Origin of the sequence: Paenactinomyces guangxiensis, from assembly GCF_016055185.1 — a bacterium.
In the GTDB taxonomy this organism is placed as follows: Bacteria; Bacillota; Bacilli; order Thermoactinomycetales; family Thermoactinomycetaceae; genus Paenactinomyces; species Paenactinomyces guangxiensis.
In genome coordinates, this window is the sequence record NZ_JAECVR010000011.1 from 1 (window position 1) to 115,343 (window position 115,343).

113 protein-coding genes and 1 pseudogene (1 of these 114 running past the window's edge) are annotated in these 115,343 nt (G+C 45.6%); 86 read left to right on the plus strand and 28 right to left on the minus strand.

The window, feature by feature from the left end; translation table 11 throughout:
* From I8U27_RS11255 to ptsG, 4 genes are all read left to right on the plus strand, one after another.
* Window positions 1–1,695: condensation domain-containing protein (locus I8U27_RS11255; RefSeq protein ID WP_232345408.1), on the plus strand; the 1,695-nt coding region annotated here is incomplete at its 5' end.
* 140 nt (window positions 1,696–1,835) lie between these two features.
* On the plus strand, window positions 1,836–2,588 hold the full coding sequence (locus I8U27_RS11260) for a thioesterase II family protein (RefSeq protein ID WP_232345410.1): 753 nt from the start codon (window positions 1,836–1,838) through the stop codon (window positions 2,586–2,588).
* A 153-nt stretch (window positions 2,589–2,741) separates the two neighbouring features.
* Window positions 2,742–3,578 carry a glucose PTS transporter transcription antiterminator GlcT gene (glcT, locus tag I8U27_RS11265; protein WP_181752171.1) on the plus strand — a complete coding sequence of 279 codons (837 nt, stop codon included), beginning with the start codon at window positions 2,742–2,744 and terminating at the stop codon, window positions 3,576–3,578.
* 438 nt (window positions 3,579–4,016) lie between these two features.
* Window positions 4,017–5,990, plus strand: coding sequence for a glucose-specific PTS transporter subunit IIBC (gene ptsG / locus I8U27_RS11270; protein ID WP_181752172.1), 1,974 nt, complete (start codon window positions 4,017–4,019; stop codon window positions 5,988–5,990).
* Window positions 5,991–6,108: 118 nt separating this feature from the next.
* Here the strand turns inward: ptsG and I8U27_RS11275 are convergent, their stop codons facing one another.
* The 3 genes from I8U27_RS11275 to I8U27_RS11285 form a co-directional block, all read right to left on the minus strand.
* Window positions 6,109–6,639: an HAD-IIIA family hydrolase gene (locus I8U27_RS11275; RefSeq protein ID WP_181752173.1), complete on the minus strand. Its 531-nt coding sequence runs from the start codon at window positions 6,637–6,639 to the stop codon at window positions 6,109–6,111.
* 204 nt (window positions 6,640–6,843) lie between these two features.
* Window positions 6,844–7,512, minus strand: a complete 669-nt coding sequence (gene rpiA / locus I8U27_RS11280; protein WP_181752174.1) for a ribose-5-phosphate isomerase RpiA — start codon at window positions 7,510–7,512, stop codon at window positions 6,844–6,846.
* Between the two features lie 13 nt (window positions 7,513–7,525).
* Window positions 7,526–7,801, minus strand: coding sequence for a site-specific integrase (locus I8U27_RS11285; protein WP_309506137.1), 276 nt, complete (start codon window positions 7,799–7,801; stop codon window positions 7,526–7,528).
* 363 nt (window positions 7,802–8,164) lie between these two features.
* Between I8U27_RS11285 and nagZ the strand changes: the two genes are divergently transcribed.
* The gene (gene nagZ / locus I8U27_RS11290; protein ID WP_198065872.1) at window positions 8,165–9,865 is read left to right on the plus strand and encodes a beta-N-acetylhexosaminidase; all 1,701 of its coding nucleotides are present in this window, start codon (window positions 8,165–8,167) and stop codon (window positions 9,863–9,865) included.
* A 304-nt stretch (window positions 9,866–10,169) separates the two neighbouring features.
* Here the strand turns inward: nagZ and I8U27_RS11295 are convergent, their stop codons facing one another.
* From I8U27_RS11295 to I8U27_RS11305, 3 genes are read right to left on the minus strand one after another with little or no spacing between them, the layout of a single operon-like run.
* Window positions 10,170–10,442 carry an HPr family phosphocarrier protein gene (locus tag I8U27_RS11295; protein ID WP_181752176.1) on the minus strand — a complete coding sequence of 91 codons (273 nt, stop codon included), beginning with the start codon at window positions 10,440–10,442 and terminating at the stop codon, window positions 10,170–10,172.
* 17 nt (window positions 10,443–10,459) lie between these two features.
* Complete coding sequence (locus I8U27_RS11300; RefSeq protein WP_181752177.1) at window positions 10,460–11,152, minus strand: LrgB family protein; 693 nt, start codon at window positions 11,150–11,152, stop codon at window positions 10,460–10,462.
* Window positions 11,133–11,513 (minus strand): CidA/LrgA family protein, encoded by a 381-nt coding sequence (locus I8U27_RS11305; RefSeq protein ID WP_181752178.1) that lies wholly within the window; start codon window positions 11,511–11,513, stop codon window positions 11,133–11,135. Before I8U27_RS11305 ends, I8U27_RS11300 begins: the two co-directional genes overlap by 20 nt.
* A gap of 193 nt (window positions 11,514–11,706) precedes the next feature.
* Here I8U27_RS11305 and I8U27_RS11310 point away from each other — a divergent pair, with 193 nt between their 5' ends.
* The 3 genes from I8U27_RS11310 (at window position 11,707) to I8U27_RS11320 (ending at window position 13,898) form a co-directional block, all read left to right on the plus strand.
* Window positions 11,707–12,006 carry a MerR family transcriptional regulator gene (locus I8U27_RS11310; protein ID WP_181752179.1) on the plus strand — a complete coding sequence of 100 codons (300 nt, stop codon included), beginning with the start codon at window positions 11,707–11,709 and terminating at the stop codon, window positions 12,004–12,006.
* Window positions 12,007–12,285: 279 nt separating this feature from the next.
* Complete coding sequence (locus I8U27_RS11315; RefSeq protein ID WP_309506138.1) at window positions 12,286–12,759, plus strand: GNAT family N-acetyltransferase; 474 nt, start codon at window positions 12,286–12,288, stop codon at window positions 12,757–12,759.
* Between the two features lie 344 nt (window positions 12,760–13,103).
* Complete coding sequence (locus I8U27_RS11320; RefSeq protein WP_181752180.1) at window positions 13,104–13,898, plus strand: GDSL-type esterase/lipase family protein; 795 nt, start codon at window positions 13,104–13,106, stop codon at window positions 13,896–13,898.
* Between the two features lie 339 nt (window positions 13,899–14,237).
* Here I8U27_RS11320 and I8U27_RS11325 read toward each other — a convergent pair whose 3' ends face one another.
* The 3 genes from I8U27_RS11325 to I8U27_RS11335 are packed head-to-tail and all read right to left on the minus strand — an operon-like array spanning window position 14,238 to window position 15,834.
* A complete protein-coding gene (locus I8U27_RS11325; RefSeq protein ID WP_181752181.1) occupies window positions 14,238–15,035 on the minus strand; it encodes a TcaA 3rd/4th domain-containing protein in 798 nt (265 codons plus the stop codon).
* A 17-nt stretch (window positions 15,036–15,052) separates the two neighbouring features.
* Window positions 15,053–15,466: a hypothetical protein gene (locus tag I8U27_RS11330; RefSeq protein ID WP_181752182.1), complete on the minus strand. Its 414-nt coding sequence runs from the start codon at window positions 15,464–15,466 to the stop codon at window positions 15,053–15,055.
* Between the two features lie 8 nt (window positions 15,467–15,474).
* Entirely contained in the window at window positions 15,475–15,834 is a 360-nt protein-coding gene (locus I8U27_RS11335; protein WP_181752183.1) for a hypothetical protein, read from the minus strand.
* 362 nt (window positions 15,835–16,196) lie between these two features.
* Here I8U27_RS11335 and I8U27_RS21145 point away from each other — a divergent pair, with 362 nt between their 5' ends.
* On the plus strand, window positions 16,197–16,568 hold the full coding sequence (locus I8U27_RS21145) for a hypothetical protein (RefSeq protein WP_309506139.1): 372 nt from the start codon (window positions 16,197–16,199) through the stop codon (window positions 16,566–16,568).
* Window positions 16,505–18,325 carry a HelD family protein gene (locus tag I8U27_RS11340; RefSeq protein WP_309506140.1) on the plus strand — a complete coding sequence of 607 codons (1,821 nt, stop codon included), beginning with the start codon at window positions 16,505–16,507 and terminating at the stop codon, window positions 18,323–18,325. Before I8U27_RS21145 ends, I8U27_RS11340 begins: the two co-directional genes overlap by 64 nt.
* 94 nt (window positions 18,326–18,419) lie before the next feature.
* On the opposite strand, the gene I8U27_RS11345 is transcribed toward I8U27_RS11340, so the two are convergent.
* On the minus strand, window positions 18,420–22,823 hold the full coding sequence (locus I8U27_RS11345; protein WP_181752184.1) for a S8 family serine peptidase: 4,404 nt from the start codon (window positions 22,821–22,823) through the stop codon (window positions 18,420–18,422).
* A gap of 292 nt (window positions 22,824–23,115) precedes the next feature.
* Between I8U27_RS11345 and I8U27_RS11350 the strand changes: the two genes are divergently transcribed.
* From I8U27_RS11350 to I8U27_RS11370, 5 genes are all read left to right on the plus strand, one after another.
* Window positions 23,116–23,931 (plus strand): lipoate--protein ligase family protein, encoded by an 816-nt coding sequence (locus I8U27_RS11350; RefSeq protein ID WP_181752282.1) that lies wholly within the window; start codon window positions 23,116–23,118, stop codon window positions 23,929–23,931.
* Window positions 23,932–23,973: 42 nt separating this feature from the next.
* Window positions 23,974–26,205, plus strand: coding sequence for a DEAD/DEAH box helicase (locus tag I8U27_RS11355; RefSeq protein ID WP_181752283.1), 2,232 nt, complete (start codon window positions 23,974–23,976; stop codon window positions 26,203–26,205).
* A gap of 206 nt (window positions 26,206–26,411) precedes the next feature.
* Entirely contained in the window at window positions 26,412–28,181 is a 1,770-nt protein-coding gene (locus tag I8U27_RS11360) for a protein kinase family protein (RefSeq protein WP_181752185.1), read from the plus strand.
* Window positions 28,182–28,374: 193 nt separating this feature from the next.
* Window positions 28,375–30,159, plus strand: a complete 1,785-nt coding sequence (locus I8U27_RS11365) for a hypothetical protein (RefSeq protein ID WP_181752186.1) — start codon at window positions 28,375–28,377, stop codon at window positions 30,157–30,159.
* A 149-nt stretch (window positions 30,160–30,308) separates the two neighbouring features.
* A complete protein-coding gene (locus I8U27_RS11370) occupies window positions 30,309–31,565 on the plus strand; it encodes a ribonuclease H-like domain-containing protein (RefSeq protein WP_181752187.1) in 1,257 nt (418 codons plus the stop codon).
* 75 nt (window positions 31,566–31,640) lie between these two features.
* Here the strand turns inward: I8U27_RS11370 and dat are convergent, their stop codons facing one another.
* On the minus strand, window positions 31,641–32,468 hold the full coding sequence (gene dat / locus I8U27_RS11375; protein ID WP_181752188.1) for a D-amino-acid transaminase: 828 nt from the start codon (window positions 32,466–32,468) through the stop codon (window positions 31,641–31,643).
* Between the two features lie 180 nt (window positions 32,469–32,648).
* Between dat and I8U27_RS11380 the strand changes: the two genes are divergently transcribed.
* The 4 genes from I8U27_RS11380 to I8U27_RS11395 all read left to right on the plus strand — a co-directional run bounded on the left by I8U27_RS11380 (window position 32,649) and on the right by I8U27_RS11395 (window position 38,515).
* Window positions 32,649–35,954, plus strand: a complete 3,306-nt coding sequence (locus tag I8U27_RS11380) for a vitamin B12-dependent ribonucleotide reductase (protein ID WP_181752189.1) — start codon at window positions 32,649–32,651, stop codon at window positions 35,952–35,954.
* Window positions 35,955–36,138: 184 nt separating this feature from the next.
* Window positions 36,139–36,867: a metallophosphoesterase gene (locus I8U27_RS11385; protein ID WP_181752190.1), complete on the plus strand. Its 729-nt coding sequence runs from the start codon at window positions 36,139–36,141 to the stop codon at window positions 36,865–36,867.
* Between the two features lie 376 nt (window positions 36,868–37,243).
* Window positions 37,244–37,624, plus strand: a complete 381-nt coding sequence (locus I8U27_RS11390; protein WP_181752191.1) for a hypothetical protein — start codon at window positions 37,244–37,246, stop codon at window positions 37,622–37,624.
* 465 nt (window positions 37,625–38,089) lie between these two features.
* Complete coding sequence (locus I8U27_RS11395) at window positions 38,090–38,515, plus strand: GNAT family N-acetyltransferase (RefSeq protein ID WP_181752192.1); 426 nt, start codon at window positions 38,090–38,092, stop codon at window positions 38,513–38,515.
* Window positions 38,516–39,257: 742 nt separating this feature from the next.
* On the opposite strand, the pseudogene I8U27_RS21360 reads toward I8U27_RS11395, so the two are convergent.
* Together I8U27_RS21360 and hutH are read right to left on the minus strand one after the other, a co-directional pair.
* A pseudogene (locus tag I8U27_RS21360) lies at window positions 39,258–39,368 on the minus strand (DivIVA domain-containing protein); the annotation flags it as partial.
* A gap of 77 nt (window positions 39,369–39,445) precedes the next feature.
* Complete coding sequence (gene hutH / locus I8U27_RS11405; protein ID WP_181752194.1) at window positions 39,446–40,978, minus strand: histidine ammonia-lyase; 1,533 nt, start codon at window positions 40,976–40,978, stop codon at window positions 39,446–39,448.
* A gap of 245 nt (window positions 40,979–41,223) precedes the next feature.
* On the opposite strand from hutH, the gene I8U27_RS11410 reads away from it, so the two are divergent.
* From I8U27_RS11410 to I8U27_RS21150, 5 genes are all read left to right on the plus strand, one after another.
* A complete protein-coding gene (locus tag I8U27_RS11410; protein WP_181752195.1) occupies window positions 41,224–41,694 on the plus strand; it encodes a hypothetical protein in 471 nt (156 codons plus the stop codon).
* Between the two features lie 285 nt (window positions 41,695–41,979).
* Window positions 41,980–42,537, plus strand: coding sequence for an NADPH-dependent FMN reductase (locus I8U27_RS11415; RefSeq protein ID WP_181752196.1), 558 nt, complete (start codon window positions 41,980–41,982; stop codon window positions 42,535–42,537).
* 85 nt (window positions 42,538–42,622) lie between these two features.
* A complete protein-coding gene (gene mntR, locus I8U27_RS11420; RefSeq protein WP_181752197.1) occupies window positions 42,623–43,063 on the plus strand; it encodes a transcriptional regulator MntR in 441 nt (146 codons plus the stop codon).
* An 87-nt stretch (window positions 43,064–43,150) separates the two neighbouring features.
* The gene (locus I8U27_RS11425; protein ID WP_181752198.1) at window positions 43,151–44,110 is read left to right on the plus strand and encodes a patatin-like phospholipase family protein; all 960 of its coding nucleotides are present in this window, start codon (window positions 43,151–43,153) and stop codon (window positions 44,108–44,110) included.
* Between the two features lie 3 nt (window positions 44,111–44,113).
* On the plus strand, window positions 44,114–44,491 hold the full coding sequence (locus tag I8U27_RS21150; RefSeq protein ID WP_181752199.1) for a protease complex subunit PrcB family protein: 378 nt from the start codon (window positions 44,114–44,116) through the stop codon (window positions 44,489–44,491).
* A gap of 157 nt (window positions 44,492–44,648) precedes the next feature.
* Here I8U27_RS21150 and I8U27_RS11435 read toward each other — a convergent pair whose 3' ends face one another.
* Together I8U27_RS11435 and I8U27_RS11440 are read right to left on the minus strand one after the other, a co-directional pair.
* Window positions 44,649–44,936 carry a hypothetical protein gene (locus tag I8U27_RS11435; RefSeq protein ID WP_181752200.1) on the minus strand — a complete coding sequence of 96 codons (288 nt, stop codon included), beginning with the start codon at window positions 44,934–44,936 and terminating at the stop codon, window positions 44,649–44,651.
* 34 nt (window positions 44,937–44,970) lie between these two features.
* Window positions 44,971–45,927 (minus strand): DUF1385 domain-containing protein, encoded by a 957-nt coding sequence (locus I8U27_RS11440; protein ID WP_181752284.1) that lies wholly within the window; start codon window positions 45,925–45,927, stop codon window positions 44,971–44,973.
* 266 nt (window positions 45,928–46,193) lie between these two features.
* Between I8U27_RS11440 and aroQ the strand changes: the two genes are divergently transcribed.
* The 4 genes from aroQ (at window position 46,194) to I8U27_RS11460 (ending at window position 49,543) form a co-directional block, all read left to right on the plus strand.
* Complete coding sequence (gene aroQ, locus I8U27_RS11445) at window positions 46,194–46,652, plus strand: type II 3-dehydroquinate dehydratase (protein ID WP_181752201.1); 459 nt, start codon at window positions 46,194–46,196, stop codon at window positions 46,650–46,652.
* A gap of 5 nt (window positions 46,653–46,657) precedes the next feature.
* Complete coding sequence (locus I8U27_RS11450) at window positions 46,658–47,728, plus strand: M24 family metallopeptidase (RefSeq protein WP_181752202.1); 1,071 nt, start codon at window positions 46,658–46,660, stop codon at window positions 47,726–47,728.
* An 18-nt stretch (window positions 47,729–47,746) separates the two neighbouring features.
* Window positions 47,747–48,304: an elongation factor P gene (gene efp, locus I8U27_RS11455; protein WP_181752203.1), complete on the plus strand. Its 558-nt coding sequence runs from the start codon at window positions 47,747–47,749 to the stop codon at window positions 48,302–48,304.
* An 84-nt stretch (window positions 48,305–48,388) separates the two neighbouring features.
* Window positions 48,389–49,543, plus strand: coding sequence for a conserved virulence factor C family protein (locus I8U27_RS11460; protein WP_181752204.1), 1,155 nt, complete (start codon window positions 48,389–48,391; stop codon window positions 49,541–49,543).
* A 79-nt stretch (window positions 49,544–49,622) separates the two neighbouring features.
* On the opposite strand, the gene I8U27_RS11465 is transcribed toward I8U27_RS11460, so the two are convergent.
* Window positions 49,623–50,984 (minus strand): S8 family peptidase, encoded by a 1,362-nt coding sequence (locus tag I8U27_RS11465; RefSeq protein ID WP_181752205.1) that lies wholly within the window; start codon window positions 50,982–50,984, stop codon window positions 49,623–49,625.
* A 252-nt stretch (window positions 50,985–51,236) separates the two neighbouring features.
* On the opposite strand from I8U27_RS11465, the gene I8U27_RS11470 reads away from it, so the two are divergent.
* The 7 genes from I8U27_RS11470 (at window position 51,237) to I8U27_RS11500 (ending at window position 55,800) form a co-directional block, all read left to right on the plus strand.
* Window positions 51,237–51,947: a DUF421 domain-containing protein gene (locus tag I8U27_RS11470; RefSeq protein ID WP_181752206.1), complete on the plus strand. Its 711-nt coding sequence runs from the start codon at window positions 51,237–51,239 to the stop codon at window positions 51,945–51,947.
* Window positions 51,948–52,130: 183 nt separating this feature from the next.
* Window positions 52,131–52,337 (plus strand): DUF1657 domain-containing protein, encoded by a 207-nt coding sequence (locus tag I8U27_RS11475; protein WP_181752207.1) that lies wholly within the window; start codon window positions 52,131–52,133, stop codon window positions 52,335–52,337.
* An 18-nt stretch (window positions 52,338–52,355) separates the two neighbouring features.
* A complete protein-coding gene (locus I8U27_RS11480; protein WP_181752208.1) occupies window positions 52,356–53,213 on the plus strand; it encodes a DUF421 domain-containing protein in 858 nt (285 codons plus the stop codon).
* Window positions 53,214–53,230: 17 nt separating this feature from the next.
* Entirely contained in the window at window positions 53,231–53,713 is a 483-nt protein-coding gene (gene spoVAC, locus I8U27_RS11485; protein WP_181752209.1) for a stage V sporulation protein AC, read from the plus strand.
* Window positions 53,714–54,733: a stage V sporulation protein AD gene (gene spoVAD / locus I8U27_RS11490; protein WP_181752210.1), complete on the plus strand. Its 1,020-nt coding sequence runs from the start codon at window positions 53,714–53,716 to the stop codon at window positions 54,731–54,733.
* Window positions 54,730–55,080, plus strand: a complete 351-nt coding sequence (gene spoVAE / locus I8U27_RS11495) for a stage V sporulation protein AE (protein WP_181752211.1) — start codon at window positions 54,730–54,732, stop codon at window positions 55,078–55,080. Before spoVAD ends, spoVAE begins: the two co-directional genes overlap by 4 nt.
* 30 nt (window positions 55,081–55,110) lie before the next feature.
* Window positions 55,111–55,800, plus strand: coding sequence for a DUF421 domain-containing protein (locus I8U27_RS11500; RefSeq protein WP_181752212.1), 690 nt, complete (start codon window positions 55,111–55,113; stop codon window positions 55,798–55,800).
* 51 nt (window positions 55,801–55,851) lie between these two features.
* On the opposite strand, the gene I8U27_RS11505 is transcribed toward I8U27_RS11500, so the two are convergent.
* The gene (locus I8U27_RS11505) at window positions 55,852–56,058 is read right to left on the minus strand and encodes a DUF1657 domain-containing protein (RefSeq protein WP_181752213.1); all 207 of its coding nucleotides are present in this window, start codon (window positions 56,056–56,058) and stop codon (window positions 55,852–55,854) included.
* Window positions 56,059–56,283: 225 nt separating this feature from the next.
* Here I8U27_RS11505 and I8U27_RS11510 point away from each other — a divergent pair, with 225 nt between their 5' ends.
* The 3 genes from I8U27_RS11510 to I8U27_RS11520 are packed head-to-tail and all read left to right on the plus strand — an operon-like array spanning window position 56,284 to window position 59,106.
* Window positions 56,284–57,372: a class II aldolase/adducin family protein gene (locus tag I8U27_RS11510; RefSeq protein WP_181752214.1), complete on the plus strand. Its 1,089-nt coding sequence runs from the start codon at window positions 56,284–56,286 to the stop codon at window positions 57,370–57,372.
* 15 nt (window positions 57,373–57,387) lie between these two features.
* Window positions 57,388–58,212 carry an SDR family NAD(P)-dependent oxidoreductase gene (locus I8U27_RS11515; RefSeq protein WP_181752215.1) on the plus strand — a complete coding sequence of 275 codons (825 nt, stop codon included), beginning with the start codon at window positions 57,388–57,390 and terminating at the stop codon, window positions 58,210–58,212.
* A 24-nt stretch (window positions 58,213–58,236) separates the two neighbouring features.
* Complete coding sequence (locus tag I8U27_RS11520) at window positions 58,237–59,106, plus strand: diacylglycerol/lipid kinase family protein (protein ID WP_181752216.1); 870 nt, start codon at window positions 58,237–58,239, stop codon at window positions 59,104–59,106.
* A gap of 36 nt (window positions 59,107–59,142) precedes the next feature.
* Here I8U27_RS11520 and I8U27_RS11525 read toward each other — a convergent pair whose 3' ends face one another.
* The 4 genes from I8U27_RS11525 to I8U27_RS11540 form a co-directional block, all read right to left on the minus strand.
* On the minus strand, window positions 59,143–59,598 hold the full coding sequence (locus I8U27_RS11525) for a DUF441 domain-containing protein (protein ID WP_220185959.1): 456 nt from the start codon (window positions 59,596–59,598) through the stop codon (window positions 59,143–59,145).
* 90 nt (window positions 59,599–59,688) lie between these two features.
* On the minus strand, window positions 59,689–60,498 hold the full coding sequence (gene comA, locus I8U27_RS11530) for a phosphosulfolactate synthase (RefSeq protein ID WP_181752217.1): 810 nt from the start codon (window positions 60,496–60,498) through the stop codon (window positions 59,689–59,691).
* Window positions 60,499–60,580: 82 nt separating this feature from the next.
* Complete coding sequence (locus I8U27_RS11535) at window positions 60,581–61,861, minus strand: MFS transporter (protein WP_181752218.1); 1,281 nt, start codon at window positions 61,859–61,861, stop codon at window positions 60,581–60,583.
* Window positions 61,862–62,241: 380 nt separating this feature from the next.
* Entirely contained in the window at window positions 62,242–63,717 is a 1,476-nt protein-coding gene (locus I8U27_RS11540; protein ID WP_181752219.1) for a sodium/proline symporter, read from the minus strand.
* 113 nt (window positions 63,718–63,830) lie between these two features.
* On the opposite strand from I8U27_RS11540, the gene I8U27_RS11545 reads away from it, so the two are divergent.
* The 31 genes from I8U27_RS11545 to spo0A all read left to right on the plus strand — a co-directional run bounded on the left by I8U27_RS11545 (window position 63,831) and on the right by spo0A (window position 91,360).
* Complete coding sequence (locus I8U27_RS11545; protein WP_181752220.1) at window positions 63,831–64,541, plus strand: L-2-amino-thiazoline-4-carboxylic acid hydrolase; 711 nt, start codon at window positions 63,831–63,833, stop codon at window positions 64,539–64,541.
* A complete protein-coding gene (locus I8U27_RS11550) occupies window positions 64,534–65,748 on the plus strand; it encodes a Zn-dependent hydrolase (protein WP_181752221.1) in 1,215 nt (404 codons plus the stop codon). Before I8U27_RS11545 ends, I8U27_RS11550 begins: the two co-directional genes overlap by 8 nt.
* 340 nt (window positions 65,749–66,088) lie before the next feature.
* A complete protein-coding gene (locus tag I8U27_RS11555; RefSeq protein WP_181752222.1) occupies window positions 66,089–66,505 on the plus strand; it encodes a CD1247 N-terminal domain-containing protein in 417 nt (138 codons plus the stop codon).
* A gap of 99 nt (window positions 66,506–66,604) precedes the next feature.
* Complete coding sequence (gene spoIIIAA / locus I8U27_RS11560; protein WP_232345413.1) at window positions 66,605–67,594, plus strand: stage III sporulation protein AA; 990 nt, start codon at window positions 66,605–66,607, stop codon at window positions 67,592–67,594.
* A complete protein-coding gene (gene spoIIIAB / locus I8U27_RS11565; RefSeq protein ID WP_181752224.1) occupies window positions 67,588–68,106 on the plus strand; it encodes a stage III sporulation protein SpoIIIAB in 519 nt (172 codons plus the stop codon). The genes spoIIIAA and spoIIIAB overlap by 7 nt, the downstream gene beginning before the upstream one ends.
* Window positions 68,107–68,142: 36 nt before the next feature.
* Window positions 68,143–68,349, plus strand: coding sequence for a stage III sporulation protein AC (spoIIIAC, locus tag I8U27_RS11570; protein ID WP_181752225.1), 207 nt, complete (start codon window positions 68,143–68,145; stop codon window positions 68,347–68,349).
* Between the two features lie 15 nt (window positions 68,350–68,364).
* On the plus strand, window positions 68,365–68,754 hold the full coding sequence (gene spoIIIAD, locus I8U27_RS11575) for a stage III sporulation protein AD (RefSeq protein WP_181752226.1): 390 nt from the start codon (window positions 68,365–68,367) through the stop codon (window positions 68,752–68,754).
* A gap of 12 nt (window positions 68,755–68,766) precedes the next feature.
* Window positions 68,767–69,957 (plus strand): stage III sporulation protein AE, encoded by a 1,191-nt coding sequence (gene spoIIIAE, locus I8U27_RS11580; protein WP_181752227.1) that lies wholly within the window; start codon window positions 68,767–68,769, stop codon window positions 69,955–69,957.
* Between the two features lie 12 nt (window positions 69,958–69,969).
* Window positions 69,970–70,623 (plus strand): stage III sporulation protein AF, encoded by a 654-nt coding sequence (spoIIIAF, locus tag I8U27_RS11585; protein WP_181752228.1) that lies wholly within the window; start codon window positions 69,970–69,972, stop codon window positions 70,621–70,623.
* An 18-nt stretch (window positions 70,624–70,641) separates the two neighbouring features.
* Window positions 70,642–71,262, plus strand: a complete 621-nt coding sequence (spoIIIAG, locus tag I8U27_RS11590) for a stage III sporulation protein AG (RefSeq protein WP_181752229.1) — start codon at window positions 70,642–70,644, stop codon at window positions 71,260–71,262.
* A gap of 12 nt (window positions 71,263–71,274) precedes the next feature.
* Window positions 71,275–71,850, plus strand: coding sequence for a SpoIIIAH-like family protein (locus I8U27_RS11595; RefSeq protein WP_181752230.1), 576 nt, complete (start codon window positions 71,275–71,277; stop codon window positions 71,848–71,850).
* Between the two features lie 212 nt (window positions 71,851–72,062).
* The gene (locus I8U27_RS11600) at window positions 72,063–72,317 is read left to right on the plus strand and encodes a FliH/SctL family protein (protein WP_181752231.1); all 255 of its coding nucleotides are present in this window, start codon (window positions 72,063–72,065) and stop codon (window positions 72,315–72,317) included.
* Between the two features lie 236 nt (window positions 72,318–72,553).
* Window positions 72,554–73,069: an acetyl-CoA carboxylase biotin carboxyl carrier protein gene (gene accB / locus I8U27_RS11605; RefSeq protein WP_181752232.1), complete on the plus strand. Its 516-nt coding sequence runs from the start codon at window positions 72,554–72,556 to the stop codon at window positions 73,067–73,069.
* A gap of 19 nt (window positions 73,070–73,088) precedes the next feature.
* Entirely contained in the window at window positions 73,089–74,441 is a 1,353-nt protein-coding gene (accC, locus tag I8U27_RS11610; protein WP_181752233.1) for an acetyl-CoA carboxylase biotin carboxylase subunit, read from the plus strand.
* A 2-nt stretch (window positions 74,442–74,443) separates the two neighbouring features.
* On the plus strand, window positions 74,444–74,833 hold the full coding sequence (locus I8U27_RS11615; RefSeq protein ID WP_309506141.1) for an Asp23/Gls24 family envelope stress response protein: 390 nt from the start codon (window positions 74,444–74,446) through the stop codon (window positions 74,831–74,833).
* Between the two features lie 124 nt (window positions 74,834–74,957).
* Window positions 74,958–75,146, plus strand: coding sequence for a hypothetical protein (locus I8U27_RS21365; protein ID WP_374057928.1), 189 nt, complete (start codon window positions 74,958–74,960; stop codon window positions 75,144–75,146).
* Window positions 75,143–75,571 (plus strand): transcription antitermination factor NusB, encoded by a 429-nt coding sequence (nusB, locus tag I8U27_RS11625; protein WP_181752235.1) that lies wholly within the window; start codon window positions 75,143–75,145, stop codon window positions 75,569–75,571. Before I8U27_RS21365 ends, nusB begins: the two co-directional genes overlap by 4 nt.
* A gap of 108 nt (window positions 75,572–75,679) precedes the next feature.
* A complete protein-coding gene (locus tag I8U27_RS11630; RefSeq protein WP_232345417.1) occupies window positions 75,680–76,864 on the plus strand; it encodes a glycosyl hydrolase family 18 protein in 1,185 nt (394 codons plus the stop codon).
* 134 nt (window positions 76,865–76,998) lie between these two features.
* Entirely contained in the window at window positions 76,999–77,868 is an 870-nt protein-coding gene (gene folD / locus I8U27_RS11635) for a bifunctional methylenetetrahydrofolate dehydrogenase/methenyltetrahydrofolate cyclohydrolase FolD (protein ID WP_374057929.1), read from the plus strand.
* Between the two features lie 26 nt (window positions 77,869–77,894).
* Complete coding sequence (xseA, locus tag I8U27_RS11640) at window positions 77,895–79,259, plus strand: exodeoxyribonuclease VII large subunit (protein ID WP_181752238.1); 1,365 nt, start codon at window positions 77,895–77,897, stop codon at window positions 79,257–79,259.
* Complete coding sequence (locus I8U27_RS11645; protein ID WP_181752239.1) at window positions 79,252–79,512, plus strand: exodeoxyribonuclease VII small subunit; 261 nt, start codon at window positions 79,252–79,254, stop codon at window positions 79,510–79,512. The genes xseA and I8U27_RS11645 overlap by 8 nt, the downstream gene beginning before the upstream one ends.
* Window positions 79,466–80,410: a polyprenyl synthetase family protein gene (locus I8U27_RS11650; RefSeq protein ID WP_181752240.1), complete on the plus strand. Its 945-nt coding sequence runs from the start codon at window positions 79,466–79,468 to the stop codon at window positions 80,408–80,410. Before I8U27_RS11645 ends, I8U27_RS11650 begins: the two co-directional genes overlap by 47 nt.
* Window positions 80,411–81,150: 740 nt before the next feature.
* Complete coding sequence (locus I8U27_RS11655; protein WP_181752241.1) at window positions 81,151–81,774, plus strand: hypothetical protein; 624 nt, start codon at window positions 81,151–81,153, stop codon at window positions 81,772–81,774.
* A complete protein-coding gene (gene dxs, locus I8U27_RS11660) occupies window positions 81,755–83,644 on the plus strand; it encodes a 1-deoxy-D-xylulose-5-phosphate synthase (RefSeq protein WP_181752242.1) in 1,890 nt (629 codons plus the stop codon). Before I8U27_RS11655 ends, dxs begins: the two co-directional genes overlap by 20 nt.
* Window positions 83,645–83,653: 9 nt before the next feature.
* Window positions 83,654–84,463 (plus strand): TlyA family RNA methyltransferase, encoded by an 810-nt coding sequence (locus tag I8U27_RS11665; protein WP_181752243.1) that lies wholly within the window; start codon window positions 83,654–83,656, stop codon window positions 84,461–84,463.
* A 144-nt stretch (window positions 84,464–84,607) separates the two neighbouring features.
* On the plus strand, window positions 84,608–85,141 hold the full coding sequence (locus I8U27_RS11670; RefSeq protein WP_181752244.1) for a hypothetical protein: 534 nt from the start codon (window positions 84,608–84,610) through the stop codon (window positions 85,139–85,141).
* A gap of 32 nt (window positions 85,142–85,173) precedes the next feature.
* The gene (locus I8U27_RS11675) at window positions 85,174–86,058 is read left to right on the plus strand and encodes an NAD(+)/NADH kinase (RefSeq protein ID WP_181752245.1); all 885 of its coding nucleotides are present in this window, start codon (window positions 85,174–85,176) and stop codon (window positions 86,056–86,058) included.
* Window positions 86,055–86,501 carry a transcriptional regulator AhrC/ArgR gene (ahrC, locus tag I8U27_RS11680; RefSeq protein ID WP_181752246.1) on the plus strand — a complete coding sequence of 149 codons (447 nt, stop codon included), beginning with the start codon at window positions 86,055–86,057 and terminating at the stop codon, window positions 86,499–86,501. Before I8U27_RS11675 ends, ahrC begins: the two co-directional genes overlap by 4 nt.
* A gap of 12 nt (window positions 86,502–86,513) precedes the next feature.
* Window positions 86,514–88,214, plus strand: a complete 1,701-nt coding sequence (recN, locus tag I8U27_RS11685) for a DNA repair protein RecN (protein WP_181752247.1) — start codon at window positions 86,514–86,516, stop codon at window positions 88,212–88,214.
* A gap of 225 nt (window positions 88,215–88,439) precedes the next feature.
* Complete coding sequence (gene spoIVB / locus I8U27_RS11690) at window positions 88,440–89,777, plus strand: SpoIVB peptidase (RefSeq protein WP_181752248.1); 1,338 nt, start codon at window positions 88,440–88,442, stop codon at window positions 89,775–89,777.
* Window positions 89,778–90,577: 800 nt separating this feature from the next.
* Window positions 90,578–91,360 carry a sporulation transcription factor Spo0A gene (gene spo0A, locus I8U27_RS11695; protein ID WP_181752249.1) on the plus strand — a complete coding sequence of 261 codons (783 nt, stop codon included), beginning with the start codon at window positions 90,578–90,580 and terminating at the stop codon, window positions 91,358–91,360.
* Between the two features lie 380 nt (window positions 91,361–91,740).
* Here spo0A and I8U27_RS11700 read toward each other — a convergent pair whose 3' ends face one another.
* A complete protein-coding gene (locus I8U27_RS11700) occupies window positions 91,741–92,994 on the minus strand; it encodes a helix-turn-helix domain-containing protein (RefSeq protein ID WP_181752250.1) in 1,254 nt (417 codons plus the stop codon).
* A gap of 443 nt (window positions 92,995–93,437) precedes the next feature.
* Between I8U27_RS11700 and I8U27_RS11705 the strand changes: the two genes are divergently transcribed.
* Complete coding sequence (locus I8U27_RS11705; RefSeq protein WP_181752251.1) at window positions 93,438–93,692, plus strand: hypothetical protein; 255 nt, start codon at window positions 93,438–93,440, stop codon at window positions 93,690–93,692.
* A gap of 481 nt (window positions 93,693–94,173) precedes the next feature.
* On the plus strand, window positions 94,174–94,803 hold the full coding sequence (locus I8U27_RS11710) for a pyridoxamine 5'-phosphate oxidase family protein (protein ID WP_232345421.1): 630 nt from the start codon (window positions 94,174–94,176) through the stop codon (window positions 94,801–94,803).
* 84 nt (window positions 94,804–94,887) lie between these two features.
* On the opposite strand, the gene I8U27_RS11715 is transcribed toward I8U27_RS11710, so the two are convergent.
* The 3 genes from I8U27_RS11715 to I8U27_RS11725 all read right to left on the minus strand — a co-directional run bounded on the left by I8U27_RS11715 (window position 94,888) and on the right by I8U27_RS11725 (window position 96,648).
* Window positions 94,888–95,127 (minus strand): hypothetical protein, encoded by a 240-nt coding sequence (locus I8U27_RS11715; RefSeq protein WP_181752252.1) that lies wholly within the window; start codon window positions 95,125–95,127, stop codon window positions 94,888–94,890.
* 55 nt (window positions 95,128–95,182) lie between these two features.
* Window positions 95,183–96,169 carry a superoxide dismutase gene (locus tag I8U27_RS11720; protein ID WP_309506142.1) on the minus strand — a complete coding sequence of 329 codons (987 nt, stop codon included), beginning with the start codon at window positions 96,167–96,169 and terminating at the stop codon, window positions 95,183–95,185.
* Between the two features lie 194 nt (window positions 96,170–96,363).
* Complete coding sequence (locus tag I8U27_RS11725; protein WP_232345423.1) at window positions 96,364–96,648, minus strand: DUF2627 domain-containing protein; 285 nt, start codon at window positions 96,646–96,648, stop codon at window positions 96,364–96,366.
* A gap of 129 nt (window positions 96,649–96,777) precedes the next feature.
* Here I8U27_RS11725 and I8U27_RS11730 point away from each other — a divergent pair, with 129 nt between their 5' ends.
* The 9 genes from I8U27_RS11730 to lipB all read left to right on the plus strand — a co-directional run bounded on the left by I8U27_RS11730 (window position 96,778) and on the right by lipB (window position 107,686).
* A complete protein-coding gene (locus I8U27_RS11730) occupies window positions 96,778–98,835 on the plus strand; it encodes a sigma-54 interaction domain-containing protein (RefSeq protein WP_181752254.1) in 2,058 nt (685 codons plus the stop codon).
* A 224-nt stretch (window positions 98,836–99,059) separates the two neighbouring features.
* Complete coding sequence (yqiS, locus tag I8U27_RS11735; protein ID WP_181752255.1) at window positions 99,060–99,998, plus strand: phosphate butyryltransferase; 939 nt, start codon at window positions 99,060–99,062, stop codon at window positions 99,996–99,998.
* Window positions 99,985–101,079, plus strand: coding sequence for a Glu/Leu/Phe/Val family dehydrogenase (locus tag I8U27_RS11740; protein WP_181752256.1), 1,095 nt, complete (start codon window positions 99,985–99,987; stop codon window positions 101,077–101,079). The genes yqiS and I8U27_RS11740 overlap by 14 nt, the downstream gene beginning before the upstream one ends.
* Before the next feature lie 36 nt (window positions 101,080–101,115).
* Window positions 101,116–102,225 carry a butyrate kinase gene (gene buk, locus I8U27_RS11745; protein ID WP_309506146.1) on the plus strand — a complete coding sequence of 370 codons (1,110 nt, stop codon included), beginning with the start codon at window positions 101,116–101,118 and terminating at the stop codon, window positions 102,223–102,225.
* Window positions 102,218–103,645: a dihydrolipoyl dehydrogenase gene (gene lpdA, locus I8U27_RS11750; protein WP_181752257.1), complete on the plus strand. Its 1,428-nt coding sequence runs from the start codon at window positions 102,218–102,220 to the stop codon at window positions 103,643–103,645. Before buk ends, lpdA begins: the two co-directional genes overlap by 8 nt.
* Before the next feature lie 18 nt (window positions 103,646–103,663).
* Window positions 103,664–104,653, plus strand: coding sequence for a thiamine pyrophosphate-dependent dehydrogenase E1 component subunit alpha (locus I8U27_RS11755; RefSeq protein WP_181752258.1), 990 nt, complete (start codon window positions 103,664–103,666; stop codon window positions 104,651–104,653).
* Between the two features lie 18 nt (window positions 104,654–104,671).
* Window positions 104,672–105,655, plus strand: a complete 984-nt coding sequence (locus I8U27_RS11760; RefSeq protein WP_181752259.1) for an alpha-ketoacid dehydrogenase subunit beta — start codon at window positions 104,672–104,674, stop codon at window positions 105,653–105,655.
* A gap of 22 nt (window positions 105,656–105,677) precedes the next feature.
* A complete protein-coding gene (locus I8U27_RS11765; protein ID WP_181752260.1) occupies window positions 105,678–106,964 on the plus strand; it encodes a dihydrolipoamide acetyltransferase family protein in 1,287 nt (428 codons plus the stop codon).
* Between the two features lie 59 nt (window positions 106,965–107,023).
* The gene (lipB, locus tag I8U27_RS11770) at window positions 107,024–107,686 is read left to right on the plus strand and encodes a lipoyl(octanoyl) transferase LipB (protein WP_309506143.1); all 663 of its coding nucleotides are present in this window, start codon (window positions 107,024–107,026) and stop codon (window positions 107,684–107,686) included.
* Between the two features lie 112 nt (window positions 107,687–107,798).
* Here lipB and I8U27_RS11775 read toward each other — a convergent pair whose 3' ends face one another.
* From I8U27_RS11775 to prli42, 3 genes are all read right to left on the minus strand, one after another.
* The gene (locus I8U27_RS11775) at window positions 107,799–108,923 is read right to left on the minus strand and encodes an MFS transporter (protein ID WP_181752261.1); all 1,125 of its coding nucleotides are present in this window, start codon (window positions 108,921–108,923) and stop codon (window positions 107,799–107,801) included.
* Window positions 108,924–109,151: 228 nt separating this feature from the next.
* Window positions 109,152–109,328 (minus strand): hypothetical protein, encoded by a 177-nt coding sequence (locus tag I8U27_RS11780; protein ID WP_181752262.1) that lies wholly within the window; start codon window positions 109,326–109,328, stop codon window positions 109,152–109,154.
* 104 nt (window positions 109,329–109,432) lie between these two features.
* Complete coding sequence (prli42, locus tag I8U27_RS21370) at window positions 109,433–109,525, minus strand: stressosome-associated protein Prli42 (RefSeq protein ID WP_181752263.1); 93 nt, start codon at window positions 109,523–109,525, stop codon at window positions 109,433–109,435.
* A gap of 226 nt (window positions 109,526–109,751) precedes the next feature.
* Between prli42 and I8U27_RS11790 the strand changes: the two genes are divergently transcribed.
* From I8U27_RS11790 to I8U27_RS11815, 6 genes are all read left to right on the plus strand, one after another.
* Window positions 109,752–111,404, plus strand: a complete 1,653-nt coding sequence (locus I8U27_RS11790; protein ID WP_181752264.1) for an acyl-CoA mutase large subunit family protein — start codon at window positions 109,752–109,754, stop codon at window positions 111,402–111,404.
* Window positions 111,405–111,416: 12 nt separating this feature from the next.
* On the plus strand, window positions 111,417–111,827 hold the full coding sequence (locus tag I8U27_RS11795; protein WP_181752265.1) for a cobalamin B12-binding domain-containing protein: 411 nt from the start codon (window positions 111,417–111,419) through the stop codon (window positions 111,825–111,827).
* On the plus strand, window positions 111,824–112,246 hold the full coding sequence (gene mce / locus I8U27_RS11800; RefSeq protein ID WP_181752266.1) for a methylmalonyl-CoA epimerase: 423 nt from the start codon (window positions 111,824–111,826) through the stop codon (window positions 112,244–112,246). The genes I8U27_RS11795 and mce overlap by 4 nt, the downstream gene beginning before the upstream one ends.
* A gap of 10 nt (window positions 112,247–112,256) precedes the next feature.
* Complete coding sequence (locus I8U27_RS11805) at window positions 112,257–113,804, plus strand: acyl-CoA carboxylase subunit beta (protein ID WP_374057926.1); 1,548 nt, start codon at window positions 112,257–112,259, stop codon at window positions 113,802–113,804.
* Window positions 113,805–113,873: 69 nt separating this feature from the next.
* Window positions 113,874–114,050, plus strand: a complete 177-nt coding sequence (locus I8U27_RS11810; protein ID WP_181752267.1) for a hypothetical protein — start codon at window positions 113,874–113,876, stop codon at window positions 114,048–114,050.
* Window positions 114,051–114,346: 296 nt separating this feature from the next.
* A protein-coding gene (locus tag I8U27_RS11815) for a M20/M25/M40 family metallo-hydrolase (protein WP_181752268.1) crosses the window boundary here: on the plus strand, window positions 114,347–115,343 show its 5' portion. 137 nt of this gene lie beyond the right edge of the window; 997 of the gene's 1,134 nt are visible here — the first part of the coding sequence; the start codon lies at window positions 114,347–114,349; its stop codon lies beyond the right edge, outside the window.

Sequence of the window (115,343 nt, forward strand, 5' to 3'; positions counted from 1 at the left end):
ATGATCCCGGCATCCTTTGTGGAACTGGAAAAACTCCCCCTGACTCCCAATGGCAAAGTGGACAAAAAAGCACTGCCGGAGCCGTCAGGACGGATGCAGACAGGTGCAGAATATGTGGCCCCCACCAACCCGACAGAGGAAATGCTTGTCAGGGTCTGGCAGGAAGTATTGGGAATCGAACAGGTGGGAATCCATGATAACTTCTTCCGATTAGGCGGGGATTCCATTAAAGCAATTCAGATTGCGTCTCGCCTCAATCAACACAACTGTAAATTTAAAATTCAAGATTTATTCCAGCATCCAACAGTATCGGAACTTGCTTCATATGTTCAATCTGCTGACCTGTCGGTTGAGCAGGGGATCATTGAAGGGGAAGTGATGCTGGCCCCGATTCAAAAATGGGCCTTCCAATTATCTACAAATATCTATCATTGGAACATGGGGTTGATGCTTTATCGTCCGGAAGGATGGGAAGTAAAAGCACTTGAGCAAGCGTTTGGTAAAATAGTTGAACATCATGATGCTCTGCGTATGGTTTATTCCACCGATGGTGGGACGGTTGTACAGAGGAACCGGGGCATGGAAGGGGAACTCTTGGCGATTGAGGTTTTTGATTTAACTGGTGAGGCTGATGTTCGGGAGCGGATTTTGCTGGAGGCCAACCGGTTACACAGAAAAATGAATTTGAGACAAGGTCCCTTAGTGCAATTGGGAGTGTTTCAAACCTTGGAGGGAGATCATCTTCTGATTGCGATCCATCATCTGGTTGTGGACGCTATTTCTCTTCGCATCCTGATGGAGGATTTCACAACTGCGTATCAGCAGGCACTTGAGCATAAAGAAATTGTTCTTCCTCCTAAAACAGACTCTTTCCGGACATGGAGCCGTAAATTGCACGAGTACGCAAATAGCGACAAATTATTACAGGAAATCCCCTATTGGAAAGAGATTGAGGAGACACCGATTCCTGCGCTGCCAAAAGATAAAGAGGGGCCGGATACCTGTTTTATCAAGGACAGCGAAATGGTAGTCACCACACTCAATGAGGAAGAGACAAACCTGCTGCTAACTGATGTTCACCAGGCCTATCAAACAGAAATCAACGACCTGTTACTGACATCCCTCGCACTTACCGTCAGGGAATGGACACAAGCGGAAAAAATAGCAGTTACCTTGGAAGGTCACGGGCGGGAAGAAATAATAGAAGGGGTTGATATAACAAGGACAGTAGGCTGGTTTACAGCGATGTATCCAGTTATCTTCAATCTGAAAACAAATGACCTTTCCCAGGCGATCCAAGTGATAAAAGAAAACTTGCGCCTGATCCCAAACAGAGGAATCGGACACAGTATACTGAAGCATTTAACGACAGAAGAAAATAAAAAATCTGTTACTTTCGGCCTGACCCCCGAAATCACTTTCAACTATTTAGGACAGGTAGATTCATACAGCATGAATTCGATGCCGGTGGGGGAGGCGGTCAGCCCTGAGACAAAACTATGGCAAAAGCTTGATGTGAATGGTGCTGTAACGGGGGAAGGAATCCTGGTCATCTCTTTCCGTTATAACGCCTATGTATATCGTCGGGAGACCATTGAATCATTAGTCAAACGGTACAAACATTACCTGCGGGAAATCATCTCCCATTGTAGGAGACAAGAAAGTACAGTGCTTCAAGTGATAAACAGAACTTAATCGTAAAGACCGGCACCTGAGGGGCTGCTGACTGTATAGGGTCAGCAGCTTCACCTTTCAAGGTTGGCGGTAATTGTGCTTTTGTGAAAATGGTCGCTTCTCTTATACAAAAACGAAAAACAAAAAAGGTGGGTCATACATTGAATGCTCTGCAAGTAGATACACCCTGGTTGCCCTATAATAAAAGAAGAACGTCAGCATCTCTGCGTCTATTCTGTTTTCCTTATGGAGGAGGAAATCCTGCCGTCTATCTCAACTGGCAGAATTACATGCCGGAGGAGATAGAAATTTTTCCGATTCAACTACCTGGAAGAGGAATCCGCTTTAAAGAACCTTCCTATACTAAGTTGGAACCATTAATCCGTGATATGGCGGAATCTTTGGTTCCGTTTTTTTCCGAACCTTTTGCTTTCTTCGGCCATAGCATGGGAGCTCTTATCAGCTTTGAACTGGCACGCGATCTGCAAAAGAGATATCAGCTTCAACCTCATCATCTATTTGTATCCGGCTATCATGCACCGCATCTGCCTGATCCAAATCCGCCCATTCATCATTTGCCGGACAACGAATTTATTGAAGAGCTGTCCAAATTGAACGGAATGCCCCGGGAGTTACTGCAGAATAAGGACTATTTCAAAGTTTTTTTGCCGTCTCTCCGTGCTGACTGCACAGTTTGTGAACAATATGTTTACCGGCCGGGCCACCCTCTGGATTGCTCCATTACTGCATTTGGAGGGCATCAAGATCCGGAAACCGATTTTGACCAGCTTCGGGCCTGGCAAGACCAGACAAAAAGTGCATTTGATATTCATATGTTTGATGGAGATCATTTTTTTATCCATTCCGAGGAAAAAAGTTTAATAAAAATAATTTTAAAAAAACTACTCCCATGAGTTCATCTATTTCTGCAGATTGATTATTATGTTGTAGATAAGAGTAGGATAATCTTGTATACTAAGATATCGGTTTTAGTAAAATCATTTTTATATAGTCAAAAACAAATGAGCTGCTGATTTTTTCTGCTTGGGACAGAAAGGGTGATGGCCGTGACGGAACCGTTTCAGATTAAGAAAATACTAAATAACAATGTTGTTATTGCCGGTCACCCTTCCCACGGGGAAGTTGTTTTAATCGGGAAAGGACTTGGGTTTAAAAAGAAACCAGGTGACTCCATCGATGAACAATCGGTAGAAAAATTTTTTACTCTGGTAGATAAAAAAGAACAGGAACAATATAAGCAGTTAATTTCCCAAATAGATGAACAATTGGTTGAGTTGATGAATGATGTAGTGTTCCATATTGAAAAACGATTTCAAACACCGCTCAGTGAGCATATCCATGTGGCTCTGACCGATCATATCGGTTTTGCGATTAAACGATTGGAACAGGGATTGGAGTTTAATAACCCTTTTCTCATTGAAACCAGAGTTCTTTATGAAAAAGAGTATCAGGTGGCGGAAGAGATTCTGGATATGATCCGGGAGCGACTGGGAATTGCATTACCGGAAAGTGAGGCAGGTTTTATTGCCATGCATATTCACAGTGCTTTGACCCGTCGCCATCTGGCTGAGATCAAGCAATACTCTGATCTGATTTTAAAGCTGATTCAAATTGTGGAATCGTCTCTTCATATCATCATCAACCGTAAAAGCATTTCCTATCTGCGTTTGATCACCCATCTTCGTTATGCGATTGAGCGGACCGTACGCGGTGAAGAAGTTTCGGAACCAAAAGGTTTTTCTGATCTATTGAAAGCGCAATATCCGGTATGCTATAATCTTGCCTGGAAGTTAGCAAAAGTGATGGAACAGTCACTTGGACAGCCTGTCAGCGAAGCTGAGGTTAGTTATCTTACTTTGCATCTGCACAGGTTGAATAACTGAATCTGATTTTCCCGCCTTTCACGTGTTACTGATTCGATCAGGCATGAGTGAAAAAAGGTCAGGAATGGACTTTTGTAAGGGGATACTTATATCCCTTGCATGAAGACCATCCGTCTTTTTTTGCTCATGCCTTTTTTGTTCATCATCGAGTCAAAAACGGGAGAGAGGGGGCGAACTGTATGAAATAGGGAAGGGTGGAAAGAATGGTTATCTGGATAAGATGATTGCATAAATAGTATGGACCATCTGTTTCCAGTTTGAACCGCTTGGTTTGCATGAATTACTTTAGGGGAGCAAACCGTTTCACAAAAAGATGAAAACCTCAACCAAAGGCATCAGGCAAGAATGTAGCAATCATAAGAGAACAGGATAGCCGGACTGGGTTCTTCTTACAGACAATAAACAGAAACAACTGTAGAAAGGTTAGGAGGTACAATTATGTTTAAAAAGGCATTCGGGGAGTTGCAAAAAGTTGGTAAGGCACTGATGCTTCCCGTAGCGATTCTGCCAGCTGCCGGTTTGTTGCTCGGACTTGGTCATGAAAATGTACTGGATATTCCGATGATGAAGGCAGCAGGGGATATTATTTTTGGAAATCTGCCTCTCCTGTTCGCGGTCGGTGTGGCGATTGGTCTGGCAGGCGGAGAAGGAACCGCCGGTTTGGCTGCTGTGATCGGTTTCTTAATTATGAACGTCACGATGGGCCAAATGGCAGATTTCATGAAAGATCCGGCTGTAGAGACAGTGGAAGTGCTTGGGATCAAGTCATTACAGATGGGTGTTTTCGGCGGGATTATCATTGGTTTGTTAGCCGCCTACCTGTATAATCGATTTCATGATATTGAGTTGCCGCAGTTTCTGGGTTTTTTTGGGGGGAAACGTTTCGTTCCGATTATCACTGCCGTATCTGCATTCTTATTAGGGGTTATTTTTTACTTTGTCTGGCCCCCGATCCAGGATGTGATCAACTCGGTTTCACGCATGGTAACTACACAAAATACGGCCTTATCCGCGTTTATCTTCGGTGTTATTGAGCGTGCCCTGATTCCGTTTGGCCTGCATCATATCTGGTATGCTCCCTTCTGGTTTGAATTTGGTCAATTTACTACAGATGCCGGTGAGGTAGTCAGAGGAGACGTCGCCCGCTTCTTTTCCGGAGACCCGACTGCCGGTACCTTTTTGAGCGGTAAATTCCCGTTTATGATGTTTGGTCTCCCGGCGGCGGCACTTGCCATCTACCATGAAGCGAAACCTGAAAAGAGAAAAGTGGTCGGCGGGATCATGCTTTCCGCAGCGCTCACTTCTTTTCTGACCGGTATTACGGAACCGATTGAGTTTTCCTTCTTATTTGTGGCACCGGCATTGTTTGCGATTCACTGCTTATTTGCCGGATTCTCCTTTATGTTGATGGATATTCTGGGGGTAAAAGCCGGCTTAACCTTCTCCGGCGGGGTTATCGACTATCTCTTATACTGGAGGATCGATACCAAACCCTGGCTGATTATCCCTGTCGGTCTCGCGTTCGCCGTGGTCTACTACTTCGGATTCCGCTTTGCAATCCGCAAGTGGAACTTAAAAACACCTGGCCGTGAGGAGGAAGAGGAAGATACGGATACAACGATGACCGAAGGGGGAGAGCTGGCTCAAGGTGTTCTGGAAGCACTGGGCGGTAAAGAGAATCTGACCCATCTGGATGCTTGTATTACCCGTTTGCGTGTTTCCGTTGTCGATCCGGGTATAGTAAAAAAAGATCGCTTAAAGAAATTGGGGGCATCCGGGATTATTGAGATGGGGAACCACCTGCAAGTCATCTTTGGACCCAAATCAGATCAGATCAAGGAGCAGATAAAACAGATTATCTCCGGTAAAAAACCGGTTGATAAAAAGAATGCCGTCCATGGAAAAAAAGGCGGGGACCAGGAACAAAAAGTACCGGAAGGCAATATTGATCTGGTCGAAGCAGACGAGCTGGTGGCACCGATGACCGGTACTCTTATTCCCATTACAGATGTAGAAGATCAGGTTTTCTCTCAAAAGATGATGGGAGACGGATTTGCCATCCAACCCGCCGAAGGAACGGTCGTCTCTCCGGTTGACGGGGTGATCGTCAATATTTTTCCCACGAAACACGCGATTGGCATTCGCTCCAAATTGGGACGGGAAATTTTAATTCATGTGGGACTGGATACGGTGAATCTCAAAGGAAAAGGTTTTGATGCGTTGATTTCAGAAGGGGACATGGTTACCAGAGGGCAAAAACTGCTGGAAGTAGATCTTGATTATGTGAAAGAGCATGCTCCTTCAATTGTCACTCCCGTTGTGTTTACCAATTTACAAGAAGGACAAGAGGTTAAAATTGAAAAAACAGAAGTAACCCGCGGTGATTCCGGTATTGTTACCATTAAAGAATAACTTATGCTAAATAAGGGTTCCCTTTCATGAAAATCAAGACTAAAATGAAAAATAAGTAGAAAAAATAAGGCTCTTACTTCATGTATATATCAATGAAGTAGAGCCTTTTTTTGGTTTTTTATCTTTTATTAATAATCCATCTGACAGCATCAAGTAAGTTTTCAGCAACAAAATCAGGTTGTACACTCTCCCAAGTATGACGGTATTCGTTAAAGGATTTTTTACCCCATCCTGTCAACACTAAAATTTTGAATGCTCCAACTGCATGAGCAGCTAACATATCTGTCGAACCAACATCACCTATAACACAAGTTTTCGATAAGTCTAAATTATGTTTTCGAGAAGCATCCAATAGTAATCCTGGTTTAGGTTTGTGACACTCGCAACCTTCCGAAGGACTGTGTGGACAAATAAATACATCATCGAATCCATAAGTCTTAAACTCATTATAAAAATCGATAACTGAAGCTTCGCCTCTGCTAATTCGGTGCTGATTAGTAAAGGCAAACATTTTAATATTATTGTCCTTTAATAGTTGAAATGCAGTCTTACTGAACGGGTAAGGAGTAAAGTCTTTTGGATGAATAAAGTGTCCAGTACCACCAATGGTTCCATCCCGATCAATAAAAACTGCTTGAATATTCTTCATTCTAATCAAACACTCTCCCTTAATATTATATTGTTTTTATTTACTCAGTTTAGTATTTATTGTTTTGATTATTTATAAATTCCTTCTTAACTAACGCACTTTCGATAGTTGTTATTCTTTTTAAGGGATCAAGTATCCCTTCGGGATAAAATTCTTTACCCAGCTACACTCATAGGGTAGTGGATCTCAGATCAATACTAAAATCTAATTTTTGTTTATTAACCGAATATCATTTTTTGAGCCAACAATGATAAGATCAGCCATATCAATAAAAAGTCCTGTTTCTACGACACCTGGTATAAGTTTTAGTTTCTCACTTAAATCAAGTGGATTTTCAATTTTTTCAAAAGAACAATCTAAAATAAAGTTGCCATTGTCAGTGATGTAGGGCTTCTTGTTGTTCATACGTAAAACAGGTTTACAATTTAAAGAAGCAATTCGTTGTGCTGTTACTTCCCATGCAAAGGGAACCACTTCAACGGGTAACGGGAATTTGCCTAGTGTATGAACCAAATTAGAGTCATCGGCAGCGATAATGAAACGTTTAGAAGCTGCTGCAACTAATTTTTCTCGAAGCAGGGCTCCGCCGCCGCCTTTAATAAGATTGAAATGTGTATCTATTTCATCGGCTCCATCTATTGTTAAATCTAGTTGACTTACTTCGGAAAAACTGGTCATCGGTATACCTAATTCTTTTGCTAAACTCTCAGTTTGCTTTGATGTAGGAATAGCTCTTATTTGAAGTCCGTTTTTAACCATTTTACCTAAACGATGAATTGTCCAGTAAACAGTTGAACCTGTTCCAAGTCCGATTGTCATATCAGCTTTTATAAATTCAACTGCTTTCTCTCCAGCTAGTTGTTTTGATATCAATTTTGATCCCACTCTAAGTGAGTTTCCTGTATGAAACCCGTTCGTTGAACCATCGAACAAACTCCGCTAACTCATCAATCCCCACATTGGTATAGGACATTCCCTTTTGTTCCAGGAACTCAAAATACAGTTTCAGTGCATAGCAGTAAGAGCGAAGCGTATTACGAGCTGTACCTGTGTTATCCTTGTATTTGAGGAACTTCACTACAGGTAAAACCATATCCCCCTGCTGATCTACAAGAACGTATCTTATCTTGTTTTCTGATGTAATAATCTGCTCAACTTTCACGGATGTCCTCCTCAACAAAAAAGAACTTAGCTTCTTACATTACTTTGTTTACGTTATTTTTTCAATCCAGTTATATTGTCTTTTAGGAAAGAAAAAAGGGATAATTCCCTACGTAGAATACGTAAAAGACTATCCCTAATTATAGTACGGTTTTTCATTTGGGGACCCTTTTTTGCGCAATCCTCATTTTTATAGAGTGAAAATCGGTTGGCACAAAAGTCCGCGGGCAATTGAATATTTGCCAAATAACTATCATATTCAAAAGGGATTGAAGTCTTAAAAAGAGAAATTCTTAATCTGGATGTCCGACCATCTTCCCATGTCATCCAATATCAGAATAACCCAAAAAATGGAGGTATGAAGTTGAAAAAAATCAGTGTCGCCCTTATTTGTATTCTTTTGCTGGGAGCTGTGATCGCTCAACCGGTGGAAGCTGAAGGGAAAGTTTTCAAGGCTGAACGTCTGCTTAAACATATGACTCTGGAGGAAAAAGTCGGACAAATGGTGATGGGCGGTTTTTACGGCGATGTGCCGAGCGAAGATGCTCGCCGATTGATCCAGGAAGCTCATGTGGGCTCCATCATTTTATTTTCCTACACCGGAAATGTTAAAGATCCCTTACAAACAGCCAAGTTGACCAATGGTCTGCAAAAAATGGCAACAGAAACCCGCTTGAAACTGCCGCTTTTCATTGCCACCGATCAGGAGGGTGGGGTAGTTGCCCGTCTGACCACCGGAGCGACCCAATTGCCGGGAAATATGGCTCTGGGAGCTACACGGGATCGTAAGCTTGTGCAAAAAGCATATAAAATTACCGCTCAGGAATTAAGAGCGATTGGTATTCAAATGAACCTTGCCCCCGACCTCGATGTGAACGTGAATCCCGCCAATCCGGTGATCGGAGTGCGTTCGTTCGCTGAGGACCCCCGGCTTGTCGCCCAAATGGGTACTGAAGCGATTCGCGCTCTTCAGAAGAATAATGTGGTCGCGACAGCCAAACATTTTCCGGGACACGGAGATACCAATGTTGACTCACATTTAGGCTTGCCGGTGATTAATAAAAGCAAGGAAGAACTGGAAAGAGTGGAGTTGGTTCCATTCAAGCAGGCGGTCAATTCTGGAATTGACGCCATCATGACCGCCCATATCAACGTGCCGGCACTGGATCCGACTCCAGATTTGCCCGCAACTTTATCGAAACCAATTCTTACCGGACTGCTGCGTGAAAAGATGGGCTTCAATGGTTTGATCATCACCGACAGCATGACCATGGCCGGAGTTGCCAACTCTTTTGGCGGAATACCTCAAGCCTCCGTCAAAGCTGTAGAGGCAGGTGCGGATATTATCCTCCTGACTCCCGAATTGACAACAGACGAACAAATTGAAGTTTATCAAGAGATTGTCGATGCTGTCCGGTCAGGCACTCTGTCAGAAAAGCGCATCGACGAATCTGTTCTCCGTATCCTGAAAGCAAAATGGAAATACGATTTGTATAAAGACAGATTTGTCGATCTCAGAAAAGTTTCCAAAAAGGTTGGAACAGAAAAAAGCGCAGCCCAGGCACAGGAGATCGCCATGAAATCAGTGACACTGGTTAAAAATGAAGGAAACCTGTTGCCACTCAAACTTTCCGCCGATCAAAAGCTGGGGATTATCAGCCAGTACCCGATCCTTGATCAAGTAAAAGCTTACCATTCAAATGCGGAAGAAATATATATGAAAAGCACAAACCCGACCGATGCAGAAATCGCCCAGGCGGTGGAAATGGCCAAAAACAAAGACGTGCTGGTCGTGGGAACCTACAGTGCCAGCTTATACCCCCAGCAAATCAAACTGGTGAAAGAACTGCAAAAGCTAAATAAACCCATTGCGGTTGTGGCCTTTCGCAATCCGTATGACATCAAAGATTTCCCACAGGTGAACGCATACCTCAATGTCTACGGCTTCCGCCCCGTTTCTCTAAAGGCGGCGGTAGATACGCTGTTTGGAGCGAACCAACCGACAGGCAAACTCCCGGTGACGATCCCAAACCTCTATCCATACGGACACGGGTTGAGTTATTAAAGGAAACAATTCATAGTGTTGGGCTGACCAGGAGTCAGCCCGTTTTATTTTTTGAAGAAATACATACTATTCTGTCCGAAACAAAGCGATGAGCTAATCGGATTTTTTTGTTTTGGCCATAGTGCCTATGTTCCCGCCGGAAGGACGAGGGATTGTATCGAGAGGATTGTGCAATTAATATTGGACTGGGGTTAAAGCAAAATCTGACGGGCAAGGAATGCGCCTGTCCCTTAATTTAAAAAAAAATTTAAACCGAGAATCATTCGCTTGATTGTCGCTACTTTTAATCAAAGAGAGATTACTGTTATGACGTGATTTCTTCGGAATCATCAGAAAGCAATTTTTTCAGGTGGTCTAATGCCATTTCTGCATCTGTACCTGAGGTGCGTAAAGTGACTCTGCGGTTTGTTAAACTGGCGGCTAACATGCACATGCCGAGTAAACTTTTGGCGTTAACGGTTGTCTTATTTGTTTCGATCAGGATGTAGCAATTAAATTGGTCTGCTGTTTTGATAAACCGGAGAACTTTTGCCAGATTGAGTCCGGGAGAAATTTGACATTGGGAGGTTAGTTCCATGATGGCATCAATCTCCTTTATAGATAAAAATTGAACAGAAGTGGAGTGATCAAGGACATAAAGAGTGCAGAGGTTCCAATGGCAATACTGCCCATGGCCCCTTCCAGTTCACCCCATTCAAATGCGCGGCTCGCCCCGATTGCTTGGGCCGAAGTCCCTAACGCCAACCCCTTGGCAATTCTGCTTCTAATGTGTCCGAATTTTAAGAGCAGCGGTCCGGTGATAAGCGAAAAAACCGAAGACGTAAGCACAAATAGAACCGTTAATGAAGGAATACCGCCCAGTGACTCGGATATGGACAAGGCAATAGAGACAGTGACCGATTTGGGAATTAAGGAAAGTACCACTTCTTGATTTAAATGAGCCCCTTTCGCCAAGAGCACGACAGAAACAACGCCGGCGAGCGTACCACCCGCCACACTATAAATGATGGTCCAAAGATGTTTTTTCAGCATGATGATCTGTTTATATAAGGGGACAGCCAGGGACACAGTAGCCGTACCTAAAAGTAACGAAAAAATAGAAGAGCCAGATGTGTATTGATCGTAGTCCACATGAAAAAAAGACAGCAGGCAGATAACCATAACAGTTACCGTGTATAAGGGATTTAGCCAATATTTATTAAATTTTTGAAATATCTTTAGCCCCGTTACATAACTCACAACAGTTACTGTGGTACATAAGATAGTGTTACTGATTAATGTTTCCATGTTGCTCCCTCCTCTTTTTTTTGTTTTCGTAATATTCAGCGGTATAAGCCGTAACAAGCAATATGGCCAAACTGCTGATGGCCAGGACGACAGCCAGTTTTAACCCTTCTGATCGAAAAATATCTGTATAGTGCAATACACCGACGATGGAAGGGATAAACAGAAGCGTAATATGTTTAATGTGCCACTGGGCAGCTATTTCTACCCATGTCAACTTACAAATGCCTAGTAACAATGCGCTGAGCAGCAGTGTCATGCCTACGATGCCCCCTGGAAAAGGAAGATGCAACCATGTTGCGATGTTGTTTCCGACTAGATAGATAACGAGCATAGTCAGAAATTGCATCATCATGCGACCCATTTGGACAAGCTCCTCCTGTAAAATTATCTTTCTTATATCACTAATATGTCATATCAGTGAATCTTCTTTCCACAATTATGTAAGATTTTATTACATAAAAATTATTATTACACAGTTTTATTGTTAGATAATCTAACAATAATGAGGTTATGTGATTCCCTATGTGGTAAAGTAAGAATGAGGTGAGAAGTTAATGTCTTATAAAGATCGGAAAGTCATCAATATTGGTATGGTGAGTGAGCTAACCGGATTATCGGTCAGGCAGATTCGGTATTATGAGGAACGAAAGTTGATTTTCCCCAATCGAACAGAAGGCGGGACGCGGAAATATTCCTTTTCAGACGTAGAAAAGTTAATAGACATTGCGAATCAAATAGAGGATGGTATGCAATCTTCCGAAATTAAAAAGATGCAGAAAAGGAAAAGCGACCGAAAAGTTCGTGATGAGATGATCCGGGGGCAATTGAATGCTGTATTTGGCATTCGAAAATAATGCCGGGACACTATCAAGATCCTGACATTACATTTGTTAGAGTAGTATAGAAATCATATTATATCAAAAAACGGGTTAAAAAGGAGTCTCCCACAGTGCGGGATTCATGCAATAGCATGACATCTTTTGGAAAAGTGCCTTTGGGCACTTTTTTTGTTACACTGAATTGGGTGAATACTATGTTAAAAAAACGCAGGACGAAATCTTTTTAGAGAAAGTAACTATCTTTATTTATGTGATCGTTAAAAACAAAAAATGGCCAGCATTGGAGGATGAAAGGTGAAAATTGAAAGCACAACTATGAATGACGCGATCGACATTAGTAACTGGCAATATGAAGATCCCTATTCTTTCTATAATTTAGATGGATCTCTTGAAAGTATTGACGAAATCATGAATGGTACATACTATTCTGTCCGAAACGAAAACAATGAATTAATGGGGTTTTTTTGTTTTGGGTCCAGTGCACAGGTTCCGTCCGGAATAGAGGTTGGAGTGTATCTGGGGGATAATGCAGTCGATATAGGACTGGGGTTAAAGCCCAATCTGACGGGGCAAGGATTGGGCCTGTCATTTTTACAATCGGGCCTTGATTTTGCAAAAAATAAATTTAAACCGAGGATCATTCGCCTGAGTGTTGCTACTTTTAATCAAAGAGCGATTACCGTCTATACAAGAGCAGGATTTAAATTGGGAACTAAATTTTTGCATAAGGGGACAGAGTTTGCCATTATGCAGTATGATGTGCAATAAATTTAACTTGGGTTAACGCGCTAATGTCAATTGGCAGCAACTCGTCTGCCTGGAGGCAAGGCATTGTCGTCCCGCCACGGCATCGACACTGCTGCTTTCCACAAGTATATAAATTCTATCGATCGGTATATCGGAAAGCAGTTGAAGGAGGAGGGCTAGAATTCATTCTTTTGTAGGGAATCTCTTATAAATTGAAATGAGGGGCTGGTATTATCCTGCTTGCAAGGGGTGTAGATCCTATTTTGATAACTTATGGAAATCAAATGTAAGCTTTATGCAAATGAGTTGTTATCTTATCATGCTACTATGGGGGTGAACCTTAAAGTTTGGAGGTGAACCCGGGGATGACAAGGTACATCATATGTTTGTTTGGCATCCTGCTATGTTCCCCGGCTTTTATCCCAGTTGATGAGTGGTTTTCACATCCGGACACAACCCCTGCAAAAAAGCAAATCAGCATTATTGATCAATTGAAACAGATTGAAAAAAAGAAAGGGAAAATTGAAGTGCTGGTGCTGGGGGATTCGGTAGCCTTGGGCCAGGGGTCAACGAAGAATAACAAAGGGTATGACTGGTATATAAAACATTTTATGGAAAAGAGACATTTCAATATTCAATATAGAAACCGCGCCATCTCAGGACAGCGGTCGACGGGGCTTTTGCATCAATTACAAACGAAACGATCTCTTAAAAAGGAGGTGGAGCAAGCGGATCTTATTTTTGTCACCATTGGGGGCAATAACTTATTGCAACCATTACTCAAAAGTGATTCCCTCTGGGATGTGCTGAAACAACTCCCAGCCATTCAAGCTCAATACGAGGATAATATGCGCATAATTCTGAAAATAGTGCACTCGCGTAATTCCAAGGCTGTAGTTGTGTTAACTTCTTTGTATAACCCGCTTCGTCCAACTTCTCCCCATTATGATAAAGCAGCATGGGTGATGAGAAATTGGAACGATCGCTTAAAGGATGTTGCTTCTCACTATGATCAAGCCGTCGTCGTTGATTTGGAAAAGTTTCTGTCTTCACATTACCTGGCCGATCCGATTCATCCCAACGATCAGGGCTATCGCTGGATCGGTACACAATGTATTTTGGCACTGCAAACAGAGAAAATCCCATTAAAAAAACAATAGTTGTCCCACAGATAACCACCATTCCGTCGTGGGACTCATGATCATGATTTTCTTCTTACTTGGAAATGTATTTTTCCTGTTTTATGAATTTATTATAATTCCTTGTAATTCGTAATGTACCATTTACCGTTTTGATACTTTAAAAAGACCTCTAAATGGTCTTTATAATCTGGATCATGATAATCCTTGTAGGTGACTTTATGAATAACATCCACATTTACCCTTACTCTATACTCCTTTGTATCCGCCGAATAAAATACAGTGATCATTTCTTCGTCTTCCACATTTTTTCTTACCTTCATTTCTTTGAATGAAGCAGAACCATCCTGGATAACCGGATTAAGAGAAAATGATAGGGCATAACCCTCTTTCTCTTCTTTCCATGTTTCCTCTATGTTTAGGATGGATATTTCGGTAATGACCGGGATTTTTTGTTGTCAAAACCTTAGCTCGATCTTCTCCAAAAGCTTTTAAAACATCCATAAAGCTTTCTTTTGCTTTTGCACTGGGGAAGAGAGGAGGAGTTACATCATACTCTTTACTTGCATCATCGATTCGGATTGATTTGCTTTTTTTCGATTCACCCCACGGGTACTTAGCTACACCATAGATCGTTTGGGAGCCGTCATATTTAACGGGATAAACGGTCGTATCCCCATTGCCCACGTAAATGATAAAAGGGGTCTTTTGATTGTTCATGTATACTTGTACACCCGCATGCTTGCTTGTTGCCTTAATCCCACTTCCAGTTAATTCATAACGTGCTTCAGTTGTCTGAGAAAGGCCCAATAAATTTTCCTGGTGCTCCTCTTTTAAAGTCATATTGGCATAACTGAAGTAGCTTTCAACGTAAACTTTGTGATTGCCCGGAAATAGGGGGCCTATTTTCTTTTTGTTTTGATTTTTGTTTACCTTCCATACTTCTTTACCGTCTACTTTAATCAGGCCCTGGTTTGATTTGAATGTTATTTCCAGGTATTGTGGCCGTACACCAATAATATATGAATCTGAGAAGATCCCTTCGTCTTTCTTCAGGTAGAATTCACCGGATGACATAATATCCTGATTGGAGCGCTGGCGCAACGTCTGGGATCCGTAGACATCCTGTCCTTCATACAGTGATTTTTGCGCATTCATCAGGTCAATAGTTGTTGTTAAATAATCAGGATTTTTTTGGCGTAGTCACAGAGTTGTTTTAAATACTCGTCTTTTATTCCCATTTCAGCAGTATCAACCGAGATCATGTCTTTTATGGTCTCAATGTCTTCCATAACAATAGCATTTTCAAATTTATCAATCGCTTTTGCTGCTTCCGCTTCACTTGAGGACGCGGTAGATATGATCAGGAGTATGAGGAGAACAACAAGACATCCCCCTACAATCAGGGATAGTTTTGGGTTTTTCTTTACTTTTTTATGGACATGGTTATAAATATTTTTTACTTTGCTGCCAATATTAACTTGCCCTTGATTACCCTCGAAAGCGCCTTCTTTAATTTCAATGTGGAGCTGTGGCTGAGTTGAATCATCACTTTTGGGTTGCTTAGGCTGTTCATTATTTTGATCCATAAGGTTAGCTATGATGGTTTCATCAAGTCACAAATCATGCTTACCGTACTCGCAAGGGTTTGCCAGGCACTGAAAAGGGTCTGATTTTTTTGAAGCTTTTGCCGCCAAACCTCCAGTTGAGACTGGTTTGGCTGAGGCTGTTTTACTTCTTGTTCGATTAAAGGGATGGTTTGCAAACATTCCTGTTTAAGATCTTCAGGTAGATCATGTGTTTTTTCCAGCAGTATTTTAAGCTTTTTAAGTTCCAGCAGTAGTTGCGTATTCGTATTTGAAATGTTTGTGACATCGCTTCCAATATTAATTTGTCCCTGGTTGTTTTTAAAGCCTCCGGTAATAGTTATATTTTTTTTTGGATTGTGATCAATCATACAATTCCCTCCTCGGATATATATTAACAAATTTTCAATTCCAAGAAAAAGTGTAAAAAATAAATAATTGACAGGTTGACCTGCATGGGAATAGACATAGCCGCTCCAAAACTTCACAAGGGGCGCAGCATTCGGCAGGGAAGCGAATTCAGTGAAGGTTGCCACACTTTTTCCCTTGTTCCGTTTTTTCCGCCGGGTCGGTCGCCAAAAGGTCGCTCCTTGGAATTCTGTTTCCCCGGCATGATTCAAACTTTCATGCTAAGGTTGTGTGAAAATGGGTCTGTAAATATTTGACTTTCGAAAATGGATTGTTATATAATATAAATCCTGTTTCAAAAATTTCCGAAAGGTGAGTATGAATATTGGGAGTTTATGAGGAAGAGGGCCGACGGTTGCAAACGGTGATCGGAAAGATTGAACGGCAAATAGACAAACTAAAAAGAATACCAAGATATTACGGAAAAGATATTGTGGAACAAGCACTGGATGACCAAAGGCAAACGCAGTTGCAAAACCTGAAAATTGCCCATCCGGAACCATACTTCGGCCGATTGGACTTTCAAGAGGATGGTACGGGGAAAGTCATCCCGCTCTATATCGGCAAAGTGGGCGTTCAGGATGAAGAAGATAATCAGTTGCTGGTGATCGATTGGCGGGCACCCATTCAAGTATGTTTTATTCCTTTACGGGACAAAGTGACAGAGCCTCTTATGAATCGCCGGATGGGGAAGTAAGGGGAACGGTACACTTAAAACGAAACCTGGCTATCCGCAAGCAGACACTGCAACGAATCGTTGACAGTTACACTCGCGGCGGCGACAACTTGAGTGTCACCGATGAGTTTCTCCTTTACCGCCTTGAAGAAAATAAAGACAGCCGCCTTCGCGATATTGTCTCCACGATTCAGCTTGAACAAGACCAGATTATTCGTGCCGACCGCAATAAGGCTCTGGTGATTCAGGGAGTTCCCGGGAGCGGCAAGACAACAGTTGCCTTACACAGACTTGCTTATCTGCTCTACCAGTACCATGAACAAATGCGCCCGGACAAAATCATTATTTTTGCTCCCAACCAGATGTTTCTGGACTACATTTCCGATGTTCTCCCGGAACTGGGGGGAGGGGGTGTTCAGCAAACCACCTTTACCGAATGGGCACTTCAGGTTTTAGGGGGAGATCTTCCTTTGCAAGATCAGGCGGAACGGTATTCCGGGTGGTTTGACCATCACAAAAACTCCGGGCAAACTGAAGAGGAACTGGCATACTTTAAAGGGTCCATTCGTTTTCTCAATCTCTTGAAAGCTACCCTGGACCATTATGAAGCTGCTTTTGTCCCGAAGATGGGATTTATCCCCTGGGAGGGAGCCGAGCTTTCTGAAGATACAATCCATGAATGGTTTTACAACGAGTATCGTCATTACCCCATTAAGAAACGGCAGGAAAGAGTTTTTGCCCGTATCAAACGGTGGATTGAAATGGAACATCGCGAGATTCGTGCAGAGGATTCCAGAGGTGTGTTGAAAAAGCAAGCGGGCAAACGTTTAAAAACATATATGAAAGCCTGGCCCAAACATACACTGCTGGGATTATACAGACATCTTCTGACCACACCCCTGCCCGCTGATTCAGGATTTGCCGACCCGGTTCCTCCTTCTCTCATGCAAACGGCAAAGAAAAAGGAAGTGAAGTTTGAGGATCTGGCGCCTCTCCTCTATATTCACAACCGGCTGTACGGGATTGACAACAAATACACCTTTGATCATATTGTCATTGATGAAGCCCAGGACTTTTCACCTTTTCAAGTAGCAGTATTAAAGGAGCACTGCAGCAGCCAGTCATTCACGATCCTGGGTGATTTGTTGCAAAATATATACCCCTTTCAGGGAATCCGTCGCTGGCAGGAGATTTTGGATTGCTTTCCCGACTCTCAATCAGGTTTTTATCAATTAGAAAAAAGTTACCGCTCAACAATGGAGATTATCCATTTTGCTAATGAAATCATCGCTCCTTACAATAATGCTATCACCCCGGCCAAGCCGGTGTTTCGCAGCGGGGAGCCGGTCAGGGTGACAGAGGTGGATGATGCTGAGCGTTTACGGATGATTGGGGAAGAGGTGAGGCGCTTACTTGATCGTGGTGGTGCTCATACTGTCGCTGTTGTTGCACGGACAGAACAGGGTAGCCGGGAGATCTTTGAAAGTCTTAGATCGTTGGGGTTGGAGGCAAATCTGATTACTACCAGGCAAACGGAATACCGGGGAGGTCTTTCCGTCGCTCCTGTCTACCTGATTAAGGGAATGGAGTTTGACGCGGTGCTTCTTTGTGATGTGAATCAACAGCAATACCCTGACAATGATCTGAGTGCGAAGCTGTTGTATGTTGGTTGTACACGTGCATTGCATCAACTTCAACTGGTTTACAGCGGCAATCCATCTCCTCTCATTCAGCGTATTCCTTCCGATTTGTATACGGTCGGAGGCGATCATGGGTAGGATATTCAGTTCATCCGTTACAGGGGGATCTCTGTATATATGATAAAGCCGGGCATTGTTACCCGGCTTTACGCTCTTCCGGAAGCAGTTGCTTTTATTTTGGTCTTACATTGACATACAGCTTGCCTGCGGCGATTTTTCGGGATACGTTTCCATAATCATCTTTTAAGATGACTTCAATTCGGGCTCCATTTATTTTTCCTTTGGTAGCGGTCCAGTATCCGACATAATGCCCTTCCCCTTGTTCCATTAATGGCAGCTCCGTGGCGTTGGCGGGGGAAATTTTGGGAAGGTCAGTAAGTGGCATGTGAATGACAAAGGAACCTTTTAAACCGGGTTCACTATCTAACTCAATTTTCACCGTCTGTCCTGTTTTTAGTCTCACATCTTGATCAGGTTTGAGATTTTCAATTGGCGGGGCTTCAATTTTCGCATAGACACTCACCTGATTGCTTGTTTCATTTCCAGCAAGGTCGGCCGCTTTGACGGTGAATTTGTTTTCGCCATTGTTGAGAAGCAGGCGCAAGGTGTAGGTTCCGTCTTCCCCAACGGTGGCCGGTTGGCCGTTGACTTTCACCCCGGCCAGGTGTTCATCAGTAGCTTTCCCGGTGATAGTGATTGCTTCCCGGTTTGTTTTAAAGCCATCAGTGGGGCTCTCAATCGTGAGCACGGGTTTAGTCTGATCCAGTATCACCTTAACCGGCTCTGAGGGTTCGGTAGTGCCGTTTTCCTTGGAAGCCGTGGCTGTCAGAATGTTTTCACCGTTCTGCAGGGTGATCTCGGCCGAGAAGGTGCCGTCATCTCTGGCAGGTACGGCAGCCACTTCATTTCCTTTGTTGAAGATGTGTACCTGGGTGGTTGGAGCTGCTTTTCCCTCTACGGTAATGGTTGATTGGTTGATATGGGATTCGTCCCTGGGTGAAGTGATCACCGGCGGGGTGACTTCATAGTTGACACGTGCCCGAATCATAAAGTTTCCATAATCTCTGGGAGTTGGTGACCAGGCACCGCCAGCCAATCTCCAGCTGCGGCCCGCATACTCTCCGCTAAGATCGGCTCCCAGACCGGGTGAATGGGGATAGGGAGTGGTTTGCAGATAAACCATGTAGAAGTCACCGTTTACGAAAATCCCTTTCTCTGCGAGGTCGACGACGGTCCATTCTCCGTTGCGGAGGGCGGTAGCTTCAAAGGGACCGGCCAACTTTTTGCCAGGTGCACCGTCCGGGCCGCTGGCATCATAGACAGCTACTCTGAAGTTGGTTCCGCCCGGATCCGGCCAACTGGTATCCCAGAAACGGAAGAGAGCGGCGGTAACTACTGCATGCTTCTGGCCTTGCGGGAGGGACATTTTAACAGCCCAGCCGTTTCCGGCTTCGGTGTAGGCCCGTGCATCTTCTGGTGTTCCGTCATCGTAGCCGATTTCTCCAGGATGGCCGATGAAAGGTTTGAGTAATACGTTTTGTTCAATGTTTCCGTTCCCCGGGATGGTAATGTTTACATCCTGGCTGTAATAGTGGGGAGCTGTCACATGTAATGTATAGGTTCCTTCGTAAGCGGTGATAGAGAAGTGGCCGTTTTCGTCAGTTTGAATAGGTTGAATTGCTGCATCTTCCATGAGCAGGAGTGTTGCCCCGGCTACAGGCTGTCCCGTTTGCTTATTGGTGACTGTTCCGCTTACCGTTCCTTTGGGAATGGGGTGCAAAGTAAAGTTGGCCTCTGTTGTCCCATCAGCCGGGATGTTTACCGATTGATCCACCGAACGGTACCCGTAGGTCTCAGCCCTTAATGTATACTCACCGACAGGATGAGTGATGGAGTAACTGCCATCTGCCGGGTTTGTCGACACAGATTGTCCGGTTTCCAAAACGCTGACCCGGGCCCCGAGAGGCAGGGATGCGGGTTGAGCGGACTGATTTTTAACCGTGATTGCTGTTGGTGCAAGGATGTTTTGCAATTTAGATGGTTTCATCTTTTCCGGATGGACCGGCTGCTTGTTTTTTGCCGGCTGGTTCGCTTTTGCACCCAGTACTTTTTGTTTCAGTAAGTCCGGTTGTGCCTTGGCGGCCGGATTGAACGGGATGGCACTCAGGGTGACATCGTCGAGATACCAGCCTTGTTTTTCAATACTGTTATCCGCACGGACATGGAAAGCGATATAAATTCGTTGTCCGGCGTATTGAGACAAGTCAACTTCACCATTGATCCAACCGCCGGAAACATGATTGTACCGGGCGAGCTGGACCCAGTTCTCTCGGTCAGTTGATACAAGTACATGGCCGTAGTCATAGTTTTGTTCCAGTTCATACCAGTGCTTAAAATGCAGATAGGCATTGCCTTGCGGCAACTCAAACGGAGGCATAACCAGGGTCATGTCTGCACCGTTGTTATAATTGCCATCCAGATTAGTCGCATACACTTTTTCACCGGATGCTGCAGATGAGGGTCCGGAGGTGGGTACGCCCCATTCCCAGCTGTTTTGGAATCCGTAAGAATACCAGCCGACAGGCGCAGTTTCAAAATCCTGACGGTAGCCGATGGTGGCACCGGACTTGACGGGGATCTCGTAATGGTCAGAGGTTACCGAGTTTTGGCCGTAGTCGGTAATCCGCCAGTGATAGGTGATTTTAGGCTCTTTAATAGCGTCGCTTGGTATAATTGCCTGAAAGGTTCCGTTGCGATAGTCCCCTGCGGTTCGTTTGGCTTCCACTGTTTGCCATTCGGTATTTTCATCTGAGCGGTATTGCAGTTCAGCTTTTCTGATGCTGACATTGTCCTGTACGCTGATGGTAAGGGGCAATTCAAAGCCAAGATAGGTTTCGCTTTGGGGAGTATGTTGATAGACAGGAGGTTCATTGTCCTCACCCTCACGAACAACTTGACCGTGAACCTGGCCCAATCCATTTAGAATTGAGGAGACGGCGTTAAAGGCGTTAACCAGGCCGTGACCGTAACCGTTATTCGGAGACTCGGGGAAATTGGAATCTGTTAATGGAATGGCGGTGTCAAGTAAGATTTCTTCTATTTGTTCAACAGTGAGTGAGGCATTTGCTTGTCTTAAGAGAGCGACTGTTGCCGCGACATGGGGCCCGGCCATCGAAGTACCATTCCAGCCGCCCTGGTACGTTCCGCCGGGGACTGAAGAGCGGATGTTGACACCCGGTGCGGAAACTTCCGGCTTAATTTCTTCATAGGGAGAGGGACCTTGTAAAGAAAAACTGGCCAAACGGTTGTTGATATCAGTAGCCCCGGTGGCGAATGATTCAGGATAGTTAGCTGGTGTAGCAACGGAACCGGGTCCGCCCGGATTGGTTAATGTTGTGTTACCGGCGGAGAATTCCGGGAAGATTTCTGCGGCTCGCCAGTTTTGTACCATCGGGCGGTACCATTCATCCATCCCCGGTCCGCCGCCCCAGGAATTGTTTACCACATCAGGGGCTTGTTCCGGGTGGGGATTTCCCTGTGCGTCTTTGGGAGCCAGAATCCATTCCCCCGCTTGCAACAGATCAATATCTGTTCCTCCGTTCTCCGAAAAGGCTTTAACGGCAATCCATTTGGCTCCGGGGGCAACCCCGATCTGATTTGCTCCTCCCGGTTCCGAACCCACCATCGTACCCATGGTATGGGTTCCATGTTCCAGGTCATCATAGGGAGCAGCTTGTCCGTTGACAGCGTCAAACCAGTTGAAAAGATGGTTGGGCTGGTCCGGTTGAGCCGGGTTGTAACCGCGGTATTTTGTTTTTAATGCCGGATGGTCCCACTGTACACCTGTGTCGATATTAGCCACAACCGTGCCTGAACCGTCAATGCCCATCTTCCATACCTGGGGAGCGCCGACTTGTTCAATATTCCACTCGATGGAAGTCGTTTTTGCATTGGTTTTTTGGTTCACCGATGATTTGCTGCTTTTTTCAGCAAGCTTCTTATGCTCAATCCCGATTAACTGTCTGGTTTCATTCGGTAAAATCTTGTCTACTTCAGGGAAGATGGCCAGCTTATTCATCACTTCCTCTGTACCTGTGACAGCGATGGCATTAACAATATAGAAGGATTGGATTTCTTTTACCAGTCCCTTCTTCTTTTGCTCATTTAAATATTGCTTTACTTTGTGTTGGGTTTCAGTGGCGGTGGCCCGAAGGGAGGAGACGACGGCGGAACGTTTCATCAATTCTGCTTTTGCTGAGGTCTGTTTTTGTGCTTTCGCTTTTTTGGCAGTTTCAGCCGCTACGTTTTTGGTGTCGGCCTGTTGCTTAAATTTTATTAAGAAGGTAACATTTTTGTTCTGTTTAAACTGATCAATCAATTTAGGACTGATTTTATCCTTAGAGGTTTTAGATTTTAAGTCATAGTTTTCCAGTAGAGAGGTGCTTGCTTTTGGATCGGCTTTTGCGTACGATATTGGGGGAAAAATCATGCTGATAAGCAGCAAAGAGCACAAAAACCAACTGAGTGCGAGGAAACGGCGTTGTTTTCTTTTCAATAAAAACGACCCCTCTCCCATTTCTTTAAAAAGCCAGTTCGTTTGGTTGTGTTTCTATTTTTATTTTTTTATATTTACTTATTTTCCCTCCTGTCCCTGTTGTAGATTGAAAATATACTATTGGACACATCTATATTTTAAATATAACGGATATAAGATTCAATACTTTAATACTAGAATAAATAATCAATAAACTATGAAATAATTTGTTTGATATCCGATATAATGGAAGTTGAAAAGAAATGGTGCTTGTTCTTTTTGTTTAGGACGAGCTACAATGAAACCGATAATCAGATCAGAGAGGGCGTTTATATTGCAGAAATGGAGATTTTTACCATATAAAGTATATTCATCGTCACAAAATATGGCTATTGATGAAGCGATCATCATTGCACATCGTGAAGGGAAAGTACCACCTACGCTGCGATTCTATGGATGGAATCCGGCGACGCTGTCGATTGGATACTTTCAAAAAGCGAAGAAGGAGGTTGATTTTGAGCGGCTGAAAGCAGCAGGGGTCGGCTTTGTCCGGCGTATGACAGGGGGCCGGGCTGTTTTGCATGATCAAGAGTTGACTTATAGTATTATCGTTTCCGAAGATCATCCAATGATGCCCTCATCAATCAGTGAATCTTATCGCTTGATCAGCCAGGGATTATTGGAAGGTTTTCGCCGCCTGGGGATGAATGCATACCTGTCTCTCCCTGAATACACGGAGAAGTCCCACTCTTCATCGGCCTGTTTTGATTCCCCCTCCGATTATGAACTGGTCCTTGAGGGGAAAAAAGTTGCCGGCAGCGCACAGACCCGGCAACGCGGAGTCATCCTGCAACACGGGTCTATTTTATTAGACATGGATGAGGACTTGTTGTTTGACGTGCTGCGGTTTCCTTCGGAACGAGTAAAAGAGCGGTTAAAACAAAACTTTGCCGATAAGGCAGTTGCCATCAACCGGCTGAGGGAGAAACCGGTATCGATCATGCAGGCCGTCACTGCTTTTTATCAAGGGTTTTGCAGAGGGATGGGATTACAGTTTGAAGAAGCAGAGTTGACCGACTACGAAAAACAACTGGCAGATGAACTGGTGCAGAAGCGTTATGGAAGTGAGGAATGGAACCTGAAAAGGTAAAAGCAGAAGCGAAGAAAGGGGGATTCCTGTTTGAACATTCAAATGGTGATTGACCAGTTGCGCTTTCGTCAAGATATGTTACACAACGTGACCCACTGGGAAGTGATTCCCCCCAGAGAAGCCAGGTATGCCCCTTTACCGGAAGAACTTCATCCAGATCTCACTTCCGCTTTAAAAGAACAGGGGTTTAATCAGCTCTACACTCATCAGGCAACGGCTGTGGAACAAGTATTGGCAGGGAAGAGTGCAGTGGTCGTTACTCCGACGGCATCGGGAAAAACACTTTGCTATAATTTGCCTGTTCTCCATACGATTCTTCAAAATGATCAGGCGCGTGCTCTTTATATTTTTCCGACAAAAGCTTTGGCCTATGACCAGATGGCGGAATTGAACACATGGATTGAACGGACGGGCAGGGATATTAAAGGGTATACATATGATGGTGACACCCCAGCTTCGGCACGGCAGGCAATTCGGCGCGCGGGGAATATTGTCGTAACCAATCCGGATATGCTGCATCAGGCGATCCTTCCCCATCATACCAAATGGGTGAAGCTATTTGAGAATCTCCGCTATATTGTGATTGACGAACTCCATGCTTACCGGGGGGTATTTGGAAGCCATTTTGCCAATGTTTTGCGGCGGTTGAAGCGCATCTGCCGCCATTATGGGGCAGACCCTCAGTTTATCTGTTCTTCGGCGACGATTGCCAATCCTCTTTCCTTTGCGGAAACATTAACCGGCACGGAGATGGCCCTGGTGGATAACAATGGCGCGCCCAGCGGAGAAAAGCATCTGGTTTTTTATAATCCGCCTGTGGTTAATGCATCCCTGGGAATCCGACGCAGCAGTCTGTTAGAAGCCCGCCGCCTGGCAGAAGAAATGCTTGTCAACGATATACAAACCATTGTTTTCGCGAGGAGCCGGGTTCGGGTTGAAGTTCTGCTCACATATCTGCAAAATATATTGCCGGGCAAAGTAAGAGGCTATCGTGGGGGCTATCTTCCCAATCAGAGAAGATCAATTGAGCGCGGCTTAAGATCCGGGGAGATTCGCGGCGTAGTCAGTACCAATGCTCTGGAGTTAGGAATTGATATCGGCCAGTTGGAGGCGTGTATTATTTGCGGATATCCCGGAAGTATTGCCAGCACCTGGCAGCAGGCCGGCAGGGCAGGGCGCAGGCATGGTTCTTCGCTCCAGATTATAGTTGCTTCCTCCAATCCTCTTGACCAGTATGTGATTCAACATCCGGAATATTTTCTCCGTCAATCGCCTGAATACGCGCTGGTACAACCCGATAACCTGATTATCCTCGTTAATCATATCAAATGCGCTGCCTACGAGTTGCCGTTTGAGCGGGGCGAGCAATTTGGCGTTACAACCACTGAAGAAATTCTCGACTTTTTAGTGGAAGAAAATATTTTACACCGGTCCGGGGACCGATGGTATTGGATGGATCAATCTTTCCCGGCCAAGGAGATCAGTCTGCGCACCGCAGACCAGGAAAATGTCGTTATTATTGACATCTCGGAAACCGCTCGCCATCAGGTTATCGGAGAAGTGGACCGCTTCAGTGCCCCCATGTATTTGCATGAGGAAGCCATTTATTTACATGAAGGAGTCCAGTACCAGGTAGAGAAATTGGATCTGGAGGAGAAAAAAGCCTATGTCCGCCGGGTTAATGTCGATTACTACACGGACGCCAATCTGGCAGTACAATTGCGTGTATTGCAAGTAGACCGTGAGGACACCTTTGCAAAACACACCCGCAGTTTGGGTGAAGTAACTGTTAATGCTCTGGTTACACTTTTTAAAAAGATAAAATTGTATTCCCACGAAAACATTGGCTCAGGCCCGGTACATCTTCCGGAGCAGGAAATGCACACGACCGCCTACTGGGTGACCCTCAACCATCCGGATCTTGCATGTTTCAGCCAAAATGAATTGCAGTCAGGTCTTATTGGTCTCAGCAATGTGCTTGCTCACCTGGCCCCTTTGTACCTGATGTGTGATCCGCGGGATATAGGTGTTTCAGCACAGATCAGAGCTGTCCACTCGAAAAAGCCCACCATCTATCTGTACGATAAAGTACCAGGCGGAGTAGGTCTCAGCGATAAACTGTTTGAGTTACATGACCAGTTAATGTCAATCGCTAAAAACCATATTAGAAAATGCCCTTGCAAAGAGGGATGTCCTTCCTGTGTTGGCCCGGTTGTTGAAACAGGAGAAGGAGCAAAAGATCTGACGCTAAAGCTTTTGGATTATTTTACTTGATGTGAACGGCTTCATTTTGGGCCTTGCCCTCCCGGAGGCAAGGCTATTTTTAATTAAATTGCATAGAAATGACCCAATTTCATCTCTAAATTGATTGATTTTTGTAAATTAAATGTTTAGTATTATACATACGGTTCTATACCTTTACATCTTGGAAGTCAATCGGAAAGAACGGTACTCCTTTTTGAAAGGAAGAGTGTATTCAAATGGAGATTCAGAAAAAGTATTATGAACACTTCCAAGTTGAAGATGTCCTTACTTTTTCCCGCGGTTCATTGCTGCTGGCCCGGTCTCCGGAAGGGACACAAGTTTTGTTGCATGAACTGAAAAGCAAGGATCTGCTTCCCGTTAATTGCAAAGAAAGCCTGCGGAAATTAAAACATCCCCATCTGGTTCCGGTATGGGACATTTATGAAGACGGACAATCGGCGGTGGTTGTTCATCCGATTGTATCAGGTGAACCCCTGACTCTTTTAGTTACCCCTGAGAAGCCTATGCCTTATCAGTCAGCCATATACTTATACCGTCAATTGCTGCAGACGGTTAAGGATTTGACGGAATTGCCCCTTCCAATTCTGACTACCTTGGACCCGAGAAATATTGTGATGGATGGAAAACATCCCTATTTGCTTTTTTTTGATATCAGCAGTCCGGGACGAAAAGTGCAGCAAGATGAGGAATGGAGAAGCTTACTCTATTATTTGATAACAGGAACCCGGTTTGATGAAAAACGGTATCCGTTAGTTTCTGAGATCAAACTTGATTTTGATATTCCAAGGCCGGTTCAGAACTTGATAAAAGAAAGTTTAAACCCGCGCCGTTCATTGAACGACATTCTTCAACTGGCAAAAAATACGGACATTCCCGTTAGCCAGAAAAGAAAAGAATTTCATCCTTTAATGGTTCCGACAGCGGTGAGTGCTGCCATCATTTCCATTCTTGTGGCGGGATATTTTGTTATGAGTTCCGATGTGATCAACAGCGGTGAGGCCATTACTCCCGCTCAGCAGTCGTCATCTGATCAAACGGGAGTCTTTGAGCAAATACCTGCTCTTACATTTAAAGGTGATGATTTGAGCAGCCAGTTAACAAAAGAAACGATTCGCGGTGTTACACATATTCAATTTCAGATCACCCAGGATCGCCATGCTCCTTTTACCGCATATTTTCTTTCAGAAGAGACTTCTTATCAATATGGAATCGGCATTGACTCAACTGCTGAATTAAGGGTTGTCGGTGAGCAACAGGAGCAGGTATACGGGAAGCCAAGTGAACGGAGAACCAAATATATTAATCTAGATACAAATCGGACATATCAAGTGGATATGTATTACATACCCAATGAACGGTTGCGCATTTCCGTCAGGGAATTGAATAAAAAGGCTCAATGGGTGACCGTGGGCCCGGTGATGAAAGATGAAAACTATCGTTTCAGATTCAGGGGGAACAAGAGAACACAGGTGAGTCAAGTGGTGCTTTCCCACTATGAAAACAGTCAGGAAGCAATTAATAAATGGCAGGAAGGACGCCCGTGGGATTTAGTTGATGGAGAAGTGCAGATGGATGAGAAAGGGATGTGGATTCAACCGGGATCCCAATGGCAGATGACAAAGCCGGGGTATTTTTCTTTTGTTTTTTCCTATACGAGCCTCCCTCCCAAAAACCCTATTCAAGTCAATCTTGAAACAGCTGAAGCCACTCAATTTAAATTTATCTGGAGAAAGAATAATGTCCTGGAGTTCATTCGGGTGGATGATCAAAAGACTACAGCTACCAAAAAGGTGCCATGGGATTGGAATTCTAAACTTCCTGCTACGATAAAAATTTATAATGAGTATACATTAATAAAAATTGAAATCGAGCAGGGGAACGAAAGGGAATCCCTCATCTACCACCATGATTATCCTATTCTTGTCAAGAAGGGAACAATACCGATTCAAGAGGAGATGTATGTTGAAATCCCGCAAGAGAGCTGATCTGGTTGGCAATCAAGAGAAAACCTCAAATGATATAAAAAATTTTTGCCTTCAGCCGTTTTATTTTATGACCTAGCCTGAATTTTGTCTTGATTTTTCTATTGCTTATAGTTAGCATAAAGATGCCAGCAAATAGTTTGCAATTATTTACAATTTATGGCTATTTCATTTTTAAAGGTTAGGGGAAAAGCAGTTGAAACAGGAACAAATTAAAAAGCGTCGGTATTACGAAAGGTTTCAGGTAGAAGATGTAATTAATTTTTTCTCCGGACAACTTCTGCAGGCGAAATCTTCGGATGGTGCCCAGGTTTTTCTCCAAAGCATCAGAATCCCCCGTCGCCCTCTGCCTGATGGTTACCAGGATGCAATGCGCAGACTGCAACATCCCCATCTGGCTCCTATATTGGATGTGATGGAGGAAGAGGATCAACTGTTGCTGGTTCATCCACCTTTTGCCGGGGACCCGTTGCCCTTGCTGGTGAACAAAGAACGGGCGATGGAACCGGAAAAAGCGCTTCACATTACGTATCATCTATTCCAAACCCTGAATGATTTGGAACAGCTGCCTCTTTCGTTAGGAGCGACTTTAGATCCGAAAAATATCTTGTTGAATGGGTTTAAACCAACGCTGCTCTTCTATCACATCAAAGATGAAAGCCAATCTTCTATCGATGAAAAGTGGCGTGAACTCCTTTACTATCTCCTGACGGGACAGGCCCCTGCCGGCGGTCCAAAACAATGTGAAAAGCAGTTGGAAAGTAAACAGGTTCCTGCTAAAATAGCTAAATTGGCTCTTCAGACTTTGGACCCCAAAATCAGTTTTCAAGATTCACTTCAGGCGTTGGAACGATTTGTTTCATCCAGGGAGAGAACTGACAAGGGGCTGAGCCGGGACAGCAAGAAAAAGAGATCTATTTACACCATTCTTTCTATTGTTGCAGCCGTAATGGTTCTGATCACCATTGCGATCTATCAATTTTATCCCGGAGCGAGTGTTGCCTTATCCCCACGGGACAGTCAAAAGAAGGGTGAAGCTCAAAACGAACTTATGCAATCAGTTTTATTTACGAATAAACAAACGTCTTATACGTTTCCGCATATGATAAAAGGACCTTCCAGAATTCAGGGGAAGTTTAGCCTGCAACAACATAATGAATTTGTCGCGCTGCTGGAAACCAAGGACAAACAAGCGGCATATGGGACCAAAATAGACAAAAAAGGAAGAATCGTTCTTTTTCAAAAAGCGGGAGATAAAGAGTATGAACTCAGTAACTCCGGGTCCGGGTACCGGATCAAACCAGAGCAGACATATTGGTTTGAATTGTATTATTTTCCGAGTGAACCCCTCCGTGTTTTCATTTATGAAGAAGGAGCGACAGATAAGTGGATGGCTGTGGGTACCTCAGCAGTGGATGCCGAGTTGACTTTAAGTTTTCACGGCCGGGAAGGAGCCACTCTGTTTACTCCGGAGATCAATGAGGTTCCTGACAAGCAAAGTGTTGAAAAAGCCTGGATGAATGGCCAGCCCTGGCAAATCGATTCAGGTCAGGGGATTCTGACTGTGGATGAACGGAAACTCAACCGTTTGAACGTGTTTCCGAAGACTCAGATTCGTATTAACGCAGCAGCCGTGTCCGAATTTAAGATGATTCCTCCCGAAGATGGAGATCCGTTACATATGGATATACAAGCAGCTGATGGCAGCCATTACCGGTTTATCTGGGAAAATAAAAAGGCGAAACTTTATCGCATCCAGGACAAATTGGAGATCATCAATGAAAAAGCCATCGAGTGGGAATTGGACAAGAATGAGCCAATTCAAGTGGCGGTAACCCTGGTCGTGGACCAGTTGCAGATCAAATTAACTCATGGGTCCAATGTGGCGATGATTGAACATCCCACCGATACTCCGATTGCCCTGAAGGATCTTACTCTCCGCAACGCAAAAGGCTTTCAGCTGATCGAAACAAATCCATAACAACAGATCAGGAGTGGATAAGACCGGGACAGATGATTCCGGTCTTTTTATATGCGGGAAAAGGCAAGATACGCTTGCAAGCAGATTCTGCATGATTTATTCAACATAATCAGTTAAAATAGAAGCAGGAACCTAGCGGAGTTGATCATATGCGTTCCCTCAGGGATCGATTGCGGGATATTCATCATAAAAAAATAACCCCACCGCCAACCAAAACCTCTCCTGAACAGGACACAACCCAATGGCAAGGATTTTCCTGGCAAGAAAACGAGTGGGGCAAGTACCTTGCCAAACGCACACAATATTCACTCGAGTTAGGAGAGGGACTCTATCAGTTACATGAATTGTACAGAGAAGATCTGGGGCTGTTGGAGATGATCACACATAAAAAAGAGCGGATCAACATTGAGGATTTGCTCTTTTTTGATACAGAGACCACTGGGTTGGGGACGGGCACGGGTGTCGCCATTTTTTTATTTGGCCTTGGTTATTTTCAGGAGGATTCCTTTGTTTTGGAACAATTATTTCTGCCGGATATCTCCTCTGAACCCTCCTTATTGCACGATTTTGCCAGTCGGATCAATCAGTTTAAAGGGATCATCTCATACAACGGGAAAGCGTTTGATTGGAATCTGGTGGCCTCCAGATTTTCGCTCCACCGTTTGCCACTCCCGGGCCATTTGAGCCAGGGGGATTTGCTTTATCCTGCCCGGAGATTATGGAAGAAATGTTTGCCTTCTTGCCGGTTGCAAGAGGTAGAATCAAGCTGTCTTCATATCCGCAGAAAAGAAGATGTCCCCGGGTATCTGGCTCCGCAACTCTATTTCGAGTTTCTTCGCTCCCGTCAATTTTCTTTGTTGGAGGGGGTTTTTCAGCATAACCGTTTAGACATTCTTTCTTTGGTTTATCTGCTTATTCATTTGCTGAAGGCTTTGAACGGTACAACGGCACAGGTGAATGCAGATGAGAAGATTGCCATTGGGAAGTGGCTGATGGAATGGGGACAACATGAGCGGGCGACTCAGCGGTTGGAAGGGGTACTTGAGGATCAGGCCCTTTCCCGCTCGTTACGGGGAGAAGTTTACCAGACACTTGCAGGATGGTGGAAACGGGAGAAAAATTGGCCTAAAGCAATCCGCTGCTGGGAGCAGTGGCTGCAGGAAGCAGGATGGGATATTACTCCCTATGTGGAGTTAGCCAAGTATTATGAGCATCAGGAGCACAATGTGGATCAAGCGATCCATTATACCCGTCAGGCAATCGATCTGTTGCTGCAAAAAAAGATGCTCCGGCGATCCAGCCTTATCCAGAAGCAAATGGGGGAACTAAAGCACCGTGAGAATCGCCTGTTGGAAAAACAATCGAAAAAAGGGTCCCCATTAGATCTTGATTTTAGAGATATATGATAAATTGAAATGAGGGATCTTTTTTCCTATAACAGCGATGTAGAAAAAAGATCCCGCTTAGAGACACAGATTTGATTAGGAGATCAGTTTTTGAAAAGCTTCTTGCAGCCTTCGGGTTACCGGACCGGGTGAGCCTGTTCCAATCGTTTGGCCATCAACTTTGATAATCGGACAGATTTCCATCGTTGTACTGGTCATAAAGCATTCGTCTGCGTCGAACAGGGCGGCACTATCGAATGCTTCTGTTCTGGCAGAAATTTGCAATACAGCCGCTAATTGTAATGTGATATCCCGCGTAATCCCGTGTAAAATGAGGTGGTCGGCAGGATGTGTCCATACCGTCCCGTCTTTGACAATAAAGATATTGGTGGAGCTTCCCTCTGTTACAATTCCGTCCCGGATCAGGATTGCTTCCTGGCAGCCTTGATCAGCCGCTTTTTGCTTGGCCAGGACGGCACCCAGTAAATTCAGGCTTTTAATATCACAGCGGAGCCACCGGATATCTTCTGTTGTGACGGCGCAAATCCCTTGATTCTGTTCTTTCAGGGGCCGCGCGGAAGGTTGTGTGTAGGCGATAATCAGGGGACGTGCCTGTGCAGGAAAAGCATGGGTTCTTGGAGCGGTTCCCCGGCTGACCTGCAAGTAGAGGTTTCCTTCTTGCAATCCTGTGCGGCGCATCAGTTCAAAAAGATGCTCTTCCAATTGTTCGAGCGGGTAAGGCAGCGAAAGGCGCACTTCCCTCGCGCTTCTTTGAAAGCGGTCCAGATGCTCCTTTAGATGGAACGGTTGTCCTCCATAGACACGGATCACTTCATATACTCCATCGCCAAACTGGTAAGCGCGATCCTCAACATCAATCCTGGCTTGCTCACGCTCAATGATTCGGTTATCGTATAGTAGCATGAAGTTCATTCCTCCATCTTTAATCGTTATTTCTAGTGTGAATCATTGTAAAGAAAAGCACAACCCCAATTTTCAATCAACTAATTTTTCAATATATAGTGGTTGCGGATTGTTAATATCACTATATATAGTGTATAATGAACAGGTGATGGATAACCGGACAGGAAAGGAAGTTATGTAATGAAAATACATAGGTTTTTTACCCGCGCTGGTGAAGATCCGTACCAATCTGTAGAGTATTCACGGCGTGACTGCCGGATCACGAACCCGGACGGATCTGTAGTTTTTGAAATGAAAGGGGCGGAGATCCCCAAGGGGTGGTCCCAGGTCGCCTCAGATATCATGATCTCCAAGTATTTCCGCAAGGCGGGTGTTCCCCGGGTTGATGCGGACGGAAACCCGATTCTTGATGAAGAGGGCAATCCGGTGACCGGCCCGGAAACAAGCGTAAAACAGGTGATTCACCGCCTTGCCGGCTGCTGGAGGGAATGGGGAGAAAAAAACGGCTATTTTGATACGGAAGAAGATGCACAGGCGTTTTATGATGAACTTGTCTATATGCTTTTGCATCAGATGGCTGCTCCAAATTCACCCCAGTGGTTTAATACGGGTTTACACTATGCCTATGGGATTACGGGCAAGCCGCAGGGACATTATTATGTGGACCCAAACACAGAAGAACTGAAAAAAGCGGACAGCGCTTATGGGCGTCCTCAACCACACGCCTGTTTTATTCAATCGGTGGATGATGATCTGGTCAATGAAAACGGGATTATGGACTTATGGGTGCGGGAGGCCCGCCTGTTCAAGTATGGCAGCGGGACGGGAACCAACTTCTCGACGATTCGCGGTAAAGGTGAACCCCTGTCAGGAGGGGGAACTTCTTCAGGACTTCTCTCCTTCTTAAAAATTGGGGACCGTGCCGCCGGTGCCATTAAATCAGGAGGAACCACACGCCGGGCGGCCAAGATGGTTTGTCTCGATATGGATCATCCGGATGTGGAGGAGTTTATCAACTGGAAATCCCATGAAGAGAAAAAAGTCAAAGCACTCATCGCTGCGGGATACGATCCTTCATTTAACGGGGAAGCATACGAAACGGTTTCCGGCCAAAACTCAAACAATTCCATTCGGGCACCCCACGAGTTCTTTAAAAAACTGGAAGAAGACGGTATCTGGGATTTAAGATTCCGGACGACAGGTGAAGTATGCAAGCAGATTCCGGCGAGAGAATTGTGGAAACAGGTGGGACAGGCTGCATGGGAATGCGCCGATCCGGGTGTACAGTATGACGGAACCATCAATGAATGGCATACCTGCCCGGCGGGAATGGATGGAAAACTGGGAGCCCGCCACAACCGGATCAATGCATCCAACCCGTGCTCGGAATATATGTTTTTAGACAATACCGCTTGTAACCTTGCATCGCTCAATCTGGTTAAATTTTTTGATGCGGATACCTGTCAATTTGACATCCCGGCATTCCGACATGCTTGCCGCCTGTGGACGATTGTGTTGGAGATCTCCGTCCTGATGGCCCAGTATCCTTCCAGGGAAATTGCCAAACTCTCTTATGAGTACCGGACGTTAGGCCTGGGATATGCCAATATCGGAACCGTCTTGATGTTGTCCGGAATTCCTTACGATTCTGATCGCGCGCTTGCAATCACAGGTGCCATCACCGCCATTATGACCGGCGTTGCTTATACGACTTCGGCGGAAATGGCAAAAGAGCTGGGGCCGTTTAAGGCGTTTCCGACCAATCGCGAGCATATGTTGCGCGTGATCCGCAACCATCGCCGTGCCGCCTACAACGCGCCGGAATCCGAATACGAAGGTTTGGAGATTTGCCCTCTGGGAATTCATCCGACCCTGTGTCCGCCCGACCTTCTGGAAGCAGCGCGCTCCAGCTGGGACCAGGCTCTGCACATGGGTGAAAAATATGGGTATCGAAACGCGCAGACCACCTTGCTTGCACCGACCGGAACAATCGGTCTCCTCATGGATTGTGATACCACCGGCGTAGAACCTGACTTTGCACTGGTTAAATTTAAAAAACTGGCCGGTGGAGGCTATTTTAAAATTGCCAACCAATCGATCCGCCCGGCCCTTAAAAACCTCGGATACTCCCAGGCTGAAATCGAGGACATTTTGCGTTATGTGACAGGTACTTTATCCCTGACAGGGGCCCCGCACATCAACCGCGAAACATTAAAACAAAAAGGTTTCACAGATGCGGACCTCGACCGGGTGGAACAGGGGTTGCCGTCCGTATTTGAACTGTCATTTGCCTTTAACCGCTGGGCTCTGGGCGATGATTGCCTGGAGAGGTTAGGTTTCACCCGGGAACAGTACGAAGCTCCCGATTTCAATCTTCTCCGTGCTCTCGGGTTTACCCGGGCACAAATTGATGAAGCCAATGATGTGATCTGCGGGATGATGACGACTGAAGGGGCTCCTCATTTAAAAGAAGAGCATTATCCCGTTTTCGATACGGCCAATCCTTGCGGGAAACACGGGAAAAGATTTATCCACTATATGGGCCATCTCAGAATGATGGCTGCCGCACAGCCGTTTTTAAGCGGTGCGATCTCAAAAACAATCAACATGCCCCATGAGTCTACCGTGGAAGATATTTTGCATGCTTATGAACAGGGATGGAAATGGGGTCTCAAAGCGGTTGCTCTCTACCGGGATGGATCGAAAAGCTCACAACCCCTGAATGCCCGTGGAGATCAAACAGAAGAAAGAGAAGAAACAACTTCCGAAAGTGTGGCTGCAACGTCAGAGACAGCCACGCCCACACCAGCGGCCCAGTTAAAAGAAGTAGTCGCTACCGGCCATGTTCCCAGTGTGCGCCGCCGCCTCCCACGTAAACGGGACGGTTTTACACAGGAAGCTCGTATTGCCGGCCAGAAAATCTTCGTACGCACGGGTGAGTATGAAGATGGCTCTCTGGGTGAGATTTTCATCGACATGCACAAAGCAGGAAGTACAATGAGAGGCATGCTTGATGCGTTCGCAGTGGCTGTCTCCCTGGGATTGCAACATGGTGTGCCGTTGCAAAAATATGTGGATTCGCTGACATTTACCCGTTTTGAGCCCGCCGGTACGGTTGATCATCCCAACATCAAGATAGCCACCTCTGTGATTGATTACGTTTTCCGCCTGCTCGGGATGGAATACCTCGAAAAAACGGACTTCGTCCAGGTACCGCCGAAAAAAGAAGAACTGAGAAGCTATGCAAACCGCATGAAAAAGCAGCCGGACAAAAAATCAACATCCGTCCAGCCTCCGGTAAGGGAGGAAAACAAACATCAAGCTTCTTCAGCAGTTGAAAAATCAGAAGCTCCGGGCAGCAGCAATATTGATGCGATTCGCGCCAGCAGCGGAGCCCCCCTCTGCATCGAATGCGGAGGAATGACCAAACGAAACGGTTCCTGTTATGTTTGCCTCGACTGCGGGGCTACCACCGGCTGTTCTTGAACATTGACCCCTGGCCTATATAAGCCGGGGTTTTCTTTTTGAAACCCGGTTCCTCCTTCTGTAAAATAAATTTGTAGCGGTACTTTCAACATACAACGCAAGTGATTGATAACAAAAAAAGGAAAGAATCGTTTCAGCCGCAAAACAGGCGGCAAGTTAAACGAATAGAAGGACGTGGATACGGTTGGCCATTTATGCACTGAGTGACTTGCATTTATCATTTAACAAACCAGTCAGTTTGTATGGGGTTGATCCGGCAGCAGATATCGAGAAACCGATGGATGTGTTTGGATGGGACCGCCATTACGACCGGATCCGGGATCATTGGCTGGCGACCGTACAACCCGAAGATACGGTATTAATACCCGGAGATATCAGCTGGGCTATGAAATTGGATGAAGCCCGCCATGATTTTGATTGGATTCGCCAATTGCCCGGCAAAAAAATCATGTCGCCCGGAAATCATTGTTATTACGCACAAAGCAAGAAAAAAGTCCGCCAGGCCCTGCCCGAAGGTATGGAATGGATCGACGCTGATTACACCATGGCCGAAGGACGTGCCATAGCGGCAACCCGCGGCTGGAACCTGCCGGGTGACCGTTTTTACAAGCAGAAAGAGGACCGCAAAATTTACGAGCGCCAGGTCGGCCGTCTGCGGATTGCCCTGGAAGCAGCACACCGCGAACATCCAGAGGCGGAAAAGATCGTTATGCTGCATTTTCCTCCCCTTACCCGACATGCGACAGAATCTGGGTTTATGGATCTGATGAAAGAGTATGGTGTCCCCCTGTGCGTGTACGGGCACATGCACGGCAATGCCGCTGATGAGGCGATCCAGGGTGTGGTGGACGGGATTGAATTAAAACTGGTCGCGTGTGACGCACTTGATTTTTGTCCGGTGAGGTTGCGTTGAAGGAAAGAGGGACGGGTTTCTATTTCTGTTGTACGTCTCCATTCGGCACTTTCACCCTATAGGCTGCCCATGCCAGGTACACAAAAAAAGGACGGCGAAACAGACTGTCCTTTTCTCTGATTATTTTCCGATTGCTTCTTTAAGCTGTTGCTTGCCTTCTATTACATCTTTTCCCGTGATCCTATTCTCAAGAAGATGTCTCCATGAAAGACCTGATGGGGAATTTCCTTGAATAAAGGCAAACTGTTTTTTTTGACCACCTGCTTTTGTAAAAATTGTTTCATCATTAATTGCATCAATTTAATCGTTTTTTCTTTATACTGGAACTTGAGAATGTTCCTGTCCTTCTTAATCACTGAAAAAGGATGGAGAGCTCATGAAGAAAGGATTCATTATATTCGGCATCACTATTTTGATCTTAACTGCATTTTATTTGTGGAACTTTCCAGAACGAGGAGGAAGTGGTCAAGCCCTCGGAAAGGAATGGAGTGTTATCAGCAGATACGAAATTCGAGGATTCCGCGTAAAAGAAAGCATTCAGTTTATCTATAAAGGCAAACAGGAGAACAAGTCTGCTCTTGAAGCAACGTTTACTTGGAAGAGTCCGGAACGAGTCATTCAGAAAGGTTCATTCATCACCAACTTAGAAGGAAAATCCGAGACTATGACACAAAATTCTTGGGGCTATCCTAAGGATACCTCTCAATCTGTTGAAATCCGATGGAACGGGAAAAAGGAAGTTATCAACCTGCGTTAAACTTACCTGCTCTTGATGTTCTATCTGGAATATTAAAAACATACCTCTGTCAAGTTAAATAACGTGACGGCGATGGAGTGGAGGTAGTATCCGCTGAAAATGTTGATTTTTATGAAAGTTATCCGAAAGACGTTGCCATAGCAGCAACCCGCGGCTGGCCCGGTGACCGTTTATACAAGGAGGAAGAGGACCGCAAAATTTACAGGTGACAGGTTTGGCAGTCTCCAATTGCCATAGAAGCGGTTATGGCTCTTTTTTTGCTCGTAACCAACCCAATCAAAAGTCTTATATTCTTAACCTAAAGGTAGAATGGGTTGAGGGTGAGCGAAAAAAGGAAACTGCAATGCCGAGCTGGATGAAAGACCCGTTGTGATTCAAAGGTGTTTAAATATAAATAAAGCCTGTTGTACCCCAGCATATCTTTACTGATCCAAGATATCCATCAGTTAAAGGAGGTTGCGCAAAATGAGATATGATTCTTCACTTGAAGGAATTACTTTTGATATGCTTCAAGGCGGATTTTTTGCAGGATGGACGAATCCTCCTTCACCAGAAACGCATCTCAAACTGCTTCAAGGCAGCTATCGTGTTGTACTTGCGATTGATGAAGAAGTGAACCAAGTGATTGGGTTTATCAATGCAGTTAGTGACGGAGTTTTAGCCGCATATATTCCACTTTTGGAAGTGTTGCCAGCCTATCGGGGGCGGGGAATTGGAAAAGAATTGGTTCACCGTATGTTAGGGAAATTAAAACACCTGTATATGATTGACCTGCTTTGTGATGAAGAACTGCAAACATACTATGAAAAGATCGGAATGAAAAGGGCAAGCGGCATGATGATTCGTAACTATCAAAATCAATCAGGAAAAGGGAATGTCAATTTTGTCTAAGTGGTTAAATTCGGTGATCAGTATGGCAAGCTCAGATAAACAGTTATCTTTATCCATTGCAAGAATGCGAATAAATCTGTGCAAAGATCAGCCGAAAGATCTATTGAGCTCTGGAAGGCAAATTATTTACAACGTAAAAAATCAGTGTCTCACTCCGGATTTAGGGTTATATCAACCTCTTATCCATAACCTTATTCAAAGCCGATCCCGGATGAATATTGAACCCCGGCCTTTTACAAGCCGGGGCTTTCTCTTTCCATCCTTTATCATCGACATTGGAGTGTTTGCCTGAAAAAGATTGGGGGATGGTTGTATCAGGAGCTATCCCTTTGATCCCCTTACTTTACCAAAAAATCCTTCTCTGCAGGTCCGTATGCGTGAGCCAAACTTTTCCATTCTATCTGATCTGATTTTTCCAGCATGTTCTTCTACCTTTTCCAGTGTTTGTGGATAAAAATGTTATTTGATCCTTAATAAGGTAAAGGCTTTTGCGTTATATTCATCATATACAACGCAAAAGCCTTATTTTAGTCTCCCTTTCACTCCGGCTGTCCTCTATTTATCTATAATATTTTTGAGGCCGGTAAGGGTCCGGATTTAGTTGCTCACGGAGAAGGCGATTTTCTTCACGGAGCTGTTGGACGTCTGCAATCAGCTGCTCTAACAGATGTTCCAATTGGCTTAATTTATCAGTGTTTTCATTATTTAAGCCAAGATTTTGCGGGCTGTTCTCAAATTCGGTGTAATCGAGAATGATTTGGTCGAGAAATTCGTTAACCTCATTGATGTCGTAACCGCGCATAGAGCGTTTAAACTCTTTGTTGTGAATTTCTTGGGCAGTAAGACGTGGCATCGGTACTCCTCCTAAACACATTTCCCACTTTTAATATAATAATTACATTTATAGGTCTGATACTCCTTTTTTTATCTTTAGATCATTAAATCCACTTTTTCCCTCACAACAGAAACCAGTGCTCCGTTTTGAATCAGTTTACTCGCTATATCAATATCCTGATGGCCTTCGCGGTCACGATCAAGAGGCGGGAGGTATTGACGCAACAGATCATAGGCCACTTTGGTGCCGTTGCCAAATGTTTTTCTGCCAAACTCCAGTGCCTGTGCAGCGCAAAGATACTCGATCGCCAACACTTTGCTTACATTTTCCAATATATTCCAACATTTTTTTGCACTGATTGATCCCATGCTGACATGATCCTCCTGGTTGGCAGAGGAAGGGATGGAGTCCACCGAAGCGGGGTGAGAGAGTGTTTTGTTTTCGGAAACCAGCGAAGCGGCAACATATTGCAGAATCATATAACCGGAGTGGAGGCCACCATGCCGGGTTAAAAAGGCGGGCAAACCGCTTAGCTGCGGATTTACGAGTCGTTCTGTCCGCCGTTCGGAGATGTTAGCGATTTCAGACATGGCGATCGTTAAAAAATCACAGGCCAGAGCAAGAGGTTGGCCGTGAAAATTTCCTCCGGATATGACTTCACTCATTTCCGTAAAAATGAGGGGGTTATCTGTTGCCGCGTTCATTTCTTTTTCTACCACTTCTGCGACATAAGTAAAGGCGTCTTTAGAAGCGCCGTGGACCTGTGGGATACACCGCAGGCTGTAAGGATCCTGGACACGTTTTTCACCCGGCCGGGTCACATACCCGCTGCCCTCAAGTAATGACAACATATTTCCGGCCGTAATCATTTGCCCGCGCTGACCGCGTACCTGGTGCAGGATCGGATGATAAGCGTGAGTAATTCCTTCCAACGCTTCTACGGTCATTGCAGAAATGATATCGGCAGCCAGCAACAGATTTTGTGCCGCGATGGCAGAAAGGGCTGATAAGCTGCACATCATCTGTGTTCCGTTGATCAGTGCTAACCCTTCTTTGGCTTCCAAACGAACAGGTTCTGCCCCGATCTCCCGTAATGCCTGTTGTGCTGGCTTTCTGTTTCCGCGATGAATCACATCACCGATCCCGAGCAAGGGTAAACACATATGGGAAAGAGGGGCCAGGTCTCCGCTCGCTCCCAGTGAACCCTGCGAAGGAATGATCGGATGGATCTCCTGGTTTAACATCTCAATCATCGTTTGTAAGGTTGAAAGTCTGATGCCAGAGTAACCCTTTGCCAGAGCATTGATTCGCAAAAGCATCATACCGCGTACGACTGGCTCTGTCAGAGGCTCCCCGACTCCGCACGCATGGCTTTTAATCAGATTGAGCTGCAGTTCATAGGCCTGTTCAGGGGGAATCACAACATCGCTAAATTTGCCAAAGCCGGTGGTGACACCATAAACTGTTTTTTCTTCGTCGATGAGCTGTTTAACAAATTGCCGCGAGGAATGAATTTTTTCGATTGCGGTTTGCGTCAGTTGGATGGGTGCTTTGTCATAAACAACAGCAGAAAATTGATCATAAGTCAGCTCCTCACCCTGAATGTAAATGATCTGATTCTTTGTCATGTTAGCACTTTCCCCTTTTATTAGAGCAGAGTAAGCAGAAGAAGGGAGGATCAGGTTATGCACCCAATCCTCCCTTCTTTGCAAACTTGCCTGTATTTCGTTGTATGCTTTTATTATATGCGACAAGTGAAATGGAAGTCTATGAAACGGCAGCAATCTCCCATATTACCAAAAAATGGTACATTTGTTTTTAACGAAGAATAATATACCGATAGATAGTGGAAGAAGGTAAGAGGGGGAGATTTATGCCTTGTTCAAATAGAAATCTGCTGGTAAACGGAGGGTTCAGCCGGGGTTTGGTTCCATGGACGGGAAGCAATATCAACCGGCTTCCAAACCCTGTCTATGGGAATGATTTTGCTGTATTGATGGGAAAAGCGGGTACAAATGAAAGAAGTGTGTTAAAACAAACTGTCCCAGGCCCGTTTGAACAGGAATGTTCCTATTATCTGTATTTTCGGGTGTTAAATGTTACTCCACAAGGATCGCAAGCCCGCCTGTTTGCCGCTGTTGCCTATCTGGATCGAAACCAGGAGATCATCCGTTCCACTCCCTTGCTTATTTTGCCGCCGCAAGCGCGGGAATTGAAGTGGTTCCCTTATTTTACGATTGTTCCTCCGCCCCCTGCTAATGCCCGCAATGCTTCGGTTATATTTTTATTGCAAGCAGGCGTCCTGTTTGTCGATTATATACGCCTGGCTTCTCATTCCAATTAACTTTCCGTCCGGAGTGTTTCTTTTTGGTAGAAATCAAAGGATAAATCTTGTATACTGTTACGTGCAAAAAGATAACTCTAAGTCAGGAATTTTGGCAGGGTATTTGCTTCTTATTTCCTGAGAAAGGCAGTTTTTCCTGTGGGCATGTTCATACCGGACACCTTGATTACTGCCCGTCACCAACCTGGGATGAAGGACGATATAACTTTTGGGGAGGCGGAAATCCGTCTTTCCCTCCCCGGATACACATTTTCAGAAAAGAATTACAGGATAGGAGTGTCATTCATGAAGATTGTTGCGATTGCAGGCAGTCTGAGCCAAGAATCAACAACTCACAAAACGGTGGCGATCATTGCCAGAGCGGCAAATGAAGCGGGTGCTGAAGTGGAGGTTTTCGATCTGCGCAAATATCCTCTTCCCATCTACGATGGCCGTGCCGATGAGTCTACATACCCGGAAACTGTCCGATTGTTTAAAGAAAAAATGATGGAAGCAGATGGTTTTATTTTTGCCTCTCCTGAGTACCATGGAAGTATTTCGGGCGTTTTAAAAAACGCGCTTGACTTCATAGGTGCCCGTGAACTGGAAGGAAAGGTTGTCGCTCTGGCAGGGACTGCAGGGGGAGCTCTCGGGGCGACCAATACGCTGAACACCATGAATATTATTTGCCGTACCTTACATGCATGGCCGTTACCCTCTATGCCCTCTGTACCGCAATCCTACATGGCCTTTAAACCGGATGGTACCTTGAAGGATGAAAAAATACAGAAGCGTTTGGAAGATCTCGGTAAAAACCTGGTTAACACCATCCGCCTCTTCCATTCTCAAGTGAGTTATAAATGACGGGTGGGGACATTTGTGAATTTATTTGCGGTTTATGATAGAATAGAATTAATTTTGAAACTATTCCTAGCTAGGGGGCTCTTTCATGCCGACGCCAAGTATGGAAGATTATTTGGAAAATATCTATAAGCTGATTGAACAAAAAGGATACGCCAGAGTGTCTGATATTGCGGAAGCATTGGAAGTACACCCCTCCTCTGTCACCAAGATGGTGCAGAAACTGGATCAGAGTAAATATTTGGTGTATGAAAAGTATCGCGGTTTAGTTTTAACTCCCAAAGGGAAAAAGATAGGGAAGAGACTGGTTGATCGCCATCATCTGCTGGAACAGTTTTTGCGGCTGATCGGAGTGAGCGAGGAACTTGTTTACCAGGATGTTGAAGGGATCGAGCATCATTTAAGCTGGGATTCTATCACTTGTATCGAAAACCTGGTTCAATATCTGGAGCAAAATCCGGAGTTACCCAAGTACCTGCAGTCACTGAAAGAAGAGGAAGAAGAAGTGAACGACGTTAGCTCACCGTAACCCTTGGACTCGTTTCCACGGGTTTTTTTATTGTTCTGTGCATACATTTATTAACAATAGCCGAAAGGTGAAACAGGAGGCGGGAAGATGTGGGCTGATGCGGTGTTTGAAGGTGGCGGGGTAAAAGGGATAGGCCTGGTTGGCGCTCTTTGTGTGGCGGAGGAGAAGGGATACCGCTGGAAGAAAGTAGCCGGGAGTTCGGCGGGTTCCATCATTGCAGCTCTTCTGGCAGCAGGCTATACAGCGAAAGAGATGTATGAGATGTTGATTCAACAAAACTTTTTGGATTTTATTGTCCCAGCATGGTATGACAAATTTCCTTATCTGGGACCCGCCATCCGGCTGTGGATTAAAAAAGGAATGTACTCGGGACTTCCCCTGGAACGATGGATCGAGGGATTGCTCCAGGCCAAAGGAGTTCGTACGTTTGCCGACTTAAAAGGGGATGTGGAACTCCGTATTATCGCTTCTGACATTTCCAGAGGGCAATTGTTGGTGTTGCCCTATGACCTTGAAGGATATGGCTATAACCCGGAACAATTGCCGGTGGCCCGCGTGGTCAGGATGAGCTGCAGTATTCCTTTTTTCTTTGACCCGGTTAAAATCATCCACAGACCGAGCAAAACCCTCTCTTATATTGTTGACGGAGGAGTTTTGAGCAATTTTCCTGTCTGGCTGTTTGATCAGGAGAACCCCAGATGGCCAACTTTTGGCTTTCGGTTTATTTCAAGAAGCGAGCAACAGGTTCATCAGATTCACGGTCCTTTAAGCATGTTTTTATCCATTCTGTATACAATGATGGATGCACACGATAACCGCGATATTACGGAACAAGACCAGGTTAGAACCATCCGGGTTCCCACCTTGGATGTTAAATTAACTGATTTTTCGATCTCGTTGGAAAAGAGGAAACAGCTGTTCCAATCCGGTGTAAAGGCAGCGGACGAATTCTTCGACAAATGGACTTTTGATGATTATTTGGCGGCAAGAGGGAAGAGGACAAATATTTCGTACAACATCCGGGGCTCTAAAGAATTGGGGGGATAAGAAGTGTCATCCCAAAGACAAAGGTCTTTTGAACCGAAGTTTCGCATCATCTCTTTGAAGGAACAAAAAAAACTGCCATTGTCAGTTACCGAATGGGTTCACGAGCGAAAAACAGTAAGAGGTGTCTCGGAATATCGACGTAACAAATATTCGTATCTGATGATCTCTCTGGGCAGCAGGCCGAATCCGGGTTATCGGCTTGAACTGGTAAAAGTGGAAACGGGTCGGAAAGAAACAGCTGTTTTTGTTGAAGAGAAATTTCCTCTGCCGGGAAGAATGTATCCTCAGGTAGTGGTTTATCCGTATCTGCTGGCAGAGGTGAGAGGACCGGTACAGGTCTGTCTCATCCGTCCGGATCAATCGGTCGTCCCGTTTTCATGAAGAAAACTGTTTTATTTATGATACACACTTTCATCAACACAACCTGTATCAGGGAGATAAACTCCTGCCCATCCCCTTTTGATACACAGTTCCAGGAAAAAACCCGGCGACTCTTTCATATGGTTAGCCGGGTTTTTCAACTTACAGCGATATCCGTCTATAGCATTTCTTTCTTGTTGCCATTGATGACTCGGAATCGCCTTCGTTTCTTTGTTTCGGGCTTCCCTTTGCTCAGATGATTTGTTCTTCTTACCACCGGACGTGATGAAGAGGTGATCTGCAACAGCCAGCGGGGAGGAAATTTGTACAGATAGTAAATGGTTCCGATGATCAGCAAGGGAACAATAATTGAGAAAGGGGAGCGAATCAGCTCGGTGAAGAAGCCGACAGCAACCAGAGCCAGTATGAGGTAGTGCCATCGTTTTGCTGCGGTTGAAGTGTACATCAACCATCACCTTCCTTAAAAAGGAGCGGATTCTTTAAGATGTCAGGCTTGAATGAACCAATCTCGTATGCCGGGGATCAATTTCTGCTGCAACTTCTGCATCCAGTTCGCGCATCCGGGTGAATGCGGCGATCGCCACTTCAACCTGATCATCCATAGGTTCTTTGGTGGTTAACTTTTGCAGCCACAGTCCGGGATAGCCCAGATAAGTGAGCACCGGAATATCTCTGACGGCATTGGTGATCCGGAGTAACTCATAAGAAACCCCAATCACCACAGGAATCAGAAGCAGGCGTATCAGGATGCGGTCCCATACGTTATCGTAGGTGAAGAAAGAGTACAGGATCACGCCGACAATGATGGACAGAATGATAAAACTGCTGCCACAGCGATAATGAAGAGTTGATTGTTTTTGCACATTCTTTACTGTTAATTCTTCCCCTTGTTCATATGTGCTAATCACTTTATGCTCTGCACCATGATACTGAAAAACACGTTTGATCATGGGAGTTTGTGAAATGATCCATAAATAGGCAAGCAGCAACGCCGTTTTGATTGCTCCTTCAATGAGGTTCTGGACAATCAGGTTTTGTATAAAGCGATCAAATAACACGCTGGCAAGAAAAGCCGGCAAGGCGGTAAAGATGACTTTTCCCACAAGTAAGGATAATACTCCAACAAGGGCCACACCCAATATCATCACGAGTTTGGAATCTTTGGTTCCTTCTTGTGGATCAGTGGCAGACGGCACACTTCCATCTTGGATGTCTTCCCCATCCTCTTCAGTATCCAGGTCGTATTTTTCCGAGGCAAATTGCAGATGTTTTGCCCCCGAAGCACTGGCTTCAATCAGAGAAATAATGCCGCGGATGAAAGGAATTTTTTTGAAGAAGGATAAAGAGGAAGGGCTTTTTTTTATAACTTCATATGTTTCAATCTGGCCATCTTTGCGTCGAATTGCTGTGACTTGTGTGTAACGGCCGCCGAACATCACGCCTTCGATGACAGCCTGGCCGCCATATGGGATGGGTTTGTCAGCCACTTACCATTTGCACCACCTTTAAAGGTTTTCTACACTTAAAACATTTGTTAAGTGTCTTTATTGTAACATAGAGCGGAGGTCTGCGGTATGGTGTCGCAATCAAACGATGGACAAAAAATGATTCTCATGGGAAAATATTAAAATGCCACTGCTGACAAACGTTTCTCCCCTGATTATTTATGATACAATGACGAGAGAAATGAGGGGGTGGCAGGGTGATAAAGGTGCTTGTCCTTCATGGTCCCAATTTGAATCGCCTGGGAAAAAGGGAGACGGATATTTACGGGCAGATGACATTGGAAAAGCTAAATGAACGGTTAGTTTCTAAAGGAAGAGAATGGGGGATAGAAGTTCAGTGTGCCCAGAGCAATATCGAGGGGGAACTGATCGATTTCATCCATCAGGCTGAAGGAGAGTTTGACTACATAATTTTAAACCCCGGAGCTTTTACACATTATAGTTATGCTTTGCGGGATGGAATCGCTTCCGTTGATATTCCTGTTGTAGAAGTGCACTTATCCAATGTTCATTCCCGTGAATCATTTCGCCACACATCTGTGACAGCTCCTGTTTGTCGAGGCCAGATCGTTGGTTTTGGAACACTCAGTTACGAACTTGCGCTTGCCGCCATCTCTGCATGGGTGCAGGGCAGCGCAGATGATCATAAGGGGTGAATGAGATGGAACAGCGGATTCATCGATTGCGAAGACGCATGGAAGAGTCGGATATAGGTGCTTTCCTGGTGAGCCACCCGGTCAACCGCCGCTACGTAACTGGATTTACCGGCTCTTCCGGTGTGGCTTTGATTACCGCGACAGAGGCGATCCTTATTACCGATTTTCGTTATTTGACACAAGTAAAAGAACAGGCACCACATATGACCTTGGTGCAACATAAAGGACCGATTCTGGAAACAGTTGCCGAACAATGCAGGCAACTGGGGGTCAAATCGCTGGCTTTTGAACAAGATCACTTGACTTTTTCCCAGCATCAGCAGTTGGAAGGATTTTTAAACGGCATCGCTACCGATCCTGTGAGCGATATTGTGGAAGAACTCCGCATGATCAAAGATGAAGAGGAGCTCTCTGTGATCCGTGACGCCGCCTTGATTGCCGACCGCGCGTTTTATCAAATCATTCAGGAGATTAAACCGGGTATGAAGGAAAAGGATGTCGCCTTGCGTCTGGAGATTCTTATGCGTGAGATGGGAGCTTCCTCCTCCTCGTTTGACATCATTGTAGCATCCGGGTTACGTTCTGCGTTGCCCCACGGAACTGCCAGTGACAAAGTGCTGGAAAAGGGTGACCTGGTCACGATGGACTTTGGTGCCTACTATCAAGGATATGCTTCTGACATCACCAGGACGATCATGCTGGGTCAGCCGAACGAGAAGCAAAAAGAGATTTATGATGTTGTTTTAGAGGCGCAAAAATGCTGCATTGCCCAGATTCGTCCCGGCATCACCGGCAGGGAGGCTGATGGTGTGGCACGGGACTACATCACCAAGCATGGTTACGGCGACTCCTTCGGTCACGGAACCGGCCACGGACTCGGCCTGGAAGTACATGAAGCCCCGCGCCTTTCGATTCATGGTAATACCGTGCTGGCTCCTGGGATGGTAGTCACTGTTGAACCTGGCATTTACCTTCCGGAATTGGGTGGTGTGCGGATCGAGGATGATGTCCTCATTACCGAATCGGGCTGTGAAGTGCTTACCCATGCGAACAAAGAACTTATCATGATTGATTAAATACTTGGAGGCAAAATGATGATTAGTGTAAACGATTTTCGGACCGGGTTAACGATTGAGTTGGATAACGATGTATGGCAAGTAATGGAATTTCAGCATGTAAAGCCGGGAAAAGGCGCAGCATTTGTCCGTTCCAAATTGCGTAACCTGCGAAATGGAAATATTCAGGAGCGCACGTTCCGCGCCGGGGAAAAAGTGCCAAAGGCAATGGTAGAAACCCGTCAAATGCAATACCTGTATGAGAGCGGCGGGGACTACACGTTTATGGATAATGAAACGTATGACCAGATTACATTGCCGGCCGACCGCCTGGAGTACGAACTGAACTTTTTGCAGGAGAATATGAATGTGCAAATCGTCATTTATAAAGGGGAAACCATCGGAATCCAATTGCCGAATACCGTAGAGCTGGAGGTAGTGGAAACCGATCCGGGCATCCGTGGCGATACGGCTACCGGTGGCAGCAAGCCGGCAAAACTATCTACCGGCTTTGTTGTACAGGTACCACTCTTTATCAATGTAGGAGACCGCCTCATTATTGATACACGTTCCGGTGAATACGTTTCCCGGGCTTAATGGTTCATTTGACAAAACCTCTGCAGCAGATATTGGCTCAGAGGTTTTGCTGTATTTCATTTTTAAACGGAAGGAGCAGTGCTGATGAAAATTGTGTCGATTGAACCAACCCCAAGTCCCAATGTGATGAAACTAAATGTGGATGAGTCATTGCCAGCCGGTACCAGTTATAATTTCTCGCAAAACCAAAAAGAGCAGGCTCCGGAGCATATCAGAACCTTACTGTCTGTCGACGGTGTGAAAAGCGTTTTTCAAGTGCTTGATTTTATTTCACTGGAACGTCATCCAAAAGCAGATTGGCAAACTGTCTTATCCCAAGCAAGAAAAGTGCTGGGAGAAGCCAACCGGAAGCATAAAGGGGATTCTGTGACGGAGGAACAGAAAAAGCCGGCAGATTCATTTGGGGAGGTCTCTGTCTATATACAAAAACTGAAAGGGATTCCCATGCAAATTAAACTTGTAAAAGACGGAGAAGAGGTGCGTGTCGGCTTGCCGGACCGATTCAAGGAAGCGGTGATGAAAGCGCAAAAGGCTACGACCAATCTCGTATTTGAACGGAAATGGGAAGAACAAACCCCGCGTTACGGAGATGTTGAGGAAGTGGGCCAACAAGTTGCAGAAGAAATTTCAGCCGCCTATGATGAAACACGTCTCCATCGTCTGGTGGAACGCGCGCTGACCCCGGAAAAAACGGATCAAACGAAAAAAGAGGAGATCTCCGCGGAAGAGGTCTTACAAGCTTTTGAGAGCCCCGAGTGGGAAAAGAGATATGCCGCACTGGAACAGTTTGAACCTGCATTGGAATCAATTGCTGTACTGGATAAAGCCTTGAACGACTCCAAACCGGCGATCCGCCGACTGGCTGTGGTTTATCTGGGCATAATCGAGAAGAAAGAGGTTCTTCCCTATCTTTACCGTGCCCTGAAAGACCCTTCCGCCATTGTCCGCCGCACTGCCGGTGACTGCCTGTCAGACATGGGTGATCCAGATGCGATCCCGGCCATGTGTGAAGCGTTAAAAGATAAAAATAAACTTGTCCGCTGGCGGGCTGCCCGTTTCTTGTTTGAAGTGGGAGATGAAACAGCCATTCCCGCACTAAAGGAAGCGGTTGACGATCCGGAGTTTGAAGTCAAAATGCAGGCACAGATTGCCCTGGAGAGGATTGAGCGCGGAGAGGAGGCGAGCGGAACCGTCTGGCAGCAAATGACAAAAAGTATATCTGAGGGGAAAAAAGAGTAAAATTCCAACAAACCGAAAAGCCCAAAAAAGGCTCTGCAAACAGTATTTGCAGAGCCTTTTTTGGGACTTTGTCAGAAGATTACCTGTATTGTAAAGCGTTCAAGGCATTTGCCAAACCGAATCCGGACTCAGCATCATACCCGTTTTTATAGATATCTTCCGCAGACTGCTGAATAATCGATTTTACTTGAGCAGGACTCAATTTGTTTTTCCCGTGTTTTGCAATGATCACACCAGCGATCCCGGCCACTTTGGGGGCGGCCATAGAGGTGCCTGCATACCCGGCATAGCCGTGACCAATAATTTGATAGTTGCTATCCACCACAGGGACGGTGCTATAGCAGAGATAGGCATTATCCCGGCCCGTTTTATTTACGGGGTCATAATTGGGACCGAGATCCCCGCCGGGCGCCATGACATCAATTTTTCCAACTCCGTAATTGGAGTAGAAAGTAAGTGTTTTGCCTTTGCTTCCGGCAGAGACACGGATCAGTAAGTTGCTGGCGGGATCACGGTGAGTGGCACCATTTTCATCAAAGAGATAACGGCTTAATTTACCAGGACTGGAGATGTCCGCAGAAGCATTTCCGGCAGAACCGACAATAGTGACTCCTTTTTTGTGAGCGTAGGCAATCGCCTTTTTAAACAGATTGATATCTGCTCGAATATCATTGGTATCATAGGCGGGGTCCTGTAAATAGGCATAACTGCCCAGGCTCATATTAACCACATCGTAATCTTGATCCGCTGCATATTTGAGTGCCTCTGCGATACTGGCGGTAGAGGCTCCCCCACCATCTTTCGGAAAAACTTTAAGTGCGGCAATGCCAAGCTCGGGACCGATTCCCAGAGCTTTTCCGTTCCCGGCAATGGAACCGGCAACGTGACTGCCATGTCCGTCATAATCCTGGGCATTTTCGCCCGGTACAAATGATTTGGCATCAACAATGTTGGCCTTCAGGTCAGGGTGTTCCAGGTCGATTCCTGTATCAATTACCGCAACCACTACATCCCTGGTTCCTTTTCCCTTTGGAAGCTGGTAACTGGCTCCCTCTTGTGTTACTTGCTTGATATCCCATTGGTACTGGTCATAAATCGGGTGCGCATCATCTGCTTCCAGGGCTGCCTTTTCAACCGCTGCTTCTTGAACTACCTTCAGGGTGCGTCCGGCATCTTCGACCGAAGGATTTTTGCGGATATTCCTTAAAAATTGCGGATCGTTTGAGACCGCCTGCACATAAGCCAGCTCAGCGTCAGACTTAACTAAAGAACCGCCTGTATCTTGAATGATTTTTTGAACATGGCTTGGCAACGTGTTTCCTTTAAAATTAACAGTGTAGATTTCCTTGCCGGCTCCTGCTGCGGCGGCAGTGCCCATTCCGGAAACTAGCAAACTGATAGTCAAAACAGCTGTGAGACCGGTGGAAATAAGTTTTTTCATAAATAACCTCCTCTTTAATATAAAAATATTGGATAAATAATATTTCAATTAAATATGCTAAAAGTCCTATCAATCTTTCTTTTATAAAAATTTTTTATATGGATTGCTGGATCGCTTGAAAAGACTTGTATAATAATAGGTTTTGATCTTCATGGACTCCCGGTCTGCAACGGATATGATTAAAGTCCCCTTATGTAAAATCTCTCTCTGGCAATACTAAAAAGAGTTGAAAATAATCGGGAGGGATTCTGATTGTATCAATATTTTGAGGTCTTTTATCAAACTGTGTTAGCCTTTGGCACCATCCTGGTTTTAACCATTCTTCTGGGTAAACAGCAGATTGCTGAGATGACTTTTTTTGAATATATCAATGGAATCACCTTCGGGTCCATCGCTGCAACACTGGCTACCGATATTGACCAAAATACCGGTTACCATCTTTTCGGATTGCTTTTGTTTGGAGCACTAACTTTGCTTATGTCTTACCTTTCATTAAAAAGCCGCCGGGGTAGAAAGTTATTAATGGGAGATCCGGTGATTATTATTAAAGACGGCAAAATCATGGAAGAGAATATGAAAAGAGTAAGATTTAACATGAGTGAAGTTATGCAGCTGCTTCGCAAGAAAAGTGTATTTGACGTTTCCCAGGTGCAATTCGCCATTCTGGAAAATGACGGGACAATTTCCGTGATGATGAAACCGGAATATCAACAAGCAACTCCCAAAAATATTTTCAAACCGTCTCAGCCTGCCCAGGTGCCGATGGAATTGGTTGTGGATGGGCAAGTGATTTATGAAAACCTGCGAAAAATCGGGCGGTCAGGAAAATGGCTGTTAGAACAGATTCAAAAACAAAAGCCTGTCCGTTCGATCAGGGATGTATTTTATGCATCCCTTGAAAGTGATGGCCAGCTGTTTATTGATGTACGTGAAGATCATGTCAACTTAAATATTAACCAATAAATAAGATCTGAGGGTTATATCCCTTCTTTTTTGTTTTTTAGGACTGCCCCTGTCATGCTGCGGATCAGCCTTGTTCCCTGGGAAACCTAACTAAAAAGCAATAAATAGTTGCAAATATGTTACCAAAAAATGTGTATAAAAAAAGCGTTTTAGTACCAAAATTTACTTGTGAGGAGGAAAAAAATGACTACGTATTCAAAGGTGAAGCAAACATTGGTCAGCCTGGAAGGAGCGAAAGCCACCATGGAGATGTATGGCCAAATCGCTCAGGATGAACAGGCACGTAAAACCTTTCGCCGTAATGCGCAAAGATTAGACGTTGTATTAGAGCGTTTGGAGAAACGGCTTCAGACCCTTGAGTTTGAAGAGCCGCAGTTTAAAGGGTTTTAGAGGGAAGGAGGGAAGAGTGTGCCGGAATGGTTGCAAATCATTTTACGTTCGGTTGGGTTCCTTGTTTTGCTGATTCTTCTCACCCGTTTGCTCGGAAGAAAAATAGCCTCAAGGATGACCTATTTTGATATTGTTTTCGCTGTGAGCTTAGGTGTCATTGCAGCGGCTGTATCATTAAACATCGTTGAAAATGCGGTGTTTGGATTTATCGCCCTGTTGACATGGGGTCTTGCAGGAATGGGTCTCAGCTACCTTTCCTTAAAAAGCAAATGGGTCAGGGATTTGATCCATGGCCGTGAAGCAGTCGTGATCAAACACGGAAAGGTTATGGAAGATCAACTGAAAAAAATGCGCTATACACCGGAAGATCTGTTGCAACAGTTGAGGAGCAAGCAAATCTTTAACCTGGCTGATGTTGAGTTTGCCGTGATGGAATCAAACGGGGAAATCAATGCTCTTCTAAAAGCCAATCGACTGCCGATCACTCCCCGGGATGTAGGAGTGGAAACCACACCACAAACAGGGATCCAAACAGTGATCCTGGATGGAAATATCATGGATGAATCATTAAATGCATTGGGTTTGAACCGCAGATGGCTCCGTACCGAACTGGATAAAATCGGGATATCAGCGGAAAATGTGTTTGTTGCACAGGTGGACACGATGGGAGAACTGTATGTGGATTTGTTTGATGATGCAATCCAGCCCCCTGTGCCGACGACCCGGCGACTGTTATACAACACGCTGGAAACTGCGAAAGCAGATTTGAAAGCTTTTGCGCTGGATACTGATGATCAGAAGGCAAAGCAAATGTATGAACAATGCGTAAAAGAGCTGGATTCCATCATCTATGACGTACGGCCTATGCTGAAATAAACTTTAGAGGTGATCGTATGTCCAGTAAAAAGAAGAAAAAAGTGACACCCGTTCAGCAGGAGTATCAGGATTTTGCCAAGCAGCGGGAAGTGAAACGGCCGATTGTAAAAAACTGTATCATGGCTTTTTTATTTGGCGGAACGATTTGTCTGATTGGACAATTCATTTCTGCATTTTATATCCAAACTTTTGGTTTTAACGAAAAGTCGGCAGGGGACCCAACGGTTGCGACATTAATCTTTTTGTCCGTTTTGCTGACGGGGTTAGGAGTTTATGACCATATCGCTCAGGTAGCCGGCGCAGGAACCATTATTCCGGTTACAGGTTTTGCCAATGCGATAGCCTCTGCGGCCATTGAACACCGCTCAGAGGGATATGTGCTCGGGGTCGGAGGGCACATGTTTAAGTTAGCGGGTTCGGTCATTGTTTTCGGGGTGGTTTCCGCTTTTGTAATCGGTATCATTAAAGTGATCTTTCAACAGGTTTTAGGAGGTTTTTAGGTGATTCAAGGACAGACTTGGATATTTTCGAACCGGCCGTCAATCGCTGCCTCTTCAGCGATTGGCGGTCCATTTGAAGCGCAGGGCCCTTTGGCGGATGATTTTGATTTATTGCACGGGGACATCTGGCTGGGTCAGGACAGTTTTGAGAAGGCGGAGAAAAAGCTATTGGAACAGGCGTGTGAGCGGGCCATTGATAAAGCTGGAATGAAAAAAGAAGATATACAGTTTTTTCTGGCCGGTGATCTGATGAATCAGGTGATCAGCAGCAGTTTTACAGCCCGGACGTTAGCTGTTCCTTATCTTGGTATTTTTGGCGCCTGTTCTTCCTCAATGGAAGGTCTCGCGCTTGGAGCTCTTCTGGTTGACAGTGGCAATGCCGACCGGGTTTTGGCTGCAACCGCCAGTCATAATGCCGCAGCTGAGAAGCAATACCGCTATCCTACCGAGTATGGATCGCAGAAACCTCCTACGGCCCAGTGGACAGTTACCGGTGCCGGTGCAGCCGTTATCTCTTCAGAGAAAAGCGGAATTTATGTCTCTTCGGCGACCATTGGGCGGGTTGTTGATATGGGGATTCAGGATCCGTTTAATATGGGATCAGCCATGGCTCCTGCGGCTGTTGATACGATTGAGGCCCATTTCCGGGATTTGCACATTTCCGTCTCTGAATATGATCTGATTCTAACCGGAGACCTGGGAAGGATTGGACATCAAATAGCAGCTGATTTGCTGGATAAACACGGGTTAAAGCTTCCTGAGGACCGGTTTGGGGATTGCGGGATGATGATCTATCGGGAAGATCAGCCAGTCCAAGCCGGAGCCAGTGGATGTGCCAGTTCTGCCTGTGTCACTTACGGGCACGTATTAAACCGGATGAAAAGGGGCGAACTTCGCAAAGTGTTAATTGTCGCAACAGGAGCGTTGCTTTCCCCCATCAGCTACCAACAAAAGGAAAGCATCCCCTGTATTGCTCATGCTGTAGTGATCGAGTCCGAGGGGGGGAAAGGTGGATCATGATTTATGTTTGGGCATTTGTCGTAGGTGGCCTGATCTGCGTGATCGGTCAGATCATGATGGATGGATTTAAGCTGACGCCGGCACATACGACCAGCGCTCTGGTTGTGGCAGGAGCCATCCTGGACGGACTGGGGCTCTATGAACCTTTAATCAAATTTGCCGGAGCAGGCGCTACCGTTCCAATTACCAGTTTTGGGAATGCGCTGGTTCACGGAGCAATGGTGGAAGCTCAAAAATCCGGTTTGGTGGGGGTTATTACCGGTATTTTTGAAGTAACCAGTGCCGGGATTTCCGCAGCGATTGTGTTTGGCTTTTTAGCGGCACTGGTATTTAAGTCAAAAGGTTAGCACGCGGGAGCGAAGATTCAGGAGTAGATCGTGCTTTACATATTGAAAGTTGTCATCCTGTTTACGTTTGCCATCCTGGTATTGCGCCTGATGGGAAAGTCCGCATTAGCGCAAGTGACCCCCCATGATTTGATGGCCATTGTGATCATTGCAGCTTTAGCGACGAAACCCATTCTGGTTGACAGTTTTGGAAAAGCCCTTTTAGCCATTGCTCTGGTCGTCGGGATCCACATTCTTTATTCCAGGTTAACCCTTTATCAATGGTCCAATCGGTTCATTTTAAGTGAGCCTACCATTTTAGTAAAGCACGGAAAGATTGTTAAACAAAACCTCCGCCGCAGTCGATTTCCTCTTTCTGAACTTTTAGCGGTGATCCGGGCCAAAGGTTACGCGGATATCCGGATGGTGCAGTATGCCATCCTTGAACCAACGGGTACGATCAGTGTTTTGCCTTGGGACAATCTGTATCCGGTGACTCCCAAAGACTTAAAATTAGAGATCCCCTATCGGGGATTAACTCTTTCGCTCGTAGTTGACGGACAAATCCAATACCATAACCTCAAATTGATCGAAAAAGATGTTGGCTGGTTAGAGAAGGAGTTAAAGAAGCACGGGTATGACAATATTGATCAAGTGATGTATGCGGCGGTCTCGGATCGTGACAGCTCCCTTTATGTGGATAATGGGGAAGGGAAAAATACAGGCAGCAAATATCCTTAGAAAAGCCGAAGAACCTCAAATCAAAGAGGTTCTTCGGCATGAGAGAGGTATTTACTGTTGCTTATATGAAGGTTCTTCGGTCATGACCTGCTGTTCACGATTTTTCAATTGCTGAACAATAGAATCCATATTTTGTGCAAGCTGGTTGTATAATTGTTTTGCCTGCTGGTCATTTGTATCCAGCGCAAAGGTTTTGAGGTTAGCCGAAACGCTTTCCGCACTGGCAACCGTTTGCTGAATTTTTGTTCCAATGGTCATGTAGCTTCAACTCCTGACTTATTTGATTTTGAAATGTATTACAGCCATATTTTGTGCAGGGGTGAAAAAATTATTCCCCATTCATCTCAGCCATTCCCTTTCAGCCCCCTTGCTGATGCGGGCAATTTATAAAGACACAATATTGAACAAGTTAAACTGGAAATTATTAAATCCATTGGAATTGGTAAAAATAAACTTGTCAAGAATTAGAAAGGATGAACGCTGATGATTACATTTTGTATGGTGGGGAATTTGCAAAGGACCCCGGGGTTAGAACGGTTTGCTTCGGGAATTCAGCGTGAGATGGAAGCGAACGGATACCAATTGGATTCGGAAGCAAATCCGGATATCCAACTGGTTTTTAATTTTGTTGATCCGGTGAATCCTCACCACTTTCCCCGAAAAGGAAAGGGAACTTTTGTGGTTACAGTTACCGAAAATAATCAACCGGCGCAAAGTATCTTGCGCACTGGATACCCAATACTGATCCGTTCCCTCGGAAATATGATGATCTATATCGATCGTTCTTCCGACCAGGCAGAAACTTTTTTTGTAACACTGGAACAAGGGTGTTACTCCGTTCCCCTTCACGAGGAAGATGACGGCTACTTCAAATATGTAATTGAACGCTTGCGCCCTCTGGTGACTTCACGGCTGGTAATCGACAATACCTTTATTCCCGATCTGCCCGAGGGCTTATGGGAAGGAGATGAGGTGACACAAAGTATCTATCGTGCGGGAAAAAAACTGGATAAAATGAATCTGCTCCCTACTCCTTTTCCTATCGCTGAGTTGCTTTCACCGAAAGAGTACCGTCATATTCAGCGGCTTTATGGAATCGGAGGGCTGAGCTACGGAAATTTGAGCGCCCGTCAACGCGACAATCAATTTTGGATGAGTGCCAGTGGGGTGAATAAAGCGAACCTCAGGGAGATTGGACGGGATATTTTATTAATAAAAGGGTTTGATGATGAAGGTCCGGCGATGGAAATCAGTGTTCCTCCCCATGTACAACCAAAACGGGCATCGGTTGACGCAATTGAACACTGGATGATTTATAACGAACACCCCGAGGTTGGGGCGATTGTCCATATTCATGCCTGGATGGATGGCATTCCGTCAACGGAAATCAATTACCCGTGCGGGACGGTACAGCTGGCGGAAGCGGTGGCTGAACAGATCAGAAAAGCGGAAAATCCTTCCCGGGCTGTCGTAGGCCTTAAAAATCACGGGTTAACCATTACCGGAAGAGATCTGGATGATATTTTCGAGCGGATTGAGGGACGAATCATTCCACAGGTTCCTATGTCCTAAGAGGAGATTAACTGTATGAACAAACGAATCGTCCTGTTAACCGGCGCGTCCAGTGGAATTGGAAAGGAATTGGCCCGGCAGCTAGCACAAAGAGGAGATTTTCCATTGCTCGTGGCACGTAACATGTGTTCCTTGCATTCATTAAAAAAGGAGCTTGGGCAGTGTGATATTTTCTCCTGTGATGTAACTGACCAGGAACAGGTGCAAAACTTAGTGGACGAGATTATAAACGAATTCGGCCGGGTCGATGTACTGATAAATAATGCGGGGTATGGCCGATTTGGGGGGATTTTGGATATATCGATTGAAGATTATATCGGGATGATTGACACTAATTATCTGGGTGCCGTTCGCCTGACCCGCTCTCTTCTTCCCCACATGCTGGAGGGAGGAGGGGGGCGGATTGTCAATATCGCCTCAGTTGCCGGACTTACCGGGATTCCCAATCTGCCCGGGTATGTTGCTTCCAAGTTTGCACTGATCGGTTTTTCGGAATCGCTTAAGCTGGAGTATTCCCCCAAAATTCAGGTAGGGGTTTTATGTCCGGGGCCGGTTTACACCCCGTTTTTTGGAGGGGAAGATCCTGCCCGTCTTTTTCCGTCCCCGATTGCGCGCCAGCTGATTGACGCACAGACTGTTGCCCGACATGCAGTCAGACTGATTGATCGTCCCCGGATAAAAGTGATCCCGTCCACACTTAACTTATTTATGAAGGTGAGAAACCTGGTTCCAGGATTTTATATGTGGATGACGAAAAAGATATATGATCGCTTCAAGGAGGAACAGGCGACCTGGACAGAAGATTCCTATCGGCCTGTGATCAATTCCACTGAGCGATAGGTTTATTTATGAAGGGGAATCAAAGTGCGGATATTTATCGTAAACAGAGTTTCCGGAAATGGGCGGGGTCGAAAAGTTTGGGCTGAAGTACAGAGGATATTAGACGGACGACAAATTCCCTATCGCGTGAAATTTACAGAGAGGCGGGGGCATGCGACGGAAATTGCCCGCTGTGCTGCACGGGCGGATGTGGAAGCAGTGGTTGCGGTCGGTGGAGACGGAACATTACATGAAGTGGGTAACGGGCTGGTTGGAACTGAGACACCAATGGGTTATATTCCGGCCGGGTCGGGAAATGATTTTGCGTTAGCACAAAGCATTCCCTCTGATCCAAACCAGGCGTTGGAAAGGATACTTAAACACCGGATTCACCGGGTGGATACTGCCGACATCGATGGGCGGGTGATGATTGGCTTTTCAGGGATTGGATTTGACGCCAAGGTAGCGGAAACGGTGAACCGCTCCCCCTTGAAGCGATGGTTGGGCAAGTCCATTTATTTCTTTGGCGCTATTCAGGTTTTAGCCGGGTTTCGTCCCACCAGGGTCTCTCTTCAAGTAGACGGGCAATGTTATAAATATGAAGGAGTTTGGTTGATTGCAGTCACCAATACTCCTTATTACGGCGGGGGAATGAACATATGTCCCCAGGCGGTCAACGATGATGGTTTTTTGGATGTCTGTTGTGTAAAAGAGGTTACTCATATGCAATTTTTATCGGTTCTTCCGGCAGTATATCACGGAGGCCATGTCAATCATCCGGGTGTTCGTATGCATCGGGGAAAACGGATCACCATTCAATCAGATACACCTCTCGTCGCTCATGCTGATGGCGAGAATCTGGGGAATACTCCTTTATCCATTCAAATACGCCCAAAATCTCTGTCTCTATTATAAATAAAAAAGGTTGCTCCCGCCCGGAGTGACCTTTTTTCAATCCCACCACATTTGAAAAAGTTTTAATAAAAATGCGGTAATTCCTGCCGCCATTAACGGACCGACAGGAATCCCCCTCAAAAAAAGAGTTCCAAAGATAGAACCGATTACCAGACCCACGATGATCTGGGGGTCCACTTTAAGTAAATCCAGACCTTTTCCGTTCATGTAGGTAGCGAGGGCACCGCCCAAAAGAGCAAGTATTCCGGGGACGGATGAAAAAATGGCCATCACATCTTTATAATTAACTCTTCCGGAAGCAAATGGCACCAGGATTGCAATCGTTAAGAAAAGAAGTCCAAATTCTAAGCCGCGCCGTTCAACTGCCGGGAAAAAACGATCAAGATGAATCAGTTTTAAGATAAGTAATAAACTGGCTGCTGTGGCGATCAACGGTGACCGTCCCAACAGTCCGATAACGATTAGAGAAACAAGCAGCAGATCGGGATTCATGATCGCATCCCCTGTCCAACATGTTTAATACCACCTTATGAAGGACAGAGGAAAAATAGTAGACAAACCTCTTATTTTTAGGGGACGGATTTAAAACGATTTTTTCTCTTTCCAACAGTAAAAGGTATCGGAGCGGAGCCCACGCCTGAGTGATTCAACCGATAGGATCTCTTGCGGGGAAATATTGCCTAGATTAGCCTGAGCTCCCAATATTCCCAGAATCCAGACCTGTTGCTGTTTTTGCGGGGCTTCCCAGATGATCCGTTCGGGGCCTACGGTTTTCATTACCTGAGTGACATACGACTGGTTCACTTCACCGTACTGATTAAAGATCCCGATATTTTCCCCGGTCTCTCTGCCCTCTACAATTACATAAAAGGCTCCGGCGCTTAAGTCCTGTTCATAGGTGGAAAGAAGTTGGGGAATGGATGTTACGGAGCCCTCCTCTTTTTTCCCAATCTCTGTAATGACTCGAAACCCCCATTCTCTGGCCTTTTTAATCGCTTCAATACGGGTGGCGGGCGATAGATCTACCGTCCCGTCAGAGATTTCGATCCATTCAAATTCAAGCTCTCTCAAGGTATGGAAATAAATATCCAAACAGCTCTGGGCCAGTGCGACCTCAAAAAAGGTACCGCCAGGATAAAGATGTACTTGATGTTTCTTTGCCAGGGCTATTTTTTGTTTGAGGACTGTTTCGGGGGTTAAGCCGGCCGTGCCAAATCCCAGCTTAATAAAATCGATATATTCCCCTGCCAGTTCAAGGGTATCCCGAAAGTTAGTTAATCCTAATCCTTTATCCATTACCATGGTACAACCGCTGATTCGCGGTTTGTCTGTACGCTGATTGGAAAGATCAATCAATTTTGGGTTCCAACCAATTGCCGAGGTCGAGCTCATCCCATTCGCCTCTCTTCCCGCGGTATCATTTACAAGACCTATTCTATGCAGGAGAGAATGGTTGGTGCCCAGTCGGAGTGATCTATGCCGGATGCAATCTCCTCTTTCTGATCAACAAGCGGGATCTGCCGTCTTTTCCGCGAAGACGCTGCGGACGTTGAATAAAAACGAGTGACAGGAACACAACCAGTGTGACAGCGACAGCTGTTCCGATAAATAAAAGAAAAGGGCGGTTTTCAAGGGCGCCGAATACAGGAGGGCCCAGAGCTACTCCAAAAAAGCGCACACTGGAGTACAGAGAGGTAATAATACCCCGCTCCTGAAGACCGACGGCTGAAGTGATCAACGTATTTAAACAAGGAAGAATAAGCCCGCTCCCGATTCCCATTAGAAAGGTGACAGAAATGAGGATGACTGGTTGTTTGAGCCAGGGTACAATGCCGACGGTAAGAGCCAGAATAATAAGTCCGATCAGGGTCAGCCTTCTCATCTGATTTGTTTTTTCCTTCACATGAGATCCTGTAAAATAAGCAGTTCCACATAAAGCCAGCAGCGGAATCGCCAGAACGAATCCTTTTATCACGCCGCCGATTTTGTAAGCTTGTTCCAAAAAATTAGAGAGGTAAAACAGAACGCCAAACATTGTAAACATGGTAATAGCCCCGGCCAAGAAGGTGACCATCATCCATTTGCCCTGACGCTGGAAAATTTTTTTGATGTGCCCTATATATTCATCAAGCGGTGGCGGTTCTTTCTTGGCAGTCGGCTCTTTTATGAGAAACCATAAGGCGATCGCTGCCGGGATAGTAAAAACCGGAAAAACAAAAAACATTGCATACCAGGTAATGAGGGCGATGAGTGAGCCTAAGATCGGACTGAGCACTTTCCCCATCGCATTAGAAGCTTCGATGATCCCCAGTGCTTTACTTCTGCTCTCTTTTTTATAAAGATCGCTGACCAGCACCATGGCGATCGGTGCCGTACCGGCAGCACCAATCCCCTGGATAATCCTTGAAGCGAGCAAAAGAGAATAAGAGCCGCCTTTCCAAATCGACGCAAAGCCCGCTAACAGCCCCCCTAATCCATAGAGGAGCAAGCTGAAGAAAATCACTTTTTTTCTTCCGATGCGATCGGATAAAATACCGGCAATCGGAATAATAATCGCTGCCGGAATCGAGAAAAGGGTAATTAATAAGCTTACCTGAAAAGATGTTACTCCTAAAACCGAACTGGCTTTAGGCAGAACAGGAATCAGCATGGAGTTTCCTAACACCATGATAAGCGGAATCGAACTCAGTGTTATCAAAGCAGACAGCTTTGGTGACCCCTGTTGCTCCGCTGTGGCTACTGTCGCTGAAGACATCCACTTTCACCTCTTGCTTCAATTTTTCATGTTTAGGATACCCTGGTAAGCCATTTCCTATCTGCCATTTATTACGAAAATATCAAGGGTTAAAAGAGGTAAAGCCTTGTATTTAGGTTAAAGAGAAGCAGAAGCTTATTTCACCAACAATCCCCAATGTGCGATCAAGTCTCAGTCATAGCCGTATCAAGACGATGATTATAAAACGGCTGAACAAATTCATTTTGCTTTTTCCAGACGTTTTCCACCCGGTGTAAAGAAAAAGGCATTGTCACCAGTATCTCCCGAAGGGAAACTGTGATAACAATGCCGTCGTCAACTACTGACAAAAACCTTTTTCTTTTTCGCATCTTTGGGGTTTAAACCAATCTTTCAGTGTATTACTGAACAGCCGGGTGTTCAGAAGGCTGGTCTTTTCTCAAATGAATCTCTTTATCAGGTTTTAGAAGACTGAAGATAATGCCCGCGATAATCGCAATGAAAAACGTGCTTGCTCTAGACGTAATAAACGTTTCAAGCGGTGTAATGTTCCACACAATCGCACTGATAAAGCCTGTTACAATCGTTGCGATAACTCCGGCTCCTGATGTTTTTTTCCAAAAGAAGATAAGGATAACGGCTGCTGAGAACGTATTGCCGATTCCGGCCCAAGCAAAACTGACCAGTGTGTAAATTAAAGAATCAGAAGTAAGTGCTAATATGAGTCCTAAAAGACCGCCTGCAATCACAGAGATCCGCGAAATTTTGACGAGTCCCTTACTGGTTAACTTGATTCCCAAAGACTTGTGTATAATGTCTTCACTGACAGAAGTTGTTATCACCATAAGCTGGGAAGAAGCAGTCGACATGATCGCAGCTAAGATGGCTGAGATGAAAACACCAACAAGCCAAGTCGGCAGCAAATCAGACATCATGTGTGGCAAAATCATTTCATAATCGTTTAATGTACCTTGCGGGTACAGCACCATGCCAAATATTCCAACAAGGAAAGCCCCCATGTAAACAATTAAGGTCCAGCCAATCGCAACTATTTTTGCTGAATTCAATTCTTTTTCATCTTTAAGGGCCATGAATCTCGAAGACAATTGCGGCTGACCTCCCAGCCAGCCGAAGAACCATGCAAAATTGGCAAATAAAAGGAAGCCAAGCCCAACACCTGAGAGTCCGCCTGTCCAGCTGTCAGCATGATTCCCAACTTGCGCAAGCGATTCAAAGATTGAAATCTTTTCAGAGTCTATCTTTGTGAAGGCGACGATTGGAACCACAATAAAAGTAGCCATCATCAGGAAGCTTTGAACAACATCTGTCCACACAACGGACATAAATCCCCCCATGCACGAATAGGCAATGACAATAACAGCAATAATGATTGTTCCCCATGTGATATTAAAACCAGAGATTGAATATAAAGATTTTCCTGCTCCGGCAAATTGGGCCGAAATGTAAAAAATGAAAAAAGTACCTATGATCAAGCTGGATATCCAGCGGATGATGAAGTTGTGTGCCGGAAATTTAACGGCTATATAATCAGTCAGAGTGTATACATTGTATTTTTTGCGTTCATTCATAAACTGTTTCGCCAAAAATAGCCAAGAAAAAATAACACCGAAAAACATCCCGACTAAAATCCAGATCCCTGATAAACCTGTAATGTAAATAAAACCTACAGCGCCTAAAAACATATATGCGGATTCGCCCGTAGCCCTCTCGGAAAATGCAAGAGCCCAGCCAGGCAGTTTATTTCCGCCTAAAAAATAATCGCTATGATCTAAATCTTTTCTGGTGAAGTAAAAACCAACGCCAAGCATAGAAAGGAAGTACAGGATAATGATTGAATAAATAATGGCTGAATCCATAGTAATCAATCCCTCCGAATGGGTGTCTTTACAATAACGTATAATTCCTATATACTTTAAAGGAATAAAATTTAAAAGTCAACGATAATTATATGTAGGGAGAATGATGGAAAATGAGTTCACGACCATTACCTATGCCGCCGTTGTCTATGTATTCCATTACGGCTAAACTTTTTACTCATTTGCACCGCTCCATTCTTTCTGCGTTTGGAGAAGAAGGTAGAGTCTATATTCAAAAAGCGGTTGAACAATTCGGATATAAAGACCTGGATGACATTGCCAAACGAGCATCAGCAGAAGGTGAAGAGCATGTATTAGACCAATATATACCGAAAAGTTATGATAGCAAGAATCTATATGGAAGTACTACAATTTATGGGTTAATGGCCAAGCTATTCGCCCAAATCAGCAAGGCTGTATCTGACCGTTTTGGGGAAGAAGGAAAGAACGCCATCAGAGAAGGTGTGAGAACCTTCGGGGAAGAGAGAGGACGCGGCATTAAAGAACGGGCTGCTCATATGGGAGAAAAAAATACAATCGATCATTATTTATCAAATTATGATATGGGGCGAAGCGATTTATTTGAATATGAAAACGAGTTTAAACCCGGTGTCATCGAACAAACATTTACTAAATGCCCCTTTGGCCAGCAATGGGCGGATGACAACATGCATGAATACGGGATTTTATACTGTGAAATGATTGATCCTGCGGTTGCCAGAGGATACAATCCTGACTTTGAAGTTGTGCACGATAAATATATTCTTAGAGAAGGAAAATGCCATTTTGAGTTTAAGTTGGGGGATTCTGAGCAGAATGATTAATATTGATCGCTTGTGGAACAGAATTGAACGCCTTGCTCAAATAGGCAAAACAGACAAGGGCGGAATCACCCGGCTTTCCTATACAAGAGAAGAAAGTGAAGCAAACGAGCTTGTGAAACGATTTATGGAGGAAGCAGGTCTGAACGTTTATTATGATCCTGTCGGCAATTTAATCGGCACCAGGTCCGGCACAGAAGAACTTCCTGCGATTATGCTGGGTTCTCACATTGATACAGTACCTGAAGGCGGTAAATTTGACGGCAGTCTCGGAGTTCTGACAGCGATCGAGGCAGTTCAATCTTTGCGTGAGCACAATATTGACTGCCGTCACCCGATTCTAGTCGTTTCCTTTAAAGATGAAGAGGGTTCAAGATTCGGATTTGGGATGATAGGAAGCCGCGCTATTGCAGGCACCCTTACTCCGGCGGACTTGGAGCACAAGGACAAGCAGGGAATAACCATTCGTGAAGCCATGCTGCAAAGCGGATTCGAACCAGACAGGTTCGGCGAGGCGAAGATCAATAATATAAAAGCATATCTGGAACTTCATATTGAGCAGGGAAAAGTATTAGAAAGTTACAATGTTGCTGTCGGAAATGTAACTGGAATTGCCGGTCCGTTATGGCTGAAGTTTAAAATACACGGAGAAGCAGAACATGCGGGCGCAACTCCGATGGGACAGCGGAAAGACGCTTTGGCCGCAGCCAGCCTCATGATTTCTAAAATAGAAAAGATCACTGAACAGTATCAACATGCAGTGGCCACGGTCGGCTCTCTTTATCTGGAACCGGGCGGAATCAATGTTATACCCGGATATGCAGAATTTACTGTTGACATACGTGATATACATGAAAACATACGCAATCAATTAGAGCAAGAAATAAAGGAATATTCCTTGCAGGTTGCTGAAGAAAGAGATGTGGAGCTGGAAATAGAGGAACTGCAAAGAGTGGCCCCTCTTTCGTGCAGCGATGTCATACAGGAAGCGATCAAGGAAAGCATTGAGGAGTCGGGTGGCCAAATCATTTCGCTCCCAAGCGGAGCCGGCCACGATGCCATGCAGTTTCGCCAAATCTCTACTGGCATGATCTTTGTGCGCTCTCAAGACGGCATCAGCCATAATCCAAAAGAATACACATCCAAGGATGATGTGAAACAAGGTGCTGAAGTGATGGTTAAAACACTGCTCAAGTTGGATCAAACTTAAACATGAACAAGCGCTAAGCGCACACGTACATCGAAACGGCGCTGTTTTTTTCCTTATCGATCGACTTAAGGTAAGCAACGGAGGGGGATCTCGACATCTTTATAGGTAATCAAAAAATGAAAAAAGGAACAGCCGCCTCGATCAGGAGGCGTTTTTTTTTATTTTTGACTTGTGACAGGACTTTTATCTGGGCAAAAAAAGCTGAAAATACGCACTAAAATGAACTTAAAGTAACAGGAAGAAATTAGAGTAACAGCTTCAATTAAAGCGAAAGTATGATGTGCTCTATCCGGGGCGACAATAACATAGAAAGATTGAAACGAAAGGTGGGGATGACTCCATGTACGAAAGAATGAGAAGGGAATTATCTTACATTCAAGGATTGGTGGAAGGAAATCAGAGCTTTCAAAACAGCACAGAATTTAAAGTGATCCAGCGTCTGGCTGAAGTGGTGGACGAGTTGATTGAAACAACACAGAAGTTGGATACTCGTCAGGCAGAACTGGAAGAATATGTGGAATCGATTGAGGAAGATCTGAATGACCTGGAACTGTTTGCATATGATGATGAGGAAGATGATGAAGAGGTATTGGAATTAACGTGTCCTGAGTGTGGAGAAGATGTACTGGTAGAGGCTGAAGATTTGGAAGATGAATCTGTTGAACTGCTTTGTCCCAAATGCCATACCGTTTTAATCGTAGAAGATGCATCTGATCAAGAAGAAAAAGAATTGGTTAATAATGGAGAAGGAATCTAAGAGCGGGAGAGTCACCGCTCTTTTTTCAATGCTTGTCATATTAGGAACAAGTCTACATAAGTATGAGAGTAAAGAATTTATATGGACAGGAGGTGCTCCATGTCGCTTAAACCGATTTATCAAATTCTTCCCTTGTCCATCCGGGAATTAATTCAATCCCTTCCCCGCACAATCCTGGGATGCTTAGAGGAAATTCGCATTAGACAAGACCGGCCGCTGGAAGTGATCACCTCGGAGCAATCCTGGTTTGTCAGCCGCAAATGCCAACTCAGTCAACAACCGAAGGATAGTATGGTTCCCGGTAAAGAAGATTGCATTAAAATGCTGAACCTGATCAGCAATCATTCCCTCTATACGATGGAAGAAGAACTGCGGCGAGGTTATGTGACGGTTGAAGGCGGACATCGCGTGGGATTGGTTGGGAAGGTAGTGGTTGACCAGGGAAAAGTAAAGCACCTCAGAGATGTGACCGGCTTTAATGTTCGCATCGCCCGTCAGGTTAAAGGAGTCGGTGAACCTCTGATTCCTTTTCTCATTCATAAAGGGCAAGTGGAAAATGTGCTGATCGTCTCCCCGCCCCAATGCGGGAAAACGACCCTGATTCGTGACCTGGCCCGCCTGGCCAGCACAGGTGGAGAGAAATTCCATTCATGCAAAGTGGGGATCGTTGATGAACGGTCAGAAATTGCCGGTTGTGTGGACGGGGTACCCCAACACGATGTGGGACCGAGAACGGATGTTTTGGATGCCTGCCCGAAAGCGGAAGGAATGATGATGCTTATCCGCTCCATGTCACCGGAGATTTTGGTTGTCGATGAAATTGGCCGGAAAGAAGACAGTGAGGCTGTTCACGAAGCAGTTCACGCCGGAGTTCATCTGTTTACTACCGCACACGGTCAAACGGTGGACGAGATTTGCCGTCGTCCGACTTTGGCCGAATTGGTGAAAGAAGGAGTTTTTTCCCGTGTGATTTTATTGAGCCGTCGCCAGGGGCCCGGAACTGTAGAAGCAATCTACGACCAACTGTTACAGCCCCTGGAACCGGCCAGCGAACTGTTCCGTTCCAAGGTGGTTCGAACCTTATGCTAAAGTTGTTGGGAGCTTGTTTGATCCTTACCGCTTGTACCTGGATTGGTTTTCAGATGGCAAGACATGTCGCGGATCGCCCAAGACAAATTAGACAACTGCGGTCGGCTCTCTCCTATCTTGAAACGGAGATAGGATACGGAACAAGACCACTTATTCAAGCTTGCCGGCAAATTGCTTCACAGGAACTGGGACCCGTCTCCCGCTTATTTGCAACAAGTGCCAAAAATCTTGCTCAGATGGATGGTGCCTCCACGTTTGAATGTTTTGAAAGAGCGATTGAACTGGAGTGGAAAAATAACGCTCTCGGGAGATCAGAACAGGCAATCATGTTGAATTTAAGCCGGACATTGGGGATTTCCGACCGGGAGGATCAACTTCATCACCTTGCGCTTGCGAATTCCAACCTGAAAGTAGAGGAAATGAAAGCGCGGGAAGAACAAGAGCGGTACGAGAAGATGTACAAGACGGTTGGGATCCTCGCCGGGGCGCTGATTGTGATTTTAATGTATTGACGAAGGGAAAGCTGATAGGCGGATGGGGGGGGTATTATGCCATACCACTTGGACTCTGTATTCCAAATTGCCGGAATTGGAATTATTGTCGCCATGATTCACACGGTTTTGAAACAGATGGGAAAAGAAGATTTTGCTCACTGGGTTACTTTGTTTGGATTTGGAGTCGTCTTATTTATGGTCGCGATGCTGATTCGGGACTTGTTTCAGACCATTAAAAATGTGTTTTTATTTGGCACCTAATAGGGGGCGGTCCGCTTGGAAATCATCCAGGTGGTGGGTCTCGGCCTTGTCGCCACTTTTCTCATTCTGGTGATCAAAGAACAAAAGCCGGTATTCGCTTTTTTGCTGGCTGCCTTCGTCGGGATTATGATTTTTATTTCCCTGGCAGGGAAGATCGCGGAAGTGATCGGTGTCCTACAAAATCTGGCTGCGCAAGCGCGGGTAAATAATCTGTTTTTGGAAACGATTTTAAAAATTATCGGAATTGCCTACATTGCCGAATTTGGAGCACAGGTAACCCGGGATGCGGGACAAGGCTCCATCGCCTCCAAAATAGAGCTGACCGGAAAAATTTTGATCATGGTGATGGCAATTCCTATCATCACAGTGATTATTGAAACGGTTGTCCAAATTCTGCCGGCGTGAGGAATGAATGGAATGCTGCGAACCAAATGGATCCTGCCCATCATCATTTTTATATTGTTACAAATGCCGCAAGCTGTTTTTGCCGTGGGCGATGAACAGGGGACACCTGTCACCGATCAACTGGTTCGCTCCCAATTAAATGAGTTGCAGACAGAAGAAGTGGAATCTTTTTGGAAGCTGTTGCAGACAGAATATGGACGCTACTTTAACGGGCGGAATGCACCCGGTCTTTTTGATCTCCTGCTTTCAGGCAATAAGGAACTGGAAACGAAAGATGTATTGACTGCTCTTCTGCGTTATTTTTTTCATGAAGTTTTATACAACGGCAAACTATTAGGAACCATCATTGTATTAACTGTTTTCAGCATGATTTTGCAAACGCTGCAAACTGCGTTTGAGAACAACCAGGTAAGCCGAGTGGCTTATTCCATCGTCTTTATGGTGATCATTATTTTAGCGGTAGATAGTTTCTCCGTTGCCGTTGATGCCGCAAAAACAGCAATTGAGCGGATGATTGATTTCATGCTCGCTCTGATCCCGCTCTTGCTCACTTTGCTGGCAACGATGGGAAATCTGGGATCAGTCACATTATTTCACCCACTCATCATATTTATGATTCATATTATTGGGACATTTATTTATACAATTGTTTTTCCCCTGCTCTTTTTTGCCACGATTCTCAGCGTTGTCAGCACTCTGTCGGAAAAATACAAGGTAAATCAGCTAGCAGGGCTGATGAGAAAGGTGAGTGTAGGGATTCTCGGCGGTTTGTTGACGATCTTTCTGGGGGTTATCTCTGTACAGGGGGCGACTACAGCGGTCACGGACGGAGTAACGATCCGTACGGCCAAGTACATCACTGGAAACTTTATTCCTGTGATCGGGGGAACCATCTCAGAAGCAGCCGATACAGTTGTGGGAGCCTCACTGTTAGTCAAAAACACGGTTGGACTGGCCGGAGTTATTATCCTGCTTATGGTTTGTTCGTTTCCGGCTTTAAAGATTCTCTCCCTTGCATTTATCTATAATTTTTCTGCCGCAATCATGCAGCCATTGGGCAACAGTCCCATCATCGAGAGCCTGAGTACCATCGGCCGGACACTGATCTACATCTTTGCGGCACTGGCTACAGTCGGACTGATGTTCTTCCTGGCGATTACAATTATTGTCGCATCAGGAAATATCTCTGTGATGATGAGGTAGGTGAGAAACTTGATGGAATGGCTTGGCGATTGGCTAAAACAAATTGTTTTACTGGTGTTGGTGGCAACCTTTATTGATCTGATGTTGCCCAACAATGCCATGGAGAGATATGTCAAGTTAGTGATGGGTCTCCTGATCATCTTAGCCATTCTCTCTCCTATCTTCCAGTTTTTAAAAAAAGATGTTGATCTTTCAACCTTAGCTTTTACGCCTGACTCATCAGCGTCCGGGAAGATGGAACCCATTAACCGGATCAAGGCAGAGAGCGAAAAGTTGAAGCAGACACAAAGCCGTCTCGTTCAACAACAAACGGAAAAAACGATGGAGCAAATGATTGAGAGACAGGTGACTAAAAAATTTCCGGTGGAGGTGATGGAGGCGAGAGTGGCAACCCGACTGACTTCCGAGCAGGTCCCCCACATCACACAGGTGCAACTGGTAGCAAGGATGAAAGAGCCCGGTTCCTCCCGGGAGCCTGATGACATCAAGCCGATTCAGCCTGTGGAACAGGTCCGTGTTGACACGGTTACCAGCGGCCCGGTTGCTGTTCAATCGGCTCCTGCGGCGGAGACAACGGGGCTGACTCGTCGCATTATCGACTATTTAAAGCAGACTTGGGATCTCACTCCTGAACAAGTTCAGGTCAGTGTTGAACCAACCATGTAGGGATGGAGGTGAATAAAGGTGTTCAAACGGTGGTTGTCCCAGGTAGAACAAAAAATGGGCGGGGATGAGAAGCAGAAAAATAGATTTCGCTGGTTTCTATTACTGGGATGTATCGGAGTGGGGGTGATGATTTTCTCCACATTTTTTCGGGTGAGCCCGGGGGAATTGCCGGGAGACTCCCTCTCTCCCCCCGTCAAGGAAACAGAAGCAACAGCTGCCTCTGCCAACAAGACCTCATCGATGGAAGAGTATGAAAGGGAATATGAGGCGCAATTAGCGGAGGTGCTGAGCAAGATTGTCGGAGTAGATGATGTTTCCGTTATTGTCAACCTTGATTCCACAGAAGAAGAAGTTGTCCAGGTAGATGTGCGTGAATCGGAGCAGGTCACGGAAGAGGTGGATAAAAAAGGGGGAAACCGCTCCACCACTCAAAACACCAATGATAAGAAAACGGCTTACTACCGCACAGATAATGGCGAGAAACCGGTAGTGGTAAAACGAATGAAACCAAAAGTACGGGGTGTGTTAGTGGTGGCAAGAGGAGTGGAGAATCTTCAGGTAAAAGCAATTGTGATCGAAGCTGTCCAAAGAACCCTTGATGTCCCCGTACACCGCATTTCCGTATTGCCAAAAGGATAAGGAGGAAATCTTATGACCATGAACAAACAAACAGTCTGGCTGGTAACGATGCTGTCCCTGATGGTGGTGTTATCCGCCTATTACATTGTAACCGGACCAGTTGAACCTGTTGATCAATCGGCCGCGAAGCCCGATGACTTAACGAAAGAAGGCAACATTGATGTCAATATTAAAACTGTTGAACAACCGGCGGAAGCAGCCAAACAGAATGATGTGAAAGAAACACTGGACAAAGCAAACGATGACTATTTTGTCGCCTATCAATTGCAGCGAAATACCCTGCGGCAAAAGGAGACAGAGCGTTACATGCAAGTACTGACCAATCCCGAGGCTTCCAAAGAACAGTTGCAAGAAGCAAAACAGAAAATCGATCAGCTGATGAAGGTGGATAAGACGGAGACAGTACTGGAAGAGTTAATCCGCAAAGAAGGATACAGTGACGCTGTAGTTGTAACCAGTGATTCACATGTAGATGTGGTTGTGCAAAGCGATAAGTTGACCAATGCCCAGGCGGTTAAGTTGATCAATCTAGTTAAGCAGCATTTGAATGTGTCCCCAACCCAGGTATCAGTCGCATATCGTCCGTAAGTAAAAAAATCTTAAAATACGGCTTGTTTTGACTAAGTGGATTCCTAACCGGAAGGAGCAGGAGTCCCTTTTTTATTTTTTTGTGAAAGTATTGTTTTACTTTGCTTGATGCAATAATCTCTTAAATATATTATAATAAAATTCTAAAAAATAGCAGTTTTTTATTGATCGCAACGAAATAGTTTTCGTAATGATTAGGGAGATGATTGCTGATGGGACCGATGCAAATGATGGCTTTTCTTGGGGCTGCATTATTCTTTTTTCTTTACGGATTTGAGATGGGACGAAGAAAAGGGAGACATGAGAAAATGGAAGACTTAAAAGAGTTCTGGTACCATAAAGGATTTGAAGCAGGGAGAAAGACCGGATTTAAGGAGGGAAATCAATCGGGTGTAGATTTGGCTGTCTCTATAGAGGATATTATGAGCAAAACACAAAAGTGGAAAACATACTATTTTATTTTATAGGTGATTCTAGTACGAAGTTTAAAAAGTACAAGTTAGTTTTTGCATGATGTTATACATATAACCACAATATTCATTCTGCAAAAACCCCCACTTGGGGTTTTTTCCGTTAGCAGATGGAAAAAATTAAACATATTCACCTATACAAATGTTAAGGGGTGGTCAAACCACTCAAAAAAAGTTATGCTAATACCGTTAATGGAGAATATCCTGGATGATGCTTAAGAGGAGTGAGTTTAATGGCTTTTAAAATGCATGAAATTCGTGAACTCATCCGTTTAATTGATGAATCACAGATTGAAGAGTTTGAGATTGATAATGAAGGAGCAAAATTGCTCATCAGGAAGACATCGGATCGTGCTGTTGCCGTAACTCCGGCACCGCAAACAGCTCCTGTTATGGTTCCGTCACCTGTACAGGCAGCGGCTCCGGTACAGCAGCCGGCACCTGCACCACAAGAAACAAAGGCGGCAGAAGCTCCGCAGCCGGCAGAAACCGTGAATGAAGAAGAGAATTTACATAAAATTGTTTCCCCAATGGTAGGAACATTTTACCGTGCCCCTTCTCCTGATTCAGATCCGTATGTGAAAGAAGGTGACAAAGTAGACGAAAAAACGGTTGTCTGTATTGTAGAGGCAATGAAACTAATGAATGAGATCGAAGCAGAAACCCGCGGTACAATTGTAAAAATCCTGGTAGAAAATGGTCAGCTGGTTGAGTATGGTCAACCGCTGTTCCTGGTGAAAACGGACTGAGCCGCGGGAGGGAAAGGAAATGTTTAAGAAAGTTTTGATTGCAAATCGCGGTGAAATTGCTGTTCGTATTATCCGGGCTTGCCGTGAACTGGGGATCCAGACGGTGGCCGTCTATTCGGAAGCTGACCGCGAGGCTTTACATGTGACACTGGCGGATGAAGCTTATTGTATCGGGCCGGCTGCCGGCAGAGACAGCTATCTGAACATGACGAACCTGATGAGTACAGCTACTTTGGTGGGCGCCGATGCTGTTCACCCCGGGTATGGGTTCCTGGCGGAAAACGCCGATTTTGCCGAACTATGCGGCGCTTGTGGCATCACATTTATCGGTCCCGATCCTGAAGCAATTATTAAAATGGGAGATAAAACCACCGCAAAAGAAACGATGAAAGCGGCGGGAGTACCCGTAGTACCCGGTACGGAAGGGATTATCGAGGATTTGAAGGAAGCGCTGGAAACGGCGAGGGAGATCGGCTATCCGGTTATCGTCAAAGCAACGGCAGGCGGCGGTGGAAAAGGGATGCGGATCGTCCATACAGAAGAAGAATTAAAGCGGGCGGTATCTCTGGCCCAACAAGAAGCGGAGGCCAACTTTGGCAATCCGGGTGTCTATCTGGAGAAGTTTCTTGTTGAACCAAGGCATATTGAGATTCAAGTGCTTGCGGACAACTATGGAAACACCATTCATCTGGGAGAGCGCGACTGTTCTATTCAACGCCGTTATCAAAAATTGATTGAGGAGGCTCCCTCTCCGGCATTAACCCCTGAGCTGCGTGAGCGAATGGGCAAAGCGGCTGTGGCGGCAGCCAAGTCAGTCAACTATTCAGGGGCGGGGACTGTGGAGTTTTTGTTGGATAAGGACAATAATTTCTATTTTATGGAAATGAACACACGCATCCAAGTGGAGCATCCGGTAACCGAACTGATCACCGGAATCGATCTTGTAAAGGAACAAATTCTCATCGCCTCGGGGAAACCGCTGACAGTTTCCCAGGAAGATGTTCGCTTTGACGGCTGGTCGATTGAGTGCCGGATCAATGCCGAGCGTCCGGAGAAAAATTTTATGCCATCCCCGGGTACGATTCAGTTTTACCTCCCCCCGGGCGGACCGGGAGTTCGCGTCGACAGTGCCTGTTATCAAGGGTATCGAATTACCCCGTTTTATGACTCCATGGTAGCCAAATTAATCGTGTGGGGAAAAGACCGGCAAGAGGCGCTCACAAGGATGAATCGTGCGCTGAAAGAATTTGCCGTCGATGGAGTGTATACTACCATCCCGTTCCATTTGAAGGTGTTGAACCATCCAAAATTTATTTCGGGAGACTTCCACATTCAGTTCCTGGAGACGACTAATTTAGACGAGGAGAGTTAAGAGTGGTGACGAATGAAATGATCGATTATAAAGCTGAAGAGCTGGGCAAAGTAGAGATCGCACCCGAAGTCATTCAGATCATCTCCGGTTTGTCAGCATCACAAGTAGAGGGTGTTGTCGGTTTAAACGGTGGTTTAAACCAACTGTTGGGCAGAAAAAATCTGCGGAAAGGAATACGTGTTGATTTTGATGAACAGCTGACCATTGAGCTGGCAATTAATGTTCTGTATGGATACCATATTCCTGATGTTGGCCGTGAAGTGCAAGAAAAAGTCAAATCAGCAGTAGAATCAATGACCAGTCTTGTCGTGGATCGGGTGATTGTTCGTGTGGAGGGAATTAAATTTCCTCAAACAGAGCAAGCGGCAGATCCGGACGCAGCCCACAAATAACCAAACGAACCTGAGGAAGTAGTTTGGGCAGGCCAAGCAGGAAATACATTGAGGCGATCTGGTTACAATATGGAGGAAGAAACTTGGCACATTGGCCGGGCTCGTTCTGAGTCTCATCTATTTGTTGGGTGGCTTTTGCAAGATGCTTTTTTTCGCTATCCTGGCCGCCCCGGGCTTTTTCAGCTGCCGGCAATGGATCATAAGGAAGACTTTAAGCGGTCGTCGATCTGATTTTCTTAGACAAATGGATGCGGAAATAGATAAAGAACCGGGCCGTTTTGGCTCGGATTTCTTTTTGGAGGATAAGATATGAGTCGAAGAACAGCGAGAGAAAGTGCTTTGCAGGCTTTGTATCAATTGGAGTTCTACCCTGAAAATGAAGGTTTCGTCATTCGTGAACGCGGCGAAGAGCTGAAAGGCCCGGATTATACTTTTTTTAAGGAGATCACCCTGGGCGTGAGAAAGCATTTATCGGTGATAGATCCCCTGATCCGGCGTTTTCTAAAAAAAGGATGGTCTTTGGAGCGTATTTCTTCGGTAGATCGTACCATTTTACGCCTGGCAGCCTATGAATTGCTTTTTGAAAAGAAGGTTCCCCGGGGAGTTGTTTTAAATGAGGCGGTTGATTTAGCCAAGGTATTCAGCAGCGAAGAATCAAGCCGTTTTATCAACGGAGTATTAGGCCGGCTTGCCGGGGAACTGGATAAACTAAAGGCTGAATTGGAAAATCAAGCATAAAAATCTTCTGATCATAAAGTTTCGCTGTCATTTCCCTGTTATCGGTGAATAAAAACGAGTATCTGTAGAATCTTATAGTTAACCGAATAAGAATGCAGGGTGATAATGATGAGACGAATTGGTATGGTTTTCCTTGCATCGGTTCTGTTTTTGGCAGGATGTGCCACGGGAAACCAGGAAGGATCAGGAAAAAATAATAATGTCGGGCAAACAGCCGACCGGACAGCCCGTCCGGAAGCGGTACCGATGAAAAGCAGAGGGAAGGTGGTCCCCGCTAAAAGGGGAGAGAATACCTACCGTCTCGGCAATGAGCAAAAGCGGGTCGAGACGATCGGCTTTCTGGAACCAGTGGACCCGAAGCAAGCGGTTTCCGATGTGAATGAAGCTGCCCGGAATTTAACCTATGTCAGTTTTTTCAGCTACCGGGTTAAACCTAATGGTGATTTGATTCCTTTAAATGATGAAGCTGCCCTGGCTGCTACGAAGAGGAATCGTTCGGTCCCAATGCTGGTTATCACCAACTTTGCCGAGGGAAATTTTTCTCCGGAGATCGCGCACCGGATCTTCACCGACCGGGCGGCGGGCAACCGACTGCTCCGCAATGTGATCCGGGTGATGAAACAAAAGGGATATCGCGCTCTTAACATTGATTTTGAACATATTCAGGAAAAAGACCGCAATCTGTACAATAGCTTTTTGCGAACGTTCTTGCCACAGGTAAAAAGGGAAGGATACCTTGTTTCCACTGCCCTTGCTCCCAAAAGCAGCGACAGGCTGGGAGGGCCGTGGCACGGCGCTCATGATTATGCTTTTCATGGCAAAGTCACGGATTTTGTCATATTGATGACCTACGAATGGGGTTGGACCGGAGGACCTCCGATGGCTGTCGCACCGATCCCGCAGGTCAGAAAGGTCCTGGATTATGCTGTTACCAGGATTCCGCGGGAAAAAATTGTCATGGGTGCTCCCCTTTACGGGTATGATTGGACATTGCCGTACAAAAAAGGAGGCCCACCGGCGCGGCGGGTAGCCCCGCTGGAAGCGGCCAGAATGGCTCAACAAAGGTCGTTGAAAGTTGAATACAACAACCGGGACCAAGCTCCTTTTTTCTATTACACCGATACCAACGGCAAGAAACATGTGGTCTGGTTTGAAAACGAACAGAGTGCGCAAGCCAAATTCAACCTGGTGAAGGAGTACGGGCTTCGAGGTATCAGCTACTGGGTCCTTGGGGAAGACTTCCCTGAAAACTGGTCCCTGCTCCGGGAAAACTTTATTATTCGCAAGTATTGAAACAGCTAAAGCTCCGATCCTACATCGGGGCTTTTTCTTTATTGCAAAAACAGAACAAACATTTGGCTCTGCTTTACACTGGTAAGGGAAAAAGATAAACTTTAACAATGAACCTCCTGTCAAAAAAAATAAGGATGTGTGTTGGATTGCCGTATCATATGATTGATGGAAAAGCGATTGCACAACAAGTGAGAAACGAATTGAAAGAAGAGGTGGGCCGTTTAAAAGAACAGGGGATTATTCCCGGTCTAAGAGTAATCTTGGTTGGGACCCATCCGGCCTCCGAATCCTATGTAAGAGGAAAAATTCGTGCTTCAGAAGAAGTAGGAATCAATTCTGAACTAATCCGATTGAATGAAGAGGTTTCTGAGGCAGAGCTCCTTCAGAAAGTAACTGAATGTAATAAGGATCCGGCGGTTCACGGGATTTTAGTACAGTTGCCTCTTCCGCTGCAAATTGATACAAATAAAGTGATTGCAACGATATCCCCCGAGAAAGATGTCGACGGATTTACGCCGGTCAACGTCGGTAATTTGATCATCGGGCAGGATGCCTTTTTTCCGTGTACTCCATATGGCATCATGGAACTTTTAAAAAGATCAGACATTTCCGTGGAAGGTAAACACGCGGTAGTTGTCGGGCGCAGCAACATTGTGGGTAAGCCGATTTCTTTCTTACTGCAGCAGGCAAATGCGACGGTTACAATGTGTCACTCCCGTACGGTTGACTTGCCTTTTTATACGAAGCAGGCCGATATCCTGATTGCCGCTGTAGGCCGGACAGAGATGATCACCTCGGAACACGTAAAACCTGGTGCTGTCGTGATTGATGTCGGGATTAATCGCAAAGAAGACGGTAAGCTGGCGGGAGATGTTCTTTTTGCGGATGTGGCTCCGCTCACTTCAGCCATCACACCCGTCCCGGGAGGAGTCGGTCCGATGACGATTGCCATGTTACTGAAAAATACGGTGCAATCCGCCATCAGGAAAGAAAGCAAAAGGTAACAATCCAATCAAAGTGAGGGGACGGCATGATCCGTAACAGTGAACGGGAGATATGGTCCGTTACTGATTTGGTGACTTACTTGTACCAGACGTTGGATGCGGATAGCAAATTGAAAAGTCTGTGGATAGAAGGGGAAATTTCCAATTTCTCACAACACCCCAAAAGCAGGCATATGTACTTTACCCTGAAGGATGAGTACGCCAAAATCAAAGCGGCGATGTTCGCTGGTAACAATCGGCGTTTGCGCTTTACTCCCAAAGACGGGGATCAAGTTCTCGTGCGCGGTTATCTTTCAGTTTATGACAGGGAAGGACAAGTGCAGTTTTACGCTCAAGATATGCGGCTCAGCGGGGTAGGAGATCTGTACGTGGCCTTTCAAAGACTGAAAGAACAATTGGCATTGGAAGGGCTTTTTTCCCAACCCAAGAAAACAATCCCTCTGTTTCCGAAGACAGTTGGTGTGATTACTTCTGCCAGTGGAGCAGCAGTACGTGATATTATTACTACCATGAAGCGCCGGTTCCCCCTCACAAACATTCTCCTGTACCCCGTATCTGTCCAGGGGGACAAAGCTGCCGGGGAAATTGCGGAAGCGATTGAACAAATGAATATCCTGCGAGAAGTGGATGTGCTGATTGTCGGACGAGGAGGAGGGTCGTTGGAGGAACTGTGGGCTTTTAACGAAGAGGTTGTTGCCCGTAGTATTTTTCAGTCTGAACTCCCCGTTATTTCAGCTGTGGGGCACGAGACCGACACGACGATCAGCGATTTTGTCGCAGACCAGAGAGCGGCGACACCCACAGCGGCCGCAGAAATGGTCGTCCCGCACATCAACGACCTAAAAGACCGTATTTGCAGCCTGGAAAAACGGCTTATTCATGCACAATCCTCCCAGATGGCAAAATTCAGAGACCGGCTTGCTAGAAGCATAGAACGGCCAGTGTTCCAAAATCCCAATGCCCGTCTGCATCAATATGCACAGCGCGTTGATCATTTGCAGTCCAGGCTTGAACATGCGATGAAGAAATGGACAGTGGAACGTTCCAGAAAGTTAGATAAAATCATATACCGAATGGACCGCCATCATCCTGCCGAACAAATCGCGAAATTACAGGAGCGGGTTTTTCGCTGCAAACAGGACAGCGTATATGCAATCAAGAACAAGTTAAGGGAAAAGAGAAGCAAACACATGCAGCTGGTCGGCCAGTTAGATGCTCTCAGTCCGTTAAAAGTAATGCAAAGGGGTTATTCACTCGTTTATCGTTACCATCAGAATGAATTGATCAAATCTTACCGGCAGGTGCAGCCAGGAGATCTTATTCGGGTCCGAATGGCTGATGGACAATTAAAATGTCAGGTCTGGAGATCGGAGGAGAAGAATCATGAGTGAGCCGTTAGATTTATCTTCTTTAGAATCACTTCCCTTTGAAAAGGCTCTGGAACGGCTGGAAGAGGTTGTTGAGCTCCTGGAAAAGGGGGACGCTCCTCTTGAACAAGCGATTCAATTGTTTGATGAAGGAATGAAATTGGCGCATATATGCGGCAAAAAATTGGAATGGGCGGAACAGAAAGTGGAGATGCTCGTGAACGAGAATGATGAATGGAAGAAGAAACCATTTGATACAGAGGAGGAGCCGGACTAAATTGTTGATAATCAAAGATTATATCCGGACAAAAGCAGACTGGGTCCATCAGGCACTGGATCAGTACACACAAGGGTTGTCAGGAATCCCTGCACCGCTTTTAGAATCAATGAGATATTCGCTGCTGGCAGGAGGAAAACGGTTGCGTCCCGTTCTTGTGTTATCAACGGTTGAAGCATGTGGCGGAGACGAAGAAAAAGCCCTCCCTTTTGCCTGTGCTCTGGAAATGATTCATACTTATTCCTTGATTCACGACGATTTACCCAGCATGGATAACGATGACTACCGTCGGGGCAAGCTTACCAACCATAAAGTGTTTGGCGAGGCACAAGCCATTTTGGCCGGCGATGCCCTGCTTACGGAAGCATTTGGCCTGATGGCAAGAGGAGCCAAAGAAGCAGGTCTTTCCGCGGACACAGCATTGACGATCATCGAAGAAGGGGCACGTTGTGCAGGCGCCAAAGGGATGGTTGGCGGCCAGGTAAGTGATCTTCTGAGCGAAAACCGCCTTATTTCACTGGAAGAACTGGAAAGTATCCACCGCCGGAAAACCGGAGACTTAATCGCTTTCGCTGTACGGATGGGAGCCCGCATCTGTGAAGTATCCGAACCGCTGTTGGCTGCGCTCACCCGTTTTTCCTACGGTTTGGGACTGGCGTTTCAAATTCAGGATGATATTCTGGATGTGATTGGTGACCAAAAGTTGATCGGTAAGCCGGTTGGCAGCGATCAAGAGAAAAACAAAGCTACTTATCCATCCCTTCTCGGCTTGGAGGAATCAAAGCAAAAGCTGATGGAGCTGACAAATGCGGCAAAAGGAGAACTTTTGGGCCACAGCGATTTTAAACCGGACCGCTTGCTGGAAATCGCTGATTACCTGTTGAGCCGTGACAGGTAACTTCTCTAATCAACTCCGATTGTGCTATAATGGGGATACATATAGAGTGGAGCAGTATTCTAGTCAGCCCACCACCTCTGAAGGCGGGGCTAAAAATCCGCTAAAGGGCACATCGATGAAGTTCTTGGTGTTGGCTTGCAGCGCCCAGCTGCGGGTTGATGCTGGGAGTTAAGGAAGAAGGGCGATCCGCAATGGCATGCGGGCGTTGACCCTTTTTCCGCGGAGGCCCAAGTGCGTGGCCGGAAGTTATCAGGCTTCCTGCGATGGCTTGGGGGATGAACCTGCATGCGGGGATCAACTTGGATGCAGCGTAGCCTGCCTTGAGTGACAGAGTGGGGATATTTAACTGCTTGGGTTGAATTGAAAGCTCTGTTGCAAAAGAGGCTAGGAGACTGGAGCGGGCTGTTGAGGAAAACTCCTAGACTGTTTGCCGGAGGGGCAAGGCTATCCGGGGATTAAAGTGTGGACTAAGTGGTAATCCAGTCCGGCGTCTGGTGACAACGCTGAAAGGGGTTGTAAAGGGAAACCGCCTGATTGGCAACGATCAGGATACCTCTTTGGGAAAGCCTACTGGACCTAAGCCGCAGAATTTACCCGGTTAGTTTCCACTCTAAAAATAACGGTCCCTGTTCGGGGAAAATTACATAGAGATGGGTACTCCGTCTGTTTTTGTTTTACCGGTCCTTCATGTGACCGGCATTTTTCTGGTATGTTATTGTATAAAGGGGATATTAAGCTGAATGGGAGGACTACTCCAAAAATCGCTTCGCTGGGCAATAACGATCGGTCTTATTACTGCAGCTCTCGCTGTCATCCTGACGGTAACCTCCACATCCCTGATGGCCGGGCTGTCATGGTTGGGCGGTTTGGTTGTTTTGCTTGCTATCGTCAGTATCGGAGTGGGATTTGATATGCTGGGGATTGCTGCTGCAGCTGCACGGGAGAAACCATTTCACTCGATGGCTGCAAAAAAAGTACCCGGATCAAAAGAAGCGATTGGAATTATCCGCCGTGCCGACCAGTTTTCCAATTTCTGCAACGATGTGGTGGGGGATATCAGCGGTGTAATCAGCGGAGCCGCTGCTGTTGCTGTGGTTGCTTCTCTGATTGTATCGTTTCCTGAATGGAGGTCGGGAGAGCGGCTGGTAAATGTTTTAGTAGTGTCGGCTATCTCCGCCCTGACTGTTGGCGGTAAAGCTCTCGGTAAAACCCTGTCTATCCATTATGCCAATGCAATTGTATTCCGGGTAGGTATATTTTTTAATTTTATTAATCGGAAGCTGGGTCTTCATTTGTTTGAAATAAAATCCAAGACGAAAAGAAAGCGAAAGCGAGGCGATCTTCGTGCTCCTCGAGCAGATTAATTCGCCAGACAAGTTAAAGCAGTTGTCTGTCGAGGAACTTCCTAAGCTGGCAGAGGAGATCCGCCAGTTTCTCATAGAGAGCTTATCTATGACGGGTGGTCATTTGGCATCCAATCTGGGTGTTGTCGAGCTTACGATTGCAATGCATTATCTGTTTGACAGCCCCAGGGATAAATTCTTATGGGATGTGGGTCATCAGGCCTATGTTCACAAACTGCTGACCGGCCGGAGGGAATTGTTTCCTACACTCAGACAATACAAAGGGTTATGCGGTTTCCCCAAGATGAGCGAAAGTGAGCATGATGTATGGGAAACGGGCCACAGCAGCACTTCCCTGTCCGGTGCGATGGGAATGGCTGCTGCCCGCGATCTAAAAGGGGAGGATTATAAAGTAATCCCGGTGATCGGGGATGGTGCTCTTACCGGCGGAATGGCTCTTGAAGCTTTGAATCATATTGGGGAAGAGAAAAAAGATATTATTGTCATCCTCAATGACAATGAAATGTCGATCAGCCCGAATGTCGGGGCATTGCATAATCATCTGGGACGGCTAAGAACCAACAAGGGCTACAATAAAATCAAAGAGGAAGTTGAGCAACTGCTCAAGAAAATTCCAACCCTTGGAGAACCGATGGCCAAGACGTTGGAACGAATTAAAGACAGCCTGAAATATTTAATCGTTTCCGGTGTTCTTTTTGAAACGCTCGGTTTCACTTATCTGGGGCCTGTCAATGGACATCAATTGGACGAACTGATGGAGAGTTTGCGCCTTGCTGCAAAGACCAAAGGTCCTGTACTCGTTCACGTGGTAACCAAAAAAGGGCAGGGCTACAAACCGGCTGAGGATGACTCTGTCAACTATCACGGAGCCGGGCCCTATAAAATCGAATCAGGAGCCTTTAAGAAAAAAGCGGATGGCCCCCCTGCTTACCCGGCCGTGTTTGGGAATACCATGGTTCGCCTGGCCGAACAAAATGAGCGAATTGTCGCTATTACACCGGCGATGTTAACCGGCTCAAAGTTGGAGAAATTTAATGAAAAATTTCCGGATCGCTGTTTTGATGTGGGGATTGCCGAGCAGCATGCGGTCACGTTCGCAGCCGGTCTTGCCACTCAGGGGATGAAGCCGGTGCTGGCGATTTATTCCACGTTCCTGCAACGGGGTTACGACCAGTTTATTCATGATGTCTGCCGGCAAAAGTTAAATGTGGTGTTTGCCGTGGACCGTGCAGGTTTTGTGGGTGAAGATGGAGAGACACATCAAGGCGTCTATGACATCAGTTTCATGCGCAACCAGCCTCATATCGTGATTATGATGCCTAAAGATGAAAATGAACTACAGCATATGTTGTACACCGCGACACAGTACCAGGACGGTCCCGTGGCCGTTCGCTATTCCAAAAGTACCGGGGTTGGTGTAGAAATGGATGCCGAATTTAAAATGATTCCGATTGGGAAATCGGAACTGGTCCGCCAGGGAAATGATGTGGCATTGCTTGCGTTTGGACCGATGGTGCAGACAGCTTTGGAAGCGGCTGACCAACTGGCACAGAGAGGAATCAGTGCCCGGGTTATCAATGCCCGTTTTGCGAAACCGCTGGATGAAGAATGTTTGGATCAACTGGCACGGGAAAATCTGCCGATTGTAACCATTGAAGAAGGAACCATCATTGGCGGTTTTGGAAGCGCAGTATTGGAATACTATGCCCAAAATAACATTGTCGGGATGAATATCAAGACGCTCGGTGTTCCTGATATTTATGTAGAACATGGAAGTATCAGGGATCAGCGACGTGAAGTTGGATTAACGCCTGAGCATATTGCGGATACTGTAAATAAGTTCTTGCCCCGAAAAAAACAGCGAGCATGAGGTTGAAGAGTGAATAAAGAACGGTTAGATCTTTTACTTGTACAAAAAGGATACTTTAACAGCAGACAGCAGGCACAGCGTTCAATTATGGCCGGACTGGTTTTTATTAATCAGGAGCGGATTGATAAAGCGGGGACGAAAGTCCCCTCAGATGCTGTCGTTGAGATAAAAGGCCAGCTACATCCCTATGTGAGCCGGGGTGGTTTAAAATTAGAGGAAGCGCTCCGCTTTTTTTCCATCCAAATGGATGGCCGGGTGATGATCGATATTGGTGCTTCAACCGGAGGCTTTACAGATTGTGCGCTGCAAAACGGTGTCAGAAAAGTGTACGCCGTTGATGTGGGGTATGGCCAACTTGCGTGGAAGCTCCGTCAGGACCCTCGTGTCATCGTTATGGAACGAACCAACTTTCGCTATTTAAAACGTGAACAACTGGGTGGGGAATCCCCTGATTTAGCAACGATTGACGTCTCCTTTATCTCTTTGTCCCACATCCTTCCAAATTTAAAGCAATTACTTCTTCCTGACGGGGAAGTTGTGGCACTTGTGAAACCGCAGTTTGAAGCCGGACGGGAACAGGTTGGGAAAAAGGGGATTGTGAAAGACCCGGCTGTTCATTGTCAAGTTCTTTCCTCTTTTGTACAGTTTGCCCATTCACAAGGATTTGAGGTAAAGGGACTGGCACCTTCCCCTATTCAGGGGGGGGAAGGGAATATTGAATTTTTAAGTTATTTCATTCATCGGGAACCTGGGAATAAAGCAGACTGGACAGAGCGGATCGAAGCAGTGGTACGGGATGCCCACATGCGGTTTGGATAAGGGACAGCGTCCATGATTCAGGGCGCCAATCGTGGGTGAGACAGAAATTCTGCCCTCCCCCTGCGACACCCAGCACTTTCACGGAAAAAGAAAAAAGGTTTCTTTGCTATGGCTGCGAATTAGTAGGTAAAGGGGGGAGTTTTAGTGTCCCATCCAGGTGATAATTTGGTTCTTGCCTTACTGATCGGAGTCATGTTCTTCTTATTATTGAGAAATTGGGTCTCTTTTTCCTTTATCACTGACTGGTTAAAAAAGTCTTCAAAACGTGAGTGGGTGGAGCCAAGAGGGGAAATTCCCCATCTGTTGAGACAAAAAGGTTTTGAAGTGGTGGATGCAAAAGTACGGGTTCCACTCACGATTGATGTAGATGATCACATTTATGAGAGCAGGCTGTATATCGACTATCTGGCCCATTCTGATCAAGGTTTGTATATCGTGATCGTCTCCAGAGAGCGGAAGCCTCTGCGGATGACCGGCCCGGCTTTGCGCGACCATTTTCTGCCTTATTATCTTTTGTACCGGCCTGAGGGAATTTTGTATGTTGACCGGGAAAAAGGTAAGATTAAGGTGATTGAATTTGATGTACCCAACATGAGGTTTAGAACAAAGCAAGGATTTAAGTGGTCCTACATCGCGGCGGTTGCCTTTGGGATGATTCTTGCTTTGTTGATCCGATAAATTTTGGGCACTTCTTTTTTGGGGTGGATTTGTTGAAGACCATCGGCATTACAATAAATCAGGATAAACCCAAGGCACATATATTTGTGCATCAATTGCTTCAGTTGCTTGAACGAAAAGGTTCTGTCGTTTATGTAGAACCGGGGACGGCAAAGGCCCTGGGGCGGGCGGAGATTGGTCTGGAATTAGATTGCTTCCCGCAAAAAGTAGACCTTGTCTTTGTATTGGGAGGAGACGGTACTTTGCTCGGAATCGCCCGGCAATTTGCCGAACACCATCTCCCCATTCTCGGTTTTAATGTAGGACATCTGGGATTTCTTTCTGAAGCGGAACCGGGCGATTTATCTACAGCAGTAGATCGTGTGCTTGCCGGAGATTACTACATAGAAGAACGCTTGATGTTAACTGCGGAATTAGTTCGCCAGGGAGAAGTGATTGAGAAAGGGACTGCCTTAAATGATATAGGAATTGCCAAAGGTTCATTTGGTCGCATGATTACCTGTACGGCTTACATGGATGGAATCTATTTGGGAACTTATTCCGGTGATGGATTGATTGTATCTACACCAACGGGTTCAACCGCTTACTCACTTTCCTGTGGCGGCCCAATTGTTTATCCTGACATTCAAACCTTGTTGCTGACTCCCATTTGTCCTCACACGCTCACTTCGCGACCGATGGTATTACCGGCTGAATCTGTTCTGGAAATCAAAGTATCAGCTGCTCATCGTGAGATGGAAATGACCATTGACGGTCAACTGGGTTATTGCTTAAAAGAAGATGATATTGTTCGCGTCAGCCGCTCTCCATTTAATACCTTGCTCATTAAGTGGCAGGAACGTTCATTTTTTGAAGTGATAAGGAAAAAACTACAGGGAGAAAGTGTTGATGAAAGCAGGGCAGGAGGCACAATATGAAAGCTCAGCGACATATTAAGATCCGGGAAATTATCGCAAACCTGGATATTGAAACTCAGGATGAACTGGTGGAACAATTAAAAAAAGCGGGTTATAATGTCACCCAGGCGACGGTATCAAGGGATATTAAAGAGCTCCGTCTCGTTAAGGTACCAACCAATAATGGAACTTATAAATACTCTTTACCAGCTGACAGGCGTTTTAATCCCGAGCAAAAACTGAAACGAATGGTACAGGAATCATTTGTGAGCATTGACCATGCAGAAAACATGATCGTCATGAAAACATTGCCGGGAAATGCACACGCTGTCGCCGCTCTCATGGATCACTTAGACTGGGATGAAATTATCGGGACGTTGGCCGGAGATGATACCATTTTGATTATCAGTCGCGAGAAAGAAAAAGTACACGAAGTCGTCCAACGTTTTATCGATATGCTTTAGGAGTAGATCAAGATGCTACGGGAATTATCCATTCGCCAATTTGCGATTATTGAAGAGATACAGCTTCGCTTTGAAGGGGGATTTCATGTTCTCACGGGTGAAACGGGTGCCGGAAAATCGATTCTTATTGATGCCCTGGGTTTGATTGCGGGAGGGCGGGCCTCTTCTGAATTTGTCCGCCACGGGGCAGATAAAGCTGAGATTGAAGCTTTGTTTGACCTCTCACACACTCATCCGATTCGCCCTGTCTTAGCTGAATGGGGTGTCGAAGATGATCAGGGTTCCCTGATTATCCGCAGAGAAATCACCGCAGGCGGCAAGAGCACCTGTCGGGTCAATGGTCGAATTGTCACGCTGGCCATGTTGAAGCAAATTGGGAAAAAACTAATAGATATTTCTGGTCAACATGAGCATCAATCTCTGCTCCAAGTGGAAGAACATCTGGAGTGGCTTGACCGGTTCGGCGGTGAGGAAATCCTTTCCTTACGAGAGGAATATGAGCAGGTTTTTGGAAAATATCAACAATTGCATAAAGAGCTGAGACGTATAAATCTGAATCAAAAAGAGATGGCTCAGCGGATCGACTTGCTGCAATTTCAGAAAGAGGAGATTGAGTCGGCACAACTTGTTGCCGGGGAGGATGAGGAATTAGAACAGGAGAAAAATCGGTTGGTTTTTGCTGAAAAGTTAATCACTCATACCGCAAAAGCATATGACCATCTCTATGGAGATCGTGGAGGCCTTGATCATATTCAGGAAGCTTTATCTCATCTTGAGGAAATCATTGCCGTGGACGAAACGCTGGCCGCAGCCAAAGAAATGGTGCAAACAGCCACCTATCAAGTGGAAGAAGCGGTACGGGAGTTAGGCCGGTACCAGGATGACTTGGAGTTTGATCCTGACCGCTTATATGAAGTGGAAGAGAGGCTTCATCTGCTAAAGCAACTCAAAAGAAAATATGGAGATTCGATCGAAGATATTCTGCAATATGGGGAAAAAGTGGAACAGGAGTTGGAACAACTCGTTCATCGTGATGAAACACAGGCAGAACTGGAGGAAAGAATTAGAAGTCTCAGTAAGCAGTTGGGGGCTTTGGCCGAAAAACTGACAGCCTGCAGAAAGAAAGCGGCGTCACTCCTTGAAGAAAAAGTAGAGCGTGAGCTGCGCGACCTCAATATGGGCTCCACTATTTTCCATGTGGCTTTTTATCCTGATGCTTATCGCTCTGGCCAATTCCTGCCAACAGGCAAAGATGTAATCGAATTTCAAATTGCTCCAAACCCCGGAGAACCTCTGCGGCCTCTTGCCAAAATTGCTTCAGGCGGCGAGCTTTCCAGGATGATGCTGGCTCTCAAATGTATTTTTACCGATATTGAAGATGTGCATACCTTAATCTTCGACGAAATCGATACCGGTGTCAGCGGAAGGGCGGCTCAGGCCATTGCGGAGAAAATAGCCGTTTTGGCACAGAAAAACCAGGTATTATGTGTAACTCATCTTCCTCAGGTGGCTTGTATGGCAGATCTCCATTTTTACATCTCCAAGGAATCGCAAAATGATAAGACGCGAACGAAAGTAGAATCGCTCAACCATCAGGGACGCACACTGGAATTGGCCCGTATGCTGGGTGGTGTGGAAGTAACTCAAAAAACATGTGAACATGCTGAAGAAATGCTGCGCCTTGCTGACCGGGTCAAACAAACTTTACATTAACAAGTTTAAAAATGTGGATTTTTTTCGATTCTGCAAGGAGAAGAAAATCCACTTTTTATTTTGTAAAAATCGTCCATACAAGGGATGAGAGCGCTTTCACAGAAAAGTGTTTTTTATTTTCCGGAATGATTTGCGGGACATAAAGAAGGAGGCCTGCGGTTAACTTAATCATATGGATGGTTGCTGTAAGGCGAAGGTTAGGCGGGAAGCTCAGGAGAGTGGTGGATGTTGCAAAGAGCGAAGAAACAAAAATGGATAGGCTTTCTCCTGGTGCTTCTCTTATTGATGGGAAGTACAACCACTACATTTCGGCAGTTTACGGGTTTCCCGGCAGAAGTTCGGCTGTTTCAGGGGCAATTGCAGAAACTCCATCTGATCATGCCCGTCTCAGCGACTGCAAGTGTTTCCAACCCTGACGTGATTCAAATTAATGGCTCCAATCAGCTTCAAGTTCCTGTGGATTTGCATCACCCCGTCACTCTGCTTTCTCATGCAACAGGTAAAACATTACTCACCCTCAAACTATTTGGAACCCTGCCCATTAAAAAAGTGAATGTCAGTGTATACCCCGATATAAAGGTGGTACCGGGGGGACAGTCTATTGGAGTGAAATTAAAAACCTCCGGTGTATTAGTGGTGGGGCATCACTTAGTGCACGCGGAAAATGAAGACAAATCTCCCGCAGAAAAAGCGGATATCCGTGTAGGGGACTATTTGACCCGCATTAACGGTAAAGCGATTACACAGGTGAGTGATGTGGTTGAAGCTGTTGCAAAAGCGGGGAAAACAAGACAACCGCTGCAAATGACCCTGCTCAGGGATGGCCGGGAAAAGCAAGTCACATTACACCCCTTGTTTGACAAAAGGGAAAACCTGTACCGGCTGGGCATATACATCCGTGATTCGGCTGCCGGTGTCGGCACTCTTACATTTTATGATCCTAAAGGAAAAGTGTATGGTGCATTGGGACATGTGATTTCTGATATGGATACAGGTAAGCCGATTACGGTTGGGAAAGGGAAAATTATTCAATCCAATGTTACTTCCATTCAAAAAGGGGAGTCAGGTGAACCGGGCGAAAAGAGAGCCATTTTTTTGCAAGAAGATCAAGTACTGGGTAATATCACGAGAAACACTCCGTTTGGCATCTTTGGCAAGATGGAAAAAGTACCTGCCATGGAAACACCAGCGCAACCGATTCCTGTAGCCTTAGCCGAACAAGTCAAAGAGGGCCCGGCCAAAATTTTAACGGTAGTGGAAGGTCAAAAAGTAGAAGCTTTCAATATTCAAATCGTTCATGTCTTGCGCCAAAAATTTCCGGCAACCAAAGGTCTCATCATTAAAGTAACTGATTCGCGCCTCTTAGACAAAACAGGGGGGATTGTCCAGGGGATGAGCGGAAGCCCGATTATTCAAGATGGAAAATTAGTCGGCGCTGTTACTCATGTATTTGTTAATGATCCAACTTCAGGATATGGAACTTTTATTGAATGGATGCTCCAGGATGCCGGAGTATTCCCATCAGCGGGACCCCTTAAGGGTTCCGCTTTTTTTGCTTTGTGATGCAGAAATATTCTCAGATTCTTGAGATAAATATAAAGATAATAAGGAAATTTCATAGCAAAAGTCGAATGATAGGTTACAAAAAAAATCCACATAGAAAGGAATAATCTTAAAATATTATATGATTATTTACATTTAAATAACAAAATATTATTTACAAATGATGAAATGTATAATAGAATTATTTCTATATAAATGTTAATCAGGCAGATAGATTGCTTTTGATTTCTTGAAAATATTAAAAAAACAATATATTTATTGGGATGATAGCTGGTTTTTGTAAAGCGGGAGGTACTGTTGCAGCAAATTCCGAATCCCTCATTGCAATTTTTGTTAATTGAAGGATGAAAATGGTCCGGGAAAAGATAGGTTGTAAGGACTTCTTCCACTGTGGACTGGATACCTGATTATTGAAAACGCTTACTCTCCTGGCTTGAAGGGAAATGATGAAAATAAAAGAAAAATGAATAAAGGTTGCCAGCAGCAAAGACATTATATTCCCTCTTTTGGTAATTTTTGATGTTTATTTGTGGTGAAAGAAGGAAGATCTAAATGTTTGTCGAAAGGAAAACAAACAAGAAATGAGTCAACATCAACGATTTTTAATTAAAAAATGGTGTTGTTTTGATCACAAGCGGGAAATCAGAAGTTACCAACCGTCCTGTTGTAAACCCCATGAGAAAGGCAAAACTCAGTTATGTTTCCGAGCGGTATCAGATATGATTCGGTCATCCTGAGGATTGTTGTGATTACCCGCAAAAATCAATAGGTTTCACATATGGGAAAAGGGAGGGTCTTCTTTGAATAAAATCCGAGTCGTTTTGGCCGATGATAATCGGGAATTCGCTGAATTGTTGCAAGAGCATCTTTCAAGTCAAGAAGATATGGAAGTGGTTGGAGTTGCCTATAATGGCGGAGAAGTGATTGAAATGTTAAAACAAGAGGTGCCCGATGTTCTGGTATTGGATATAATTATGCCGCATTTGGACGGGCTGGGTGTACTTGAGCAAATCCAGGAAATGAATATCCAACCTGTCCCCAAGATTGTGATGTTAACAGCTTTTGGCCAGGAAAATATCACACAGCGTGCGGTGGAATTGGGAGCTTCCTATTACATTTTAAAGCCGTTTGATATGGAGGTGCTCACTCACCGGATTCGGCAAATGAAAGGGCATGTGTCCACAGCGCCGCGAATAAAAGTGAGCAACAGCGGAACAGGACAGCGGACCCATAACCTCGATGCTAATATTACCAATGTAATTCACGAAATCGGGGTGCCTGCCCATATCAAAGGATATCTCTATCTGCGCGAGGCAATCACCATGGTTTACAATGAGGTCGATCTGTTGGGGGCGATTACCAAAACGCTTTACCCAAGGATCGCCGAAAAATACAATACCACTCCCAGCCGTGTGGAAAGGGCGATTCGCCATGCCATCGAAGTAGCCTGGAGCCGGGGCAATATGGACTCCATTCGCAGCCTGTTTGGCTATACGATCAACGTGACCAAGGCGAAGCCCACCAATAGTGAGTTTATTGCCATGGTAGCGGATAAATTGAGGATTGAACACAAAGTGGGTTGACAAGAGCCGCATGAAAGAATTTAATTGACAGACAGTCAGTGAATATTTTTTTGGCCAATACATAAAACTGCTACTTTAACACCGTTTTTGCCTTTTTTTGGTAAATTCGGTGTTTTTTATAAAAAACCACAAGCTGCTTTGCGTACGATCAAGCAAAAAGGACGGAAGCTTCTGCGATTTGCTTCTGTCCTTTTAAGTTTGTACGGCAGATGTTGTGTGTATCATCATCGTTTAAAATAAATTTCTGCTTGTTTCCGAATTAAAGCTTTGGATATTTGATGTGTGGTTTTGTTTGCTAACTAGTCATCGGTGGGTTGTGTATCGTCATCGCCACGGAAATGGATCAATGCCATTTCTGCGTCTAACATAGAAAGACCTCCTTAAATTCCTGTTCCGAAATACAGCTTGGAATATTTGATATAATTAGTTTCGTCTCCTAGCAAGAGCGATGCTTGCGACAATCCGCGGAGAGCCTCTAAGTTGGTTTTATCATCTGAGTCAAGCTCATATACATTCTTAAATGTGGACAGCGCCTTCTCATACTTGCACTCAGATAGAAAACATTTTGCTACATAAAGTAATGCCTTTGAGTATTTTAACATATCATTTTCGATTTTCACAATATTTAATGCCTTTCGCAATGTTTTGTGTGATAGCTGAAAATCCTTCTTTTCAAAATAAACAATGCCAAGCTTGAGATAAGCATCCTGAATTAAGAACTGCCTGCGAGAGATTTTATCTTTAAGGGCAATTCCGGCGTTGAGGCATTTCTCCGCTTGATGAAGTTTTCCGCTTTCCCTGTAGATTTCTCCCAGTGTGATGTATAACTCCAGTTGGCGTGGATAGTTGTAATTGACCCTGGCCAGTTCAAGCCCTTTTATTGCACAAGAGGCTGCTTCATCGTATAATTTAATTTCACGTTTCAGTTTCGCTTGCAGATCATAGATACCTATGACGGCATCAATGTTTATATCAAAAGAATTAACCTTAATCTCCTCAAGAGTTTTTAACGCTTTCTCGGCTCTGCCCAGACCCCGTAAATAAATCGCCTTATTGGTCAGAAGATTGATGTAATAGTATTGTCGCTCACCATTCAGGTCGAAGCTGTTTATTCCATCCTCAACATAATGTAAAGCTTTTTCATTATTTCCTTGATTAAATTCGATGACAGAAAGGTGATTAAGGCATAAAGGCTTTAAGTTTGTCCGCTCGTGATCAACAGATTTTTCTAACACCCGCAATGCCTTATTAAAAAAGTCAGCCGCCCGGTCATATTGACCTGTCTTGTAGTAACATCGGCCTTTTAAAAAGTCGACTACAGGACGATTATATTCTGCCGGAAATTTGGATAATTCGCTCAATGTCTTCCGTGGCTCAGAATTAATCCTGTTTTCAAGGATGATTAGTTCAAGTTCTTGATCTTCCGCCTGTTCCTTCTCCTTTTTGGACAGATCGGTTAAGTTAATATCCAGTTTGCGTAAGATATATCTTACTTTTACCGGATTATGTGTTAAACCTCTTTCAATCATGGATAGTGTGGTTCGGGGAATATAATCGTCACACAGATCGTCCAGCGTCATTCCCCGGTCTTTGCGTACCTTGCGAATTAATTCGCCAACCTTTTTAAAATCCAATTGTACATCCCTCCCGTACTTACACTTCCATTTTTTCGACTAGTAGCCCTTTTATTTCTGAAAAATACAGAAATTATCGTTGAATCAGTTAATTGTAAGGGTTTTCAAAATGTTGATTACAGTAAACAAAAAAATATTAATTTAATCTTTGTAATTGATTGAATTATATTTTAACATTTTTTTATACTGTAATTAAGCTGAGATATTCAAAAATTAAAGAAAAAAAGGGCTGTTAGCGATGGTTATACCGTTCATTTCGAGGGGGAGGCGAAGAGTAAGACTGTCTGATGATCTGACAAATTCCTTCTTTATATTTTTAAAAACATTAAATGGCAAACCCATCATATTTCGTTTTGTCGATGTACAAATCAAAAAAAGAGAACCAGGAAATAATCGTTTCGGGAAGGAGTGTTGACTAGTTTAATAGAAAGGGGAGGATTATTTTGGCACGAGAAGGCGCGATCAACTGTTTAACAGAATCTCAAGTGATCAGTTATGTTGTCTATGTAATGGCTAAAATGGGTTATTCCCGGAAAAATATCGCGGAAGTAGTACAGGAACTTAATCACACTTTTGATATCAAGTCTGATGATTTTATCTATAAGGCAAGTCTCATCGTAGGCCAGGAAGACCGTAAAAAGTTACTGCCGACTATTCGCAGTGATAAAGACAATAATAGCAGTAATAAAGTTACGTAAGGCTATATTATAAAAATGATACCAGATCGTTGAGTGGAGAGTTTATGGATAGATTGTAAGGCACTCTAAGAAAAATGTTGTCATAAAAGTAGCTTAAATGAAGCCAAATCGTGTCGGACGAGCAGGGGATAACCCTTTCGCAAGTCCGACATTTTTTGTGAATCCAAAAACAGTTGTAGCGCTGTCCATTTTCTTTAAGTTCATTTTTCTTCTATTTCCCGGACTTCCCTGGTCGTCGCCGGTTATTTTAAAAAGCTCATTCACTTCACAATATATAAAAGAGCTTACCGGGATTTTAATGATGTTTTTGACTTGAATAATAATAGAAAATACGTTAAATTCTTAATATGACTATAGACATAGAAATTGGAATCAGTTTTGATTTTATTTATGATCTTCATCGGATTTGCTGAGTTTAAGAATCTTGTCTATACTTTAGTAAGAAATGACTTATCTTATAAATATACAGGGGAGTAATTAAATGATGCATGGTTCTCATGGAGAACGTCAGTTACAGCGTATGTTTGGAAGTGAAAAACGGGCTGCTGCTTTTTATGAAAATCAAATGTTAGATCATTTAAGCCCTTTAATGCAGACATTTATTGCAAAGCAGGAAATGATGTTTGTCGCGACTGCTGACAGCCAGGGAAATTGTGACATGTCTTTTCGTGCAGGTTTACCCGGTTTTATTCATGTCGTTGATACAAAGACGCTGATATATCCCGAATACCGCGGAAACGGAGTTTATGCAAGTCTTGGAAATATCTACGAAAATCCACATATTGGCTTATTATTTGTAGACTTTTTTGAACACAAAATCGGACTGCATGTAAATGGCGGGGCATCAATTATTGAGAATGAGGGACTCCATATGTGCCCGGGAGTGCCTGAGCAAGTTGCGATGTATCTGCAAGAAAAAGAGGGTGGGAAAGCGGAAAGATGGGTTCTTGTTAAGGTAGATGAAGCTTACATCCATTGTTCCAAACACATCCCCTTGTTAAGAAAGATCGATGGCGAAGTAGATTGGGGCACGGATGACGAAAAACAAAAAGGCGGGGATTTCTTTAAGGCTAAATCATATAAACAACGATGTTATAGACCGACTCCCTAGTGTTGAGGGAGTCGGCGCTTTTGTTCGCGTATTTCCCGCCTGTAAAATCTATGTCCGTAAGATGAGGAAGATATCAAACTTTGTTTAATTGATTTTTACCAGTTCTTTGCGATGGAGGAGCAACCGGTGCTCCTTTCTGGCTTCGGTGGTCTCTTTAAAAAAATGTCCTGCTTCCTCATAATTGCCAGTGCGCATTGCTTGCCGGTATGCTTTTTCTAACGGAGCTACCACTTCGCTGTGGTATATATTTGCCTTAGAAGTGAAACGCGGTTTTGGGGGACGATTCGCTTTTTTTTCACGATGGCTTCTTTTCTTCTTAGCCATAGGATCTTAAACCTCCATAATCATGTGAAAATGGTGAAGATGAGGTGAGCCCGGATTAATATGGTTTCCATATCACCTGGCGGGCCATTTTCCATCTTCTGTCCACTTCGGGCCAATTAACCAAGTTCCACCAGGCCTCAATATACGCTTTTCTATTATTGGGGTATTTTAAATAGTAAGCATGTTCCCATACATCTAAAGGAAGAAGCGGAATCACATCCCATTGCGATAAATTTTGATGTTTTTCAGCTTGCAAAATTTCCAGGCGATGAGCGCGCGGGCTCCAGACCAGAATCGCCCAGCCGCCCCCTTCCACTTTTTCCGCAGCAGCTGAAAAATGTTTTTTAAACGCATCATAACTGCCGAAATCGCGTTCAATTTGGCGGAGTAAAGGGCCGGTTGGCTCCCCGCCTCCTTGCGGGCTCATTATTTCCCAAAAAATAGTGTGGAGATAGTGTCCGGCGCCGTTAAAAGCTGCTTCTCTTTCCCAATGTTTAATCAGATCAAAGTTTCCGGTCCGACGGGCCTGCTCCATCATTTTTTCTGCTTTATTCAGCCCATCCACATAACTTTTATGATGTTCATCATGATGAAGATGCATAGTCTTCTCATCAATATACGGTTCTAAGGCATTGTAAGGATAGGGAAGCGGGGGTAATTTGTGCTTGCCGATCGGAACGCGCGGTTCACCCATCCGTTCGTTTAACGGAACAGATTTTTCCGGCCCGGTTTCTTGTGAAATGGTCAATGAAGGAGCGGACTGCACGGGAGCAACCAGTGTGTTTAGCCAGCGTAAAACTTGTTTTTGTGAATGTACGACCCTGTTTAACCAGTTGTACAGGGAGACGGGGTCCATATACGAAGATGTGGCAGCTTGTTCAACTTGTTGAAGTTGGCAGTCAAGACGTCTCAGCGCAGTCGCGATTTCCTTGTCCCCCAGTTCCTGGTGCTGCTTTTGGATCCACTCCCGGCATAAACGGGTGGTAGAGAGTAAAGGTTGTTTTAACGTATGAAAAAACCAGGTTTGACTTGGATGGTACACGGTGTTCCCCCCTGTGGCTTTATCATCACATCTAGGATATGTGCCTACAGATCAGGGAGTGACAAACAGCTGAAAAAGAGTTTTATACATCTTCTCCCTGGACCACACAATTTCACAAAAAAAGCCAGTAACCAAACTTGAGCGTCTGGAAACTGGCTTGTTCATTTCATTTGGAAATACTGGTGTATGGATGGTTAAAAGCCGGGTTTGCGTACTTTATCAGGGTCTTCTTTTTTTCCGAGCAGTCGGGGTTGAATTTTATTGCGTTTCTTGTCACGGTGAAAGATAAAACCGCCAATGATCGAAAGCCCGAGCAAAAACAGGACCAGTGCGCCGAGAAAGGATAACAGGGCAAACCCCTGGCCGGCCAAATAATCAAACAGGATGTCTCGCATAACGGTCCAGCCATAGATAGCGAGAATTCCCGGGATACACATAATAATGATGGCAAATATGCGTTGATAAATGATTTTCATCATCCATGACCGCCTTTCTTTCTATCAAGGCTTATCGTACCTTATTTGTAGCAGGATTGCCACCCTGTAGCGAACAGAAGATGAACCTTGTGTTAAGATAGGGACGGAATGATAGAAAGGGGGGCCACCCTTTTGCAAAGGTTTTTGATCGTGGGCGGGGGAAAGGAAGGAAATGCGATCTTACAAACCCTTTCAACCGTTGAATTCGTGAAAGTGATCGGGATTGTCGATGTATCAGCTGATACACCGGCGATTCAGGAAGCCAAAAAACAGGGGATCCTGACCGGCCGGGAAATAGAACCGTTTTTGCGGCTCTCTCCTGATGTGATTCTGGAAGTAACAGGTGACCCGGCTGTTTATTCTCGTTTGTGCCAGCTTGATCTGCCGGACACTCTTGTCATTTCCGGAGAGATTGCCAATCTGATGGTTCGTCTGGTGGAAGAAAAAGATCGGTGGTTTCAGGCATGGCGTCAGAGACAGCGTGAATTGCAAGCGATTCTGAACTCGACTCACGACGGGATGATCGCAGTTAACAAAAAGGGGCAGGTAACTCTGTTAAATCGGGCGGCCGAAAGGATGCTTCAACTGAAAGCTGCTGAAGCGTTGGGCAAGCCTGTTGCTGAACTGGTCCCCAACACGCGGCTGGAAATTGTGCTGAAGCGGGGAGTGCAGGAGTTAAACCAAAAGCAACAACTTTCCGGAGATATGGAAATTGTAACAAATCGCGTGCCTGTGAAAGATCCTGAGGGAAAAGTGATCGGGGCCGTCGCTGTGTTCCGCGATGTTAGTGAACTGCAGAGTTTAACGCAACAAGTGACGGATCTGGAAGGGATGAAAAGCCTGTTGCAAGCAATCATTAACTCTTCTGATGATGCTATCTCTGTAGTTGATGCCGATGGAATGGGAATGTTGATTAATCCTGCCTATACGCGTCTTACGGGGCTGCCTCCGGAAGATGTAATCGACAAGCCGGCAGAAACGGATATCTCCGAGGGAGAAAGTATGCACATGAGAGTATTGAAAACCCGCCAGCCGGTACGCGGAGTACATATGAAAGTGGGACCCCAACGCAAAGAGGTGGTTGTCAATGCGGCTCCGATTATCATCAATGATGAGTTAAAAGGAAGTGTGGCCATCATTCACGATATGTCCGAGTTACAACAGCTCAACCGCGATTTGGAACGGGCAAGGCGGATTATTCGGAAGCTGGAAGCCAAGTATACATTTGACGATATCATCGGAACGAGTGAAGCGATGCGCATCGCCCAGGAGCAAGCAAAACAAGCAGCGAAAACCAGAGCCACGGTTCTTTTGCGGGGAGAATCGGGAACGGGGAAAGAGTTGTTCGCCCATGCAATCCATAATGCCAGCGATCGCAAATATAATCAATTTGTTCGCGTCAATTGCGCGGCTCTCTCAGAATCATTGTTGGAAAGCGAGCTGTTTGGCTATGAAGAGGGTGCGTTTACCGGGGCAAAACGGGGCGGAAAAAAGGGTTTATTTGAAGAGGCCAGCGGCGGAACCCTGTTTCTGGACGAGATCGGAGAGCTTCAGCCAAGCACCCAGGCAAAACTTCTTCGTGTATTACAGGAGAAAGAAGTTATTCGTGTTGGTGGAACCAAGTCTATCCCGGTTGATGTCCGTGTAATTGCTGCAACCAATGTTTATTTGGAAAGAGCGATTCAGGAAAAACGCTTCCGCGAGGATCTTTATTACCGGCTCAACGTGTTACCGATTCAGATTGCCCCATTGCGACACAGAAAAGAAGATCTGTATGATTTATCCACTCACCTGATAAAAAAATATAACCAGGAATACGGCCGGTCTGTAGAAGAGATCGACCCGGGAGCACTGGCCATTTTGTCCCGGTACTCCTGGCCGGGCAATGTCAGGGAGCTGGAGAATGTGTTGGGAAGAGCGATGATCAATATGGCTTTTAATGAAAAGATCATCAAACCGATCCATCTGCCTTCACTGAACCTTTCCCGAACGGCATTGGGGGAAAAAGAATCCCAAGCGACAAACGGAGATAAGGAAAAAACCTTAAAAGAAGTGTTAGCAGAGACCGAAAGAGAATTTATCAAACGTGTGTATGTCAGTTGTGGACGAAATAAAACGGAGTCGGCGCGCCGCTTAGGAATCTCTGTGCGCAATTTATATTATAAGCTGGAACGGTATCATTTACTTTAATACTGCAAAAAAATGCAGGAAATATTTTGCGCGACTCTGTAATATTTTGCAGAATAAGTTGTTTTTAACTGTCCGTCGTTGGAGGACCAACCGGATCATTCGTGAACTACATTTATTGGCATACCTTTTGCATAAATGGTATGGTGACCGGCTAAAACGAGAAAAATATTTTATTATACAATAGACTTCTACACAACTTAGGCCGGAAAATGGGGTGTAAAGAAATGATAAAAACTTTTGATGAGGTAGTAAAGAAAGCAGAGTCTCTTCCACCGGTTACCGTCGCGGTAGCAGCAGCGGCTGATAAAGAGGTATTGGAAGCAGTTCTGGATGCTGAAAAACGTGGGATTGCCCAATTTCTGCTATATGGCGACAAAGAAAAAATTGAAAGCTTAAGCCATGAGTTGGGAATTGAAATCAACCGCACAGCAGTCAGCCATGCGACATCTGATGTACAAGCTTCTCAACAGGCAGTTGCGGCTGTACGTGAGGGAAAAGCTGATGTGGTTATGAAGGGGATGGTGCAAACCGCCGATTTTCTGCGGGCAGTGCTGAATAAAGAAAACGGCTTGCGGAGCGGAAAAGTGTTAAGCCATGTCGCTTCCTTTGAGGTTCCGGGGTATAATCGTCTTATTCATGTCACAGATCCGGCTCTTAACATTGCACCCACATTGCCCGAGAAGGTGCAAATCGCGCAAAACATCATCAAGTTCTGTCATTCCCTGGGAAACAGCGATCCTAAAATTTCTGCACTCGGGGCTGTTGAGGTTGTGAACCCTAACATGCCGCCTACTTTAGATGCGGCAGCCCTGGCGCAGATGAATCGCCGGGGTCAAATAAAAGGAGCAACTATCGATGGTCCTTTTGCATTGGACAATGCCGTTTCTGAGGAAGCTGCCGCGCATAAGGGAATTCATAGCCCGGTTGCGGGTGTTGCGGATGTATTGTTGGTGCCCGATATAGAAGCAGGAAATATTTTGTACAAATCGCTGGTTTATTTTGCAAAGAGCAAGATTGGTGCCCTTGTACTGGGGGCAAAAGTTCCTGTTGTTCTCACTTCACGGGCAGACACGCATGAAGCAAAGCTGTATTCCATTGCTTTAGCGGTATTGCAAGCAGATTATCAGAAGCGCTCAAGGAGGAATCCTCATGATCCTATTTGATTACATGCAAAAATATGACTATGAGCAACTGGTGCTTTGTCAGGATAAAAATTCGGGGCTTAAGGCCATTATTGCCATCCATGATACCACTTTAGGCCCTGCACTGGGTGGCACACGGATGTGGACCTATGATTCGGAGGAAGAGGCGATTGTGGATGCACTGCGCCTGGCCCGTGGCATGACGTACAAAAATGCTGCTGCCGGTTTGGATCTCGGTGGGGGAAAAACGGTGATTATCGGTGACCCAAAAAAAGATAAGAGCGAGGAAATGTTCCGGGCGTTTGGCCGTTTCATCCAGGGATTGAACGGACGGTACATCACGGCAGAAGATGTGGGTACTACGGTAGAAGATATGGATCTGATTCATAGGGAAACACTGTACGTCACCGGAATTTCACCTGCTTTTGGCTCCAGCGGCAACCCCTCACCCGTTACCGCTTATGGTGTTTACCGGGGAATGAAAGCAGCGGCAAAAGAAGCTTTTGGAGATGACTCGCTCAAAGGAAAGATCGTTGCCGTTCAGGGAGTAGGGAATGTTGCCTATCATTTGTGTAAACATTTGCATGAAGAAGGGGCAAAACTGATTGTCACCGATATCAATCAGGAAAATATGAATCGCGCCATCCATGATTTTGGTGCGGAAGCGGTCAACCCGGACAAAATTTATGAAGTTGACTGCGACATTTTTGCACCCTGTGCATTGGGAGCAATTATCAATGATGAAACGATTGGACTCTTGAAATGTAAAGTGGTGGCTGGTGCGGCCAATAATCAGTTAAAAGAAGAACGCCACGGGGATATCCTGGACCAGAAGGGAATTGTATATGCCCCCGATTACGTGATCAACTCGGGCGGGGTTATCAATGTAGCTGATGAGTTGCTCGGGTATAATCGCGAACGGGCGATGAAAAAAGTAGAAGGGATTTATGATAAAATCTTAAAAGTGTTTGAAATTGCCAAGCGCGACGGCATTCCAAGTTGTAAGGCGGCTGATCGTATGGCGGAGGAACGGATCGAGTCAGTGCGCCGTTCGAGAAGCATGTTCTTGCACGATCAACGGAGTTTATTAAACTCCCGCTAATGAGGAAATGGCAATGGAAGAAACGGAGTGTTGGATGTGCATGAGCCGGTTCGGATTTTGGCAATAAATCCGGGGTCAACCTCGACAAAGATCGGCGTCTTTGATAATGAAAAGCCAATCCTGGAGGAAACGTTACGCCATGATCCCAGGGAGATAGCAAAATACAACGACCTGTTTGAGCAATATCCATTCCGCAAACAGGTCATTCTGGAAACACTGGACCAGGAAGGAATCAATTTGACCCGGTTGAATGCGGTAGTTGCCCGTGGCGGATTACTGCGGCCGATTCCGGGGGGAACGTATGAAGTCAACCAGGCCATGATTGAAGATTTGCGCTCCGGAGAATTCGGAGTACACGCTTCTAACCTCGGTGCGATCATCGCTCAGGAGATTGCCGGCCAACTTCATATCCCTGCATTTATCGTTGATCCTGTAGTTGTCGATGAATTGCAGCCTGTTGCCCGTATCTCAGGCGTGCCTGAGATTGAGCGCAAGAGTATTTTTCATGCCCTGAATCAAAAAGCAGTTGCCCGCCGCATTGCCAGACAAAACGGAACCAGTTATGAGAAGGTTAATTATGTTGTTGCCCATTTGGGTGGCGGAATCACGGTGGGAGCCCATCATCAGGGGCGGGTTATTGATGTAAACAACGGATTGCACGGAGAAGGGCCCTTTTCTCCGGAGCGTGCCGGCACGGTTCCCATCGGGGATTTAGTTGCAATCAGCTATTCTGGAAAATTTTTTGCCAGTGAAATCATGCGGATGCTCGTTGGGCGAGGGGGTCTGATGGGGTATCTCGGCACTTCTGATGCCAGAGAAGTGGAAGAGCGGATTGCCAGTGGAGATGAGAAAGCGAAGCTCATTTATGAGGCGATGGCTTACCAGGTGGCCAAGGAGATTGGAGCCTATTCGACGGTTCTGGCGGGAAAAGTAGACGGCATTATTTTAACGGGCGGGCTTGCCTATGGTGAAATCTTTACGGGTATGATTAAGGAGCGTGTTTCATGGATCGGTCCGGTCTATGTCGTTCCCGGGGAAAATGAATTGCAAGCATTGGCAGAAGGTGCATTACGGGTAATCAGGGGAGAGGAAAAAGCGTTAGTTTATTCGCCTGACGAAAAAGGAGTGAAGACATCCAGTGGCTGAGAACTATGATCTCGTCGTGCTGGGGGCCGGACCCGGCGGTTATGTTGCTGCCGTCCGCGCCGCTCAGCTGGGACTGAAAGTTGCCGTTGTCGAGAAAGAAAAAGTAGGCGGTGTTTGTCTGCATAAAGGCTGCATACCCAGTAAGTCGCTTTTGCGGAGTGCAGAACTGTATCATGATATGCAGAACAGCAAGAATTACGGAATTCATGTGGCTGACGTCAAATTGGATATGGGCTCGGTGCAAAAACGGAAGGAAAAAGTGGTTAGCCAGCTTCACAAAGGGGTACAGCATCTGCTCAAGAAAAATAAAGTAGATGTTTATGGAGGGACAGGGCGTATTTTAGGGCCTTCAATCTTCTCCCCTACCCCCGGGACCATTTCGGTTGAAAAAGAGGATGGCAGTGAAGCGGATATGTTGGTGCCGCAATTTGTTTTGATTGCCACGGGCTCCCGTCCGCGGACTCTTCCGGGTTTAGAGATGGATGGAAATACTATCATGAATTCCGACCATGCTTTGCAGATGAAATCATTGCCAAAGTCCATTATCATTATTGGTGGCGGTGTAATCGGGATTGAGTGGGCCTCCATGTTAAATGACTTTGGAGTAGAAGTGACTGTCGTTGAGTTTGCCGATCGTATTTTGCCATTTGAGGACGAAGAGGTCAGCAGGGAAATGACCCGATTACTGAAGAAGCGAAAAGTAAAAATTTTTACTGGAGCAAAGGTTTTGCCTGAAAGCGTTACCATTCGGGGCGGGGTGGCTACTTTGCAGGCAGAACAAGGGACAAAAACACTCTCATTATCCTCAGAGCGCGTTCTCGTTTCAGTAGGCAGACAAGCCAATATTGAGGATATCGGATTGCACAACACGTCGATCCGGGTGGAAAAAGGCGTCATTCAAGTCAACGAATTTATGCAAACGGCCGAATCTCATATTTACGCGATTGGGGATGTTGTAGGAGGCTATCAGTTGGCACATGTGGCCTCCCATGAGGGAATATTGGCCGTGGAGCATATGGCGGGCCTTGATGTACATCCGCTTAACCCGTTACACGTTCCCCGTTGTACATACAGCCGTCCCGAAGTAGGGAGTCTGGGGATGACGGAAGCAGAGGCGAAAGCAGAGGGGCATGATGTCAAAGTCGGCAAGTTCCCCTTCCGCGCAGTGGGCAAATCGCTGGTTTTCGGAGAGGTTGATGGATTTATCAAAATAATATCCGACAGGAAAACGGATGATCTGCTCGGTGTTCACATCATTGGGCCTCATGCCACAGATCTCATCTCCGAGGCAGGATTGGCTAAAGTCCTGGATGCAACGGCCTGGGAAATTGCCCATGCCATTCACCCGCATCCAACACTGTCTGAAGTGTATGGTGAAGCAGCGCTGGCCGTTGATGGTGAAGCGATTCATGCTGGTTGAAAAGAGGGAGGATGAATCATGAGCAACTTAAAACATTCCGCTTTAGGGCTGACGGATGAGCAAGTATTAGATATGTATCGCTACATGCTGTTAGCTCGGAAAATTGATGAACGGATGTGGCTGTTAAATCGTGCCGGTAAAATTCCCTTTGTCATCTCCTGCCAGGGACAAGAGGCGATTCAAGTAGGGGCCGCTTTTGCCCTCGATCGTGAACAGGACTGGCTTTGCCCCTATTACCGGGATTTAGGGATGGTATTGGTATTTGGCCAGACCGCCAGAGATCAAATGCTGTCAGCCTTTGCCAAAAAAGAAGATCCCAATAGCGCTGGCAGACAGATGCCCGGGCATTACGGAGATAAACGTTTCCGTATTTTAACCGGTTCCAGCCCTGTGACTACCCAGGTTCTTCATGCTGTGGGTATTGCTTATGCAGCAAAACTGGAGAAAAAAAATCATGTCGTGTTGACTTCCTGCGGAGAAGGCTCGAGTAACCAGGGAGATTGGCATGAAGCATGTAACTTTGCCGGTGTCCATAACCTTCCGGTAATTTTTATGGTTGAAAACAACAAATACGCCATCTCTGTGCCGCTCAATAAACAACTGGCGGGCGGGGATGTCTCCAAACGTGCGCAAGGATATGGTTTCCCCGGCGTTAAAGTGGACGGCAACAATCCGTTAGAAGTATACCAAGCGGTGAAAACAGCTGTTGAGCGGGCCCGCCGCGGTGAAGGGCCCACCTTGATCGAAGCTGTTTCCTACCGTTTAGTGCCTCACTCCAGTGATGATGATGACCGCAGTTACCGTACACGTGAGGAAGTGGAAGAAGCGAGAAAAAATGATTCTCTCATCATCTTTAGAAACTATTTAGTAGAAGAGGGCCTGCTGACTGAGCAGAAAGAGAAAGAGATCAGCGGACAGATCGCCAAAGAAGTGGATGAGGCCACGGAATACGCGGAACAAGCTCCTTATCCGGATCCCGAAGATACTTATACACACGTGTATGCTTAAAGCAGGAGGAGGAAACTTATGCCAGTTATATCTTATATTGATGCTGTCACACAGGCACTCAAAGAAGAGATGCAACGTGATTCACGCGTATTCGTGCTCGGGGAAGATGTGGGGGTGCGCGGAGGTGTCTTCCGGGCTACCGTTGGACTGATTGAGGAATTTGGTGAAGACCGTGTCCTTGATACTCCGTTGACGGAATCGGCCATTGCCGGTGTGGCCATCGGTGCAGCCGCGTATGGCATGCGTCCTGTAGCTGAGATGCAATTTGCTGATTTTATTATGCCAGCCGTGAACCAAATTATCAGTGAAGCATCCAAAATTCGCTATCGCTCCAACGGGACATGGTCCTGTCCGCTTGTCATTCGTGCTCCCTATGGCGGAGGGGTCCATGGAGCCCTTTATCACTCCCAAAGTGTTGAAAAGATTTTCAGCGGAATACCCGGCCTGAAAATTGTTATGCCCTCAAATCCTTATGACACCAAAGGCCTGCTCAAAGCTGCCATCCGTGATGAGGACCCGGTTCTTTTCTTTGAACACAAACGCTGCTACCGTTTAATCAAAGGGGAGGTGCCGGAAGAGGACTATACTGTTCCGATCGGCAAAGCGGATGTCAAACGGGAAGGAACGGATGTAACCGTTATTTCTTATGGACTCACTCTGCATTTTGCCCTGCAAGCGGCTGAAAAGCTGGAAAAAGAAGGGATCAGTGTCCATGTGCTCGACTTGCGTACCCTGGTCCCGCTTGATAAGGAAGCGATTATTGAAGCAACAGCAAAGACAGGCAAGGTGCTAATCATTCATGAAGATAACAAAACGGGAGGCTTTGGCGGCGAAGTTGCTTCTGTCATCGCTGAAGAAGCTTTCTTTGAACTGGACGCCCCGATCCGGCGTCTCTGCGGACCGGATGTCCCGGCGATGCCTTATAGCCCGCCGTTAGAAAAAGAGTTTATGCTCAATCCGGATAAAATTGAAAATGCCATTCGTGATTTAGCTGAGTTTTAAGTTGTAAAGAAGGAGGTTTTTTATGGCAACCGACATTAAAATGCCACAGCTCGGAGAGAGTGTAACGGAAGGCACGATTGCCAAGTGGTTGAAGAAGCCGGGAGATTCTGTTGCAAAATATGAACCCATCTGCGAAGTGGCAACGGATAAAGTAAATGCAGAGGTACCTTCAACGATTGAAGGGACAATGACAGAGATTATAGCAGAAGAAGGGTCAACCGTGGAGGTAGGCCAGCTGATCTGCCGCATAGATGAGTCGGGGGGAGCAGAACCGCAAGCCAGTGAGCCCGAAGCCAAACCAGAAGCGCCATCCGATCCGGCTGTCTCTGAAGACGAAGAGGGCGATACCTCCATGAAAGCCCGTTACTCCCCGGCAGTGTTGCGTCTGGCCCAGGAAAACAATATCGACCTGACCGGGATTCGGGGTACCGGTAAAGGGGGACGCATCACCCGTAAAGATGTACTGCGGGCGATTGAAAAAGGTACAGCTGCTCCGGGGGCACCAGAACCTGCAAAAGAAAAAGCAGTGGCGGAGCCCAAACCTTCACCGGTCGCCAAGCCAACCATCGCCCCGGTAAAACCGGCTCCGGCAACAGCGGGGACACCATTAGAAAACGGAGATATCGAAGTGCCGGTATCCGGCGTTCGCCGCACCATTGCCCAGCGCATGGTAACGAGCAAACACGAAGCTCCCCACGCCTGGACGATGATGGAAGCGGATGTAACAGGTTTGGTTGAACTGCGTGAGCGTTTAAAAGCAGACTTCAAAAATCGCGAGGGTGTCAGCCTGACCTTTATGCCGTTTTTTATCAAAGCTGTTGTTGATTCACTTAAGGAGTTCCCCTATTTGAACTCCGTGTGGGCGGATGATAAAATCATACTGAAAAAGCGCATCAATATTTCGATTGCCGTAGCCACCGATGAAGCTCTCTATGTTCCTGTCATTCAGGATGCAGACGAAAAAAGCATTCTAGGACTGGCTAAAGCGGTTCACAATTTAGCGCAAAAGACGCGTTCCGGTAAACTGGAACTTAAAGATATGCAAGGCGGAACCTTCACCGTCAACAACACCGGCTCATTCGGTTCTATCGCCTCCGCGCCGATCATCAACCATCCGCAAGCGGCAATCCTCTCATTTGAAGCGATCGTAAAGCGGCCGGTTGTAACCAATAACATGATTGCTGTACGTGATATGATGAACCTCTGTCTCTCTTTGGATCATCGTATCCTGGACGGCTGGATGGCCGGACGATTCCTCAAGCGTGTGAAAGAACGCTTGGAGGCGTACGGGCCGGACAGCCAAATCTAATCGAATGAAAACTCAGGCATCCTGTCCAGGGTGCCTTTTGTCATGAGGAGGGACGCGCCGTGTTTGAAGTGCAGCGTTTAGGACAGGTCCCTTATATGGAAACATGGGACAAACAGAAAGAACTGGTGAAGCAAATCGATCAAGAAAACATAACGAACCAACTATTATTGCTGGAACACCCCCACACCATCACCTTAGGCCGCGGGAGCCATCAAGATAACCTGCTTTTTACCGGTGAGCAATACCGCCAGCGGGGGGTCGATGTGGTTGAGATCGACCGCGGAGGGGATGTGACCTATCACGGGCCGGGACAACTGGTAGGTTATCCGATCTTTTATCTGGGGGAAAAAAATTACAATGCCCATTCCTATTTGCGTGATCTGGAAGAAGCGCTCATTCATGCCCTCCGGTATTGGGGGATCGAGGGAGGGCGCAAAGAGCCTTATACCGGTGTCTGGGTCGGAGATGTTAAAATTGCTGCCATCGGTGTCAAGTTTAATCGGGGCAGGAAGCGCCGGGGCTATATTACCAGCCACGGATTTGCTTTAAATGTGAATACGGATCTGCGTTATTTTAATATGATCATTCCGTGTGGAATCCAGGAATACGGGGTAACATCAATGGAACAGCTGCTGGGCAGAAAAGTGGAGATGAGCAAAGTGATGGATGAGGTAGGTTTAGCGTTTGAGAAAATATTTGCACAGAATCGAAATTCATTGTAATTGTGGGAAATTGAAGCCCGTGGACAACGTTTGGCCGCGGGCTTTCAATACAAACACACGCGATGGGGAGCCTTTCAGAAAAGTGGAATTGCCCAACCGATCGCGATCTGTTTCATCCGCGCTTCGCATAGAGCAAGGCAAACAGTGTCGCCAGTACGGTTATAACCGCGCCAAAAAGAAAAGGATAAACGGAACCAAAGGGGACCCAAATGAAGGTTCCGGCAATTGGAATACATACCGCTACCATATGTGAAAGTGTACTTCCCATCGCCAATGTAGAACTTAATTCATGTTTGGGAACCAGTCTTCCTGCATAGGAGGATATGGCAATATCATCGAATCCAGCTAAAACATCGTCAATAACAAACAAAAGGTAAACAACCCATTGATGATCGATATACGCATATCCCAAAAATACAGCCGTCACCAGCCCGTAATTAACCGCCAGTGCTTTCAGATCGCCTAATTTTTGCGTGATTTTTCCGATCAATGGTCTTGTTATAACAGCCAATGCCCCATGAATCGCTGTCAGAATCGCCATCGACTGAAGAGAAGTATCATAGATCTGAATCAACAAAAGAGCAGCAAAAGTGATAAAAACCATCTCCCGCGCAGCGGATAGAAGGCTTAATAAGTAATAGGGAAAATACTTCCCCCTGAAGACCAGCTTCATAGAAGGCCCGTGAGGACGCTTATTTTTTGTTATTCTGGCGGCCATCACAAGGCCGATGAGAGAAAAGAAGCCCCCGATGATAAAGACGGCATCAAAGGAGAAGGTAAAGCTGAGTAACCAGACGACCCCCATCCCAATCAGGCTTGCCCCTGCACGATAGGCGGCGATTTGTCCAAACTTTATGGAGCGGTTCTGCGGGGTTGAAAAATCAGTCACTAAATAGTCGCCCAGTATGGACCATAAGTGCGTACCCACACTAAAAATCAGTGTATACACGGCCGCGGAAATAAAGTCATTGGCAATGGAGTACGTAATTAAAGCAGCAGCAATCACAAAAGAAGAAAAAACCCATACATTTCGTTCAGTAAATCTGGCTGTAAACCCGATTAAACCAACTGCAACCAACCCGGGAATCTCTTTGATCCCGTCAACCCAGCCGTACTGTTGTGAAGAAAGGGACAAGCCATCCAACAAAAAGTTTTTAAAGGAGGCCTGATGCATAGCCACGGCTATACTGGTAAAAGCGATGGAATACAAGAGAAATTGGAAGTTTTTGCTTTTCATTCCCTAGACTCCTCCTCAATATTTCAAAAGAGTTCTGTGATTGAACTTCAATGAGGAGGAGCGCGTGGGACTTTTTCAATCGGAACACTTAAAATTCAGATTTGTCAATGAAAAGAGAGTTCCATTTTATCACCCTTTTCAAGCAAGTCTGCGATGCATGGGAACGGATAAGTGCAGATACAAAAAGGCCTCCATCTCATACGAGAAAGAAGCCTTTTTCCATATGGACTACTGGATGCCTACAAACAAGTCGTACAGGGCGAGCAGGGTTACCCCGACAAGGCCGAGTGTAAACACTCCGCCAATGACCAGACCGGGTTTGTTACCCGTTTTTTTGTTGTAGAGAGTGCCTTGGATCGCAAAAATACTGATAAGGACAAGGATTGGCACCATAAAGTAGTTCATTGACTCTTACACCTGCTTTCCAAGTTCGTCCGCGCATGAGAACGCGCTTCCATTAAATAAGTATAATCAATCTTTACGTAAAAAAACAAACTGTTAAGTGAAGATTATAGGAATATTGTTATTCCGGCAGCGACCGTTGTGATAAGCAAAGTAAAGATGATCACATACACAATTGCTTTGACCCAACGCGCTTGCAAAAGTTACTCACCTCAAAAGTTTATTTTACAGAACTCTGTTTGGGATGTCCATTGGATCAGGTTTGTGAAATGGGAGTTCAAACAGGTGTAATATTTGTTATATTAAGAAGTGAAAGCGTTTTATTGAGAAGGAGATTGTTGCATCCATTAAGAAAAACGCCTCGGAACGATGAGAATGACGGGATGGCGATGCAACAAGTTTTGGAAAGAGAGGAGACGGTTGAGGATGGCAAAACAATCATGGGATCAACGGTATAAGGAGTGGGAAAAAAAGACTGATCAGCTGATGGAAAAGTCTCCGGAGCGAAAAGAGCGGTTTGAAACGCTTTCTGGAATTGAAGTCAAACGTTTATACAGCCAGGGCAAAACGTTGGAGGAGATCGCGGAGCAGGTGGGACTCCCCGGTGAATATCCATACACCCGCGGAATTCGTCCAACCATGTACCGCGGGCGTTACTGGACGATGCGCCAGTATGCGGGATTTGGGTCTGCTGCAGAAACGAACAAACGATTTCGCTATCTGCTTGAGCAGGGACAGACCGGGCTTAGTGTTGCATTTGATTTACCGACTCAGATTGGGTATGACTCAGATGATCCCATGTCTGCAGGAGAAGTGGGCAAAGTGGGAGTTGCCATTGATTCGCTTCAGGATATGGAACGGTTGCTTGAAGGCATCCCTTTGGACCAGGTTAGCACCTCAATGACCATTAATGCCCCGGCCTCCATTTTGCTGGCTATGTATATAGCGGTCGCTGAAAAGCAGGGAGTTAAGTCCCGCCAGATCCGAGGAACAATTCAAAATGATATTTTAAAAGAATATATAGCCAGAGGAACTTATATTTTTCCTCCACAACCGTCGATGCGACTGATCACCGATGTATTTGCCTATTGCGAGAAACATGTTCCCAAATGGAACACCATCAGTATCAGCGGTTACCATATTCGTGAAGCCGGTTCAACTGCAGTACAGGAGGTTGCCTTTACCCTGGCGAACGGGATCGCTTATGTGGAAGCAGCGATTGAAGCCGGATTATCTGTTGATCAGTTTGCCCCGCGACTTTCCTTTTTCTTTAATGCCCACAACCATTTCTTTGAAGAAATCGCTAAGTTTCGTGCCGCCCGCCGCTTGTGGGCGAAATTGATGAAAGAGCGTTTCCATGCATCGAACGAGCGCTCGTTACAACTCCGCTTCCACACGCAAACAGGCGGGTCCACCTTGACCGCGCAACAGCCTGATAACAACATTGCGCGTGTTACTTTGCAAGCGCTTGCCGCAGTATTGGGCGGAACACAAAGTTTGCACACCAATGCAAGGGATGAGGCACTGGCTTTGCCGACGGAAGAATCGGCGCGCATTGCACTGCGGACGCAACAAATTATTGCTTACGAGAGCGGAGTCGCAGATACGGTCGATCCACTGGGCGGCTCTTATTACATTGAGGAATTGACAGATACCATCGAACGGGAAGCTCTCAACTACATTCATCAGATTGACGAGATCGGGGGGGCGGTCCAGGCTGTGGAACAAGGGTTTATGCAACGGGAGATTCGCCGTGTGGCACTGGAAACCCAGCGCAAAATTGAGGCTGGCAAAGAAATTGTAGTCGGGGTGAATCGTTTCTGTCTGGAAAATGAAGTTCAGCCGCCATTGATGCGGATGGACCCTGAGCTGGCAAAAAGGCAGATTGAACAGTTGAAGCAAGTACGGGCCAGCCGGAACCAGGAGGAGGTCCGGTCCAGACTTGCTCTGTTGAAACAAGCGGCGCAAGGAAAGGATAACCTGATGCCTTATATTCTGGAAGCAGTAAAAGCATATGCTACTGTCGGGGAAATTTGCCATGCATTACGAGAGGTTTTTGGAGAGTATCAACCGGTATAGGAGGTTGTAGGGATGGATAGACCCATTCGTGTTTTAGTCGCCAAGCCCGGCTTAGACGGCCATGATCGCGGAGCCTTAATTATTGCCCAGGCATTGCGCGATGAGGGAATGGAAGTGATCTACACCGGATTACGCCAGTCTCCCGCCCAAATCGTAGCAACAGCGATTCAAGAGGATGTGGATGTGATTGGCTTATCTTGTTTATCAGGGGCGCATAATGAATTGTTTCCGGAAGTTGTTCGCCTTTTAAAGGAAAACAACGCTGAGGATATCATCGTTGTCGGGGGAGGGGTGATCCCGCAAGAGGATATCGCCTTCCTAAAAGAAAGCGGAATCGCTGAAGTTTTTACTCCCGGCACGACGACAAAAGAAACGGCCAATTTTATTCGCGAGGCGGTACTGACTAAGGAGGGAAAAGTGTGACTCCACAAAAAATAAGCCACATTGGCATTGCGGTGCAGAACTTGGACTCCTCTGTCAGGTGGTATCAAGAAGTTTTGGGACTGCCCTTTGAAGGAATTGAAGCTGTTGAAAGTGAGCAAGTGAGAGTCGCTTTTTTCAACATTGGTGAAAGCCGGATTGAATTGTTGGAACCGATGTCGGAAGAAAGTGCCATTGCTAAATTTTTAGCAAAATATGGAGAAGGGATTCATCACATTGCCTTTGAAGTGACCAGCCTTCCCGAAAGGTTGAAGGGGCTTGCTGAGAAAGGGGTCCGACTGATCCATGATCAACCCAAACCGGGAGCCCACCAGATGAATATTGCTTTTTTACACCCGAAATCGACGGGTGGAGTGTTGATGGAATTGTGTGAGCCGATGACATCACAAAAAAAGGAGTAGTTGATCGCATATGGATATGTACCAGAAGATTGAACAATTGTCTGAGCGGCGGCGCAAAGTAGAACAGGGCGGAGGGGAATTACGCATCCGGTCCCAGCATAAACGAGGTAAGTTAACTGCCCGTGAACGAATCCAGCTCTTATTGGATGAAGAAACTTTTGTGGAATTAAATCCTTTTATTGAGCATCGTGCTACCCATTTTGGCATGGATCAAACAGAAGCACCGGGAGAGGGGGTTATTACCGGGTACGGGAAGATCCATGGCCGGCTTGTTTATGTTTTCGCCCAGGATTTCACTGTATTCGGCGGTGCACTGGGAGAGATGCATGCATTAAAGATCGCACGCATCATGGATCTGGCGGCAAAAAACGGGGCACCGATCATCGGTCTCAACGATTCCGGAGGGGCGAGGATTCAAGAAGGGGTGGTTTCCCTTGACGGCTACGGGCACATTTTTTATCGTAACTCCATCTACTCCGGTGTGATTCCCCAGCTTTCTGTCATCATGGGGCCATGTGCCGGCGGTGCTGTCTATTCCCCTGCGATTACAGATTTTGTGTTCATGGTTGAAAAAACAAGCCAGATGTTTATTACGGGACCAAAAGTGATTGAAACGGTAACCAAAGAAGTGATTTCCACGGAGGATCTCGGTGGAGCCAATGTCCACGCCAGTATAAGCGGGAACGCCCATTTTACAGCGCCCAGTGAACCGGAAGTTTTGGAGCAAGTGCGCCGCCTGCTCAGCTTTTTGCCGCAGAATAATGTTGAAGATCCTCCGCGCGTTTTTATGAAAGAGGATGACGGCTGGGTGGAGGAGCTGGCGGAAGCAGTGCCGGTAGAAGGGACGAAAGTATATGATGTGCGTAAGATCATTGACCTTATTGTAGATAACGGCGATTTTATGGAAGTACATCAACAGTTTGCCCGTAATATTGTCGTCGGTTTCGGTCGGATCGCCGGCCAGACAGTGGGAATTGCCGCCAATCAGCCAAAGGTGATGGCCGGTGGCCTTGACATTGATTCTTCAGATAAATTGAGCCGCTTTATTCGCTTTTGTGACTGTTTTAATATCCCCATCGTCACCTTTGTCGATGTGACCGGCTTCTTCCCGGGAGTGAACCAGGAACACCGCGGGATCATCCGCCACGGGGCCAAGATTTTATACGCTTACTCCGAAGCCACTGTGCCAAAGATTACTGTGGTCACCCGTAAAGCCTTTGGTGGTGCCTATGTGGCTCTTAATTCAAAAGCAATCGGAGCCGATCTCGTATATGCCTGGCCCAGTGCGGAAGTAGCGGTGATGGGAGCAGAGGGAGCTGCCAACATTATTTTTAAGCGTGAGATCGAAGAGAGTGAAAATCCTGAAGAGATACGTAAAGCGAAAATCCAGGAGTACAGGGAAAAATTTTCCAACCCTTATGTTGCTGCGGCACACGGGATGGTGGACGATGTAATCGACCCGCGGGAAACAAGAAAAAAATTAAAAAGCGCACTGGAAATGTTGCGTAACAAACGGGAAACCCGTCCGGCAAAAAAGCATGGCAACATCCCGCTTTAATTTTTTTAGAAATAACAGCAGGTTCCGATTAAGCAGGAAAGGTGTTCCATTCAAAGGGAAGGGATTGAAGTGAATAAAGCAGATGTTACTTTCATCCGTGGTCCAAGGGATGACTCACCCTGGCGAACAGCGGGAAGAAAGGAACTTTTACAGCAGGCAAAAAGATGGCAGAAACAGAATTGCAAATGGAGTCAACCGATTGAAGTTTATAAAGACTGGGAAAAAAAGATATATCATCACCAGTAGTTAAAACTTGGCACCTGTCCGCCTTCGGGCTGCAGAGATACGTGGTAATTTTATAATCAAGATGAAGCCGTTGCCTTCCCGATGTCAGGGTGGGGACGGCTTTTGGCTTGTTAAGACATAAACATACCCAATTAAGTAGATTTTTTGCTTTTTGAACATAATATAGTAAAAAAACAGACAATATTTAACCCTATATTCATGTTTAGGCACATTCGCTCAAGACGCATTCAGTAGTTTTGTTGTAAAATAGATGAATATATCATTTGATCCATGAACATTGAATGGAGGATATTCAATTGATTAATCAACAACGCCTCATCGACGAATTTTTGGAACTAATACAAACAGACAGCGAAACGGGAGACGAAAGAGAGATTTGTGATCTCTTAAAACAAAAATTGACGGATCTTGGATTAGAGGTGGTGGAGGACGGTTCTGCCGCGAAGACGGGTCACGGTGCGGGTAATCTGGTTGCAACGTTGAAGGGGTCTGTTCCTGATGCACCCTCGATCTATTTCACCTGCCACATGGATACCGTTGCCCCCGGAAGAGGGATTCAACCATCGATTCAAGACGGATATATTGTCTCTGATGGTACCACTATTTTAGGAAGTGATGATAAAGCGGGGTTGGCTGCCCTGTTGGAAGGATTGCGTCAGATTAAAGAGCAGAATATTGCCCATGGGACGATTCAACTGGTCATCACTGCCGGTGAAGAGTCCGGCTTGTTGGGAGCCCGCCATTTGGACCGTGAGCTGGTACAGGCAGATTTTGGCTTTGCCCTTGACTCAAATGGACAAGTCGGGGAAATTATCACTTCCGCACCTTCCCAGATGAGAATTTTGGCTACGATTTATGGCAAAGCTGCACACGCCGGTGTCAATCCCGAAGACGGGATCAGCGCCATACAAGTGGCAAGCAGGGCGATTACCAAAATGCCGCTTGGACGCATCGACAAAGAAACAACTGCGAATATCGGCAGATTTCAAGGGGGAACAGCGAGCAACATTATTCCCGAGCGTGTAGAAATACTTGCAGAAGCGCGCAGCCGGAACGAGCAAAAATTACAGGCCCAGGTGGATAAAATGGTACGGGCGTTCCATGAAGCAGCTGAAGAGTTTAATGCCAGAGCGGAAGTGGAGACAACTGTCCTTTATCCGGCTTTTCAATTTGATGAATCAGACCTGGTCGTACAAAAAGCGATCGCCGCTGTAAAACAGGTTGGCCGTAAACCGTACCTCGGTGCAAGTGGGGGTGGAAGTGATGCCAACGTGATCGCCGGTTACGGTATTC

Coding starts and splice junctions, on each gene's coding strand:
- comA (WP_181752217.1), bottom strand. CDS start 60,498: ATGAGCTCGACCTCGGCAATTGGTTGGAACCCAAAATTGATTGATCTT.
- I8U27_RS11645 (WP_181752239.1), top strand. CDS start 79,252: ATGAGTGAGCCGTTAGATTTATCTTCTTTAGAATCACTTCCCTTTGAA.
- accB (WP_181752232.1), top strand. CDS start 72,554: ATGGCTTTTAAAATGCATGAAATTCGTGAACTCATCCGTTTAATTGAT.
- I8U27_RS11305 (WP_181752178.1), bottom strand. CDS start 11,513: ATGGGTCGCATGATGATGCAATTTCTGACTATGCTCGTTATCTATCTA.
- I8U27_RS11335 (WP_181752183.1), bottom strand. CDS start 15,834: ATGATTGATCACAATCCAAAAAAAAATATAACTATTACCGGAGGCTTT.
- accC (WP_181752233.1), top strand. CDS start 73,089: ATGTTTAAGAAAGTTTTGATTGCAAATCGCGGTGAAATTGCTGTTCGT.
- spoIIIAC (WP_181752225.1), top strand. CDS start 68,143: ATGCCATACCACTTGGACTCTGTATTCCAAATTGCCGGAATTGGAATT.
- I8U27_RS11740 (WP_181752256.1), top strand. CDS start 99,985: ATGATCCTATTTGATTACATGCAAAAATATGACTATGAGCAACTGGTG.
- I8U27_RS11505 (WP_181752213.1), bottom strand. CDS start 56,058: ATGACCATTGGAACAAAAATTCAGCAAACGGTTGCCAGTGCGGAAAGC.
- I8U27_RS11300 (WP_181752177.1), bottom strand. CDS start 11,152: ATGGAAACATTAATCAGTAACACTATCTTATGTACCACAGTAACTGTT.
- I8U27_RS11345 (WP_181752184.1), bottom strand. CDS start 22,823: ATGGGAGAGGGGTCGTTTTTATTGAAAAGAAAACAACGCCGTTTCCTC.
- I8U27_RS11650 (WP_181752240.1), top strand. CDS start 79,466: ATGAATGGAAGAAGAAACCATTTGATACAGAGGAGGAGCCGGACTAAA.
- xseA (WP_181752238.1), top strand. CDS start 77,895: ATGATCCGTAACAGTGAACGGGAGATATGGTCCGTTACTGATTTGGTG.
- I8U27_RS11360 (WP_181752185.1), top strand. CDS start 26,412: ATGGAGATTCAGAAAAAGTATTATGAACACTTCCAAGTTGAAGATGTC.
- I8U27_RS11725 (WP_232345423.1), bottom strand. CDS start 96,648: ATGATGAAAATCATTTATCAACGCATATTTGCCATCATTATTATGTGT.
- I8U27_RS11475 (WP_181752207.1), top strand. CDS start 52,131: ATGACTACGTATTCAAAGGTGAAGCAAACATTGGTCAGCCTGGAAGGA.
- I8U27_RS11535 (WP_181752218.1), bottom strand. CDS start 61,861: ATGTCTTCAGCGACAGTAGCCACAGCGGAGCAACAGGGGTCACCAAAG.
- I8U27_RS11460 (WP_181752204.1), top strand. CDS start 48,389: ATGAAAATTGTGTCGATTGAACCAACCCCAAGTCCCAATGTGATGAAA.
- I8U27_RS11295 (WP_181752176.1), bottom strand. CDS start 10,442: ATGGAACTAACCTCCCAATGTCAAATTTCTCCCGGACTCAATCTGGCA.
- nusB (WP_181752235.1), top strand. CDS start 75,143: ATGAGTCGAAGAACAGCGAGAGAAAGTGCTTTGCAGGCTTTGTATCAA.
- I8U27_RS11340 (WP_309506140.1), top strand. CDS start 16,505: ATGTTTTATTCCTTTACGGGACAAAGTGACAGAGCCTCTTATGAATCG.
- recN (WP_181752247.1), top strand. CDS start 86,514: ATGCTACGGGAATTATCCATTCGCCAATTTGCGATTATTGAAGAGATA.
- I8U27_RS11755 (WP_181752258.1), top strand. CDS start 103,664: ATGAGCAACTTAAAACATTCCGCTTTAGGGCTGACGGATGAGCAAGTA.
- spoIIIAE (WP_181752227.1), top strand. CDS start 68,767: ATGCTGCGAACCAAATGGATCCTGCCCATCATCATTTTTATATTGTTA.
- I8U27_RS11510 (WP_181752214.1), top strand. CDS start 56,284: ATGATTACATTTTGTATGGTGGGGAATTTGCAAAGGACCCCGGGGTTA.
- I8U27_RS11380 (WP_181752189.1), top strand. CDS start 32,649: ATGAAAATACATAGGTTTTTTACCCGCGCTGGTGAAGATCCGTACCAA.
- I8U27_RS11330 (WP_181752182.1), bottom strand. CDS start 15,466: ATGGATCAAAATAATGAACAGCCTAAGCAACCCAAAAGTGATGATTCA.
- I8U27_RS11545 (WP_181752220.1), top strand. CDS start 63,831: ATGAGTTCACGACCATTACCTATGCCGCCGTTGTCTATGTATTCCATT.
- I8U27_RS11765 (WP_181752260.1), top strand. CDS start 105,678: ATGGCAACCGACATTAAAATGCCACAGCTCGGAGAGAGTGTAACGGAA.
- I8U27_RS11320 (WP_181752180.1), top strand. CDS start 13,104: ATGACAAGGTACATCATATGTTTGTTTGGCATCCTGCTATGTTCCCCG.
- I8U27_RS11780 (WP_181752262.1), bottom strand. CDS start 109,328: ATGAACTACTTTATGGTGCCAATCCTTGTCCTTATCAGTATTTTTGCG.
- spoIIIAF (WP_181752228.1), top strand. CDS start 69,970: ATGGAATGGCTTGGCGATTGGCTAAAACAAATTGTTTTACTGGTGTTG.
- I8U27_RS11465 (WP_181752205.1), bottom strand. CDS start 50,984: ATGAAAAAACTTATTTCCACCGGTCTCACAGCTGTTTTGACTATCAGT.
- spoVAC (WP_181752209.1), top strand. CDS start 53,231: ATGTCCAGTAAAAAGAAGAAAAAAGTGACACCCGTTCAGCAGGAGTAT.
- I8U27_RS11630 (WP_232345417.1), top strand. CDS start 75,680: ATGAGACGAATTGGTATGGTTTTCCTTGCATCGGTTCTGTTTTTGGCA.
- dat (WP_181752188.1), bottom strand. CDS start 32,468: ATGCTACTATACGATAACCGAATCATTGAGCGTGAGCAAGCCAGGATT.
- I8U27_RS11525 (WP_220185959.1), bottom strand. CDS start 59,598: ATGAATCCCGATCTGCTGCTTGTTTCTCTAATCGTTATCGGACTGTTG.
- I8U27_RS11310 (WP_181752179.1), top strand. CDS start 11,707: ATGTCTTATAAAGATCGGAAAGTCATCAATATTGGTATGGTGAGTGAG.
- I8U27_RS11435 (WP_181752200.1), bottom strand. CDS start 44,936: ATGTACACTTCAACCGCAGCAAAACGATGGCACTACCTCATACTGGCT.
- I8U27_RS11425 (WP_181752198.1), top strand. CDS start 43,151: ATGTGGGCTGATGCGGTGTTTGAAGGTGGCGGGGTAAAAGGGATAGGC.
- I8U27_RS11555 (WP_181752222.1), top strand. CDS start 66,089: ATGTACGAAAGAATGAGAAGGGAATTATCTTACATTCAAGGATTGGTG.
- I8U27_RS11540 (WP_181752219.1), bottom strand. CDS start 63,717: ATGGATTCAGCCATTATTTATTCAATCATTATCCTGTACTTCCTTTCT.
- efp (WP_181752203.1), top strand. CDS start 47,747: ATGATTAGTGTAAACGATTTTCGGACCGGGTTAACGATTGAGTTGGAT.
- hutH (WP_181752194.1), bottom strand. CDS start 40,978: ATGACAAAGAATCAGATCATTTACATTCAGGGTGAGGAGCTGACTTAT.
- I8U27_RS11805 (WP_374057926.1), top strand. CDS start 112,257: ATGGATATGTACCAGAAGATTGAACAATTGTCTGAGCGGCGGCGCAAA.
- spoIVB (WP_181752248.1), top strand. CDS start 88,440: ATGTTGCAAAGAGCGAAGAAACAAAAATGGATAGGCTTTCTCCTGGTG.
- I8U27_RS11440 (WP_181752284.1), bottom strand. CDS start 45,927: ATGTTCGGCGGCCGTTACACACAAGTCACAGCAATTCGACGCAAAGAT.
- I8U27_RS11715 (WP_181752252.1), bottom strand. CDS start 95,127: ATGGCTAAGAAGAAAAGAAGCCATCGTGAAAAAAAAGCGAATCGTCCC.
- I8U27_RS11410 (WP_181752195.1), top strand. CDS start 41,224: ATGCCTTGTTCAAATAGAAATCTGCTGGTAAACGGAGGGTTCAGCCGG.
- spoVAE (WP_181752211.1), top strand. CDS start 54,730: ATGATTTATGTTTGGGCATTTGTCGTAGGTGGCCTGATCTGCGTGATC.
- I8U27_RS11450 (WP_181752202.1), top strand. CDS start 46,658: ATGGAACAGCGGATTCATCGATTGCGAAGACGCATGGAAGAGTCGGAT.
- I8U27_RS11760 (WP_181752259.1), top strand. CDS start 104,672: ATGCCAGTTATATCTTATATTGATGCTGTCACACAGGCACTCAAAGAA.
- ahrC (WP_181752246.1), top strand. CDS start 86,055: ATGAAAGCTCAGCGACATATTAAGATCCGGGAAATTATCGCAAACCTG.
- I8U27_RS11595 (WP_181752230.1), top strand. CDS start 71,275: ATGACCATGAACAAACAAACAGTCTGGCTGGTAACGATGCTGTCCCTG.
- I8U27_RS11275 (WP_181752173.1), bottom strand. CDS start 6,639: ATGAAGAATATTCAAGCAGTTTTTATTGATCGGGATGGAACCATTGGT.
- I8U27_RS11550 (WP_181752221.1), top strand. CDS start 64,534: ATGATTAATATTGATCGCTTGTGGAACAGAATTGAACGCCTTGCTCAA.
- I8U27_RS11325 (WP_181752181.1), bottom strand. CDS start 15,035: ATGAATGCGCAAAAATCACTGTATGAAGGACAGGATGTCTACGGATCC.
- I8U27_RS11515 (WP_181752215.1), top strand. CDS start 57,388: ATGAACAAACGAATCGTCCTGTTAACCGGCGCGTCCAGTGGAATTGGA.
- spoIIIAB (WP_181752224.1), top strand. CDS start 67,588: ATGCTAAAGTTGTTGGGAGCTTGTTTGATCCTTACCGCTTGTACCTGG.
- I8U27_RS11795 (WP_181752265.1), top strand. CDS start 111,417: ATGGATAGACCCATTCGTGTTTTAGTCGCCAAGCCCGGCTTAGACGGC.
- I8U27_RS11390 (WP_181752191.1), top strand. CDS start 37,244: ATGAAGAAAGGATTCATTATATTCGGCATCACTATTTTGATCTTAACT.
- I8U27_RS11355 (WP_181752283.1), top strand. CDS start 23,974: ATGGTGATTGACCAGTTGCGCTTTCGTCAAGATATGTTACACAACGTG.
- yqiS (WP_181752255.1), top strand. CDS start 99,060: ATGATAAAAACTTTTGATGAGGTAGTAAAGAAAGCAGAGTCTCTTCCA.
- I8U27_RS11655 (WP_181752241.1), top strand. CDS start 81,151: ATGGGAGGACTACTCCAAAAATCGCTTCGCTGGGCAATAACGATCGGT.
- mntR (WP_181752197.1), top strand. CDS start 42,623: ATGCCGACGCCAAGTATGGAAGATTATTTGGAAAATATCTATAAGCTG.
- ptsG (WP_181752172.1), top strand. CDS start 4,017: ATGTTTAAAAAGGCATTCGGGGAGTTGCAAAAAGTTGGTAAGGCACTG.
- I8U27_RS11395 (WP_181752192.1), top strand. CDS start 38,090: ATGAGATATGATTCTTCACTTGAAGGAATTACTTTTGATATGCTTCAA.
- spoIIIAA (WP_232345413.1), top strand. CDS start 66,605: ATGTCGCTTAAACCGATTTATCAAATTCTTCCCTTGTCCATCCGGGAA.
- I8U27_RS11600 (WP_181752231.1), top strand. CDS start 72,063: ATGGGACCGATGCAAATGATGGCTTTTCTTGGGGCTGCATTATTCTTT.
- I8U27_RS11790 (WP_181752264.1), top strand. CDS start 109,752: ATGGCAAAACAATCATGGGATCAACGGTATAAGGAGTGGGAAAAAAAG.
- I8U27_RS11370 (WP_181752187.1), top strand. CDS start 30,309: ATGCGTTCCCTCAGGGATCGATTGCGGGATATTCATCATAAAAAAATA.
- folD (WP_374057929.1), top strand. CDS start 76,999: ATGTGTGTTGGATTGCCGTATCATATGATTGATGGAAAAGCGATTGCA.
- I8U27_RS11710 (WP_232345421.1), top strand. CDS start 94,174: ATGATGCATGGTTCTCATGGAGAACGTCAGTTACAGCGTATGTTTGGA.
- I8U27_RS11415 (WP_181752196.1), top strand. CDS start 41,980: ATGAAGATTGTTGCGATTGCAGGCAGTCTGAGCCAAGAATCAACAACT.
- I8U27_RS11775 (WP_181752261.1), bottom strand. CDS start 108,923: ATGAAAAGCAAAAACTTCCAATTTCTCTTGTATTCCATCGCTTTTACC.